The sequence below is a fragment of the Streptomyces sp. NPDC039462 genome (genome assembly GCF_055639375.1).
In genome coordinates this window covers 895214-1005787 of sequence record NZ_JBVKAO010000003.1, presented here as the reverse complement: position 1 = coordinate 1005787, position 110574 = coordinate 895214, and the positions used below count along the sequence as shown (strand labels likewise).

General features: G+C 69.0%; 109 protein-coding genes and 5 pseudogenes (1 of these 114 running past the window's edge). 62 read left to right on the top strand and 52 right to left on the bottom strand.

The window, feature by feature from the left end:
* The first annotated feature begins 232 nt into the window (after positions 1–232).
* The 4 genes and pseudogenes from ACZ7LU_RS21825 (at position 233) to ACZ7LU_RS21810 (ending at position 4018) form a co-directional block, all read left to right on the top strand.
* Entirely contained in the window at positions 233–1678 is a 1446-nt protein-coding gene (locus ACZ7LU_RS21825) for a glycosyltransferase family 39 protein (protein ID WP_471917789.1), read from the top strand.
* A gap of 324 nt (positions 1679–2002) precedes the next feature.
* The gene (locus ACZ7LU_RS21820; protein ID WP_468308812.1) at positions 2003–2257 is read left to right on the top strand and encodes a DUF7660 family protein; all 255 of its coding nucleotides are present in this window, start codon (positions 2003–2005) and stop codon (positions 2255–2257) included.
* A 253-nt stretch (positions 2258–2510) separates the two neighbouring features.
* Positions 2511–3050: a transposase gene (locus ACZ7LU_RS21815; RefSeq protein ID WP_471917678.1), complete on the top strand. Its 540-nt coding sequence runs from the start codon at positions 2511–2513 to the stop codon at positions 3048–3050.
* Positions 3051–3106: 56 nt separating this feature from the next.
* A pseudogene (locus ACZ7LU_RS21810) lies at positions 3107–4018 on the top strand (MerR family transcriptional regulator).
* Positions 4019–4160: 142 nt separating this feature from the next.
* Here the strand turns inward: ACZ7LU_RS21810 and ACZ7LU_RS21805 are convergent.
* Positions 4161–4463, bottom strand: coding sequence for a hypothetical protein (locus ACZ7LU_RS21805; RefSeq protein ID WP_471917788.1), 303 nt, complete (start codon positions 4461–4463; stop codon positions 4161–4163).
* Between the two features lie 58 nt (positions 4464–4521).
* On the bottom strand, positions 4522–4857 hold the full coding sequence (locus ACZ7LU_RS21800; protein WP_471917677.1) for a hypothetical protein: 336 nt from the start codon (positions 4855–4857) through the stop codon (positions 4522–4524).
* Between the two features lie 144 nt (positions 4858–5001).
* Between ACZ7LU_RS21800 and ACZ7LU_RS21795 the strand changes: the two genes are divergently transcribed.
* A complete protein-coding gene (locus ACZ7LU_RS21795) occupies positions 5002–5475 on the top strand; it encodes a hypothetical protein (RefSeq protein WP_471917676.1) in 474 nt (157 codons plus the stop codon).
* An 89-nt stretch (positions 5476–5564) separates the two neighbouring features.
* On the opposite strand, the gene ACZ7LU_RS21790 is transcribed toward ACZ7LU_RS21795, so the two are convergent.
* Both ACZ7LU_RS21790 and ACZ7LU_RS21785 read right to left on the bottom strand, forming a co-directional pair.
* Complete coding sequence (locus ACZ7LU_RS21790; RefSeq protein ID WP_471917675.1) at positions 5565–5723, bottom strand: DUF7660 family protein; 159 nt, start codon at positions 5721–5723, stop codon at positions 5565–5567.
* A 149-nt stretch (positions 5724–5872) separates the two neighbouring features.
* Positions 5873–6730 carry a helix-turn-helix transcriptional regulator gene (locus tag ACZ7LU_RS21785; protein ID WP_471917674.1) on the bottom strand — a complete coding sequence of 286 codons (858 nt, stop codon included), beginning with the start codon at positions 6728–6730 and terminating at the stop codon, positions 5873–5875.
* Positions 6731–6869: 139 nt separating this feature from the next.
* Here ACZ7LU_RS21785 and ACZ7LU_RS21780 point away from each other — a divergent pair, with 139 nt between their 5' ends.
* Together ACZ7LU_RS21780 and ACZ7LU_RS21775 are read left to right on the top strand one after the other, a co-directional pair.
* Entirely contained in the window at positions 6870–7136 is a 267-nt protein-coding gene (locus ACZ7LU_RS21780) for an Atu4866 domain-containing protein (protein WP_471917673.1), read from the top strand.
* A gap of 129 nt (positions 7137–7265) precedes the next feature.
* The gene (locus ACZ7LU_RS21775; protein ID WP_471917672.1) at positions 7266–8024 is read left to right on the top strand and encodes an SDR family NAD(P)-dependent oxidoreductase; all 759 of its coding nucleotides are present in this window, start codon (positions 7266–7268) and stop codon (positions 8022–8024) included.
* A 37-nt stretch (positions 8025–8061) separates the two neighbouring features.
* Here ACZ7LU_RS21775 and ACZ7LU_RS21770 read toward each other — a convergent pair whose 3' ends face one another.
* Together ACZ7LU_RS21770 and ACZ7LU_RS21765 are read right to left on the bottom strand one after the other, a co-directional pair.
* A complete protein-coding gene (locus ACZ7LU_RS21770) occupies positions 8062–8883 on the bottom strand; it encodes a DUF1963 domain-containing protein (protein ID WP_471917671.1) in 822 nt (273 codons plus the stop codon).
* 297 nt (positions 8884–9180) lie between these two features.
* Positions 9181–9672 (bottom strand): hypothetical protein, encoded by a 492-nt coding sequence (locus ACZ7LU_RS21765; protein WP_471917670.1) that lies wholly within the window; start codon positions 9670–9672, stop codon positions 9181–9183.
* A 175-nt stretch (positions 9673–9847) separates the two neighbouring features.
* Here ACZ7LU_RS21765 and ACZ7LU_RS21760 point away from each other — a divergent pair, with 175 nt between their 5' ends.
* On the top strand, positions 9848–10708 hold the full coding sequence (locus ACZ7LU_RS21760) for a phosphotransferase (protein ID WP_471917787.1): 861 nt from the start codon (positions 9848–9850) through the stop codon (positions 10706–10708).
* Positions 10709–10907: 199 nt separating this feature from the next.
* Here the strand turns inward: ACZ7LU_RS21760 and ACZ7LU_RS21755 are convergent, their stop codons facing one another.
* Together ACZ7LU_RS21755 and ACZ7LU_RS21750 are read right to left on the bottom strand one after the other, a co-directional pair.
* Positions 10908–14096 (bottom strand): NACHT domain-containing protein, encoded by a 3189-nt coding sequence (locus tag ACZ7LU_RS21755; RefSeq protein ID WP_471917669.1) that lies wholly within the window; start codon positions 14094–14096, stop codon positions 10908–10910.
* Positions 14097–14317: 221 nt separating this feature from the next.
* Positions 14318–14947, bottom strand: a complete 630-nt coding sequence (locus ACZ7LU_RS21750) for a TetR/AcrR family transcriptional regulator C-terminal domain-containing protein (protein WP_471917668.1) — start codon at positions 14945–14947, stop codon at positions 14318–14320.
* Between the two features lie 112 nt (positions 14948–15059).
* Between ACZ7LU_RS21750 and ACZ7LU_RS21745 the strand changes: the two genes are divergently transcribed.
* On the top strand, positions 15060–16544 hold the full coding sequence (locus ACZ7LU_RS21745) for an FAD-dependent monooxygenase (RefSeq protein ID WP_471917667.1): 1485 nt from the start codon (positions 15060–15062) through the stop codon (positions 16542–16544).
* Positions 16545–16894: 350 nt separating this feature from the next.
* The gene (locus ACZ7LU_RS21740; protein WP_471917666.1) at positions 16895–17173 is read left to right on the top strand and encodes a hypothetical protein; all 279 of its coding nucleotides are present in this window, start codon (positions 16895–16897) and stop codon (positions 17171–17173) included.
* A gap of 397 nt (positions 17174–17570) precedes the next feature.
* Here ACZ7LU_RS21740 and ACZ7LU_RS21735 read toward each other — a convergent pair whose 3' ends face one another.
* Together ACZ7LU_RS21735 and ACZ7LU_RS21730 are read right to left on the bottom strand one after the other, a co-directional pair.
* Complete coding sequence (locus ACZ7LU_RS21735) at positions 17571–18227, bottom strand: response regulator (protein WP_471917665.1); 657 nt, start codon at positions 18225–18227, stop codon at positions 17571–17573.
* Positions 18224–19363 (bottom strand): sensor histidine kinase, encoded by a 1140-nt coding sequence (locus ACZ7LU_RS21730; protein WP_471917664.1) that lies wholly within the window; start codon positions 19361–19363, stop codon positions 18224–18226. Before ACZ7LU_RS21730 ends, ACZ7LU_RS21735 begins: the two co-directional genes overlap by 4 nt.
* A 162-nt stretch (positions 19364–19525) precedes the next feature.
* On the opposite strand from ACZ7LU_RS21730, the gene ACZ7LU_RS21725 reads away from it, so the two are divergent.
* The gene (locus ACZ7LU_RS21725; RefSeq protein ID WP_471917663.1) at positions 19526–20017 is read left to right on the top strand and encodes a DUF6326 family protein; all 492 of its coding nucleotides are present in this window, start codon (positions 19526–19528) and stop codon (positions 20015–20017) included.
* Positions 20018–20227: 210 nt separating this feature from the next.
* On the opposite strand, the gene ACZ7LU_RS21720 is transcribed toward ACZ7LU_RS21725, so the two are convergent.
* Entirely contained in the window at positions 20228–21607 is a 1380-nt protein-coding gene (locus ACZ7LU_RS21720; RefSeq protein WP_471917662.1) for an erythromycin esterase family protein, read from the bottom strand.
* Positions 21608–23450: 1843 nt separating this feature from the next.
* Here ACZ7LU_RS21720 and ACZ7LU_RS21715 point away from each other — a divergent pair.
* The gene (locus ACZ7LU_RS21715) at positions 23451–23939 is read left to right on the top strand and encodes a DUF4265 domain-containing protein (RefSeq protein ID WP_471917661.1); all 489 of its coding nucleotides are present in this window, start codon (positions 23451–23453) and stop codon (positions 23937–23939) included.
* Between the two features lie 101 nt (positions 23940–24040).
* Here the strand turns inward: ACZ7LU_RS21715 and ACZ7LU_RS21710 are convergent, their stop codons facing one another.
* From ACZ7LU_RS21710 to ACZ7LU_RS21700, 3 genes are all read right to left on the bottom strand, one after another.
* The gene (locus tag ACZ7LU_RS21710; RefSeq protein WP_471917786.1) at positions 24041–24463 is read right to left on the bottom strand and encodes a DUF6420 family protein; all 423 of its coding nucleotides are present in this window, start codon (positions 24461–24463) and stop codon (positions 24041–24043) included.
* Between the two features lie 33 nt (positions 24464–24496).
* On the bottom strand, positions 24497–24613 hold the full coding sequence (locus tag ACZ7LU_RS21705) for a hypothetical protein (protein ID WP_471917785.1): 117 nt from the start codon (positions 24611–24613) through the stop codon (positions 24497–24499).
* Between the two features lie 228 nt (positions 24614–24841).
* Entirely contained in the window at positions 24842–25474 is a 633-nt protein-coding gene (locus ACZ7LU_RS21700) for a TetR/AcrR family transcriptional regulator (protein ID WP_471917660.1), read from the bottom strand.
* A 148-nt stretch (positions 25475–25622) separates the two neighbouring features.
* On the opposite strand from ACZ7LU_RS21700, the gene ACZ7LU_RS21695 reads away from it, so the two are divergent.
* Entirely contained in the window at positions 25623–26357 is a 735-nt protein-coding gene (locus tag ACZ7LU_RS21695) for an SDR family NAD(P)-dependent oxidoreductase (RefSeq protein ID WP_471917659.1), read from the top strand.
* Positions 26358–26670: 313 nt separating this feature from the next.
* Here the strand turns inward: ACZ7LU_RS21695 and ACZ7LU_RS21690 are convergent, their stop codons facing one another.
* The 5 genes and pseudogenes from ACZ7LU_RS21690 to ACZ7LU_RS21670 all read right to left on the bottom strand — a co-directional run bounded on the left by ACZ7LU_RS21690 (position 26671) and on the right by ACZ7LU_RS21670 (position 30140).
* Positions 26671–27354 (bottom strand): NUDIX hydrolase, encoded by a 684-nt coding sequence (locus tag ACZ7LU_RS21690; protein ID WP_471917658.1) that lies wholly within the window; start codon positions 27352–27354, stop codon positions 26671–26673.
* The gene (locus ACZ7LU_RS21685) at positions 27305–27706 is read right to left on the bottom strand and encodes a peptidoglycan-binding domain-containing protein (protein ID WP_471917657.1); all 402 of its coding nucleotides are present in this window, start codon (positions 27704–27706) and stop codon (positions 27305–27307) included. Before ACZ7LU_RS21685 ends, ACZ7LU_RS21690 begins: the two co-directional genes overlap by 50 nt.
* A 419-nt stretch (positions 27707–28125) precedes the next feature.
* Complete coding sequence (locus ACZ7LU_RS21680; protein WP_471917656.1) at positions 28126–28455, bottom strand: hypothetical protein; 330 nt, start codon at positions 28453–28455, stop codon at positions 28126–28128.
* Positions 28456–28774: 319 nt separating this feature from the next.
* Entirely contained in the window at positions 28775–28945 is a 171-nt protein-coding gene (locus ACZ7LU_RS21675; protein WP_471917655.1) for a hypothetical protein, read from the bottom strand.
* Positions 28946–29373: 428 nt separating this feature from the next.
* Positions 29374–30140 (bottom strand): annotated as a pseudogene (locus ACZ7LU_RS21670) (transposase).
* Positions 30141–30783: 643 nt separating this feature from the next.
* Here ACZ7LU_RS21670 and ACZ7LU_RS21665 point away from each other — a divergent pair.
* A pseudogene (locus ACZ7LU_RS21665) lies at positions 30784–31365 on the top strand (transposase); the annotation flags it as partial.
* Between the two features lie 2024 nt (positions 31366–33389).
* Here ACZ7LU_RS21665 and ACZ7LU_RS21660 read toward each other — a convergent pair.
* Entirely contained in the window at positions 33390–33626 is a 237-nt protein-coding gene (locus ACZ7LU_RS21660) for a hypothetical protein (protein WP_468558109.1), read from the bottom strand.
* 281 nt (positions 33627–33907) lie between these two features.
* Between ACZ7LU_RS21660 and ACZ7LU_RS21655 the strand changes: the two genes are divergently transcribed.
* Positions 33908–34312: a cold-shock protein gene (locus ACZ7LU_RS21655; protein WP_471917654.1), complete on the top strand. Its 405-nt coding sequence runs from the start codon at positions 33908–33910 to the stop codon at positions 34310–34312.
* A gap of 391 nt (positions 34313–34703) precedes the next feature.
* Here ACZ7LU_RS21655 and ACZ7LU_RS21650 read toward each other — a convergent pair whose 3' ends face one another.
* The 4 genes from ACZ7LU_RS21650 to ACZ7LU_RS21635 form a co-directional block, all read right to left on the bottom strand.
* Positions 34704–35702 (bottom strand): PDR/VanB family oxidoreductase, encoded by a 999-nt coding sequence (locus ACZ7LU_RS21650; protein WP_471917653.1) that lies wholly within the window; start codon positions 35700–35702, stop codon positions 34704–34706.
* 344 nt (positions 35703–36046) lie between these two features.
* Positions 36047–37111 (bottom strand): Rieske 2Fe-2S domain-containing protein, encoded by a 1065-nt coding sequence (locus ACZ7LU_RS21645; protein ID WP_471917652.1) that lies wholly within the window; start codon positions 37109–37111, stop codon positions 36047–36049.
* A 25-nt stretch (positions 37112–37136) separates the two neighbouring features.
* Complete coding sequence (locus ACZ7LU_RS21640) at positions 37137–38492, bottom strand: MFS transporter (RefSeq protein ID WP_471917651.1); 1356 nt, start codon at positions 38490–38492, stop codon at positions 37137–37139.
* A gap of 306 nt (positions 38493–38798) precedes the next feature.
* Positions 38799–39572, bottom strand: coding sequence for an IclR family transcriptional regulator (locus ACZ7LU_RS21635; RefSeq protein WP_471917650.1), 774 nt, complete (start codon positions 39570–39572; stop codon positions 38799–38801).
* A 227-nt stretch (positions 39573–39799) separates the two neighbouring features.
* Here ACZ7LU_RS21635 and ACZ7LU_RS21630 point away from each other — a divergent pair, with 227 nt between their 5' ends.
* The 7 genes from ACZ7LU_RS21630 to ACZ7LU_RS21600 all read left to right on the top strand — a co-directional run bounded on the left by ACZ7LU_RS21630 (position 39800) and on the right by ACZ7LU_RS21600 (position 45583).
* Complete coding sequence (locus ACZ7LU_RS21630) at positions 39800–40612, top strand: SDR family NAD(P)-dependent oxidoreductase (RefSeq protein ID WP_471917649.1); 813 nt, start codon at positions 39800–39802, stop codon at positions 40610–40612.
* Positions 40606–41490 (top strand): 3-hydroxyacyl-CoA dehydrogenase family protein, encoded by an 885-nt coding sequence (locus ACZ7LU_RS21625; RefSeq protein WP_471917648.1) that lies wholly within the window; start codon positions 40606–40608, stop codon positions 41488–41490. Before ACZ7LU_RS21630 ends, ACZ7LU_RS21625 begins: the two co-directional genes overlap by 7 nt.
* Positions 41491–41512: 22 nt before the next feature.
* Positions 41513–42349 (top strand): cyclase family protein, encoded by an 837-nt coding sequence (locus ACZ7LU_RS21620; protein WP_471917647.1) that lies wholly within the window; start codon positions 41513–41515, stop codon positions 42347–42349.
* Entirely contained in the window at positions 42346–42702 is a 357-nt protein-coding gene (locus ACZ7LU_RS21615) for a beta-D-galactosidase (RefSeq protein ID WP_468088526.1), read from the top strand. The genes ACZ7LU_RS21620 and ACZ7LU_RS21615 overlap by 4 nt, the downstream gene beginning before the upstream one ends.
* A 1-nt stretch (position 42703) precedes the next feature.
* Positions 42704–43522 carry a beta-keto acid cleavage family enzyme gene (locus ACZ7LU_RS21610; RefSeq protein WP_471917646.1) on the top strand — a complete coding sequence of 273 codons (819 nt, stop codon included), beginning with the start codon at positions 42704–42706 and terminating at the stop codon, positions 43520–43522.
* Positions 43523–43735: 213 nt separating this feature from the next.
* Complete coding sequence (locus tag ACZ7LU_RS21605) at positions 43736–44527, top strand: IclR family transcriptional regulator (RefSeq protein WP_471917645.1); 792 nt, start codon at positions 43736–43738, stop codon at positions 44525–44527.
* Between the two features lie 96 nt (positions 44528–44623).
* Complete coding sequence (locus ACZ7LU_RS21600) at positions 44624–45583, top strand: amidohydrolase family protein (RefSeq protein WP_471917644.1); 960 nt, start codon at positions 44624–44626, stop codon at positions 45581–45583.
* Between the two features lie 157 nt (positions 45584–45740).
* Here the strand turns inward: ACZ7LU_RS21600 and ACZ7LU_RS21595 are convergent, their stop codons facing one another.
* Together ACZ7LU_RS21595 and ACZ7LU_RS21590 are read right to left on the bottom strand one after the other, a co-directional pair.
* On the bottom strand, positions 45741–47063 hold the full coding sequence (locus ACZ7LU_RS21595; RefSeq protein ID WP_471917643.1) for a cytochrome P450: 1323 nt from the start codon (positions 47061–47063) through the stop codon (positions 45741–45743).
* A 280-nt stretch (positions 47064–47343) separates the two neighbouring features.
* On the bottom strand, positions 47344–48063 hold the full coding sequence (locus tag ACZ7LU_RS21590) for a TetR/AcrR family transcriptional regulator (protein ID WP_471917642.1): 720 nt from the start codon (positions 48061–48063) through the stop codon (positions 47344–47346).
* 168 nt (positions 48064–48231) lie between these two features.
* On the opposite strand from ACZ7LU_RS21590, the gene ACZ7LU_RS21585 reads away from it, so the two are divergent.
* From ACZ7LU_RS21585 to ACZ7LU_RS21575, 3 genes are all read left to right on the top strand, one after another.
* Complete coding sequence (locus ACZ7LU_RS21585) at positions 48232–49692, top strand: aldehyde dehydrogenase (RefSeq protein WP_471917641.1); 1461 nt, start codon at positions 48232–48234, stop codon at positions 49690–49692.
* Between the two features lie 208 nt (positions 49693–49900).
* The gene (locus tag ACZ7LU_RS21580) at positions 49901–50440 is read left to right on the top strand and encodes an ArsR/SmtB family transcription factor (protein ID WP_471917640.1); all 540 of its coding nucleotides are present in this window, start codon (positions 49901–49903) and stop codon (positions 50438–50440) included.
* A complete protein-coding gene (locus ACZ7LU_RS21575) occupies positions 50437–51732 on the top strand; it encodes an MFS transporter (protein WP_471917639.1) in 1296 nt (431 codons plus the stop codon). The genes ACZ7LU_RS21580 and ACZ7LU_RS21575 overlap by 4 nt, the downstream gene beginning before the upstream one ends.
* 283 nt (positions 51733–52015) lie before the next feature.
* Here ACZ7LU_RS21575 and ACZ7LU_RS21570 read toward each other — a convergent pair whose 3' ends face one another.
* Together ACZ7LU_RS21570 and ACZ7LU_RS21565 are read right to left on the bottom strand one after the other, a co-directional pair.
* Entirely contained in the window at positions 52016–52366 is a 351-nt protein-coding gene (locus ACZ7LU_RS21570) for a hypothetical protein (RefSeq protein WP_471917784.1), read from the bottom strand.
* Between the two features lie 102 nt (positions 52367–52468).
* Positions 52469–52789, bottom strand: coding sequence for a gamma-glutamylcyclotransferase family protein (locus ACZ7LU_RS21565; RefSeq protein ID WP_471917638.1), 321 nt, complete (start codon positions 52787–52789; stop codon positions 52469–52471).
* Between the two features lie 94 nt (positions 52790–52883).
* On the opposite strand from ACZ7LU_RS21565, the gene ACZ7LU_RS21560 reads away from it, so the two are divergent.
* Positions 52884–53267 carry a nuclear transport factor 2 family protein gene (locus ACZ7LU_RS21560; RefSeq protein ID WP_471917637.1) on the top strand — a complete coding sequence of 128 codons (384 nt, stop codon included), beginning with the start codon at positions 52884–52886 and terminating at the stop codon, positions 53265–53267.
* Between the two features lie 64 nt (positions 53268–53331).
* Here the strand turns inward: ACZ7LU_RS21560 and ACZ7LU_RS21555 are convergent, their stop codons facing one another.
* Positions 53332–55272 (bottom strand): Ig-like domain repeat protein, encoded by a 1941-nt coding sequence (locus tag ACZ7LU_RS21555; protein ID WP_471917636.1) that lies wholly within the window; start codon positions 55270–55272, stop codon positions 53332–53334.
* Between the two features lie 617 nt (positions 55273–55889).
* Here ACZ7LU_RS21555 and ACZ7LU_RS21550 point away from each other — a divergent pair.
* The 4 genes from ACZ7LU_RS21550 to ACZ7LU_RS21535 all read left to right on the top strand — a co-directional run bounded on the left by ACZ7LU_RS21550 (position 55890) and on the right by ACZ7LU_RS21535 (position 57386).
* The gene (locus ACZ7LU_RS21550; RefSeq protein WP_471917635.1) at positions 55890–56288 is read left to right on the top strand and encodes a hypothetical protein; all 399 of its coding nucleotides are present in this window, start codon (positions 55890–55892) and stop codon (positions 56286–56288) included.
* Positions 56289–56299: 11 nt separating this feature from the next.
* Positions 56300–56503, top strand: coding sequence for a hypothetical protein (locus tag ACZ7LU_RS21545; RefSeq protein ID WP_398306363.1), 204 nt, complete (start codon positions 56300–56302; stop codon positions 56501–56503).
* Positions 56500–56712, top strand: coding sequence for a hypothetical protein (locus ACZ7LU_RS21540; protein ID WP_471917634.1), 213 nt, complete (start codon positions 56500–56502; stop codon positions 56710–56712). The genes ACZ7LU_RS21545 and ACZ7LU_RS21540 overlap by 4 nt, the downstream gene beginning before the upstream one ends.
* 125 nt (positions 56713–56837) lie before the next feature.
* Positions 56838–57386 carry a hypothetical protein gene (locus tag ACZ7LU_RS21535; protein ID WP_468558149.1) on the top strand — a complete coding sequence of 183 codons (549 nt, stop codon included), beginning with the start codon at positions 56838–56840 and terminating at the stop codon, positions 57384–57386.
* Positions 57387–57723: 337 nt separating this feature from the next.
* Here the strand turns inward: ACZ7LU_RS21535 and ACZ7LU_RS21530 are convergent, their stop codons facing one another.
* Complete coding sequence (locus ACZ7LU_RS21530) at positions 57724–58152, bottom strand: MarR family winged helix-turn-helix transcriptional regulator (RefSeq protein WP_398307064.1); 429 nt, start codon at positions 58150–58152, stop codon at positions 57724–57726.
* A gap of 448 nt (positions 58153–58600) precedes the next feature.
* Between ACZ7LU_RS21530 and ACZ7LU_RS21525 the strand changes: the two genes are divergently transcribed.
* Genes ACZ7LU_RS21525 through ACZ7LU_RS21500 form a run of 6 tightly spaced genes read left to right on the top strand, consistent with a single transcriptional unit; the run spans position 58601 to position 65208 of the window.
* Positions 58601–59524: an SDR family NAD(P)-dependent oxidoreductase gene (locus ACZ7LU_RS21525; RefSeq protein ID WP_471917783.1), complete on the top strand. Its 924-nt coding sequence runs from the start codon at positions 58601–58603 to the stop codon at positions 59522–59524.
* Between the two features lie 5 nt (positions 59525–59529).
* A complete protein-coding gene (locus ACZ7LU_RS21520) occupies positions 59530–60402 on the top strand; it encodes an amidohydrolase family protein (RefSeq protein ID WP_468088554.1) in 873 nt (290 codons plus the stop codon).
* A 10-nt stretch (positions 60403–60412) separates the two neighbouring features.
* Positions 60413–61957, top strand: a complete 1545-nt coding sequence (locus ACZ7LU_RS21515; protein ID WP_471917633.1) for an acyl-CoA synthetase — start codon at positions 60413–60415, stop codon at positions 61955–61957.
* Positions 61954–62409, top strand: coding sequence for a MaoC family dehydratase (locus ACZ7LU_RS21510; RefSeq protein ID WP_471917632.1), 456 nt, complete (start codon positions 61954–61956; stop codon positions 62407–62409). The genes ACZ7LU_RS21515 and ACZ7LU_RS21510 overlap by 4 nt, the downstream gene beginning before the upstream one ends.
* 13 nt (positions 62410–62422) lie before the next feature.
* Positions 62423–63820, top strand: coding sequence for an MFS transporter (locus ACZ7LU_RS21505; protein ID WP_468716319.1), 1398 nt, complete (start codon positions 62423–62425; stop codon positions 63818–63820).
* The gene (locus ACZ7LU_RS21500) at positions 63817–65208 is read left to right on the top strand and encodes an alpha/beta hydrolase family protein (RefSeq protein WP_471917631.1); all 1392 of its coding nucleotides are present in this window, start codon (positions 63817–63819) and stop codon (positions 65206–65208) included. Before ACZ7LU_RS21505 ends, ACZ7LU_RS21500 begins: the two co-directional genes overlap by 4 nt.
* A 126-nt stretch (positions 65209–65334) precedes the next feature.
* Here ACZ7LU_RS21500 and ACZ7LU_RS21495 read toward each other — a convergent pair whose 3' ends face one another.
* Complete coding sequence (locus ACZ7LU_RS21495) at positions 65335–65772, bottom strand: glutaredoxin domain-containing protein (protein ID WP_471917630.1); 438 nt, start codon at positions 65770–65772, stop codon at positions 65335–65337.
* A 64-nt stretch (positions 65773–65836) separates the two neighbouring features.
* Complete coding sequence (locus tag ACZ7LU_RS21490) at positions 65837–66235, bottom strand: winged helix-turn-helix transcriptional regulator (protein WP_471917629.1); 399 nt, start codon at positions 66233–66235, stop codon at positions 65837–65839.
* 134 nt (positions 66236–66369) lie between these two features.
* On the opposite strand from ACZ7LU_RS21490, the gene ACZ7LU_RS21485 reads away from it, so the two are divergent.
* On the top strand, positions 66370–67221 hold the full coding sequence (locus tag ACZ7LU_RS21485) for an alpha/beta hydrolase (RefSeq protein WP_471917628.1): 852 nt from the start codon (positions 66370–66372) through the stop codon (positions 67219–67221).
* A gap of 90 nt (positions 67222–67311) precedes the next feature.
* On the opposite strand, the gene ACZ7LU_RS21480 is transcribed toward ACZ7LU_RS21485, so the two are convergent.
* A complete protein-coding gene (locus tag ACZ7LU_RS21480) occupies positions 67312–67944 on the bottom strand; it encodes a S1 family peptidase (RefSeq protein ID WP_471917627.1) in 633 nt (210 codons plus the stop codon).
* 388 nt (positions 67945–68332) lie between these two features.
* Here ACZ7LU_RS21480 and ACZ7LU_RS21475 point away from each other — a divergent pair, with 388 nt between their 5' ends.
* Positions 68333–69346, top strand: a complete 1014-nt coding sequence (locus ACZ7LU_RS21475; protein ID WP_471917626.1) for a LysR family transcriptional regulator — start codon at positions 68333–68335, stop codon at positions 69344–69346.
* A gap of 115 nt (positions 69347–69461) precedes the next feature.
* Entirely contained in the window at positions 69462–70190 is a 729-nt protein-coding gene (locus ACZ7LU_RS21470) for an SDR family oxidoreductase (RefSeq protein ID WP_471917625.1), read from the top strand.
* 58 nt (positions 70191–70248) lie between these two features.
* On the opposite strand, the gene ACZ7LU_RS21465 is transcribed toward ACZ7LU_RS21470, so the two are convergent.
* On the bottom strand, positions 70249–70806 hold the full coding sequence (locus tag ACZ7LU_RS21465; protein ID WP_471917624.1) for a TetR/AcrR family transcriptional regulator: 558 nt from the start codon (positions 70804–70806) through the stop codon (positions 70249–70251).
* A 73-nt stretch (positions 70807–70879) separates the two neighbouring features.
* Here ACZ7LU_RS21465 and ACZ7LU_RS21460 point away from each other — a divergent pair, with 73 nt between their 5' ends.
* Complete coding sequence (locus ACZ7LU_RS21460) at positions 70880–72037, top strand: FAD-dependent monooxygenase (RefSeq protein ID WP_471917623.1); 1158 nt, start codon at positions 70880–70882, stop codon at positions 72035–72037.
* 99 nt (positions 72038–72136) lie between these two features.
* Positions 72137–72907, top strand: coding sequence for an MBL fold metallo-hydrolase (locus tag ACZ7LU_RS21455; protein ID WP_471917622.1), 771 nt, complete (start codon positions 72137–72139; stop codon positions 72905–72907).
* A gap of 170 nt (positions 72908–73077) precedes the next feature.
* Here ACZ7LU_RS21455 and ACZ7LU_RS21450 read toward each other — a convergent pair whose 3' ends face one another.
* From ACZ7LU_RS21450 to ACZ7LU_RS21440, 3 genes are read right to left on the bottom strand one after another with little or no spacing between them, the layout of a single operon-like run.
* On the bottom strand, positions 73078–73491 hold the full coding sequence (locus ACZ7LU_RS21450; RefSeq protein WP_471917621.1) for a VOC family protein: 414 nt from the start codon (positions 73489–73491) through the stop codon (positions 73078–73080).
* Positions 73479–74021 carry a hypothetical protein gene (locus ACZ7LU_RS21445; RefSeq protein WP_471917620.1) on the bottom strand — a complete coding sequence of 181 codons (543 nt, stop codon included), beginning with the start codon at positions 74019–74021 and terminating at the stop codon, positions 73479–73481. Before ACZ7LU_RS21445 ends, ACZ7LU_RS21450 begins: the two co-directional genes overlap by 13 nt.
* Positions 74021–74485, bottom strand: coding sequence for a DUF2199 domain-containing protein (locus tag ACZ7LU_RS21440; RefSeq protein WP_471917619.1), 465 nt, complete (start codon positions 74483–74485; stop codon positions 74021–74023). The genes ACZ7LU_RS21445 and ACZ7LU_RS21440 overlap by 1 nt, the downstream gene beginning before the upstream one ends.
* A 990-nt stretch (positions 74486–75475) precedes the next feature.
* Here ACZ7LU_RS21440 and ACZ7LU_RS21435 point away from each other — a divergent pair.
* Positions 75476–76030, top strand: a complete 555-nt coding sequence (locus ACZ7LU_RS21435; protein WP_471917618.1) for a MarR family winged helix-turn-helix transcriptional regulator — start codon at positions 75476–75478, stop codon at positions 76028–76030.
* Positions 76023–76871: an EamA family transporter gene (locus ACZ7LU_RS21430; RefSeq protein ID WP_468716336.1), complete on the top strand. Its 849-nt coding sequence runs from the start codon at positions 76023–76025 to the stop codon at positions 76869–76871. The genes ACZ7LU_RS21435 and ACZ7LU_RS21430 overlap by 8 nt, the downstream gene beginning before the upstream one ends.
* 1179 nt (positions 76872–78050) lie before the next feature.
* Here ACZ7LU_RS21430 and ACZ7LU_RS21425 read toward each other — a convergent pair.
* The gene (locus ACZ7LU_RS21425) at positions 78051–78947 is read right to left on the bottom strand and encodes an NmrA family NAD(P)-binding protein (RefSeq protein WP_471917617.1); all 897 of its coding nucleotides are present in this window, start codon (positions 78945–78947) and stop codon (positions 78051–78053) included.
* 384 nt (positions 78948–79331) lie between these two features.
* Entirely contained in the window at positions 79332–80177 is an 846-nt protein-coding gene (locus ACZ7LU_RS21420; RefSeq protein ID WP_471917616.1) for a helix-turn-helix transcriptional regulator, read from the bottom strand.
* Positions 80178–80307: 130 nt separating this feature from the next.
* Between ACZ7LU_RS21420 and ACZ7LU_RS21415 the strand changes: the two genes are divergently transcribed.
* Both ACZ7LU_RS21415 and ACZ7LU_RS21410 read left to right on the top strand, forming a co-directional pair.
* On the top strand, positions 80308–81045 hold the full coding sequence (locus ACZ7LU_RS21415) for an SDR family oxidoreductase (protein WP_471917615.1): 738 nt from the start codon (positions 80308–80310) through the stop codon (positions 81043–81045).
* Between the two features lie 181 nt (positions 81046–81226).
* Positions 81227–82231 (top strand): ArsR/SmtB family transcription factor, encoded by a 1005-nt coding sequence (locus ACZ7LU_RS21410; protein ID WP_471917614.1) that lies wholly within the window; start codon positions 81227–81229, stop codon positions 82229–82231.
* A gap of 120 nt (positions 82232–82351) precedes the next feature.
* Here ACZ7LU_RS21410 and ACZ7LU_RS21405 read toward each other — a convergent pair whose 3' ends face one another.
* Positions 82352–82750: a peptidase inhibitor family I36 protein gene (locus tag ACZ7LU_RS21405; protein WP_471917613.1), complete on the bottom strand. Its 399-nt coding sequence runs from the start codon at positions 82748–82750 to the stop codon at positions 82352–82354.
* Positions 82751–83035: 285 nt separating this feature from the next.
* On the opposite strand from ACZ7LU_RS21405, the gene ACZ7LU_RS21400 reads away from it, so the two are divergent.
* Genes ACZ7LU_RS21400 through ACZ7LU_RS21390 form a run of 3 tightly spaced genes read left to right on the top strand, consistent with a single transcriptional unit; the run spans position 83036 to position 84043 of the window.
* Positions 83036–83362 carry a PadR family transcriptional regulator gene (locus tag ACZ7LU_RS21400; RefSeq protein ID WP_398306420.1) on the top strand — a complete coding sequence of 109 codons (327 nt, stop codon included), beginning with the start codon at positions 83036–83038 and terminating at the stop codon, positions 83360–83362.
* Positions 83359–83715 (top strand): DUF1048 domain-containing protein, encoded by a 357-nt coding sequence (locus ACZ7LU_RS21395; protein ID WP_471917612.1) that lies wholly within the window; start codon positions 83359–83361, stop codon positions 83713–83715. The genes ACZ7LU_RS21400 and ACZ7LU_RS21395 overlap by 4 nt, the downstream gene beginning before the upstream one ends.
* A gap of 1 nt (position 83716) precedes the next feature.
* Positions 83717–84043, top strand: coding sequence for a DUF1048 domain-containing protein (locus ACZ7LU_RS21390; RefSeq protein ID WP_468308546.1), 327 nt, complete (start codon positions 83717–83719; stop codon positions 84041–84043).
* Between the two features lie 53 nt (positions 84044–84096).
* Here ACZ7LU_RS21390 and ACZ7LU_RS21385 read toward each other — a convergent pair.
* Positions 84097–84204 (bottom strand): annotated as a pseudogene (locus ACZ7LU_RS21385) (VOC family protein); the annotation flags it as partial.
* Positions 84205–84255: 51 nt separating this feature from the next.
* Positions 84256–86304 carry an AfsR/SARP family transcriptional regulator gene (locus ACZ7LU_RS21380; protein ID WP_471917611.1) on the bottom strand — a complete coding sequence of 683 codons (2049 nt, stop codon included), beginning with the start codon at positions 86302–86304 and terminating at the stop codon, positions 84256–84258.
* 192 nt (positions 86305–86496) lie between these two features.
* Here ACZ7LU_RS21380 and ACZ7LU_RS21375 point away from each other — a divergent pair, with 192 nt between their 5' ends.
* From ACZ7LU_RS21375 to ACZ7LU_RS21360, 4 genes are all read left to right on the top strand, one after another.
* A complete protein-coding gene (locus ACZ7LU_RS21375) occupies positions 86497–87375 on the top strand; it encodes an alpha/beta fold hydrolase (protein WP_471917610.1) in 879 nt (292 codons plus the stop codon).
* 293 nt (positions 87376–87668) lie between these two features.
* Entirely contained in the window at positions 87669–87794 is a 126-nt protein-coding gene (locus ACZ7LU_RS21370) for a hypothetical protein (RefSeq protein WP_470980560.1), read from the top strand.
* A gap of 73 nt (positions 87795–87867) precedes the next feature.
* Entirely contained in the window at positions 87868–88629 is a 762-nt protein-coding gene (locus ACZ7LU_RS21365; protein WP_471917782.1) for a metallophosphoesterase family protein, read from the top strand.
* 256 nt (positions 88630–88885) lie between these two features.
* Positions 88886–90007, top strand: a complete 1122-nt coding sequence (locus tag ACZ7LU_RS21360) for an FAD-dependent oxidoreductase (protein WP_471917609.1) — start codon at positions 88886–88888, stop codon at positions 90005–90007.
* 136 nt (positions 90008–90143) lie between these two features.
* Here the strand turns inward: ACZ7LU_RS21360 and ACZ7LU_RS21355 are convergent, their stop codons facing one another.
* The 3 genes from ACZ7LU_RS21355 to ACZ7LU_RS21345 all read right to left on the bottom strand — a co-directional run bounded on the left by ACZ7LU_RS21355 (position 90144) and on the right by ACZ7LU_RS21345 (position 92229).
* Positions 90144–90446 (bottom strand): hypothetical protein, encoded by a 303-nt coding sequence (locus tag ACZ7LU_RS21355; protein ID WP_471917608.1) that lies wholly within the window; start codon positions 90444–90446, stop codon positions 90144–90146.
* Between the two features lie 596 nt (positions 90447–91042).
* Positions 91043–91909, bottom strand: coding sequence for a GNAT family N-acetyltransferase (locus ACZ7LU_RS21350; RefSeq protein WP_471917607.1), 867 nt, complete (start codon positions 91907–91909; stop codon positions 91043–91045).
* Positions 91910–91998: 89 nt separating this feature from the next.
* Positions 91999–92229, bottom strand: coding sequence for a hypothetical protein (locus ACZ7LU_RS21345; protein WP_471917796.1), 231 nt, complete (start codon positions 92227–92229; stop codon positions 91999–92001).
* Positions 92230–92312: 83 nt separating this feature from the next.
* On the opposite strand from ACZ7LU_RS21345, the gene ACZ7LU_RS21340 reads away from it, so the two are divergent.
* The 3 genes and pseudogenes from ACZ7LU_RS21340 (at position 92313) to ACZ7LU_RS21330 (ending at position 93979) form a co-directional block, all read left to right on the top strand.
* On the top strand, positions 92313–92645 hold the full coding sequence (locus ACZ7LU_RS21340) for an ArsR/SmtB family transcription factor (protein ID WP_471114985.1): 333 nt from the start codon (positions 92313–92315) through the stop codon (positions 92643–92645).
* Between the two features lie 59 nt (positions 92646–92704).
* The gene (locus tag ACZ7LU_RS21335) at positions 92705–93385 is read left to right on the top strand and encodes an NAD(P)H-dependent oxidoreductase (protein WP_471917606.1); all 681 of its coding nucleotides are present in this window, start codon (positions 92705–92707) and stop codon (positions 93383–93385) included.
* A gap of 120 nt (positions 93386–93505) precedes the next feature.
* A pseudogene (locus ACZ7LU_RS21330) lies at positions 93506–93979 on the top strand (NUDIX hydrolase).
* Positions 93980–94145: 166 nt separating this feature from the next.
* Here the strand turns inward: ACZ7LU_RS21330 and ACZ7LU_RS21325 are convergent.
* The gene (locus tag ACZ7LU_RS21325; RefSeq protein ID WP_471917605.1) at positions 94146–94739 is read right to left on the bottom strand and encodes a S1 RNA-binding domain-containing protein; all 594 of its coding nucleotides are present in this window, start codon (positions 94737–94739) and stop codon (positions 94146–94148) included.
* Positions 94740–94838: 99 nt separating this feature from the next.
* Positions 94839–96182, bottom strand: a complete 1344-nt coding sequence (locus tag ACZ7LU_RS21320; RefSeq protein ID WP_471917604.1) for a hypothetical protein — start codon at positions 96180–96182, stop codon at positions 94839–94841.
* Positions 96183–96650: 468 nt separating this feature from the next.
* On the opposite strand from ACZ7LU_RS21320, the gene bdeA reads away from it, so the two are divergent.
* Both bdeA and ACZ7LU_RS21310 read left to right on the top strand, forming a co-directional pair.
* Positions 96651–97547, top strand: coding sequence for a bis(hydroxyethyl) terephthalate hydrolase (gene bdeA, locus ACZ7LU_RS21315; RefSeq protein WP_471917603.1), 897 nt, complete (start codon positions 96651–96653; stop codon positions 97545–97547).
* Positions 97548–97797: 250 nt separating this feature from the next.
* Positions 97798–100476 (top strand): helix-turn-helix transcriptional regulator, encoded by a 2679-nt coding sequence (locus ACZ7LU_RS21310; RefSeq protein WP_471917781.1) that lies wholly within the window; start codon positions 97798–97800, stop codon positions 100474–100476.
* Here the strand turns inward: ACZ7LU_RS21310 and ACZ7LU_RS21305 are convergent.
* Positions 100452–101363: a cytochrome c oxidase assembly protein gene (locus ACZ7LU_RS21305; protein WP_471917602.1), complete on the bottom strand. Its 912-nt coding sequence runs from the start codon at positions 101361–101363 to the stop codon at positions 100452–100454. The genes ACZ7LU_RS21310 and ACZ7LU_RS21305 overlap by 25 nt on opposite strands.
* Positions 101360–101902 carry a DUF2243 domain-containing protein gene (locus tag ACZ7LU_RS21300; RefSeq protein WP_471917601.1) on the bottom strand — a complete coding sequence of 181 codons (543 nt, stop codon included), beginning with the start codon at positions 101900–101902 and terminating at the stop codon, positions 101360–101362. Before ACZ7LU_RS21300 ends, ACZ7LU_RS21305 begins: the two co-directional genes overlap by 4 nt.
* 224 nt (positions 101903–102126) lie before the next feature.
* On the opposite strand from ACZ7LU_RS21300, the gene ACZ7LU_RS21295 reads away from it, so the two are divergent.
* On the top strand, positions 102127–102651 hold the full coding sequence (locus ACZ7LU_RS21295; RefSeq protein WP_471917600.1) for a hypothetical protein: 525 nt from the start codon (positions 102127–102129) through the stop codon (positions 102649–102651).
* Positions 102652–103082: 431 nt separating this feature from the next.
* Positions 103083–104543, top strand: a complete 1461-nt coding sequence (locus tag ACZ7LU_RS21290; protein WP_471917599.1) for a hypothetical protein — start codon at positions 103083–103085, stop codon at positions 104541–104543.
* A gap of 22 nt (positions 104544–104565) precedes the next feature.
* On the opposite strand, the gene ACZ7LU_RS21285 is transcribed toward ACZ7LU_RS21290, so the two are convergent.
* On the bottom strand, positions 104566–105156 hold the full coding sequence (locus ACZ7LU_RS21285) for a TetR/AcrR family transcriptional regulator (protein ID WP_471114962.1): 591 nt from the start codon (positions 105154–105156) through the stop codon (positions 104566–104568).
* 89 nt (positions 105157–105245) lie between these two features.
* Between ACZ7LU_RS21285 and ACZ7LU_RS21280 the strand changes: the two genes are divergently transcribed.
* Complete coding sequence (locus ACZ7LU_RS21280; RefSeq protein WP_471917598.1) at positions 105246–106190, top strand: alpha/beta fold hydrolase; 945 nt, start codon at positions 105246–105248, stop codon at positions 106188–106190.
* A gap of 125 nt (positions 106191–106315) precedes the next feature.
* A complete protein-coding gene (locus tag ACZ7LU_RS21275; RefSeq protein ID WP_471917780.1) occupies positions 106316–107191 on the top strand; it encodes an alpha/beta fold hydrolase in 876 nt (291 codons plus the stop codon).
* Between the two features lie 88 nt (positions 107192–107279).
* Here ACZ7LU_RS21275 and ACZ7LU_RS21270 read toward each other — a convergent pair whose 3' ends face one another.
* Positions 107280–109178 (bottom strand): ATP-binding cassette domain-containing protein, encoded by a 1899-nt coding sequence (locus tag ACZ7LU_RS21270; RefSeq protein WP_471917597.1) that lies wholly within the window; start codon positions 109176–109178, stop codon positions 107280–107282.
* Positions 109179–109734: 556 nt separating this feature from the next.
* On the opposite strand from ACZ7LU_RS21270, the gene ACZ7LU_RS21265 reads away from it, so the two are divergent.
* Positions 109735–110535: a VOC family protein gene (locus ACZ7LU_RS21265; protein ID WP_398306464.1), complete on the top strand. Its 801-nt coding sequence runs from the start codon at positions 109735–109737 to the stop codon at positions 110533–110535.
* A 35-nt stretch (positions 110536–110570) separates the two neighbouring features.
* Here the strand turns inward: ACZ7LU_RS21265 and ACZ7LU_RS21260 are convergent, their stop codons facing one another.
* Positions 110571–110574 carry the final stretch of an MFS transporter gene (locus tag ACZ7LU_RS21260; protein WP_471917596.1) on the bottom strand. 1214 nt of this gene lie beyond the right edge of the window, so the window shows 4 of its 1218 coding nt (coding positions 1215–1218); its start codon lies off the right edge, out of view; the stop codon is at positions 110571–110573.

Here is a 110574-nt window from a genome sequence, read left to right as displayed (position 1 = left end):
TTCCCGGGCCCTTCCGGTTCTGTCCCTCGCACGCCCACAGGAGTACGTCATCGTCACCACCTCCCGGCCCTCCCGTCCGTTACCCGCCCTGCGAGCGCCGCGAGGCGGCACGGACTTCCGCCCACCGAAGGTCCGCGGGAGAGCGGTGTCCGCCGCTCTCCCGGGGCTCGTCCTGACGCTCGGTCTCGGCCTGTGGGGGATCCGGCGGGACGGCACCCTGTGGCTGGACGAGATGGCGACCTACGAGGCCTCGCGGCGCGGCATCGGGGACCTGTGGCTCACACTGGGCAACGTCGACGCCGTGCACGGGCTCTACTACCTGCTGATGCACGTACTGTTCGCGCTCACCGGCGACGCCGATCCGCTGCTGGTCCTGCGTATTCCGTCGGTCCTGGCCATGGGGGCCGCCGCCGCAGGGGTGGCGCTGCTGGGCAGGAGGCTCGCGGGAGCGCGGGCGGGAGCACTCGCCGGTGTCGTGTTCGCGCTGATCCCGCCGGTCCAGCGTTTCGCCCAAGAGGGCCGCTCGTACGCTGTTGTCTGCGCTCTCGTCGTCTGGGCGACCTGCGCGCTGGTCGATGCCGTGGCCGCGCCGGGACGTCGGGCGGCCCAGGTGGATGGCGTGACCGCGCCCGGGAGCCGGGCGTCACACGTGGACACCGTGACTACGCCCAGGGGCCGGGCGTCACAGGTGGATGCCCTGTCTGCGCCCGGAGGCCGGGCGCTGCGCGCGTGGTTCCTGTACGGGGCGTTGATGTTGGCGGCATGTCTGATGCACGAGTTCGCCGTGTTCGCGCTGGCCGGGCACGCTCTGATGGTGCCGCGTGCCGCACGGCGGCGATGGATCGTCGCCGCGGTGGCCGTGTGCACGGCACTCACTCCGCTCGCGGTGGTGAGCCGGAGGCAGCAGGCACAGGTGGCCTGGCTCCGATTCGATTCCGGCATGTACGCGCAGACTCTCGTCGTCTGCCTGCTGGGAGCGGTTTGTGCCGTGCTCCTCGGCAGGCGTGCCCACGGGTGGGCGGAGCCTCCCACCGGGCTCGTCCGCGCGGCGTTGCCGCTGCTGGTCGCGCCCATCGCGCTGCTGATGCTCCTCACTCCGCTCAAACCGCTCTTCGTGGACCGCTACGTCCTGTACTGCTGGTGCGGGCTCGCCCTGCTCGTCGGAGGCCTCATCGACCGGTTGCTGCGGGGCCGCCCATGGCACGGCGCCGTCGCCTTGGTGGCCGCCGCGGCCGCTGTCGCCGCGCTGCTCCCCCAGGCGCAGCATCTGCGGGAACCCGCGCACCGCAGCGGCAACGCCGACGCCACCGCCACGGCACGAGCCGTCCGGGAGGCAGGTCGGCCCGGGGACGCGGTGGTGTACCTGCCGAGGCATCACCGCGGGTGGGTACTGCCGACTCCGGGCACCGTGGCGGGGTTGCGTGACATCGCCCTGGGCAGCGGCCCGGACGCCTCCCACACCTTGTACGGCGTCGAGGCGTCCGCCCGTGTCATCCGCGACCGCATGGCCGCGGAGCCACGCATCGTCTTCGTCACCGACCCGTCCGGTGGGACCGCCGGGGCGAACGACCGGGAGGCCGTGAAACTCAGCGTCATCCAGAGCCGGTTCGAGAAGTGCCGGACGGTGCCGAACCGCGGACCGCGTGTCACCTTGTACGCACGCCCCGGCCGATGCTGACGCTCAACTCTGCGCTGTGCGGCTCCTGATGCGGTGCGGGCCGGCACGCCCACCGGACCCTGTGGAAAGTGCGGTACACGGGTACCCGGTTCACACCGGACCATCAGTTTCCCGCCTCCCACGCGCCGACACCGCCACCCGTGGGCTGATCGAAAACGGATTGCGCATAGGGGCTGCGGGTGGATAGACGTGGCCCCCAGGCCACTGCCATGAGGGTGGGGGCACGACGGCAAGGGAAAAGGCGAGCCGGTGCTTCCAAAGGGCAATGCGCTTGAGTCCTCTCATGGCGCAGATCGCGTGTCTCTCCCGGTCAGGGGAAGGTAGTTGAACCTCTTCGAGATGGCGCAGGATGTGGACAGTCGAGAGGCCCTGGCCAGGTTTCTCCAGGAAGCTGTTGCAGACCTTTCTGATAATGAGTCGGCCTGGGAGAACGTGACACTGGCAGACTTCCTGGAGGCCTGGGGCGCCTGGCTGCAAGCCATGCCTCAGGGGTGCGCCAACCGGGGCGAGCCCGTACCGGACAGCCCAAGCTGGAACTTGGTGGCCCAGATGGTCATGGCGGGCCGCATCTACGAGTGACATGGCCTCGCCGGCGGAGCAGTGACGCAAGTAAGGGGAGGCAGCAGCGTGGCGTTGGTCCATCGCGAGCGGCTCGCGGTCCTGGTTTAGCGGTACTTGCTCTGAATGCAGGATGCCGACGAGGACGTCAACGAGGACTGGCCTGAGGTTGAGCGAGGGTTGGTTGCGGGAGAGCTCACGTAGTGGGGCAGGGAAAAGTCACTTACTTCGGCCACCAGGGCGTACCCAGGCCGTGTTTTAGGTTCTGATTCCTGTGCGTGCCCTGCACGGTGGCGATCAAGATGTGGGGCGAGGGGATCTTTCTGATGAGCAGTGGCCGGTGCTGGAGTCGTTGCTGCCTGCGGTGGGCATAAGTCGCAGGTTGCCTGGCTGTCGGCGGCTGGTAAACGGTGTGCGGTGGCGGGTTCGAACCGGAGTTCCATGGCGGGACCTGCCGTCCGAGTACGGACCGTGGCAGACGGCGTATGGACTCTTCCGGCGATGGCAGCGTCGGGGTGTGCGGGCCCGGCTGTTGACGTTGTTGCAGGCGAGGGCTGATATGGCCAGGCTGATCTTCTGGGAGGTCAACGTCGACTCCACCATCTGCCGGGCACACCAGCATGCTGCGGGTGCCCGGGTGCGAGGCGATAAGGCGTACTCTCCACGCGCGCATCGCGCCTACCTGCGCAGACGTGGCATCAGGTGCACGATTCCTGAGCCGGTCGGTCAGGTCCGCAACCGCGGGCGCCGCGGGGAGGGCGGTGGCCGTCCGCCCGTCCTGGACCGCGAGGACTACGGGTTGCACCTTCCGTAGCGGCATGTGGTCCAGTGGACTCACGTCCCGGTCCCTTGAGGAAAGGTCCTTTGCTCATGCATTCGCCGTTCGTGCCACCTCGCCAGGTCAAGATCGGTGACGCGGCGGCCTTCGCCGGCACCACGCCGCGGGCGATTCGCCATTACCACGAGATCGGCCTGCTCCCCGAGCCCGAGCGGGGCGGCGACGACCGCCGCCGCTACGGGTACCAGGACATGATCCGCCTGCTGTGGATTCGCAAGATGGCCGACGCCGGGATCGCCCTGGACGACATCCGTGACGCCTTCACCACCGGAACGGCCTCCGCCGGTGCGGACAGCGCAGACGGTATCGCGGACATCCTGGAGCGGCTGGAGGAAACCCTCGCCGAGCAGGAGGCGGAATTGCGGCGGCAGCGGACCGCCGTGCAACGGATGCGCACCGAAGGCAGCCGGACGGGCCTGCTCTCCGACTTCGTCACCGAACGCCTCAAGAGCCTGCCTGACGACTCCCTGCGTCAGGCGGACCTGGACAGTCTGCTGGTCACCGAGCGGATCTTCGGCCCACTCGGCGCGGCCATCCAGGCCACCCGCTTCGTCGTCCTGGCCACGCATCCCACTCTGCGGGAGGAATCCGACCGCATCGACGACGCCGAGGAGGCACTCGATGACAGCGTCGCCGTCGATGATCCACGGGTGGCTCAAGTGGCCGTCGAGCGGCACGCCTTCGAAAGCGCCCTGTAGGCCGTCATCGAGGAGTCCGGCCTGGGGAAAGACGACGATGCCCTCTTCGACACCTGGGACACTTTGCACCCTGCTGCCGCCGATGACGGCAAGCGCGAGGCCGGCCTCAGCTCCGGCAGGCGGGAGGCCGACTCCATGAGCGTGCTCGAAGCCACCGGCAAGATGCCCTACGACTTCTCCCCAGCCCGCCTGCGCTGTATGGAACTGGCCGAAGAACTATCCGCCCAAGAGCCACCCGCTACCTAAAACACGGCCTAACCGGGGCGTCACGAAGCGGCCTCTTGGGCCAGGCCCAGGAGTTGAGCGGTGTCCAGGGCCCGGACAGTACGGGGGAAGGACTCGGCGTCATGCCGCGATGACGCCAAGAAGCCTCTGCGGCGGCGAGAAGTCAGCTGGGCTGAGATGCGATCTGCCGGCGGGCACGGCCCCAGACTTCCTCGAACTCCTCGGAGGTGAGTTGTTCGGGGTCGTGGCCTTCCCAATCCGAGACTGGCAGCTCGGCTGTGATTCCGAACCTGCTGTCGTACTCACCGAGGCGGCCTGCGTCGCGGGCCTGCTGCCACTCGGCGAGGCAGGCAGCTGCGATCGGGATCAGTTCAGGCCCTGCGAGTTCGACTTGGCGGGTCACCCAGCCTCCGGCGTCGACCTCGAAGTAGAACCAGGTGTCTTCCTCGTCCCAGTAGCAGCGCATCCATGTGGTCACCAGGCCATGATGCCGGGCCAGATGCGCCACGCTACTCGACCTCGTCTCACGGTTGAGCAGTGAATCCTGCGGATCGGTCGAGCTGGAAAGGAGAACCGAACCGGGTTGGATGCCAGCCTTGCCGCCGTGCCTCGCGAATGCTCTCAGCAACGTGAGCGGGACGAATCGGCTCCGTCTCGACGCTCACCCAGTTGCTGGGGTGGGCCTGGCCGCTCGTGACGATCAAGGTCGTGCCTGCCTGGCTGTCGCTGGCCGCTTCGACTGCGTAGGTCATGGGTGTCCAGCAGAGTCCCTGCATGTAGGAGGGCTTCCTGCGGATCCGCCAGCGGTACTCGATCCCGTCGACTGTTATACACCGGGAACCCTTCTTGTTCAGCGCCATCTTCACCTCCTCCGCTGTTGGACTCTAACGCCGTGCAACAGGTCCGTCTCGGCCGGAATCCTTCGGGCTGCCGGGCAGCACGCCGAAATCGGGGTGCTGTTCGGGCTGTGGTCGCCGTAGTGTCCCGGGCGAGAGGCGGTTGCAGTGGAGATCACGGTGCAGTGGATCAGGACGTCCTGGACGAAGCACTCCAGGGGCGGTGAGGCTGCTGCCCGCAGGAACGCGGCGCCAACGGGGTTCCTGGTGTCACCGGTGCCACCTGCCTTCGCCCAGGTCATCCGGATGTCCGAGCACGACGGTTTCGAACCTCGCGAGAGCGAGAGGGACTTGCGCCGGGTCGGACTCAGTTTGCGAGACGAAGGCGGTCGGCTGCGGGTGCTGGCGCGTGTGGAGCCGTTGTTCGGATTGCCGCCGCGCCCGCGGCGGCCGCCGGCGGTGCGCTTGGTCCCGGGGCAGTGGGTTCGATGGCAGTTGAACTACCGGTTCAGCAGCGCCGCCGGAATACGGGACTGGTCGTACTGGCTCGACACGTTCAACGTTGCCTTTGGGCCCGTCGACCCGAACGTGTTCCTGTCGGAACCGACCGTTCTGGTCGACGAGTGCGGTTCTGTTCGATAGCCCCCCGTCGGTGGTCTGTTGGTCAAGCGTCAAGGGCGGGCGGCGACGAGACGATACGAATGCCGGTCTCAATGGCGTTGCTGCCAGACTCAGTACGCGTCTTGGCACCCTCGAAGTAGGTTCCAAGACGCGTTCTCACTCATAGACGGTGGCGGCCTGAAGCACCAGGCAGGCGAGTCGTGCATCCATGCCGCCAGAGCCTCAAGGAAGCGGTCGAGGATCTGGTTCTCCCATTCTGGTTCTCCCATTCGTGTCCTCTGCGCAGGTAGTCCTCATGCAGGCCTTGGACACAGGAGACCGGGATGGGACGGTTTCGGTGCACCGGTCGGTGGTCGTTGGTCGGTGGTCGGTGGTCGGCCCGTGCGTACAGGATCCTGCGAAATTCACGTTCTTGGGCTTAGAGGGAGTCGTGGACGCTGTCGAGGTCGGGGCGGCGCCGGGTCGCGTGGATGGAACCGAGCAGATTGAGGGACTGGGCACTGGGACTGCCTGGTTCGGCGTGGTAGATGACGAGCTGCTGGCCGGGGGCGTCGCGTACGTCGAAGGCCTGGTAGGTGAGGGTGAGGGGGCCGACGTCCGGGTGGAGGAATTGTTTGGCGTCCTGGGTCTTGCCGCGCACGGCGTGGGCGTTCCAGAGGCGGGTGAAGTCCGCGCTGTGCTCAGTGAGGGTGCGGACGAGTTCGCGTAGCCGTGGGTTGTCCGGGTCGAATCCGGTTGCCTCGCGAAGGTTGGCGACGGTGGCCTGTGCCGCCCGGTCCCAGTCCGTGTAGAAGTTTCGGCCCGCCGGGTCGAGGAAGGTCATGCGGGCCAAGTTGTCCGCCGGCTCGAACGGGGCGTAGAGGGCATCGGCCAGGGCGTTGACGGCTAGGAAGTCCAGGGTCCGGCTCATGACGAACGCCGGAGTGTTCGGGTAGCCGTCCATGAGCTGCCGCAGCGAAGGGCTGACCCGCTCGGCGGCGTGGGCGGAGGGTCGGTCGTTCGGCGTGGCCCCGGCCAGCCGGTACAAGTGCGCGCGTGCGTCCGCGTCGAGGCGCAGCGCGCGGCTGAGCGCGTCGACCACCTGGGGTGAGGGGTTGCGCTCTCGTCCTTGTTCCAGGCGGGTGTAGTAGTCGGCGTTCACTCCGGCCAGGACGGCGACCTCCTCGCGGCGCAGTCCGGCGACTCTGCGGGTTCCATGGCTCGCCATGCCGACGTCCTCCGGCCGCAGGCCGTCGCGGCGTGTGCGCAGGAAGTCTCCCAGGTGGTTGTCGTCCATGTGTTCAGGCTAGGCGGCGGCCCGGTGAGCTGCCTGGGTGTGCCACACCCAGGCAGTACGCGTCCTGGTTGATGGCCGCTGACCTGCCCAGACTCGGTGGAGCAGGAAGGACCACACCATTCGAGGAGAGGGGTCCGTCATGACCGGGGCCGTTGAGGGCGACCACGTCGACGTGGTCGGGATGTGGGTGACCGCGGATGGTCACATCCGTCAGGAGTTGCTGCCGGACGGCCGCTACGACGAAGCCCGCGGCGAGCGGCGCAGCGCGTACACCGGCCGGTACACGGTGACCGGCAGCCACCTGGACTACGTCGACGACACCGGGTTCACCGCCACGGGCGACATTCGGGGCGGGGTGCTCTATCACGAGCACCTCGTGCTCTACCGGGAGCGGGAGTCGTCGTAAAGGAGGCCGGGCCACGGGCGCCCAAGGGTGCCGGGGGCGCCGGGTGCGAATCCGCCGCCGCCGGACCAAGAAGTCCGACACGGCAGTCAGCCGGTCAGTCAGCAGCAACGAGAATCAAGGACCATATCCATGACAGGACAACGACTTGACGGCAAGATCGCGCTGATCACGGGCGCGACCGGCGGCCTCGGCACAGCGACCGCCGAACTCTTCGCCCGCGAAGGCGCCAGGCTAGTGATCACCGATATCACCGAAGGCCCCCTGCGGGACCTGGCCCACCGGATCGGGGCACGCGGTGCGGAGGTCGTCGCTGCTCGCCTCGATGTCTCCTCCGCGCGCGAGTGGGACGAAGTGATCACCGTCGTACGTGACCGGTTCGGAACGCTGGACGTGCTCGTGAACCTCGCCGGCATCCTGGACTGGCCAGGTATCGAGGACACGCGGGAAGAGGCTTGGGACCGCGTCATCGACGTGAACCAGAAAGGCACGTGGCTCGGCATGAAGGCGGCGATGCCGCTCCTGCGTGCGAGCGGCAACGCGTCGGTGATCAATACGTCGTCGGTTCTCGGCTTGGTAGGAAGCGGTGCGGCTGCGGCCTACCAGGCGTCCAAGGGAGCGGTGCGCTTGTTGAGCAAGACCGCCGCGGTCGAGTACGCGCGGCAGGGAGTGCGGATCAACTCGGTGCATCCCGGGGTGATCGCCACGCCAATGATCCAGGACCTCCTGGACGACCAGGGCGACCAGCAGCGGGACATCCGACGCACCCCCATGCGCCGAGCCGGCCGCGCCGACGAGATCGCACCCGCGATCCTCTTCCTGGCGTGCGACGACTCCTCGTTCGTCACCGGCGCGGAGCTGGTGGTCGACGGCGGGCTCACCGCGCACTGAACGATCCAGCCGTACGACGTCCACGTGCCCCGCGGGGTCAGGCCATTTCGACGTAGCGGTGGACCCGGTCGAAGCGCCGGGCCGTCAGGTCCCGGTGGCGGATCACCCAGTGGGCCACGCCGGAGTCCAGTTCCGTGACGTCGTCACCGCACCTCCAGGTGGCCAGGAGGGCCCAGTCGCCGGCGGCCTCTTCGTGGGCGGCACCGCCTTGCTCGCAGTGGTCGGCCTCCTCGGGCGTACGAGCGTAGTGGACGGGGTCGTTCTGGGGTGAGACCGGATGGCCGCCGATCTGCAAGACCCAGGGAGGGCGGTAGCCGCCCACGTGTGCCCAGGCGTCACTGAGTTCGTCGGCGAGTTCGAACTGCTCCTCCTCAGGGAAGGCGCCCCATCTGTCGAGGGCGAAGCTCTCCGGCATCTGCGCGCTCGGCTGGTGCCAGACCGTGCGGAGTTCACGCGGCCGGTACGGCTCGCGCCAGCTGTGTTCGAGGAAGGTCGGGGTTGTAGGGGTCCCGGCGGGGACGTACAGCACCGCATCAGGTACCTGTCCCTCGCTGCCTTGCACATCGGTGCCGGAGAAGAAGAGCAGGTGGCCATCGGCGGGCAGTGGAAGGTTGGTCGCCCCCGGTGGGAGAGCCGCGAGGTCGACGGAGGCCACGAAGGGGTCGGAGGGCTTCGGCACGTCGTGCGGCAGCAGGGGGTTGCCACCGACGCGCGCCACGAGGGGGCCGTCACCGCCCTCGGCCAGGTACACCGCCGGCAGGGCGCCACGTATCCATTCGTCCACCTCCTCCGACGCCAGGCCTCGCGATATCGCCTCGGCTCGGAAGTGGTTCAGTCCATCCACGCTCTCGTCGGTCACCGGGCTACCCTAACGGGCCCACGGGCGGGCAGCGCCAGGGCCCAACACCTGGCGCAGGTAGGGGTTTTGCGCTCGCGGCCCGGCCCGTGATCGTCTGTCAGTACCGGCGCGTCACCGGCGCGTGCACAACAGCCTGCCGGCTCTCGTCATGGTCGGCTCGGCCTCCACGGCCACGAACGCGGCACTCGACACGGGCAAGGAGCTGACCTGGCAGAGCATGTCCCTGACCGCAATCAGCTTCACCATCACGGTGGCCACAGTTCGCGTCGTAGAGCTGAGCTCGCCGATTGCCCCCTGTCAAAGTTCGGTCGTCCCGGGAGGGTCAAAGCTCACCCCGTTCTCGTCGAGTGCGTTGAAGACGGTCACGCGACCCGTCTCGAAGGCGAAGCTGACGTCGACGTTTCCCTGAGCGACGTCCCCGCCCACCCATTCGAGCAGTTCGGCCCCCTTGACTGGCAGCCCCTGCAGAGCGTGCAGCTCGGGAAGAGGTTCGGGTCGCCATTGCAGGTCGAAGCCGGGCCATCGGACTGGGTGGGTAGGGTCGATCATGTTCCACGTCAGGGAAAGATCGCCCAGCTTTTGATGGTTGATCTCGACCTGCTGGCCATCGAAGTCGAACAGCACCGGGCAGTCGCAGAACCACTCGTCGTCCCTGAGGTCCCAGACCATCCAGACCCTCGTGAGCGTCCGGCCGGCAAGACCCCGCAGACGATGTCCATGTTCCCGCACGACGTCACCACAGCCGTCCAACCATTCTGGCTGGTAACCCGCGATGCCGAAATCGAACATGCCGTCATCCTGCCAGAGTCGCCCTCGCTGGTATCCCCTGTCCCTGAACCTAGACCGCTTGCCACTGAAGTCGGACTAGTAGCGCCCCTCTACTGTGCCAAGCAAGGGCAGTTGACCCCTAGCCACCCAAGTTGGCACCGCCCTCCCTCATCCATGCCAAGATTCAAGGGTGGAGATGACCGACGTCACGCGTGCGATCACTGCTGCGACTTCGGTCGCCGCATCGCTCGACCTGCCGACCGACGGCGCTATCGTTCTGCACAACTCGAACAAGCTGGCCCTGCGGCTGACGCCATGTGACGTCTTTGCCCGGGTCGCCCCTGTGGGACAAGAGGTTGCAGAGTTCGAAGTCGACCTCGCTCAGCGGCTCACCGGGGCCGGGAGCCCGGTGTGTCCGTTGGAGCCTCGGGTTGACCCGCGTGTGTACACGCGCGGTGGCTTCGCAGTGACGCTGTGGACCTACTACGAGCCCGTGACACCTCACACCTCCCCAGCCGGCTATGCCAAGGCGCTGGAGCAGCTGCACGCCGGCATGCGCGAGGTCGATGTGCCCAGCCCGAGGTTCACGGACCGGATCATCGAGGCGGAAGAAGTTGTCGCCGATCCGGCTCGCTCGCCGGAGCTCGCCGAAGCGGACCGAGCTTTTCTCAGCGGCCGGCTGGCCAGCGTGCGACGAGCGATCGACGACCGCGGCGCCGTGGAGCAGCTGCTCCACGGCGAGCCACACCCAGGAAATGTGCTCAGCACGGCGGACGGCCCGTTGTTCATCGACCTTGAGACGTGCTGCCGCGGACCCGTCGAGTTCGACCTGGCCCATGTCCCCGAGGCGGTCTGCGAGCACTACCCGAACATCGACCAAGGGCTGCTGGACGAGTGCCGACAGCTCGTCCTTGGGATGGTCGCCGCGTGGCGTTGGGAGCTTGGCGACCAGTTTCCGAACGGGAGGCGATTCGGAGAAGAACTGTTGCGCGTACTGCACGACGGTCCTCCTTGGCCGACACTCGACACGATCAACAAGCGACTGGGCGGGCTGTAGCAATTACCCCGTGCTGCTGCCTCCGGGCGCGATGAGGTGTGTGTCCTCTGACCCTGTGCGATGTCGCCATCCGTTGTGCGACGGTGCTGGTGTTCCCGCCGGTGCCCCGCCCGGACGAGCTGGCGTCGCGAGGGCACATGCCCACCGGTCGATGGTGTGCGCCGACCGGCACAAGACCTCCTGGGCCCAGTCGAGTGGATCAGGCGCCTGTGTGGTCGGCGCACCCTCGACCGTGTCCGTCGTCCGTCCAGTGTGCCGCCTGCAGCGCGTCGGGAAGCACGTCCCGCGCGAGTTCGTAGAACAGTGCGCCGCCGTCGACCGTCGCGTCCTTGCCACCATCATGAATGCTCCTCATCGCACGCTCCACCCACTCCGGTTCCACGCGTCGCCAGTCCGCCGCAAGGCGGCGCAGGAACATCAGGCGGAAGCGTTGTCTGGTCTCGTCGTCGGTGGGCGCGAAGCTGTTGAGGGCTGTCTGCAGACAGACGTCGAAGGCCGCGGTCAGCTCTCGTGCGGTGCAGTCCTCGTCGATGCGCAGCCAGAGGGTGATCATCGCGTGGGCCGCCGAGACGGGCGGGTCGTCTCCGCCGTCGAAGAAGGTGGTGACCGCCGTGTCCCACGGGCCCGCCAGGGGTTCGAGGCCGTGGGCGAGGACGTCGTCGAGAACGTCGCAGAGGAAGTGGGACTGGGCTCGCAGTCTCGTGTTCTGATGCGTGATCCAGGAGAACCAGCCGCCGTCTCTCCGTGCGGCCTGCCGGTAGTGGTCGTTCCGGTCACGGTCGTACGTCCAGTGCGCGTCCAGTGGCACGGGATCAGGCTCCGAGTCCGGCCGCAGTGACAGTTTGATATCCCGTCGGCGACCGTCCCAGACGCGTTCGAGCGCCAGTGTGGCGACCAGTCCGTGCCACGCCTCCGTGGGGCACTGTGACCGCCACAGGAGTGCGGCGGCCCGCCATGCCGATACGACGTCGTGCTCCAGCGGGAACAGCTCGCTGCCGGTGAGTTCCCCTGCCGTCGCGACGGCGAGCACCAGCAGGTTCACCGAGTACCGGGCGGGCCCGGCGGTCACCGGCAGCGGGTTGGGCACGTAGTCGCTGTACCGGGTGTCGTGTCGTATCTCCCCGGTGTGCCGGAACAGGTCGAGCAGTACGTCGCGCACGCCGTGGCGGCGCGGCTCCGGCAGAGCGCGCAGCCGTTCGCAGGCGAAGGAGAGGGTGGTCCCGCGCATGGTCAGTGGCATGTGGGAGAGCAGGGCGTGCAGGAATGCGTCGTCGATCACCGCGGGTCGGCTGCGGCGCACCGAAGAGCTCAACTCGGCGTCCAGGTCGTCCAGTTCCTGGGTAACGAGCCGCGCGATCAGGTACTCCCCGAAGGTGGCGTGCAGGAATTCGTAGGTGCGCAGGCGCAGACCGTCACGGTTCGCCCGCGACTCGTGGACGAAGTAGAACCGGCCGAGCACGATGTCCGCCGTACTGAGAGTGGCCCTCAGGCCGCCGAGGCCGGCGCCTGCCGGGCCGATGTCAGGGGCGAGTACGGACAGGTCCCTGTCGAGTTCGGCCACGCCGATCCACTGCCGTCCGCGGTTGAACATGGCGAACGAGACCAGGGACAGCTGGGTCAGCTGGCGTTCCACCGCCGCGTCGAACTCTTCGTCGTCCAGGCCCGCGGCGGCCTTACGGACCTCCCTGGCGGCGAAGCTGGTGAGCAGCCGTTCGTAGAGCTCCCCCTCCCCCAGCGCCTCGTCGCGGCGTTGCAACGCGTTCTCGTCGGCGTCGTAGAGCGCAAGGAGTAACAGCAGCAGCGGCTGAGACGCCAACTCCCGGTACCGCAATGCGACATCGGGCTCCAGGGGGTGGAGACCGCGAGCGGTGAAGCCGGTGGCGTTGGTGCGGTTCCACATCCGCAGCCACCATGTGACCTGGGCGTCGCTGAACGGTTCCAGGCACAGGGCGAGCATGCCCTCCGCAGGCCGCGCCCGGTCGGCGACCGCGGTGCGGCTGGTGACGACGACCACGACGGGGCGCCCCTGGGCCATTTCGCGCCGCTGGAAGTCACCGGCCTTCTGCAGGTAGTCGCTCTGGCTGGCGCCCGTCGCCTGGAGCAACTCGTCGAAGCCGTCGAGGAGAACGACGGGCAGCGTCCCCGCCCCGCGCCGCACCAGCTCGGGCCAGGTCACCGCCTCACCCGTGGCCGACCGCACCGCCTGCTCGATCTGTGTCTGCAGATCCGCCTCGGCGGTCGCGTCGCGCAGTTCCACGCGTACGACGAGGAAGTCCGCGGGCGGCAGGCGTGCTGCGAGGACGTGGGTGAAGACAGACTTGCCCGACCCCGGCTGGCCGAGGACGACCAGCGGGGCGCGGACAGCCCGCGGTGAGGTGAGGTGGCCGAGCAGGAAGTGGTCGAGGTCTTCGCGAACCTGCTGTTCGGCCCACCATCCCTCCTCGGCGAAGCGATCGGTGGGTCCCACTTCGGCCACCCGGAAGTCCGGACTCACATACGCGGCGCCGAGCGGCGGAAGGCTCAGTCCGTCCAGGACGTCCCGCGAGGTGAGGATCGGCCGGTCGAGGACTGCGTGGTGCGCGCGGGCCAGCCCGGTCAGCCAGGGGTCGGGGGTCCGGCATGACGCCAACTCCCACAGCGCCCGACCCAGCTCGTCGAGGCCGGCCCGCAAGGAGCGGAGCTGCGACCGCGTGGCCTGGTGATCGACCAGGTTCGCCCAGAAGGCGACCTCCGGGAAATCGAGGGCGAGCTGCCGGAACAGTTCCTCGTACCGTGTGCCGGCCCGGTCCGGCAGGCCGTCGGACACCGTCTGCCGGAAGCGGTTGCGCTGGGTGTCGTCGAGCCGGTCCCAGACCGCGAGTCCGGACACGAAGCGGATGACTTCCCCCGACAGACGCCGGTAGAACCCGCTGAGCGTCGCGAGGGTCTCCTCGTACGGCCGGTGGGGTGAGGGGATCGGCACGTCCGAACGGAGCAGGGTGTCAGCCAGGGCGTGGAGCCGGTGGGAGTGGGACTGCTCCCCCGCTGCTAGCCCTACCTGCTCGGCCCTGGTCATCTCCAAGTCTTCTGCACCGCACGGAAGTTCGGTCTCGGCCAGCACCTCGAAGTACGCCGAGAGCACCACCACGGCGTGGGCCGCTGCCATCCGTTCGCCGCGCTCGAAGCGGGTGAGGCCGCGCGCCCGTTCGCTGAGACCGTGTACGAGACCGGCGCCCAGCCTGGACAGTTCGCCTCTGACGTCGAACAGGCTCGCGGCGAAACCCGCCCCCGTGGCCGACGACGCGAGCAGCAGCCCGCCGGTCAGCCGATCCAGTGCCGCCACCATGGCGTCCTCCCGGCCCCCGAGCAGCCGGACGGCGTCCTGATAGCTCAGCCCCACGTGCCCCATGTGCCTCCCCCTCTGGCGCCCGCTGCCCACCTCACCGGCCAGTCTCCTGGAACGGCCACTGGGTCCCCACCCCTCGCGCGTCAACTACGCACGCGCGAGAGCCAGGTGCCGCCGCGATGAGCTCTGTTTCTGAGGCCGCCCGCTCGTGTGCGGCTACGCCTTCCAGGAGGTCGGTGAAGGCCTGCGGCCCGTACCGCGCTCGCGTCGTCGATGTCGCGCTGTCACGCGGGGATGCGGGAGAGGATCGCCTCAAGACCGAAGGTGAAGCGCTCCTCGAAGTTGTGCCGGAGGTGCGGCAGGACCTGTTGCAGTGCAGGGTGCGCAGCGGGATCGACGGCCTGTGCCAGTCTCTTGTCGCCTTCCTCCGCCTCGGGGGCTGCCTGCTCCTCCTGGGTCAGGCCGAGGACGAAGTAGTTCACCGTCCAGGCCGTCCATGCCGCCCGCTGTTCGTCCGCACCGGCTTCCAGGAGCGCGCCGATGAGGCGGTCGGCGAAGCGCAGCGTGTTCGGTTCGGCCGGGTAGGTACCGGTGACCAGGGCGGAGCCGTCGCGGTGGGCGAGCAGCGTGTGCCGGTAGCGGCCGGCGAGTTCGCGGGCGCGTTGCAGGGGGGCGTCGGGCAGGTCGTCGTAGTGGATGCCGGCGAGGACGGCGTCGGCCATCAGTTCCAGCATTCGAGCCTTGGTCTTCACGTGCCACAACACGGTGTTCATGCGTACGCCGAGGCGATCGGCGACCGCCCGGGTCGAGAGCCCGTCCAGTCCCCGCTCGCCCAATACGCCGAGGGCGGCATCGATCACGGCGGCGCGAGTGAGCTGCCCCGTGGCGTCTTTCCCGGTTTGCCTCTTGGTCACCGACCTAGTTTACTGCACGGCAAGCATTGGTCACCGACCAAGAGCGTGCGTGTCGAGTACAAGAGCGCGCGTCTCGAGTACAAGAGCGCACGTGTCGAGAAAGGGAAAGATCATGAAATACCAGGTCGTCGTCGCCGGTGCCGGACCCGTGGGCCTGTGGCTCGCCGGCGAACTGCGCCGTGCCGGCGTGGCCGTCGCCGTGATCGAGCCCCGCACCGAACGCGATACCCGCTCCCGCGCCCTGACCGTGCATCCCCGCACCATCGAGACCTTCGCCTCCCGCGGCGTGCACGAGCCCTTCGTGAAGGAGGGCATACCGCTGCCCGGCGGCCACTTCGGCACTCTCGACTCACGCCTGGACTTCCGCCGTCTGCCCAGCCCCTTCCCCTACACCCTCGCGCTGCCTCAAGAGCGCACCGAGGCACTGCTGGAAGGCCAGGCCCTCGGCCTGGGCGCGGACATCCTGCGCGGCCATGAGGTGACCGGCTTCACCGAACACCCTGACCACGTCGCCGTGCACACCACCGGACCGCACGGCCCCACAACCCTCCGGGCGGCCTACCTGGTCGGCTGCGACGGCGCCCGCAGCACCGTGCGCACCACGGCCGGCATCGGCTACCCCGGCACCCCCTCCACTGTTCTCGGCTGGCTCGGCGACGTGGTCCTCGACGACCCGCCCGCCCCCGGCTACAGCCGCTTCGGCCCCACCGGCTCCCTCATGGTCGTCCCCATGCCCGGCGGCATCCACCGCCTGGTCGGCATCACCCCTCGCGACCTGACCACCACCTGGCCCGGCGACCTCACCCTGGAGGAACTGCGCGAGAACGTCATCTCCGTGGCCGGCACCGACTTCGGCATGCGCGATCCGGTCTGGCTCTCCCGTTACGGCAACGCCACCCGCCTGGCCGACCAGTACCGCAAGGGCCGCGTCTTCCTCGCCGGTGACGCCGCCCACCAGCACTTCCCCGCCGGAGGTGTCGGCATGAACGTCGGCATCCAGGACGCCGCCAACCTCGCCTGGAAGCTCGCCGCCACGCTCAACGGCTGGGCGCCGGATGGACTGTTGGACACCTACCACTCCGAACGGCACCCGGTCGGCGCCGACCTCACCGAGACCAGCCGGGCCCAGGTCGCCCTGATGACCGCCTTCACCCCCGAGGGACGCGACCTGCGCGGCCTGCTCGCCCGGCTGATCACCACCCTGCCCGACCTCAACGACCGCCTGGCCGCCCAGGTCAGCTCCCTCGCCGTCACCTACGCGCCCACCTCCCCCGACGCCCACCCGCTGACCGGCACCCGCGCCCCCGACCTCCCCCTCGGCGACACCACCCTGTTCGCCCTGCTGCGCGCCGACAGCCACCTCCTGCTGGACCTCACCGGCAGCGGCGGCCTCGCCGGGTTCGCCCGCGCCGGGCTGCGCGTCCACGCCGCCACCCCGTTCCAGCTCCCTGCCGGCTTCACCGGTGTCCGCGCCGCCCTCGTCCGCCCCGACGGCCACATCGCCTGGGCGGGTACGACACCGGACGAGATCGCCCTCGCCGAGGACCTGAGCGCGACTCTCGCCACCACCCATGGGAGGACGACGGCACGCAACTGATCAGCGCGGGTCGCCACAACAGCCGACGAGCCGGCCGCGAAGCGAAGCCCCCTAAGGGGGTGGCGCCGCGCATAGGACAACATGCAGCCGGCGATACGTACGGGGCAGCCGGCGGCCTGCAGCCTGCGGTATGTACGCGGCACCAGGCATACCGCCTCAGATCCGGGGCACCAGCACATCAGACAGCTCGGCTCCCCCCTTCCGAGCACGACGGCCCCGCCACCATCCCCCCGGTGGTGGGGCCGTCCGTCCTTCGCACCTCGGCCAAGAAGCACAGGCGGCGCCGTGTTCTGCCTCACAGGCGGGGACCGCGGTGTGACGAGAGGCAGCCGGGCACCGTCTGGGAGGACATGAACGACATGACCGATGAAGACATCGTCCGTGCGGTGCGCGGCATCGCCGCCATGGAGTCTTCCCGCGAAGCGCTGGCCGACCGCGTCACAACGCTACGCACCGCCACGACCGCCGAAGACCTGGCCGAACGCGACCGCTGCGGCAATGCCATGGCCGATGCCGACGCTCGGATCCTGCTGGAGTCCATCGAAGTACTCGACCAACTCGGGATGACGGCAGCGGCCATGGCCTGCACCCACGTGGCCCAGGAGGAAGGCATCCTGCCACCCCACTGAGCGGTGTGCATCGTGAATCGGCTGTGCCTGCCGTGGGGGCCCGCCTACGAGCCGTCGCCGTACGGATGCACCGCCGGATCGCGGGAGGAGCGGGGAGGTCCGAGCTGGAGCGGATCGCGGCACGCCGGAGCGAGCTGGACGCGCTCGCCGAGGAACTACCCAAGCGGCTTGCTGGGTGTCTTGGATGAGTTCAGCGCCACAAGGTCGTACAGGCATGCCGCGCAGCCGGCGCACGATTCTCGCTCGCCGTCGCGGTCAGGGCTGGATCTCCGATGCCGAGATCGCCGAAGTCCCCTTCTTCACGGCCTTGGCGTAGGAGCTCCCATCACTCCAGGTCAGCAGGCACCTCTTCACGCTTCGTCGTCCACGGACCAACTACAGCGCGGTGGATGCAGGTTCAGGCCCCCACCCGGCCGGTGTCGTACGCCCACATCGCGATCTCGACCCTGTTTCGGGCGCCGATTTTGGTCAGCAGGCTGGCGACGTGGGTCTTGGCGGTCGTCAAGCCGATGAACAGCTCGGCGGCGATCTCGGCGTTCGTGCGGCCACGGGCGACCAGCGTCAGCACCTCCTCCTCGCGTTCGGTGAGCGGCTCGATCGGTTGGGTCCGTCGGCTCGACGGTTCCTTGGCGGCGAGGGTGGCCAGCAGCCGCCGGGTGATGTTCGGCGCGATCAGGGCGTCGCCGACGGCGGCGGCATGGACGGCCTGGACGAGCAGCGCCGGTCCGGCGTCCTTGAGCAGAAAGCCTCGGGCGCCGGCCCGGAGCGCGCCCTGGACGTACTCGTCGAGGTCGAATGTCGTAATCACCACTACCGCGATCGGGTCCGGGACGCCCCGCCCTGCGAGGAGCTTGGTCACCTCGATGCCGTCGAGCCCGGGCATCTGGATGTCGACCAGGCACACGTCGGGGCGGAGCCGATGCGCCAGCTCGACGGCGGCGTGGCCGTCGGCGGCCAGGCCGACGACCTCGATGTCGGGCTGCGCGTCAAGGATCATCGACAGGCCGGTGCGCACCAGATCCTGGTCGTCGGCAACCAGCACGCGTACCGTCATCGGCGTACCTTCGTCGGCATTTCGGCGTCGACCGTCCACCCGCCCTCGGGCGCCGGCCCGGCACGCAGCGTGCCGCCGAGCAGCTGCACGCGCTCGGTCATCCCCAGCAGCCCGAAGCCGTGGTTCGCCGACCGTGCCGGATCGATCTGTCCGTCGTCGGTCACGCGTAGTCGCAGCCTTCCCGCGTCCTCTACGACCCGGATCTCCACACGCGAGGCGTTGCGGGCGTGCCGCAGGGCGTTGGTCAGCGCCTCTTGCGCCAGCCGGTAGACCGCCGCGTCGACCTGGGGCGGAAGTTCGTCCCTGTCATCCGGCAACTCCACGTCGACGACCGGGACCGGGGCGCGTCGGGCGAGGGACACCAGGTCGGCAACGCCGGGCTGGGGGGCACACTCCGCCGGCGCTCCGTCGCGCAGCACCCGGACCATCGCCCGCATCTCCGCGAGCGTCCGCGACGCTTCCCTTTCGACGACCACCAGCGCCTCGAGCGCCGCTTCAGGTCGCTGCCCGGCCATCGCCCGGCCCGCCTGCGCCTGCACAGCGATCGCCGAGACGTGGTGGGCGACGATGTCGTGCAGCTCGCGCGCGAGGCCGACCCGCTCCTGGCTGCGGCTCTGGTCCAACGCCCGGCGCCAGCTCTCGGCGCGGTAGCGGAACGCCGCTCCGTCCGCCGCCGCCGTCAGAACGGCGAGTCCGCCGATGACGTCGGCCGGCCCGGTGTAGTCGGCGACCGTACCGATTCCCGCAGCAACCGCCACCACCGCCAGCCCGATCACGATCTCGCGCCCCGAGCCCCAGCGGACCAACGCGTAGACGAACACCAGGATGTAGACCATCGTGTCGAGGCCCACGCTCGGGGCTCCGCCCAGCAGGCTCGCCAGTCCCAACGCCATCGCGGTGCCGAAGGCCACGACGACACACGCCAACGGATGGGTACGCCGCCACAGCAGCACCGGCGCAAGTCCGACCGCCACGATCGTCGCAAATGGCCGCCAGGCGACGTCGTCCCGGAGAGCTCCTTCGAGCAGCGCCGTCACCATCAACACCCCGACCAGCACCCAGTCGCGCGGCACCCGTTCGGGAGCGTCCGTCGCGCGGGGCTCGGCCCACAGCGAGCTCAGGGCGTTGGTGGTCACACTCCCAGCTTAGGGACCGCCGAGGCGTCGGGGACCGGCCAAAAGAACGAGACGCCGCTTCTCCCAACGGCCGAGGCGGGTCCGGCCTCGACGCCGATGTGTCCGCCGCCGGGCTCGGCAATCGTGGGCCTACCAGTCCTCACCACAACGACGGAGCCTACGATGAAAACACGTCAACCCACCACGACCGCACTGGAAAACCAGCGGGCCCCGGTGAGAGCCAAGCTCGCCGCAGCGTGGACAAGTCTCATGTTCCTGTTCGTCTACGTGGACATTCTCGCCTTCTTCAAGCCCGGCGTCATCGATGACATCGAGGCCGGCGTCGTCTGGGAGTTCAACATCAGCCAGACGTTGTTGACCGCCTTCCTCGTGCTCATGGCGATCCCAATCCTCATGGTCGTGCTGTCGATGACGCTGCCCGCCCGGGCGAACCGCATCACGAACCTCATCGTGGCCTCGGTACAGATCCCCTTCACGGCATTCAACGCGGTGGGCGAGTCCTGGACGTACTTCTACGGCCTTGGCGTCGCACTGGAAGTGATCGTTCTCGCCCTCATCCTGCGCTACGCCTGGACCTGGCCCCGCACCACACCGTCGGCGACCACGGCGACCGGCCCGGACCGTGAAACCGTTCACGCCCAGCAGCAAGCGTGAACCCAAGCGGTAGGAGCGCGCGCAGGGCGGCCGCCCGCCCCGACGTGGTTTCCCACTGCTCCGGCCGACCGTGTCCCGCGGAGTGCCCGGCCCGGTTGTGGTCCGCATCCGCCATACCCCTGTCCGCGATACGGGGCGTCAGCTCTCCCCCGCCGGTGACAAGCGCTTCCGGGACGGACGGGGGCAGGGGGCCAGCGGGACGACGGATCCTCAGAGAGGGACGGCCTCGTGGACCCGGTGGAGGTGGATGAGGACGTCGTAGGCCTTCTGGACGGCGAGGGTGGGGAGCGGGTCGTTCTTGAAGGACGAGCCGGCGTCGTACACGGGCCGCGGGGTGTCGAGCCAACTGCGGGCCGCGGCCGGGAGTGTGCGCAGGTCGACGTAGTAGTCGCGGTGGTGGACCCGGTCGAGGGTGTACTCCTGCATGTCGGGGGTGGCGGGTGGGACAGTGACCTTGTTCCAGGGGCTGCCGAGGGTGGTGGCGGTGAGGAAGGAGCCTCGGTTGAAGGTGAAGCCGATGGCGACGTAGCGGCTGCCCAGGGCGTTGCGCAGGTAGACGCCCTGTGTGGTGGGGTACATCACCGGGTCGGTGGACAGGTAGCCCACGTGCCCGTTGTGCGCCGACAGCAGCATCTTGTCGCCGGTACGTCGCTGCCACCAGACGGTGTTGGCGGCCATGGCCTGGTCTCGGAGGTGCTCCGCCGCAGAGACGGACTCCGGGTCGGAGAGGTCGAGCGAGGCGAACGCGAAGGTCTGGTGGATGTTACGGGCGTGCTGTTCCGCCCAAGCATGGGCCTCTCCACCTGTCTCCTCACCCGTGGCGATGAGGTCGAAGGCCTGCTGGGCGGTGGCGGCGTTGCGCCGTCGTTCGTCCAAGGGCCGGCCAAGGTAGGTGAAGGTGTCGTCGAGCGGGGGCAGTTGGGCGTACAGCGCTTCGAGGTGGGCGAGGTCCTGGGGGCGGTTCACACGGACGTACGAAAGGACCCGCTCGAAGATCGCGCTGCCGAGCTTGGGTGCCCCGACGTCGTTGCCCATGAAGCGGACACGGCGGCTGGGGTGGCGGTCGTTGTGCCCGCGCATCCAGGTGAGGAGGCTGACGAACTCCTCGCGCTCCCAAGGGGACCCGGCCAGCGCCTCCTTGGCGACCTGCCGGGCGGTTCCGGGGCCGCCCTGCAGGTATTCGTCGATGCGCAGGCCGGCCGTCCAGCTCATCTCCAGGGCGAAGGTGGCAAAGCGCTTCTCCTCGACGAGGTAACGGAAGACGCGTTCCTTCATGGCGAAGAACTCGTGTGAACCGTGGGTGGCTTCTCCCAGACCGACGACCTCCGCGTCGCCGATCATCGCGCCCAGTGCGCGCAGGTCATGGGTGCGCCCGCCTGGTTCCGTCGACCTGAGACGATGCGCGGCGCGCTCCATCCCGCGAACCGCAGCGGCCTGGTCGTTCTTCGCCGCCCGGCCCGCTTGTGCACGACCTTCCGGTCTGGTGGCAGGGGCTGCGTAGGCTGCCGGGGCCAGGAGGGCGGCAGCGACGAGCCCGGTCGTCGCGGCCAGCAACTTCCGTCGGTCTATCGCCTGCCGGTGCACGGTCATCCTGATCTCTCCTCGCTTCGGTGATCCGTCGGGGGTGCGGTGAAACGATCATGGCTCGGGCGGTCTGCGGAGCGCGCTGGTGCTGTCCGCCAACTTGCCAGGGGGAAAACCCCCGGTACGCCCGGGACCACCCGGCCACGTCTCCGTGCGCGCGACGACCTGGGGGGGCATAGGTACGTGCCGGTGCTCGTGGCCGATGCCGGCTGTGGTCGCGGTGCCGGCCAGCCGTACGGCCCGGGAACAAGTCGGCGGAGGCGGTCGGTGGGACGGCGTTCCGCTGCTGGAGACGCTGCCGCCGGTCGAACAGCCCGAATTCGAAGAAGCTGTGGAGCCGACCGGATACTTGATGGGCAATCTGCCCGCCACCACTCCAACCGACGGACGCGGACCGGCTGGTCGCGCTGGGCTCCACGGTCCAGCGCCTGGAGGTGGGTCATCGGCTGCCGGCCGTACGGAGCGTGCTGAACCACCGCACCACCTCTGCTGTTGCCCGCCCGTTCGAGCCGAGGTGCCGTGGCCTCTGGTGGCCGACGGCGCAGAGGTTGACGACCGGCACCTGCGAACGCCACTTCTAGAAGTCCGCGGCGCAGTTGGCCGTGTTCCGGACGGTCGCCTGCTCATCACCCTGCGCCACGTAGAGCCGGATCGGCGCTTCGGGCTTCCGGTCCTTCCACACGCTGTCGGCCTCCTGTAGTCCGGCCGCGAGACCTCCCTTCGGCGGGCCAGCAGCTCGCGTCCATTCCGCGTCAGCAGTTCGTCCAGCGCGCGGGGCTGCGCACTGATCATCTGCGGGCCGGTGTGCATCCCGTCGAACAGATCCTCCACGGCGGAATCGCGGAACACCTCGCCGGGGTTGTCGTACACGTCGTGGACGCCGTCGAAGGCGACCAAGGTGTAAGCGGCGTACACCAGGCTTGACGTCGGCTCCAGTTCGCCGTCGCCCGCGAGCAGCGCCGGGATCTCCGCGCCTGCGAAGTCGTATGGCCCGCTTACAGGGGCGAGGACGCCGAGCCAAAAGTGCCGGTCCCCGCCCGCCTGGAGGGCTCTGCCGAGCCCTAGAACACCCGACGCACCCTGCGAGAACCCGGTGACCAGGACATCGCGGTCCAGGGTGTGTCCGGTGCTCGGTGTGAACTGGCGGGCGGAACGGAGCAGGTCCAGAGAGGCCGAGGTCTCGGACAGCACGTCCATCCAGGGGTGCTTGCCGGGGCCTGCTCCCATACCGAGGTAGTCGGGTATGGCGGTGGCGAAGCCCGCGGATGCTTACGCGATGGAGGAACCGGACAGGAACGCCTTCCGCTGCATGGAGGGCGCGTCGATACGGTGGACGCCGGTGCCAACCCACTGGCTGTGGCGGGCCGACCTTCGCGTCGATGGTGCGGTAGACGAGGCGGTACGCGTCCACGCCGTGGCGGACGGCGCCGGGATCGTACCCGGAGGAAGTGAGTTCGGCGGCGGAGTACGCGGGCGACGTGAGGGTGTAAAGCAACTCGGCGGAGAGCAGGGTGCCGCGCTGGGGGACGGTGTTGGATGAGGGCGCGGTGGACGTCCGTGTTCCGATGTCCGCGTCAGCGCCGTCGACGCCTGCCCCGTCAAGGGTCGTGGCGGCGACGGCCGCGGCGGCGGTTGCGGTGACTCGATGGTGGCGGCGCGAAGTTCGGGCGACAGGCCTGGTGGGTTCTCCTTCATCGGGTCCCGGCGATCCGAAGCGAGTTCAGCCTCCGTCGAGAGGGGCACCGGGGGCCACTGGGGGCCACCCCCGGGCGTGGGGAGGGCCAAGCCCCCACGCGGCTGCTCCCACGATGCCTCAGACCCGGTGCGGGGCGCCTGTGCCGATCGGCGCATGATGACCGTCATGGAGAACGCGGTCGAGAAGATCAAGGTCTGGTTCCGGTTCGTTCCCCGCGAGGGGTGGTTCCCGCAGGACACCGAGGGCCTGTGGGCGACCAAACTCGCTGATGACACGGCCTGTGTGCAGAACGCCCCGTTCCTTCAGGACGGAGTGGCAGAGGGCGACGTAGTGCGGTATCAGACCGACTTCGAGGGGCTCCATTGGGCTGTCGGGCGGGTCAGTTCCTCCGGCAACTGCACGATCCGTGTTGTGCCCGTGCCCACCGGTCCCCTGGGACGCGGTCCTCAGGCGGTGCACCAGCGTCTTTCGATGTTCGGGCTCGGAGGCGAGGTCTTCAGTGAGGACTTCCCGATGGTCACCTTCACCGCACCAGCAGGTGCGGACTTCGCCGGGATCAAAGCCCTCCTGAACCGAGGGCAAGAGGAAGGATGGTGGCACTACGAGGTCGGCTGCGGCACCGACGCATGGTGGAACGCCTGACCTCTGTTGAACTTCTCGCGACTGGCGTGGCACGTGCGGGCTCGAACGCTGCCCGATCACCGGTCGACGTCAACACCCACCCACCACCCAGCTCCGGGAGGTTACGCAACGGCGCATCGCCGCAGGCCAGCGACAGACAGGCGAACCGGACATTGACGTCGTGTCGGACCCCCGGCTAGGCCGTCACCCGCTCGGCCTGGGTCCTGTGGCATCTCCCTGTTGAGCTGGTGGGCTGGGTCCGGGACGACCGCATGTGGAAGGCGTTCCATTGACGCTTCGACCTGGAATCCCCCTTCTCCCTTCCCCCTGGCCAAGCAGACCTTCAGCTGGACCCGGCACAAACTGCGGAAACCGGAAGCGGCGGACCGCTGGACCTGGCTCAGCATCGCCGCCCGTACCTCTCCCCCGTCTTCCCCGCTGAGCTCCTCTGCCTGGCGGTTCGGCCCGAACTGTGCTTCGGTCTCCTGCAGGAGCCGGTCAGCGAGGGTGAAGTCGCCCAGTTCGACCGCGACGGCGGCACGCACGAACGTGGCGAGCGGGATGCTGCCGGTGCGCACCTAGAACGACCTGAGCACCCAGCTTGCGTACCCGGCGTGAAGGCGGTCGGCGTTCTTTGCAGGCTTGGAGATGGTCAGCCGTCCGCCGCCGAGCGTGACGTAGCACCCGGTGGTCACCGGGGCGTATGGGTGGATCAACGGCAGCTTCACCTCCGTCGCAAGGTGCCCTCTGCTGCGGACACGTGCGGCACGTTTCGTCAGACCTTTAAGTACCTCAGGTAGTTATGCGAACGGCGCATCGCAACAGGGGTGTGCCGTTTCTCAGCGGCGGGGCGGTGGACGGCCCGGTAGAAGCAGCTGGCCCCGGGGAGACGTCCTCCCGCCCCATAGGGCGGTCCCCACCTGCTACGGCGCGCCGGCGAGTCTGCCCATCACTTCGTACACCTGCTGCGGGGTCAGCGGGGCGACGGAAAGCGGTTCTTGCGCTGTTCCCGTGCCCAGCCCTTGGAGCAAGAAGGCAACCTGGCGGCGCCAGGCGTCGGGGGCGGCGTCGGCGCCTGCGCGAGCGAGCGAAGCGTTGGTGCCGAAGAAGAGCAGGAGGTCCTCGCCGGTGAAGTCCGGGCGGATAGCGCCGGCCAGCTGAGCTCGCTCGATGATCCGTGTCGCGGCTTCCTGCGCCTGGCCGCAAATGGCCATCAGGCACTCGGCAGCCGGAAAACGTCCGCTGACGACATCGGCGACCGCGGGATCGGTGGCCTGCAGTTCGCAGATCCTCTCGATGTAGTACGCGAACCCCTCCCCGGCCTCCTCGAAGGACAGGGCCTGCTCGGCGGCTTCGGCGAGACGGTCCGCGGCCAGGCCGGCCACCACTTCGTCGATAAGCGCCTCGCGGGTGCCAAAGAGGTTGTAGAGAGTGCCGTGACTGACACCGGCCCTGCGGGCAATTTCTTTCAGGGGCACCTTGAGGCCGCGCTCCTGAAAGAGCTCGGCGGCGGCTGCCCGCAGTTTCTCCGCGTTCCGTTGCGCGTCGGCCCGCATCCGGTCGTTCCTCCTGGCTCTGGCATTGCGGCCCCCGTGGGCCCATTGCCCACCAGATTAACTTGACTCTCGGGTTAAGTTGCGTGCTACCGTCGCCGCGTAAGTTGACCCCTGGGTCAAGAAAGCTTTCGCAACAGGGAGTACCGCTATGTCCAAAGTGATCGCCGTTCTCGGTGCCGGTAGCGGTCTGGGTGTGTCCGTGGCCCGCCGCTTCGGGCGCGAAGGTTTCCGGGTCGCCCTGGTTGCCCGCCGCAAGGACCGGCTGGACGCCCTCGTCGAGGTGCTCGCCGGCGAAGGCATCGAGGCGGTCGCGTTCCCCGCCGATCTGTCCAGGCCCGCTGGGGTGCCTGCCCTCGTCGAGGCGATCCGTGACCGCTTCGGCCGGATCGACGTGGTCGCGTACGGGCCGATCAGCGGCGACCAGGGCTTCACACCGGCCGCTGAGCTGGACGCGGCCACCCTGGAGGGCTTGACCCCGCTGCTGCTGTTCACCCCGGTCGAGGTCGTCCGGGCCGTGCTGCCCGAGTGGACCGAGCGCGGCGAGGGTGCCTTCCTCCTGGCTCAGGGCTACTCAGCGGCGCAGCCGATGCCCCAACTCAGCGGCCTGGGCCCGGTGATGTCCGCCACCCGTAACTACCTGTACTCCCTCAACGCCGAGCTGGCCGATACGGGTATCTACGTCGGCGCCCTGACCATCGCGTCGCTGATCGCCCGCAGTGAGGTGTCCGCCGCGGCCCAGGCCGCCTTCGAGTCGGCCGACGGTCCGCGATTCCCGGTCGCCGACCCCGACGACCTCGCAGAGCACTACTGGAACATGTACACCAAGCGCGACCGCGTCGAGCAGTTCCACCCTGAGTCACTGACTCCGCAGGCCACGGCGTAGCGCCTGCGACGCTGATCTCGTGCGGGCGTGGCCGCAGCGCTCGGAGCGCCAGGCCAACAGCACGGGTTCGATCAACTCCCGGCAGGCGTCGGGCAGGTCACTCGGATACGTGCACCCGCTCTGGCGGAAGCGCGACCCAGACCGGGACGTCTTGGAATGGGACAGGCCCAAGACGTCGCCTGCCTCGGATGCCGCACCGTCTGGCCCGCCATACACCGCCACACCGCCAGTCTCACCAACACCAAGCTCTCGCCCTGCGCAAATGAGGCGTCATCACTGCACCGTAGAGGAAAACGACCTCTAGGCGGTCACCTCATGTGGAGGGGCAGCCGACAGGGCAGCGGCCGAGATGGCCTCCACACCGCAGGTCCTGCCATCGCCCCGCTCCCTTCGGGCGCCGGTGCGATATCAGAGACAGTCGGTCGCCAACCGCCCATAATCCACAGGCCGTAACGCGCCCATTGCGCAACTTCTGATAGCTGGGACTACCAGCAGTCTCGATGGGCGCGATGCCTCCTGGGTGGGCGAAGGCGCGCGGCGCTATCAGTTCTTGCCAGGTCGCGAAGTCGTAAACGGCCCATATGCCGTGTTCAGCGGGATCGAGATGGGTCCGGCTCAGCTGGTCGGCGGTCAGTCGGCCTCGGTCGAAGATGAATCCCACCTTGTTCAGCGGCAGGCGCGGCCCGGCGTGCAGAAAGTGCGTCAGGATCAGCCTCGGTGATCGCAGACCGAGTTGGAGGCCCGTCTCCTCGACCGTCTCTCGCATTGCGGTCTGTAGGGGATCCTCGTTGGGGACGTCCAGGTTGCCGCCCGGGAACTGCCAAAGTCGTGAGCCGCAGACCGAGCGGAGCTGGATCAGCCGGTCGCATTCGTCGCGGATGTACAGGCAGCCGTACACCCCGGCGGCACCGGAACGGTTCGCTGTTCCGGTGCCGCGTTCTGAGACCTCAGCCGCGCAGACGCGTCCAGGTCTTGGGGCCGACGATGCCGTCGTCATCGAGTCCCCAGGTGCGCTGGAACTTCTTCACTGCCTTGAGGGTGTCGCCGCCGAAGGTGCCGTCGACTCCGTAGCGGCCGATGTTGTACCCCCGGTACTGGAGAATCGCCTGGATCTCCCTGACCTTGTTGCCGCGGTCGCCGTAGTCGGCGTACGTGTTGTTGACGTCGTAACCGCAGTAGTAGCCGAAGTTCGAGTAGTAGGCGCAGGCGGCCAGGGCTGCGGACGGTGCGGTCGACGGGGCGGCTTCCGATGGGGTCGCGGCCGACGCGGTGGTGGCGACTCCGGTGACCACCGTTCCGGCGAGGAGGCCCGCGACCAGCAAGGTCGCGGCAGTGCGGTGGATGGGCATGTGTGCTCCCTGGTGAAAGGGCGGCGTCGGGGCCGCCTCGGATGGGAATGCCCGGGCACTGTCCACGCTAGGAAGACGGCCACCGCGATACATCAACCGACGGTGTGATTCCTGCCTACCCCCACGGTTTGCGGGCCTGCCCTCACGGTTTGCGGCGTGGTCAACCCTCGTCGTAGAGCGAGGTGGCTTCCTCAAACATGCGCGGTACGCGGCAATGTCTGACCGGGTGCGGTGCTAGTACCACTAGAGGCTCGTCGCCTCGATCACCCGCATGAGGCCGCTCGTCTGCACGACACGGTCAACGCGGCACCCGGCGCCTGACGGCCAGTCACTTCCTGGCCGAGCGGCTGCGTACGCGGCCGTTCAGTATGCCCATCATCGTGAAGTCGCCCAGAGGTCGTGCAGTGTCGGGTGGTGTTCTAGAAGTCGATACCCCGTCTGGCTTGCTGACCTGGAGCGTTACGTGCAGCCAACCAGACGATGAGGTCAAGTGCGATGCGGCTGATGTCAGTTTCCGTGTGAACCTTGTGTTCGTGATGAGCGGAGTCCCTCCGGACGATTTCGTACCCGCCCTCTTCCAGAACGGCCACAGATGCGAACCAGGCGGAATCGTCCGTGTCGGGTTCGATGACGATGAATGTGTTGTCCGTGTCCTCGAGTGCACTGATCATTTCGAACAAGGCGTCCTCGGAGGCACCCTCAATGTGGTCACCGTTCTCGCTGACCACGCCGTAGCCTCTGGCCCCCATCGGACGGTCCTCTCCCCAGGTGGGCAACCGATCAGGTCAGCATCGTATGGGGTCGAGTGCAGCCACGCGTTGATCGCTCCCACCTGGACAACCGCCGGGTATCGCACTGCCAGCTTGTCGAACCGCATGGCCAGGGCCCAGTTGCGCTTCATTCGGTTGATGCCGAAGTCGACAGCAGGACGGGCTTTGCAGTCCTCGCAGTCGGAGGATAAAGGCGCCCCGCGCCGGGCTGCCGGACGCGGAGGCGCTGCTCGACGATCCGGCGAGGGTGGCGTGGCGGGCGGACGGGCGCACCACTATGAGGCTGCGTGATGCAACGCTAGGCGACGATCGCGACGAGGAGCAGGAGTACGAACAGTAGGGCGGCCAAGACCGTCAATCCGGCGAGCCCGGTGACCGCGCCTACGGCCCTCCAGGCGAATCTCGTCACGCGGCTCGCGCGCTCGACGGCGTCCTCGTATTCGCTGTCATCGTCCCAGTCGCGGTTCATCAGCCCCCCTGCCAAGAACTTATAGGCGATAGTCGTCCCACAGACACACCTTCCATCGCGCAGAACAGCAGCTCATCCAGCTGCGTTCGTATTCGTTCACGGCGACGCGCTGTCGACCGCGTAGCGTTCAGACCGGGCGCTCCGGGCGCTCCTGGGCTACCTCAACCGTTACCGAGGATGGTTGGTTCCTTGGTGGTGAGGAGTTTCGGCCTTGGGTTGCCCTGGATCTGGTAGCGGGATATCGCTCCTCCACGGCGGTGCCCCGTTCAGAATCGCCGCAGCCGCGGCGCGAGTGTACGAGAGGAAGTTGACCATGTCGACAGCCACCCGGGATGAGAATCGCGCTCGTCATCCACCACATGCGCAGCGGGCTAAGCGTTGTCCCGTAAATGATCTATTGCGTGCCGGTTGACCAGTGCTGTTGCCTCTCAGTCGACCAATGTGAGGTTGTGCAGGCGGGCGATTCCGAGCATGGCGTGGTGGACGCCGTCGCCTTTCAGACGGCAGTCGCGGAGGATCTTCCAGGTCTTCATGTGGGCGAAGGCATGCTCGACGCGGGCGCGGACCTTACGGTGCGAGCGGTTGTGTTCTTCTTTCCAGTCCGGGAGTTCGCTCTGGCCGCGTTCGCGACGGTGCGGGATGACCAGACCGGTGCCGCGGTAGCCTCCGTCCGCGATCACCGTGGTGTGGCCTACGGCGTCTTTCGCGCCGGACAGCTCCCATGCCTTGCAGTCGTTGCGGTTTCCGGTGACCGGCCGGCCGACGGCGACGACGAGCCGGGTGTCGGCGTCGATGACGACCTGGTGACTGGTGGAGTATCGGTAGTTCTTCGACTGCTCGGCCACGGTGTGGTCGCGGGTGGGAGGGTGCCGTCCACGATCAGCACGGTGTCCTTTCGGAATCGTCTGCGGGGTTGGAGCGAGAACGCCGGGCCGAGGTGGTCGATGATCCGGTCGGCTGCGGACTTCGACACCCCGAACAGCGGCGCCAGTTGGCGAAGGGTGAGGTTCGTGCGCCAGTACGCGGCAACCAGCAGCACCCGGTCCTCCAGAGGCAGACTCCACGGTCTGCCCTTGCGTACCGGGTCCGCACCCTCACGCCGCAGCACGGTGACCAGCTTGGCGAACTGCCGCGGGCTCAGCCCGGTGAACGGGGTTATCCAGGAAGGCTCCGACGCCGTTATCACACCAGTCACATCAAGATCATGTCATCGGCGGATTCCTGCGCCCGTCGGCAGACTGCCTTCCGATACGAACCGGACGTTACAGGGAGGGAGGGGGGTGGGGTTACGGCAAGATACCTCCAGTCCCGAGCTGGATGCCGGGGCCTGTGCGACCCACCCCCCATGGCCGCGAGTCCCTCACGATCTCCGTCCGGCCCATTGAGGCAGTGATGGTATCTCGAGCCGCTGACAACGCAGCCAGACCAAGAGGCACCCGATCAGTAGTTGCGAGACAACCCTTAGTGCCGCGTTCCGGCTAAGGGCTGGCCCGCAAACTGGAAGGGTTGCACCCAGGTAAGACCCGGATACCCGCGAGCCTCCGGCAGGACATCTGTGGCAGCCTGCCGGCATGCCATGGGAACTCAAGGAACACGCAGGTCGCCACTACGCCGTCCTGTTCCACTACGCCTTGCCTGACGACGCCTGGTCCGTGGAACTGAGCGAAGCTGAGCCGGCGTCGGACGAGGGACCGAAAACCCCGACACCGCGGTAACCCACTTGCCCGGTGCTGCCTTCTTGGTGACACATGTCCCGGACGAGGATCCGAATCTGCAACCGACCGTCCGCGTCTGGAGCCCGACCGAGCGCGTCGTCCCCTACGAGGTCATGCGCTGTTCTGACGACGCGGCAGCTCGCGCCGCTGTTCGGGGTCTCCAAATCTGCAGCGGCCGGATCATCGACCACCTCGGACCGAGAATCGCTCTCCAGCTCCGCAAAAGGTTCACCAAGGACACCGTCCTCATCGTGGACGGCACCCTGGTCCCCACCCGCGACCACACCATCGCCGAGCGGTCGAAGAACTACCGGTACTCCACCAATCACCAGGTCGTCATCGACGCCGACGCCCGCCTGGTCGTCGTGGTCGGCCGGCCGCTCGCCGGGAACCGCAACGACTGCAAGGCGTGGGAGAAATCCGGTGCCAAGGCCGCCGTCGGCAGCACCCTCGTAAGCGCCGACGGCGGCTACCCGGGCACCGGACTCGTTCATCCCGCACCGCCGCGAGCGCGGACAGATAAAGCTCCCGGACTGGAAAGAGGAGCACAACAAGTCCCACAAGCAGGTCCGCGCCCGGGTCGAGCACGTCGTCGCGCAGATGAAGACGTGGAAGATCCTCCGTGACTGCCGCCTCAAAGGCGACGGCGTCCACCACGCCATGCTCGGCATCGCCCGCCTGCACAACCTCGCCCTCGCCGGATAGGTCAGTAAGCCATACGGCGGCCATGCGTACCTGACGCGACTCAGGGATCATTTACGGGACAGCCGTTAGGCAGAGGAAGGCGTCGCGCCGCAGGCCCCCGCCCTGCAAGGAATCCCCCCGGGATGCTGCTGACCCTTGGGGTTTACCAGGAGGCCGGGGTGAGGCGCGGGCTTCGGTGCCGCATTCGTCGACCGTCACGTCCTCCGTCGAAACATGGCCCGCCCCCTGACCAAGCGACCGCCCTGCGTTCTTGGGCCTTGTCCTGGTCGAGCGACCTCATGGACCGACTCCATACCGAGGAAGGCGTGAGCGCCCACTGAGGATCCGAGCTTGCATCCGCTCCAGCTCGGAATCTGCGAGCGACACCACATCCCTCGTTCACTTCCTACGATGACGCATCAATGCTGCCGCCATGGCGACTCCGCGGCGGCATGGAGCAGGAACAGATCCGCCCTTCATCCACGGCTCTTGAAGTAGTACAGACAAATGACAGCGAGACCAATGACAAAGGCTCCTAATACGAGGCTTACTGGCGCGTTGAGGGAAGGGCTAATAATGCCCGCTGTAAGCAACTCATCACCTCCCCACCCGGCGCTTGTGAACCCACAGAAGGCTCTCACCGCCACACTGCGGCCATGGCCCATGTCGGCCCGTTCAAATTCAGCACCTCGAAACATCTCGGCTTCTTCGCTCGAGCCGAGGGACCGCGCACCGGAAAATCCTGCCTCCTACTCCCCCACCCTTTCACTTACTACTTCTCCCCCGTCGAGAAGCCCGGAATCGCTGCATCCTTAAAGCCAGAAGGGCCACCAAGCTGACAGTGAAGACGAGCAGAACGACAGTCCGAAGCGTGAACCAGATCGGACCGTCAAGATCACCGTTCATAGCGACCAGATTTAGGAGAGTTGCGATACCGAAACTACCCCGTGCCCAGTTCCTGGCCCTCTCCTCCTTCATGGACGGTAGAGACTGAACACTCATGACGCCTTCCTGATCTTTGCTGCCGACAAGAGGTCAGGTTGTAATACTTATTCACATTATTTGGTTCATCTTTCAGCGAATTGCCTGTGTCGCTCAAAGAGGCATCGAACAACACCTGCGGCATGGCGGGCAGGGCGGGCTCGCCAGGCCAATAGTATTGAAGTTTCCAGTTGCTCCGCACCCACTTCAGTTGATCGCGAGTAGTTCAGCCATCACGACCTGGGCCGTCGCCTGCATCACCCTACTGGGCTCGTAATGGACCTGACCTAACCGAACCCGATCTTCAGGAATGACTCCGGCGCTGCGCAATATAGGTGAAAGTCACTAGAACCGCCCCCGCTTACTGTGGCCACAGCTCCGAGCACGATCGGCACCGCATTCTCCGTGATTGCTCCTGCGGTGCACACAGTGATACCGACCACGAGCACGGTGAAGGAAAAGCTCCGCGTACTTCTTATTGCATCGCCCGTGGATTCACGTTTTCGCCGCATAGCGCCCCTCCACTCCTTTCCCTTGCTTTGACCCCTGGTAACCGGGCCGGGATGTGGGTCCCCGGCCCGGCATCACCGGACTGCCACTGGGCCCTCCGCTGGGGCGCGTTGTCGGTGACGATCTCCACTCCGTAGTAGCGGGCCACGAAGTGGTAGAGACCGGTCTGGTCCTGGTAGCCGCCGGTGAACCTGTAGGGCTGGGGGGCTTCTCGGTGCTCGTGGAGCGGGCGAAGCCGCGGGGCTGTAGGAGTACGTGTTTGCTTTCTCGCCGGCCCCGTCGGTGACTGCGACGACGTCGCCGAGCGCGTCGGTGAGGTGACAGTACGTCTTCCCGCCCCGGGTCATGGAGTTGCGAGTGCCCCCGGGCTCGCGGTTAAAGCCCGTGTCCACACCGGTAGTTGAGGTCGCCGACAAGCCCAGCGGGCCGCTGTGGAAGTAGGTGTCGCCGAGCTGGGTGTGCCCACTCTGGTCCGTGGAACCGTAACGGCCGTCATATGTCGTGCCCTCCAGCGTGGACGTGCCAGCCGTCTCGTTGCCTTCCGTGTCATACGACTAGTTCGTGGAGGAGTCGTTCTTCGCGATGATCTGCCGGGCGTCGTTGATGATGGAGGTGGTGCCGGGCGGGCAGCCTTCGGCGGTGCCCTGGCTGGTGAGGTTCCCAGCAAGGTCGTAGCAGTACTGCCAGGAGGAGTTGAAGGTCGAGCCCTTCTTCTCCTCGGCGTAGGAGAAGCGTCCTGCGCCGTCGTAGGTGTAGTTGGTCTTCATGCCGGTCACGGCATCGAGGCTCATGCGGGATGCGGCCACCGTGCACCTGTTCCTCAGCGCGAGTTGTGCGTCGGCCACGCGTTCCTGAAGGGGGAGCCGATCCGACGGGTATCGTCGAGACGATGGCTCGGCCGGGCGTTAAGCGGCAAGTTCCGTTCCTGGACCTCGGCGGTCTTTGGAGCAGGGCCGTGAATGCTCTCCGCAGGGTGCAGAGCGAGTGCCTGCTGCGTTCCCCACCCCGCGCTGTCTCGGTAGTAACGGGGTAAGTGGAAGGGGCGCGAGGTACGACCGTAGGGGGAGGCGTGATGGCCGAAGGCACGGTCCGGTGGTTCGATGACGTTCGGGGCTATGGCTTCATCGTCCCCGACCGTGGAAGTCGCTGGGTTTACAGCGATCGGGGCTTTGACGTCCCTGTTCCCGACGACTGGGAAGTGCGTGTCGAGCGCATCGATATTCAGTACAACGGGTGGGCGACCCTGGAACCCGGCGAGCGTGTGTCATTCGACTTCCAGCTCGACAAGGGAGGCGAGCTGCGGGCCGTCAAGGTCACTCAGTTGGGAGTAGACGCTCCAGTGCGTGAGGTTTCCCCCCGGGCTGTAGCCGACATGCCTGTGTGGCTGGGCTGCTGTATTGGCCTTCTCGCAGCGGCTTGTCTTGTGGCGTACGGCGTGTGGTTGGTGCGGGCGTTGTGGTCGGACCTGAACCTGTAGCGCACGGCAGCAGGATCGTCAGATCCCACCTGGCCCTCACCAGCCGAAGCTCCTGCGCCCAGCCAGGTTCTCGTACGGCGCAGTCAGCATGAGGGCCAGTACGAAGGGGGCAACAGTCAGTCGCGATATCAGCCGGATCCACGAGCGTGTAGTTGTCGTCGAGGGCTTGCCATTGGTGCAATGCGCAGCTATGCGGCCTAGCCGAGGCCGCCCCGGTCCGATGGCTGGACCTGCAACCGACCACGCGGCTAACAGCGCCGCAGCGACGAGAGAACGCCGTACTGCGCTCACACCTGGACAGCCTGATGAGCAGGATCGCCGCCGATGGCAAGGGGCTGTAACGCCCGGAAAAAAATGCCGGTCACAGGCGCAACGTGAAGGCGCCGGCGGGTCACAGGTCCAGGACGAGGCGCGGGCAGGCGGCGCGCGAGACGCAGATGAACATCGTGTCGTTGCGGGCCTGTTCGGCGGGGGTGAGCAGGGAGTCCCGGTGGTCCACCATCCCGTCGAGGACCGTGGTCTCGCAGGTGCCGCAGGTGCCCTCCCGGCACGAGGACAGGATCTGCACGCCGGCCTCCTCGACCGTCTGGAGGACGGTCTTGTCCGGCGGGACGGTCACCGTGATGCCGCTCCGGGAGAGTTCCACGTCGAAGGAGGCCGAAGCGGCGTCGTCCTCCCCCGTCTCCCTTGTCTTCGGCGTCTCCCGCGTCTTCGGCGTGAACCGCTCGGTGCGGAGCGTGCCTTCCGGCCAGGAGGCACACCGCTGTTCCACCGCGTTGAGCAGGGGTTCGGGACCGCAGCAGTAGACCAGGGTGCCGGGCGCGGGGCTGCCGAGCAGCCTGTCCAGGTCGAGGAAGCCGGTCTCGTCCTGGGGGCACAGTGCCACCCGGCGGGGGTGGTCCTTGGTGAGCTGCCCGGCGAAGGCCATGGTGGCGCGGCTGCGTCCGCCGTACACCAGCCGCCAGTCGGCGCCCTGCTGTTCGGCGGCGGCGATCATCGGCAGGACGGGTGTGATGCCGATGCCGCCGGCGATGAACAAGTAGCGGGGCGAGTCGACCAGTGGGAAGTGGTTGCGGGGGACGCTCGCCCGTAGCGTGTCGCCCTCGGTCAGGGTGTCGTGCACGTAGTGGGAGCCGCCCCGGCTCTCCGGCTCGCGCAGGACGGCCACTTGGAGGAGGGAGGAGTCCCCAGGGTCTGAGCACAGCGAGTACTGCCGTACCAGGTCGGGGCGCAGCACCAGGTCGATGTGGGCGCCCGGGGTCCACGCGGGCAGCCGTTCGCCTCGAGAGTGGGTCAGGCTAAGCCGGACGACGCCCTCGGTGAGGGGCTCCTTGCGCACCAGGGTCAGGTCGAGTTCGACCCCGGCGCGTGGTGGGATGGTGATGGTCATGGTGGTTCTCTTTCAGGACCGGGACCGGGACCGGGACCGGGGTCGGGGGTGGGGTCAAGACCGGGACCGGGGTCGAGACTGTGGACGAGGTCGGGACCGGGGTCGGAGGCGGCTTCAGGCGGAGGTCGCGTGCCGACGCTGAGGGCTGGATGCGGGAGTGCCCTGTGGAACAGGGCCAGGTCGGTGGTCCTCGGGATGGCGGAGCAGCCAGTCCCACGACTCGACCGGATCCTCGAACTCCCGCTGTGCTCCGCAGTGGCACACGGCAAGCAGCCGGTCGGTACCCAGCACCCAGTGGATGCGGTGGACGTTCTCGCCGCAGAGGACAGGCGGGTGTAGCGGGGTCACCGGACCGCCGCCCGGACCTGCGTCGCGGCCTCTTCCTCGGCCATACGGGCAAGGATGCGGCGGGCGGCGAGGCCGCCGGTGTCGATGTTGATGCTCAGCTCCTGGTAGCCGGCCGGTTCGGTGTCCAGGGACTTCTGCAGCACGTTGAGGGCCACGACGTCCTGCATGACCACCGTGTGGTTGTTGCCGTGCAGGAAGTCGGTGACCTCCTGGTCGTCGAGGGCGAAGTCGCGGGCCACGGCCCAGAAGTCGTACACCGTCTTCTCCGTCGAAGGGGTGATGCCGTAGACGACCTCCACGTGGAAGGCGTGCGGGTCGCTGCCGTCCGGATCCGGGCCGGGAGCGCCGACGGGGGCGATGCGCGAGTGGAGCAGGTAGAGACCGGGTGCGTGGTACTCGATGTCCTGCCAGCGGGTGATCCGGCCCTCGATGCCCGTGGACTTGGCGTAGAAGGGAGGGCACTCCGCGTCGTCCATGTGGCGGCTGACGTGGACGACGCCTGCGGTGTCGTCGACCTGGGTGGTGATGGGCGTCTCGGCCACCTCGGGGGTGCCGATGTAACCGCCGTGCAGGTACGTCTCGTGGGACAGGTCCATGAGGTTGTCGACGAGCAGACCGTAGTCGCCGTCGATCGGCTCCATGCCCGACACCACCGTGTAGTCGGGCGAGTCCATCCATGGAGCGCGGGGCGGCAGGGCGTCCCCGGGCTCGTGGTCGCCGATCCACACCCACACGAAGGAGTCCTGCTCGACGACCGGGTACGTCTTCAGGCGCGCCGTGCGCGGAATGCGCTGCTGGCCGGGCACGAAGACGCAGCCGCCGTCGGGCCCGTAGGTGAAACCGTGGTAGCCACACACCACCCGGTCGCCTTCCAGCCGGCTCGGCGCCTGCGAGAGGGGGAAGCGCCGGTGCACACAGCGCTCCGACATCGCCACCGCCTGACCGCCCTCCGTGCGGTACAGCAGGATCGGCTCGCCCAGTACGGTGCGCCCGAGCAGCTCGCGCCCGACCTCGCGGCCATAAGCGGCGACGTACCACTGATCACGTATGAATGCGGTCATGCTCGTCTCCTTCGGAGTGGGACGTTCAGTGCGAGGTGCCGGCGGCCGGGGTCACCGCGGCGGGCCCCGTGTCCCCTGCCGGGCCAGGGCGCAGCAGCAGCACGAGGGCCGCGGCGGCGAGGAAGATCAGGCCGACGGCCAGGTAGAGGTTCTGCGGGGTCCAGCCGGCGTCGAGCATGCTGCCGGCGATGGTCGGGGCGAGGATCGCGCCGATACGGCCGACCGCGAGGGCGCTGCCGAGACCGGTGGCCCGGATGCCTGTGCCGTACGTGGCCGGGGTGAGCGCGTACAGACCGGCCACACAACCATTGGCGAACAGGCCGATCAGCGCGCCGAGGGTGAAGGCGACGCCGAGGGACGAGGTGGAGGCGATGAAGGCGGACAGCAGCACGGCGGTGGCGATCAGGTAGGCCGTGAGGATGGAGCGGAGCGCCAAGCGGGCGGCCAGCGCCCCGAGGACTGCCGAGCCGAAGATGCCGCCGACGTTGAGCAGCGTCCCGCCGGTCAGTCCTTGGCTGCCGGACAGCCCGGCCTCGACCAGCAGCGTCGGCGTCCAGCTGGTCACGAAGTAGAAGCCGGCCATGACGAGGAAGAACGCGGACCACAGCAGCAGCGTCGAGCGGCGCAGCGCGGGCGCGAGCAACTCGCGGAAACCGGCCGCGATTCCACTCGGTACGGCGGTGAGCGCGGGCAGGCTCTCCAGCGGCGGCTGCCCCATGCGCCGGGCCAGGACGTTGATCCTCTCCAGGGCGCGCTTGGGCCTGCGGACAGCCAGGAAGTCCATGGACTCGGGCAGACAGAAGAAGGCCAGCGGGACGGCGCCGACGGTGGCCAGTCCACCGGTCAGGAAGACCGAACGCCAGCCGAACTGGCCGGTCATGGAGACGGCGAGCAACCCACCGACCGTGGCGCCGACCGCGTAGCCGGCGGAGTTGAGGCTGACGGCGAGGCCGCGCCAGCGGTGGGAGGCGTACTCGCCGGAGAGGACGTTGCTACAGGCAAGGACGCCGCCGATGCCCGCTCCGGTGAGTACGCGCAGCGCTCCGAGCTGGGCGGGCGACTGGCTGACCGAGGAGAGCAGCATCCCGGTGGCGGCCACCGACAGGCAGCCGAGGATGACCGGGCGGCGGCCGATCCGGACCGCCCAGGGGGCGACGAACATCGCGCCCAGAGCCATGCCGACGAGGCCGGCGCTCAGCAGCAGACCCAGCTCGGAGGAGCTGAGCTCCCAGTCCGCCGACACGGCTTTGCCGGTGAAGGCCATGACGAGTACATCGAAGCCGTCGAGCATGTTGAGCAGGACGCACACCGCGATCGCGCCCCACTGGAAGCGGCTCATCGGCCCCTCGTCGAGGGCGGCTCGCAGGGAAGGGCCGGTCACCGGGGAAATCCGGGAAGGGGGCAGGCGGGTGGCAGAACCATGGCAGCACTCCGTTGTCGACTGCGTGGTCGGTGGGCGGCGACACCCGGTCCGTCAGGCGGGTGCGGCCCCGGCGGACCGGTGCGCGGGTGTCGACCGGTGCGGACCATCGTGGGGTCGCCGCCCCCAAGTGACCAGGAGTCTTTCCGGATGCCGGGAAACATCTGCCCGGATGCCGGGAATCAGCTGCGCCGATGCCGGCAATCAGCTGCGCGAGACCGGCGGCCATAGGCCCGGTGCCGATGATCAGGCGCGGGGCGGCGCGGCTCAGACCTGCGGCGTGGCCATGGCGCGGGAGATCGCCCGGGCGCTCGTGGAGACGAGCCGGGCCAGAGCGTGCGCGGAGGTGCTGCCATGGCGTACCACCAGCGAGACCGCTGCGATCACCGCGCCGTCGCCGCCGCGCACCGGTGCGGCGACCGACAGGGCGTCCATCGTGACCTGGCGGTCGCTGACCGCGTGGCCGTTGGTCCGCGTCTCGGCCAGCATGCGCCGCAACACACGCGGATCGGTGACCGTGCTCGGCGTGAAGCGTTTGAGGGGGCCGGCGAGCGCCTGCTCCTGCACCTCCGCGGGGGCGTGCGCGAGCAGCACCAGACCGACGCCGGTGGCCGTGAGGGCGAACCGCCCGCCCACGCGCGTCAGTACGGGTACCGCGCCGGAGCCGGCGATGCGCTCGACGAAGACGACCTCCGTACCCTCGCGCACCGCGAGCTGAACGTTCTCGCGGGTGATCTGGGAAAGGTCCTCCAGGAACGGCAGGGCCCGCTCACGCAGGCCCTGTCCGCGCGGCGCGAGGGAGGCGACTTCCCACAACCGCAGGCCGATGCGGTAACGCCCATTGTCCGCGCGTTCCAGTGCTCCCCAGGCGATGAGCTCGCCGAGCATCCTGTGCACGGTCGACACCGGAAGCCCTGACCGCCGGGACAGCTCGCTCAACGTCATCTCCGGGCAGTTCGCGCTGAACGCACCGAGGATCTGCAGCGCGCGGCCGAGCACGGGCCCCGGACGCTGCGGACCACGTACGAGCGAGTCCTTCAAGGCGCCCTCACCGATTCCCGACTGTGCGACTCGTCCAAGCCGTAGCGGTCAGTGTGCAAGAAGGTCGCGGCCACGTCGAGAGGTCGGAACGGCCGTACCAGGGCCAGGAGTCGGGGTTCGCGGTAACTACGTATTGCTCACCGCCCATTGACCATGAGCCGCGTCAGCCCTACGTTGAACCGCATTCCGGCACGATTGATTCGCATCACGGAACCTAGGGGGTTCTCGTGGCACTCACTTCTGCTGTCGCTCCTGATGTCTCTCCTCTCTCCCGCTTCACGGTCGACGGACGTTCCATCGTCATCACCGGTGCCACCGGCGCCCTCGGCAGCGCGGCGGCGCGTGCCCTGAACGCTCTGGGCGCTCGTCTCACTCTCGCCGGTGGCAACGCCGGCAAGCTCGACGCGCTGGCCGCGGACCTTGACGGGCCGGGTCCCGTCGAGACCGTCCGGCGCAGGCCGGACACCCCGGACGATGCCGAGGCGATCCTGTCGGCGGCGGTGCGCGCGCACGGTGGCGTGCACGGTCTGCTCGTCGCCTCCGGCATGAACCACGTCGCGCCGATCACCGAGATGAAGGTCGAGGACTTCGACGCGGTCCAGTCGGCGAACGTCCGCGGCTCGTGGCTGATGTGCCGGGCGGCGGGGCGGCACATGCTCGATCAGGGCGGTGGCGGCAGCGTGGTGCTCGTTTCCTCCACCCGTGGGCGGCTGGGGCACCCCGCCGGGTACTCCGCGTACTGTCCGTCCAAGGCCGCGGTCGACCTGCTCGGCCGCAGTCTCTCCGCGGAGTGGGGTGGCGCCGGGATCCGGGTGAACGTGCTCGCTCCCACGGTGTTCCGCTCGGAACTGACCGCCTGGATGTACGAGGACGACGAGAAGGCCACCGCGACCCGCGACGCCATGCTCGCCCGCATCCCGCTCGGCCGACTCGCCGAACCGGAGGACTTCGCCGGGGCGTTGATCTACCTGCTCAGCGACGCCTCCTCCTTCGTCACCGGACAAGTGCTGTACCTCGACGGCGGGTACACCGCATGCTGACCGTCGCCGTCGTCGGCGCGGGGCTGATGGGCCGGGGCATAGCCGAGGTGTTCGCGGGCGCGGGCCATCCCGTACGTCTGCACGATGTCGACGCCGACGCCCTGCGCGGCACAGTGGACGGCCTGCGCGGCAGGGTGGACGGCCTTCGGGGACTCGACGGGGCCGTCGACGGCAGCACCGACCTGGCCGAAGCCGTCACGGGAGCCGGTCTCGTCGTCGAGGCCGTCGCCGAGAACCTGGACGCCAAGCGGGAGCTGTTCGCCCGCCTGGACCGCCTGTTGCCCGACGCGTTGCTGGCCAGCAACACCTCCGTACTGCCGGTGAGCAGCATCGCCGAACGCACCGCCCGCCCGGAGCGGGTGGTCGGAACCCACTGGTGGAACCCGCCCGGCCTGATCCCCGTGGTCGAGGTCGTCCGCGGCAAGCACACCAGCGAGGAGACGATGGAGCGCACCACCGCTCTGCTGGCTTCCCTCGGCAAACTGCCCGTGCGCGTGGAGCGCGACGTGCCCGGGTTCGTCGGCAACCGTCTCCAGCACGCCCTGTGGCGCGAGGCGATCGGGCTCGTCGCGGACGGAGTGTGCACCGCGGAGACGGTCGAGACGGTGGTACGCAACACCATCGGCCTGCGTCTGGCCGCGATGGGTCCGTTGGAGAACGCCGACTACGTCGGGCTCGACCTCACCCTGGCCATCCACGAGGCCGTACTGCCCGACCTGAACCGCTCCCCGAGTCCTTCCCCACTGCTGAGCGACCTGGTGGCGGCGGGCGACCTGGGCGCCAAGAGCGGCCGCGGCTTCCTCAGCTGGCCCGAGGGCAGCCGCGAACGGGCAGGCGCACGCCTGGCCAGGCACATCGCCCGACTGACCAAACCGTAGTCCCGAGAAAGGTGAACTTCCCATGACCGAGACCTCTTTCACCTGGCCGCTCGGCCCCGACGAGCAGGGTCTGGAGTTCTATGACCTCTCCCACCCGTGGGGCCACGGAACGCCGTGCTGGCCGTACTTCGAGGACGTGAAGGTCGAGCGCCTGCACAGCATGTCCAAGTCCCGCGTGCTGACCCAGAAGGTCACCACAGTGATGCACTCGGGCACCCACATCGACGCTCCCGGCCACGTCGTGGAGAACACTCCGCTCCTCGACGAGATACCGCTCAGCTCCTTCTTCGGCACCGGCGTGGTCGTGTCGATCCCCAAGAAGAAGTGGGAGGTCGTCACCGCCGCCGACCTGGAGGCTGCCACCCCAGAGATCCGCCCCGGCGACATCGTCATCGTCAACACCGGCTGGCATCACACGTACGGCGACAACAGCGACTACTACGCCTACTCACCCGGCTTCTACAAGGAGGCCGGCGAATGGTTCGCCGCCAAGGGCGTCAAGGCCGTCGGCACCGACACCCAGGCCCTCGACCACCCCCTGGCCACCGCCATCGGCCCGCACGGTCCCGGCTCCCCGAACGGTCTGCTGCCGTGGGCCTGCGAGGAGTACGAGGCCGAGACCGGCCGCCAGGTCCTCGACGACTTCCCCGAGTGGGAGCCGTGCCACCGCGCCATCCTGTCCAAGGGCATCATCGGATTCGAGAACGTCGGCGGGGACCTGGACAAGGTCACCGGCAAGCGGGTCACCTTCGCCGCGTTCCCCTGGCGCTGGACCGGCGGTGACGGCTGCATCGTCCGCCTGGTCGCCATCGTCGACCCGACCGGTGAGTACCGGATCGAGACGGGGCAGCGCGGATGAGTCCCATGCGGGTCACCCGGCTCGACCAGGCGCCGCCGTACCGGCCGCCGTTGCACCACGGCGTCGGCGGTCTGCGGCTCCAGGGCCACGAGGCCGGGCCGACCGCCCGATTCTGGTCCGGACTGTCGTACTACCTGCCCGGCGGAGCGGCGGACGCGGCGCCCACCGTGGAGGAGACCGTGTACGTCGTCCTCGACGGCGAGGTCGTGGTCACCGCCGACGGCCGGGAGGAGACGCTGCGGCGGTACGACTCCGTACACCTGCCCAAGGGCGAGACCCGTTCGGTGGAGAACCGCTCCAAGCGCCCTGTCACCCTGCTCGTCATCATCGCGCTGCCGCCCGGGGAGGACTGACATGGGCGTCGTCATCACCGTCGCGCCCACCGGGCCGATCGCCACCAAGGCCGACAACCCCGGCCTGCCGACCTCACCGGAGGAGATCGCGGAGGCCGTCGCCGACGCCTATCGGACCGGCGCGTCGGTCGCCCACATCCACCTGCGCGACGAGCACCAACGGCCGACCGCCGACCTGGACATCGCACGCAGAACCATGGACTTGATCGGCGAGCGCTGCCCGATCCTGATCCAGCTCTCCACGGGAGTGGGGCTGAGCGTGCCGTTCGAGGAGCGTGAGCGGCTGGTGGAGCTGCGGCCCCGCATGGCCACCCTCAACCCCTGTTCGATGAGCTTCGGTGACGGCGAGTTCCGCAATCCGCCCGACGGCGTTCGCCGGCTGGCGGCCCGCATGCGGGAACTGGAGATCAAGCCCGAACTGGAGATCTACGACACGGGGCATCTGGAGGCGTGCCTGCGGCTGTGGAAGGAGGGCCTGCTCGCCGAACCGCTGCAGTTCTCTCTGGTTCTCGGCGTACGCGGGGGCATGTCGGCCACGGCGGACAACCTCCTCACCATGGTCCGCCGACTGCCGCCGGGCGCGATCTGGCAGGTCATCGCGATCGGACGGCACAACCTGCCGCTCACTGCGATGGGTCTGGCACTCGGCGGCAACGCCCGCGCCGGTCTTGAAGACACCCTGCACCTGCGCAAGGACGAACTCGCCCCCGGCAACCGGCCCCTCGTCGACCGGGCGGTCACCCTCGTCCACGACCTGGACCTGACTGTCGCCGACGTCGAGGAGACGAAACGGCTCCTCGGCCTGTCGGCCCATGCCTGAACGTCGGCGGCCGAGGCGCCACGTTGCCGGGACGCCCGCCCGGCGGACCGTGCCCCCGTCGCGCCGCACTCGACTCCTTCCGAATGGCGTCCCGTGGGCTTGCTCCATGTGGTCGCTGAAGCCCGGCCAGGCACCGACCTGCGGCCCGCGCTCACCGCCCCCGAAGCGATACGGCAGGCTGGCCCCGGAGAACGACGGGAGAGGGGAGCAGTCATGCCGGTGACCGAAGAGTCGGTGGGGCAGGAAACCAAACGGGAGGCCACCTCGGGGGGCATCCAGGTCATCGCACGGGCCGCGGAGGTGCTGCGCCTGCTCCAGGCAGCGCCGTCCGGCCTGACTCAGGCCGAGGTGGTCGAGCGGATCGGCCTCGCCAAGTCCACGGTCCACCGCATCCTCGGTGCACTGGAGGCGGAAGGACTGGTGACCGTGGCCGGCACCCGCGGGCGGTATCGGCTGGGGCCGGAGATCCCTCGCATGGCCGCTTCCGTGCGCTCGGCCATGATCGTCGACCTGCGTCCCTATCTGGAGGATCTCTCCCGCCAACTCGACGAAACCGTCGACCTGTCGGTCCTTGAGGACCACCAGGTGGTCTTCGTCGACCAGGTCATCGCCGACCGTCGGCTGCGTGCGGTCAGCGCCGTCGGCGCAGGCTTCCCCCTGCACTGCTGCGCACCTGGCAAGGCGCTGCTCGCCGCCCTCTCGACGACCGAGCTCGATGACGCCGTACCGAACCGGCTCACCGCCGAAACGCCGCACACCCTCACCACACGCCTCGCCCTGCACCGCGAACTCGACGCCATTCGCCGCACCGGTGTGGCCTTCGACCGCGAAGAGCACACCGTCGGCATCTCGGCGGCCGGCGTCGCCATCCGCACCGCGGCCTGGGGCACCGCCGCCATCAGCGTGCCCACCCCGACGCAACGCTTCACCGGATGTGAGCAGGCGATCGCCGATGCCCTGCTGCAGGCCAAGGACCGTATCGAAACGGACTTCGGACCCGTGTAGTCCGCATCGTGGGGCCCGCACCGTGTGGTCCTCATCACCGTGGCGGGTTCCGGTGCCGACACCCTAGGGGCACGTTGCTAAAGGAGGAACACCACCATGCGGAAAATCGCGATCGAAGAACACTTCACCACATCCGCCCTGGCCCACTACAGCCTGCCCGCCGCCACCTTGTTCGACCCACCCCAATGGGACTCGGCCATGCGGCACTTGCTGGACTTCACCGACGTACGCCTGCCTCAAATGGACGAGTTCGGCATAGACATGGAGGTGCTGTCCCTGACCGCACCGGGCATCCAGGCCGAGGCCGACACCGCTCTCGCCGCCAAACGCGCGGCACAGGCCAACGACTTCCTCGCCGAGATCATCCGCAAGCACCCCACCCGCTTCTCCGGCTTCGCGTCACTCGCCCTTCAAGACCCGGACGGCGCCGCGGCCGAGCTGGAACGCGCAGTCTCTCAACTCGGCTTGCGCGGCGCCCTGATCAACGGCCACACGCACGGCGAGTACCTGGACTCTCCGAAAACCTGGCCGGTGTGGGAACGCGCCGAAGCCCTCGGTGTGCCGATCTACCTGCACCCCGCGAATTCCTATGATGTGTGGCACAACCTGCGCGGCCACGAGGAACTGATCGGGCCGATGTGGAGCTGGGGCGTGGAGACCGCCACCCACGCCCTGCGCATACTCTTCGGCGGTGTCTTCGACCGCTTCCCCGGCGCCACCCTCGTCCTCGGTCACATGGGGGAAGGTCTCCCCGGCATTCTCTGGCGCCTGGACAGCCGCTGGAACTTTCTCGACCAACGCGGCATCCGCCTGGCCAAGCCGCGCCCCTCCGACTACATCCGGGACAACATCATGATTACCACCAGCGGAGTGTGCGCCCACGCGCCTCTGCTGGGCAGCCTGCTGGCGCTTGGCGCCGACCGCATCATGTTCGCCACCGACTACCCCCTGGAAAGCAACCACGACGCCGTCCGCTTCATCGAGACCGCACCGATCAGCGAGACCGACCGCGCAAAGATCTGCCACCTCAACGCCGAGCGCCTGCTCCACCTCTGACATGGCTCACCTCAGGGGCGCAAGGCGGGCATGGACGCCACGCCGGCGACCCGACGACCTTTCCGGCGCGACGGGCAGTCCGCCCCGTTGTCGTAGGAGAGCTGCACAGTCTCGGTCGTGATCGAAGTTCTCTGCAGAGTGAAAGGCAGGACGGTCTTCATCGGCGTGGGGTGAGGGTGAGGCCGACGCGGCCGCGCGGCGGCAGGGCCACGGCCAGCCGCGGGCGCGGATCGCCGGAGATGTGTACGTCGTAGCGGCTCAGCACGGTGGCCAGGATCAGCACGGACTCCATGGCGAAGAATGCCTGGCCCACGCACTGGTGGGCACCGTCCCCGAAGGGCAGGTAGGCCATCGAGTGCCGCGCGCGCACGGCCGGCCTGTCGAAGCGGTGGGGATCAAAGCGCAACGGGTCGGGCCAGAACTCCTCGAGCCGGTGGGTGAGATAAGGGGAGATGACCAGCGTGGTCCCGGCCGGCACCGCCACCTCCCCGACGTGATCGTCCTTCCTCGCGACCCGGGGAACGGCCCAGGCCATCGAGTACAGCCGCATCACCTCGGCCATCACCTGCTGGGTGAAGGCCAGTTTGCGTGCGTGCTCCGGCCGCGGCGGTCCGTCCGCCAGCACCTGGTCGGCCTCCTCACGAATCGCGGCCACCACAGCCGGATGCCGAGCCAGGACTGCCCAGGCCCAGGTGAGCGTCAAGGCGCTGGACTCCGACCCGGCCACGAACAAAGCCACGATGTCCTGACTCACATGGTCATCACTCAACGGCCGGCCATCGACTCCGCTGCCCCGCAGCAGACCGCTCATCAAGTCCGTGCTGCCGGCGTCGCCCTCGCGGCGGGCCGCCTCGATGACCGGCAGCAGCGTGGCATTGATACTGCGAGTCGCCCGCAGAAAACCACGGTCCCCGGGCATCGGCACCCGGTGTGGGACGAAAGGCATCGCCATACGCCACAGCAGCGCACCCAGCGCTGTGGCCACATCCTTGCCCAGCCGGTCGCACTGCTCCGCGCCGATCCGGGAGCCGAAGAAGACCGGGTTGATGACCCGGTGCACCAGCCGGGTCATCTGCGCCACCGCGTCCACCGGCTGCCACCGCGCCAGACCCGCCAACTCCTCCACGCCCTGCTCGACGGAGGCGGCGATGCCCGCCCCCGACTGCTGCAGGTACCCGCCCGACATTCCCTTGCGCAGGATGTCCCGGCTGGCCAGCCACCCCGCCCCCTCCCCCGCGATGCCGCTGCCCGTCAGCCGCCCCAGCGCGTCCCACATCGCCGCCCCGCGCACGTAGTTCTCCGCGCCGTCGCGCAACACGTACTGCAGGTGATCAGGGTGCGTGACCAGCAACGGCCGAAACGGCCCGAGCTCCAGCCGCGCCACCGCCCCCTGCGCCCGCCGCCCGACGTCCTCCACCAGCCCAAGGGGTCCCCCGCGCGCCAACTGGCCCACGATGCGGTGCAAAGGCACGGCCTCCACACGATTGACAGTAGGTGCAGGCACCGCGGCCGCCTTCCGGCATACGGATCGAGTGCTGGACCGGCCCCGTCGAGTGCAGCGCCCGCTACGGACCAGCCAGACACACCGTCATCTTCCGAGGCATACCGGAGGGAGCCTAGAAGTACGGCCGCCTCGCGCTCAACGCACACACGCCCTGTCGGGGCTTGGAGAGCGCTCCTCATCCAGTCCTATATGCACGGCGCGCCCGCACTGCCCTGCCCGCGAACGACAGTCACCCCCGTGAACAGAGCGCCCAAGTTCACTCCCTGTGTTCTCGATCAGGGAATTCCTGTACGGGACCGGTTCCCAGCGGCACGTTCTCCGCACGGGCCAGCAGTCCAGAGATGGTCACCTCAACCGACTGTCGCACGAGATCGGTGAAGTCCGCCTGCAGCGGCGCGAGCGCCGGACTGGAGGCGTACGCAGCGAGCAGCGCGTCGGGAGGGCTGCTGTAGGGCCAGGATGCGCTGATCGCCAGAATGCTCAGCCCCACGAGCCGGAACACGTCCTGGCCGCCGAGCTCCGGCAGGTACCGCAGAAACAGCTGGGCAAGGGCCTGGAAGGTGCGCAGGCTGGCCTTCTTGTGCTCGATGGCCACCTGGACGGAGACGTTGTGCTCCAGTACGGCTGCCTGGGCACTGATCAAATCGCACAGTACCGGCCGCTCGGCCAGGGACTCGGCCAGCACCCTGGCCAGCCGGTCGCCACGCTCGCGCGGCGTTCCCTCGACGGGCGTGAGCGCGTCCTCCAGCTCGGCGAGCCAGTCCTGCAGCTCGGCGTCCAGCAGCTGCAGCAGGATCGCCTCTCGCGATTCGAAGTACCGCAGCACGTTCGCCTTCGCCAGGCCCACGCGCCGGCTCAGTTCGTTCAGGCTCAGCTGCGCGACCGGCATCTCCGTCAGCATCCCTGCCGTGATCTCAAGGATGTGGTGCCGCCTCTGCTCGCGCTGTTCGTCGTTGCGAGCACGTTGAAAGTCCACCTGAGCATCGTACATACCACCGGTCCGTTGCTAAGTGACCAGTGGTCCGTTACGGTGGAAACAGGGCAAGATACCGGCAGTACTTAAAAAGGGTGGAGACACCAGCCGGTGACGTGACCTCTCCTGCGCCCTCCTGATTTCCCCCAGGCCCCCGACGAAAGAGCCGACATGTACGAGTACGAATACGAGCACTTCTTCATCGACGGCCAGTGGCAGAAGCCGGTCGGCGAATCGATGACGGACGTGGTTTCTCCCTCCACCCAGGAGGTGGTCGGCCGAGCGCCGTTGGGCGACGCCGAGGACATCGACCTGGCCGTCGACGCCGCGCGCCGCGCGTTCGACGAGGGCCCGTGGCCGCTGATGTCGCCGAGCGAGCGCGGGGTGATCCTGCGCAGGCTGGCGGAGAACCTGACGGCGGCCGGGGAGAAGATCGCCGACGTGATGACCGACGAGGTCGGCACCACGCGCGCCAACAACCTATGGATCGGCCAAGCTGGCGCGGGCCTGCTCCACTACTACGCCGACATGGCCGGGACCGACGGCGTGGAGGAGGTGCGGACCGGCCTGAGCGGCACCGCGTTCACCGTGCGCCACGAGCCGGTCGGAGTCGTCGCCGCGATCGTGCCGTGGAACAGCCCGCTTTTCCTGCTCATGGCCAAGGTCGCACCCGCGCTGGCCGCCGGCTGCACGGTCGTCGCCAAGGCACCTGAGGAGACCCCGCTGGAGTTCTACTTCCTGGCCGAAGCGGCGCAGGCGGCCGGCCTTCCGGCCGGTGTGCTGAACATCGTCGCCGCGGACCGCAAGGTCAGCGAGTACCTGGTGCGCCACTCCGGCATCGACAAGGTGTCCTTCACCGGCAGTACCGCCGCCGGTCGTACGATCGGCTCGATCACCGGCAACGACCTCAAGCGAGTGAGCCTGGAGCTGGGCGGAAAATCCGCGGCCGTCGTCCTGGACGACGCCGACCTGGACACGGTGGTCCAGTACGCCCTGGCCGGCGGCATCGTGCCCAACAACGGCCAGGCGTGCATGGCGCTCACCCGCATCCTGCTGCCGCGCGCCCGCCACGACGAGTTCGCTGAGGCCATCACCGCCGCCGTCAAGGCGCTGAAGGTCGGCGACCCGTGGGATGAGGACACCCAGATCGGTCCGCTGATCTCCGAGCGGCAGCGGGACCGTGTCGAGGCCTACATCGCGTCCGGACTGGCCGAGGGCGCGCGCATCACCACCGGCGGCGGTCGGCCCGAGGGCCTGGAGCGCGGCTGGTACGTGGAGCCAACCGTCTTCACCGGCGTCGACAACAGCATGAAGATCGCGCAGGAAGAGATTTTCGGCCCGGTCCTGGTCCTGATCCCGCACGATGGCGACGACGACGCCGTCCGCCTCGCCAATGACTCGGCCTACGGCCTGGGCGGAGCGGTCTTCAGCGCAGACGCGAAACGCGCCTTCAAGGTCGCCAGGGCAGTGCGCACCGGCACGATGGGCGTCAACGGCTACATGCCGGACTTCGGTGCACCGGGCGGCGGCTTCAAGGCGTCGGGCATCGGCCGGGAGATGGGGGCGGAAGGCTTCGGGGCCTACCGCGAGACCAAGACCGTCCTCGGCGTCGCCCCGCAGAACCCGTCTTGAACCGTTCGGCAGCCCGGACGTCTCATTGCCGGGTGAGGGCGGTGAGGCGGGGCCTCGGCGGTGGGGTGGGCAATCGGGGAGGACCCCCGTGGCAAAAGGAGCGTCGTGCTGTGCGTGCTATCGGCGTGCCGGGCCGGGCTCCGGCAGATTCTGGAAGTCCTCGTAAAACCCCTTGCTCAATGGTCAAGAACTGTTGACCATTGCTCGCATGCCTACCGATGATCTCCCTGAGACCTTTCACGTCACCACCGACGAGCAGCTGCGCGCCGTCTCCAATCTCACGCGCCACCGGATCATGGCCGTGCTCCGCTTCGAGCCGGCGACGATCACGCAGATCGCCGAGCGGGTGGGCCTTGCGAAGGGCAGTTCCAGCTATCACGTGCGGCTGCTGGAACGGGCCGGCCTGGTGAAGGTGGTACGGACGCGGAAGGTACGAGGGGTCACCGAGCGGTACTACGCGATGGCCGCGCGGGCGATCGCACTGCCGGATCCGGGCGAGGGAGGTCCGGACGTGCTCATGCGCCATGCGGTGGCGGACCTGGAAGCGGCGCCGCTGGACGCCGAGCGGCACGTACGGATGGCGCATCTGCGGCTCACCGACGAGCAGTTCGCGCAGCTGGGGGCGCGCCTGCAGGCACTGGCGGACGAGTACCAGAAGCTGTCCGATCCGTCGCTGCCGGACGCGTCACTCGTCTTCGCACTGTTCCACCCGGCACCGCGTGAGCAGGCCGAAGGAGACGCCAAGTGACCTCAGATGTCCGGAAGTTGCCGACCGGGTTCGGACGGCTGTGGACCGCGCAGACGGTGTCCTCGCTCGGTGACGGTGTGTCGCACGCCGCGCTGCCACTGCTCGCGTTGACGTTGACGCGGGATCCGATGGCGCTCGCCGTCGTCACGGCCGCCGGGACTCTGCCGTGGTTGCTCTTCGGCGTGCTCGGCGGTGCCCTGGTGGACCGTTGGGACCGCCGACGCACGATGTGGATCACGGACGCGGCACGTGCGGTGCTGCTCGCGATACCGGCGGCAGCGGCCGCGCTCGACGTACTGAGCATTCCGCTGCTCGCGGCCACCGCCTTCCTGCTCGGCCTCGGCGGACTCTTCTTCGACACGGCCGCCACTGCCTATCTGCCGGATCTGCTCGGCCGCGATCCCGCACTCCTGGAGCGCGCCAACTCCCGCTTGCGCGGCGCCCAGACCGCCATGTCCGGCTTCGCGGGGCCCCCTGCGGGCAGTGCGCTGCTCGCGCTCGGGCGGGCGGTTCCGCTGCTCGCCGACGCGGTGTCGTTCATGCTCTCCGCACTGTTCGTACGTACGCTGCCCGCCGTGCCCCGGCCCGTGCCGCAGGCGCGCGAGTCGCTGCTCCGGCAGGCGCGGGCCGGGGCCTCGTACGTCTTCAGGGACCGGTTGCTGCTCGGGCTCGCACTCCGCCCGGCGGTCGGGAACGTCGCCTTCCTCGCCGTGGAGACCGTCCTGGCCCTCTTCGCGCACGAGCGCCTCGGCATCGACACCTACGGCTTCGGCCTGCTCCTCACGGCAGAGGCCACCGGCGGCCTGCTCGGCGCGGGCATCGCCTCCTCCCTCGGCCGACGGCTCGGCACCGGCACCGCGCTGACCTGCACGGCCGCCGTCGAAGGGCTTGCCATCCTGGGCCTGGCCGCTGCCCCGAACCCGTACGTGGCCGGGTTGGCGCTCGCCGTCTGCGGGGCCGGCATGGGTGCCACGATGGTGCTCGGACCCTCCCTCCGGCAGGCGATCGTCCCGGCCCACCTCATGGGCCGGGTCGCCTCCACCTCCCGCATGCTGGCCATGTGCGCCGCTCCCCTCGGGGCCTTCCTCGGCGGCTGGCTGGCCACCACCCACGACATCCGCACCCCGCTCTACGCCGCCGGAGGCCTCCTCCTGGCGATGACGGCCGTCACGGCATCCATGACCAGCAACCGCCGAGTCGAAGCGGCGCTGCGGGCCGCCGCCCCGGTCGGCGGTCCAGATCACCCGGCGCTCAAGGATCCCGCTGGGGAGAGCGCACCCAACCTGTTGTGACGCCTGCCGCGAAGACGTCACACGATGGCACTTGGCTCAGGCAGTTCGAGTCCGGGTCTCGCCCGAGCGCCTCCCGAAGTGACGCACATCTGATGTCGGTTCTGGGGCTCTGGCACAGCTTCCGTGGAGACAACCCGGCCGGGAGCGTGCCTGCTTCAGCCCAACGGGCGGCCCAATACGCTGACCTGCCGGTTCCCCGCGCTCAGCAGGCCGTCATGAACCCGTGCAGCCGCTCCGCGTCACACCCCGACTTCCCCCCCGTCGGTCTTTGCCGGGCCAGGTCTCATAGCCACCGCATGGCTGCCTCGACGCTGTCGTCGATGCCGGCGTTGAACGCGATGGCGGCTCCCGGTGCATGCTGCCGGACAAGGTTCACGACCTGCTCGAAGAACGTCAGCAGAGGTTCGGGCTTGCGTATCCCCCCGCCGATGACGACGACGTCCCAGTCTCGTTCGGACAGCGCCGCGACCACCGTGGACTCGGCTGATTCGTCCGGCGCAATCAGCGTCATGGAAGCATCGACGCCATGTTCGCCGAAACGGGCCAGCTCCTTGTCCAGGACCGCACGCACGGCGTCCCCGTCCATACCAGGCACTGCGTGCGGGTCGAAACCAAGAATGAGAGCACAAGGCATGCCTTGCATGACGATCAGTTGCCCGCGCCGGTTCCTGTGGCCTGAAGCTGCCCTCGGGGGACATGGGACACCACCCGAGACTCCGACCACGCGAACGGCTGCTCAAACGGCATTTCGGGCGGATTCAAGGTACGCCCACGCCTTCGTGCCCGACACGAGAGTTACCTCGACGCGCGCGTAGTCGTCGACCTCGTAGTCGTCTGCTGCGGCCAGTTCCTCGCTGCTCAGCTCCAGCACCGCGCCCTCGACCGAGTCGGCGGGGTCGTCCGACGGTATGACCAGCAAGTGCCGGTCGGTTCCGCTGACCGCGATGACGTCGGGGTCCGTGATCCGGAGCTCCGTCGTGCGGTATCCGGGCAGCGCGTCGCGGCGCCCTTCCAGGATCCGACCGAAGCGTGAGAGCTGCACTTGCCAGTCCCGCATTACCCCGGACGTAATCGACCACCGTGCGGACCACCGGCAGTCTTGAGTCATCGCCCCGCAAGACGAGAACCACCTCACAGGAGGCTGACCCGCCATGACTACACACAACACCGTCGCGTACGAGACCGCCGTCGCCCGCTACTTCGAAGCCTGGAACGCGGAGGGCGCCGAGAACATCAACAAGGCCGTGGCCGCTGCCTGGACCGAGGACGGCAGCTATACGGACCCGCTGGCCGACGTCTCCGGGTACGAGGGCCTCGCCGCCGTGATCAACGGGGCCCAACAGCAGTTCCCCGGCTTCGAGTTCCGCCAGACCGGCACGGTCGACGGGCACCACGACATCGCGCGCTTCAGCTGGGAGCTCGTGTCGCTCGCGGACGGGTCCGCGCCCGTCGCCGGGTTCGACGTCATCACACTCGCCGACGACGGACGAATCCGTACCGTTCACGGTTTCCTGGACCGCGTGCCTACAGCCTGAACGAACAAAGTTCGCCCTACGGACCATGTCGGCCCGTAGGGCGAACTCGCGTCGGCGCTGCTGGCTAGTCGGACCAGTACAGGTACTTCCAGGCGCCGTGGGTAGTCGAATTCACGTTGTCGCCGGACGAGCCGTTGACGTACGTGGAGCGCATCCGAGCCTTGATGCCTGACTGCCCCGGCCCCTCCAGGGTGATGGCCGACTTGCCGTTCGTGCCGATCGGGAAGTATTGCGAGTCGGCGGAGTGCCACCTGCCGCCCGAGCGGATCTGCAGGTCGAAGCGCTGTTTGCGGTCCTTGTAGTAGCTCATGGTCGTGGTGAGGAGCGGGTCTGTCCTCTTGTGGAACCAGTAGTAGGGCGTCGAGCCGATCTTCGCCTTCTTGTAATGCTTGGAGACGGAGGTGGAGATGTTGACCTTGGCGTACGCCGTCGACCTCGCCGTCTTGGGTGCGGTGCGGGCGTCGCCCTCGTAGACGGCGGTCACGACGGTGTCCCGCTTCATGTCGACCGTGGCGGAGATGTTGCCGCTGGAGTTCACCTTTCCGGTCTTCACAAGCTTGTTGGGCTTGTCGCCGCCGTAGGGGTTCGCCCAGATCTCGACCGTGCGGTTCTTGTACGTCGGGCCGAGGTGAGCGGTGAAGGAGACATCGGCGCCGTAACCGTAGACCTTGCCGTTCTTGTTCACCGTCAGTGTCGCCTTGGTACGGGAGACGTCGACCTTGTCCGATGCGGTGGCTGTCGTGTGCGTGGCGTCGCCCGCGTACGCGACCTGGTACGTCACCTTGCCGCCGGCCGGCGGGGTGTCGGTGAAGCTGTAGGAGCCGTCCGCCTTGGCCGTGACGGCGGTCAGGGCCTTGCCGCCGGGGCTCTCCAGGTCGGTGCGGGTGGCCTGGAGCTTGGTGCCGCTCGGCAGGGGCACGGTCGCCGTGATCTTCCCCTTCACGGTGAGTTCCTTGCCGCGGGTGGCGGTCGAGGGGGCGTTGACCGTGAGGGTCGGGGCGTTCAGGGTCGGGTCGGTGAGCGTCTTGAGGGTGTAGCCGCCGCCCGCCTCGACGAGCGCGAAGATGCGCGAGGAGTCCGGGGCCCACCGCAAAGCCGCCGTGCCGGACGTGCCCGAAGTGCCGTTGGCGTACGTACGGACCGGCTGGGCGGCATTGGGGCGGTAGACCGACACCTTGGCGCCGTCGACCTGGGCGACGAGCCCGTTCGGGGCGATGTCGGCGCGCTGTCCGGCGGGGTAGGCACCTGCGGCCTTGAACTTCCCGTCGGCGTAGGAGTCGCGCTGGGCGCCGTTGACCAGGACCTGGGGCGCGCCGGGCACGAGGTCGATGTCACTGATGCCGCCGTTGAGCGTGTAGTCGCCGTTGTGCCAGGCCGTCAGCTGCGGTGTGCTGCCGGTGACGTCGACGACGGCCATCGAGTCCGTGGACAGGCCGGTCTGGCCGACGGCGAGCAGGCCGGGAGCTGACGGGTCGGTGTCGAGGAGGGCCGGACCCCAGAGTCCGCCCTGCGGGCCCGCCGGGAACTGCCCGAGAGCCACCGTCTCGTCCTTGGGGTCGAGCGAGCCCAGGTTGCCGTCCCACTGGTCGCCGTAGGTGAACCAGACCTTGCCGCCGGCGAAGGCGATGTGGCGCGGGCCCTTGTCGGTGGTGACGGCGTAGCGGGCCTTGACGCCGAGGGTGGCCGCGTCGATGGCCACGATCTCGTTGCTGCCTTCGGCGGCGGCGTACAGGGTGGCGCCGTCGTCGGACAGCGCGAGGCCGGAGACTCCTCTGATGCCGCTCACCGAGCCGGTGAGCGCGCCGGAGTAATCGGCGGCCAGCACCTTCCCGGCTGTGCGGTCCCCGACGAAGACCCGCTTGAGGCCGCCGTCCACGACGATGCCGCCGGGCGATGCGACGACGGCGGTGGCGGCCGCCGCGTGCCCGGCGGTGACGACGCTCAGGGCCGCCGAACTGAAAAGAACCGCGAGAACAGTCGCGGTCGAAAGGGTGCGCGTACGCACAGTGTTGTACCCCCACAGAGAATCCCGGTGGATGACCGGGAGATGAGAGCGCCGCGCTGCACCTGGACGTGACCGCTGAAGCGTGGTGACGTGCGGGGCGGGTGCGGCTGCTGGGGCGCAGCGTATGGCATGGCGGAGACAAGGGGGCCAGGGGGGACCCGCAGGGTGACACTGGAGGGAGCCCACGGGGTGACAGACTTTCGGCTCCTGCTGTCGCCGCGGTCGCGCTGGACGGTGACGGCCTGCCCATCAGTTGTTGGCGATTTCGGTCAGGTGCTCGGTGTCGCCGATGAGTCGAGGCCGCCCCGGCCTCGACCTGCTCGGTCAGGCCCCTCCCCCGCCGGAGGACCCGCGCCGCGCACGCTGGAACGGGGAGAGCGGCGGTCTGCCGGCTGACGGAACGGTCGGCGCTCAGCTCAATTCCTGAGCAGTCCTGCCGTCCGAGGGAAGTCGCTCGAACGGCCTGCGGCGCTTGGACCACCAGGGCTTTCGCCGCCTTGTGGGGTCTGGGTGCAGCTGGTGATCTTCTATCTGCAGTCCGGCGTCAGCAGGGTCGGCGTCCCGGACTGGCTGAAAGGTCCGGCCGAGTACTTGGTGTTGCGCCCGAGTACTTGGTGTTGCGCGCCCCGCTCTTCGGGGTTGCCGAGCCCTTCGCGGCACCCCTGCTAAAAATGTCCGGAAACGGACTGCTGGTCAAGGCGATGGCCTGGGATGCGATCATCATTGAGCTGATGATCACCTCATTGCTGGTTGGCACGGAGCGCCGACGGAAGCTGGCCTTCCGGCTGGACGTGCTGCTGCGCGGTGCCATCGTCGCGACCATCGGCCTGTGGAGCTTCTCCCTGATCATGATCAGTCCCGCACGGTTGCCGCGACGCCGGACCCGTGTGGAGCTCATGAACCCCTTGGAGCACAGGGGTTGCGTACCGCGTAAAGCCGGGGACGCCGACGAAGCCGAGAGCCGGCAGAGAACCGACACGGAACAGATCCCCACCCCTCACCCCCACCTCGGCTGAAGGAGAGACACATGACCGCGGACAGCATCATCGCGTGCGGCAAGGGCCACGTCTTCCGGGGGACGTGGGTGCCCGGTGCCTCGGTGACCACCATCCGGCTCGGTCCACGCCGCCTGGGCATGTGCAAGGCGGTCCGGCATCTGTCGCTGCTGCGGCGCGTCCACGAGAGCGAGCTGACGCCCGAGCAGCGCGCCGCCCTCTTCGATGCGCCGTGACGGGAGTGCGCCTGGACGGGGTCGTCGCCGGGTACCGCAAACACCCCTCGCCCGGCCACATCGACACGGACCTCTTCCTTGGCTGCATGTCCTGCTCGCTGCTCGGCCGCGCGGCGCAGCTGTGCCTTGTGCGCGCGCTCGCGTACTGCGTACTCGGCCTGCCGGCAGGCGTCGTGGGCTTCAAAGTGTGGGTTGCCGATCGCTCCTAGAAGGGGCTCCATTTCCCGACCGTAGTGACCGGAGCCTCCCGTCATAGCACTGATGGCTGCCCTTCTCCGCTCGCTTTCCCACAGGTACCCCCCCATGGAGGCCGTCACCGCGCCATACTCGCCCCGTGGACGCGGGCTTAGCAGCAGTACTCGGGGCGCTGGCAGGCGGCATCGGTACCACCCTGGCAGGCATGGCCGCCGGCTGGGCCTCGCGCGAGCAAGCCAGGATCGCAGCGAGAGCGGAGCACCGGCGCGTCAGGCAGGGCCCCAGAGAGAACGCCTACACAGCGTTCATCGGCGCAGGCAGTGCCTTGCGTGATCACGCGATTCCTATGTTCTTCGGCTACGAGGAGATCCTCGACAGGCCCCCCGTCACCGAGGAGTTCCTTCGCGAAGCCCAGCTTCGCCTGCAAGCCGTCGTGACTGCCTGGCTGACCGTAACTCTCGCCGGGCCGCGAAGCGTGCAGAGGGCCGCGACCGATATTTACGACTGTTCAAAGGAGCTCGCAGCCTACGGTCCCGCGATCTACGCCATGTCACAGAGCGGCGACCTCTTGGAAAGCGTCGACAGGCTCCAGCTCGAAGCGCACCAACTGATCGTCAAGCTGAACGATCTCCTGGGTGTGTTTACCGAACTCGCTCAGCAAGTACTCGATGACGACGGCACCATCTGATCCGCCCCAGGACCGATTGCCCAGCAACACCACGCACGCGCGCCATTGTGGGCTGCGGCTGCTACTCGACGACCGAAGGAGCGCAGGCCTGCACGGGGTGAACGAGCGAAGCGGTCCTACGAGGCTGCCGGAGCGCCGAGGTGCGTGCCGCAACAGCAATCGTCGCGGTGCGGGTGCCCTGACCAAGGCTCGGGCAAATACACCGCCTCCAGCAGAACCAGCGGTTCCACGAAGCCAATCACCCTTCCTCTCCCTGCCGGACGAGACACGCACGGCGGAGGCACAAGCGGGCGCCTCTGCTGTAGAGGTGGCGGCCACTCCCCCGCTCCCGGGCTCCTCACCCCCCGCCCGCCGTACGCGCCATCCGGGCCAGCAGTGCGTGCAGCGTGTCCTGTTCGTTCGGGGTGAGGGGGGCGAGGAGTTCGTCGGTGACTCCGCGGGCCACCTCGTCGGAGTCGCGCAGGAAGTCGCTGCCCGCCGGGGCCAGGGCGACGATGCGGCGGCGGCGGTCGTCGGGGGCGGGGCGGCGCTCGACGAAGCCGAGGCGTTCCAGGTCGTCGACCAGGCCGACGATCGCGCTCGGGTCGTAGCCGAGCTGTCGGCTCAACTCGCGCTGTGCGGCGCCCTCCACGGTGGCCAAGTAGCGGAGCAGTGCGTAGTGGCGCAGCCTCAGGCCCGATCTTTCGAGTGCCGCGTTGAAGAGTTGGCCCGAGCGCAGGCCGAGCCGGTACAGCAGGTAGCCCGCGTCCGCGTGCAGGCCGCGCATCCAGGGCGCTCCCTCGTCCACGGACCCTTCCTCCACTGGCGCTGACCTCTCTTTCGTAGACACAAACCCCTCCTGCAGCCCAGGTACGGACCCCTCCTGCACAGGCACAGACCTCTCCCCCACGGGCTCGGCGGTCGTCTTCCGGGTGGTCATGAAGGGCGCTCTCCCTGCTCGGTGCTCCATGCGTACGTGCGGCGATGGTGGCCCGCCCACTCAGCATGCCGTACCACCGGTGTCGACAACAACCATTGACGTCGACAACGGTTTGTCTTAGCTTCCTTTCCGCGGGCCGACGCCGCCCGCACCGATCGGGCCCGCCGACACTCCCGGCGCTCGTACGCCCCACAACTTCCCTGCTTCCCCTGCCTGTTGACGGCTTTCGACGCCTGTCGGCGCCCGTTGATGCCCCTTGACGCTTGTTGACGCCTATTGAAGGGATCAGTCCGTGCTGGACACCAACACCGTGGACCTGAGCGGCAAAGTCGCCGTCGTCACCGGTTCGGGGCGTGGCCTCGGCCTCGCCTATGCCTCTGCCCTCGCCCGCGCCGGGGCCGCCGTGGTCGTCAACGATGTCGACGCGGCGGCCGCCGACAGCGCCGTCAAAAGCATCGTGGCGGCCGGCCACCGGGCGGTCGCCGAGTGCGTCGCGGTCGGCACGAGCGAGGCCGCCGACCGGCTCGTCGCCCGCGCCGTCGAGGAGTTCGGCCGCCTGGACGTGATGGTGACCAACGCCGGGATCCTGCGCGACCGGGTGCTGTGGAAGATGTCCGACGACGACTTCGACGCGGTCGTCACGACGCACCTGCGGGGCACGTTCACCTGTGCGCGCGCCGCGGCGGTGCGGATGCGGGAACAGGGCGAGGGCGGCCGCCTCATCCTCGTCGGCTCGCCCGCCGGGCAGCGCGGCAACTTCGGCCAGACCAACTACGCCGCCGCCAAGGCCGGTATCGCCGCCATGGCCCGCACCTGGTCGATGGAGCTGGCCAGGGCGGACATCACCGTCAACGCGATCGTGCCGGTCGCCGCTACCGCGATGACCGAGACCATCCCCGCCTTCGCCCCGCATGTGGAGGCGATGCGGGAGGGGCAGCCGCTGCCGGACTTCCTCCGCAAGGGTGAGGGGTTCGGGACGGTGGAGGACTGCGCGGCGCTCCTCCCCTTCCTCGCCTCCGACGCCGCCGGGGACGTGACCGGACAGTGCGTCGGCATCGGTGGCGACCGGCTCACCCTGTGGTCGCATCCCCGCGAGACCTCCGTCGCGTACGCCGACGGGGGCTGGACCCCGCAGGCCATCGCCGCCGCCTGGCACACCTCGGTGGGCAGCACGCCGGAGACGGTCGGCATCCCCGCGCCCAAGACGCCGGGGAAGTGAGGACGTTGAATCTCCGCGAGCTGACCGCGATCGACGTCCACACGCACGCGGAGGTCTCCTCGCGCGGGCACGCCTCGCTCGACGAGGAGCTGGACGCCGCCTCCAGCGCGTACTTCAAGGTCGAGGGCCGCAAGCGCAAGCCCACCTTGGAGGAGATGGCCTCCTACTACCGCGAGCGCGCGATGGCAGCGGTCGTCTTCACGGTGGACGCCGAATCCGCCACCGGCACCCCGCCCGTCCCCAACGAGGAGGTCGCCGAGGCCGCGGCCGCCCACCCGGACGTGCTGATCCCGTTCGCCTCCATCGACCCGTTCCGCGGGAAGGCGGGCGTGCGGCAGGCCCGCAGACTGGTGACGGAGTACGGGGTCAAGGGCTTCAAGTTCCACCCGAGCATCCAGGGCTTCTTCCCCAACGACCGCTCCCTCGCCTACGCGCTGTACGAGGTGATCGAGGAGAGCGGCGCCATCGCCCTCTTCCACACCGGGCAGACCGGCATCGGCGCGGGCGTCCCGGGCGGCGGCGGGATCCGTCTGAAGTACTCGAATCCGATGTACGTCGACGACGTCGCCGCCGACTTCCCGCAGTTGAAGATCATCCTGGCGCATCCGTCCTTCCCCTGGCAGGACGAGGCGCTGGCCGTCGCCACCCACAAACCGGGCGTACACATCGACCTCTCCGGCTGGTCGCCTAAGTACTTTCCGCCCCAACTCGTCCACTACGCCAACACGTTGCTGCAGGACAAAGTCCTCTTCGGCTCCGACTTCCCCGTCCTCACACCGGACCGCTGGCTCGCCGACTTCGAGCAGCTCGCGATCAAGGACGAGGTCCGCCCCAAGATCCTCAAGGAGAACGCCGCCCGCCTGCTCGGGCTCAAGTAGAGGGGGCACCATGCGCAACGAAGGACTCGGCTCCTGGCCCGCCCGCCGGGCCCGCAAGACCCCGCACCGCACCGCCCTGGTCCACGAAGGCCGCACCATCAGCTACGCGGCCCTGCACTCCCGCGTCCTGCGGCTCGCCCACGCCCTGCGCGCCCGCGGCGTCCGGCGCGGCGACCGGGTCGCCTTCCTCGGCCCCAACCACCCCGCCTTCCTGGAGACCCTCTTCGCGACAGGCGCGCTCGGCGCGGTCTTCGTGCCGCTCAACGCCCGCCTGAGTGCGCCCGAGATCGCCTACCAGCTCACCGACGCCGGCGCCCGCACGCTGATCCACTCCCCCACGCACACCCCCGTCGTGGCGGAGCTGCGGTCGGCAGGGCAGTTGGACGTCGTCGTTGACGTGGGGCCCGCGTACGAGGAGTTGGTCGAGGGGGCGGTGGAGGAGCCTTTGGACGAGGCCGTCGGGATGGACGACGTCTGTCTCCTGATGTACACCTCCGGCACCACCGGCCGCCCCAAGGGCGCCATGCTCACCCACGCCAACCTCACCTGGAACGCCGTCAACGTCCTGGTCGACACCGATCTCGTCACCGACACCGTCGCGCTGGTCTGCGCGCCGCTCTTCCACGCGGCCGCGCTCGGCATGCTCACCCTGCCCGTCCTGCTCAAGGGCGGCACCTGCGTGCTCGCCGCGTCCTTCGACCCGGCCGAGACCCTCGACACCGTCGAACGCGACGCGGTGACCGCGATGTTCGGGGTGCCCACGATGTACGAGCGCCTCACCCGCGAGCCGCGCTGGCCGACGGCCGACCTGTCCTCGCTGCGGATCCTGATGTGCGGCGGGGCGCCCGTGCCCGTCCCGCTGATCGAGACGTATGCCCGGCGCGGGCTCGCCTTCCAGCAGGGGTACGGGATGACGGAGGCCGCGCCCGGCGCGCTCTACCTGGACGCCGAGCACGCGGTGTCCAAGGCGGGTTCGGCGGGGGTGCCGCACTTCTTCACCGACGTACGTGTCGTACGTCCCGACCGCACCGCGGCCGCACCCGGCGAGACCGGTGAGGTGCTGGTGCGGGGCCCCCATGTGATGGCCGGTTACTGGCAGTTGCCCGAGGAGACGGCCGCCGCGTTCGCCGACGGCTGGTTCTGCACCGGCGACGCCGCACGGGTGGACGCCGATGGCTTCGTCACCATCGCGGACCGCCTCAAGGACATGATCATCTCCGGCGGTGAGAACGTCTATCCCGCCGAGGTCGAGAGCGCCGTCCTCGCCCACCCGGACGTGATGGAGTGCGCCGTCATCGGCGTACCGGACCCGCGGTGGGGCGAAGTGCCGCGCGCCGTCGCCGTGCCACGCGAGGGCAGCGACCCGGACCCGGACGAGGTACTGGGCTTCCTGGCCGGCCGGCTCGCCAAGTACAAGATCCCCGCCTCCCTGGTGTTCGTGCCCGAACTGCCGCGCACCGCCTCCGGAAAGCTCCACAAACCCAGCCTGCGCCGCGAGCACGGCGGCCCGCACCCGACCCCGTACACCCAAACCGAAGAAGGAGAAGCGCGATGACCCGCACGGTCCAAGGACTCGACGAACTGGCCGCCCTCGCCGGAAGCGAACTCGGTCTCACCGACTGGCTCGACGTCGGCCAGGAACGCATCGACACCTTCGCCGACGCGACCGGCGACCACCAGTGGATCCACACGGACCCCGAGAAGGCCACGCAGGGGCCGTTCGGAGCACCGATCGCCCACGGCTACCTCACCCTCTCCCTGTTCATCCCGCTCTTCACCGACCTCCTCGACGTCCAGGGCGTCACCACGAAGGTCAACTACGGCCTGGACAAGGTGCGCTTCCCCTCGCCCGTGAAGGCCGGCTCCCGGATACGTCTGCGCGCCACGCTCGCCTCCGTCGACGAGGTCGCGGGCGGAGTGCAGATCGCGGTCGACGGCACGATCGAGATCGAGGGCGGCGACAAGCCCGCGTGCGTCCTGCGGAGCCTGTCCCGCTTCTACGCCTGAGGAGCCCGCCACCATGACACACCCGCCCACCGGAAAGCCGGGCTCCCCGCCCGGACCCCAGGACGGCCCCCGGGCGAGACGCGAGGCCGGGTCCGGGCAGCCGCGCCGCGCCGCGCTGTCCGAACAGGCCGGGTCCGGGCAGCTGCGCCGCGTCGCACTGTCCGGACTGCTCGGCACCGCGGTCGAGTTCTACGACTTCCTCGTCTACGGAACCGTCGCCGCACTCGTCTTCGGTGACCTCTTCTTCCCCGAGGCCGACCCGGCGGTGGGCACGGTGGCCGCTTTCGGCACGTTCGCCGCGGGCTATGTCGCCCGGCCCATCGGCGGCATCGTCTTCGGGCACTTCGGCGACCGGCTCGGCCGCAAGTCGATGATGCTCCTGACCATGCTCCTGATGGGCGCAGGCAGCTTCCTGATCGGGCTGCTGCCCACCTACGACACGATCGGCGTCTGGGCACCCGTGCTGCTCGTCCTGCTCCGCGTCGTACAGGGCCTCGCGATCGGCGGCGAGTGGGGCGGCGCGACGCTCATGGTCGCCGAGCACGCGGGCGACCGGCCGCGCGGCCTGTGGACCAGTTTCACCCAACTCGGCGCCCCGCTGGGCACGGTCCTGTCCACCGGGGTCGTCGCCCTGGTGAGCATGCTGCCGGACGACGACTTCCGCTCCTGGGGCTGGCGGGTGCCGTTCCTGCTCTCCCTGCTGCTGCTCGGCGCCGGCCTGTACGTACGCCTGAAGGTCGCCGAGAGCCCGCTCTTCACCTCGCTGACGCAGAGCCGGGAGCGGGCACGGATGCCGCTGCTCGACGTCCTGCGCGCGCCCCGCCCCGTCCTGCTCGCCTCGGCGGTCGGCATCGGGCCCTTCACCGCGCAGGCCCTGATGACCAGCTTCCTGATCTCCTACGCCGTCGACGAGGGCTACAGCCGCCCCCAGGTACTCACCGGAGTCACTGTCGCCTCCGCCGTCGCACTGATCGTCCTGCCCTGCGCGAACCACCTCTCCGACCGCTTCGGACGCCGGCCCGTGGTACTGGCCGGCGCCCTGCTCTCGGCCGCGACCGCCTTCCCGGTCTTCGCGCTCGTGGACAGCCACCGGCCTGGACTGCTCATACTGGCCTGTGTGATCGGGCACGGGATCGCCCAGTCCGTGATGTACGGGCCGCTGGGCGCGCTGTTCAGCGAGATGTTCTCGACCCGGGTGCGGTACACCGGCGCCTCGCTCGGCTATCAGACCGCGACGCTGCTCGGCGCCGGATTCTCCCCGCTGATCGCCAGCAGTCTGCTGACCGCCCACCACTCCAGCGACGCCGTCGCCCTGCTGCTCACCGCCGGAAGCGCGATCACCGCGCTCGCCGTGTGGCGGGTCAGGGAGACGAACACGCGCAACCTCGCCGCACCAGGAGAAACGGTATGAAACGCGCCAACACCCTGCCGAGCGCCGCCCGGCGGCCCGCCGTCGGCCTCGCCGCCCTGCTGCTCCTCGCGGCGACATCGGCCCCCGCCGGCGCCGCGGCCTCGTCCCCTGGCAGCCCCGGCCGCCACCTGGAAGGCACCCTGCCCTCCGGCGCCGCCTACATGATCGACACTCCGGCCGACTGGAACGGCACCGTGCTGCTCTTCAGCCACGGCTACCGCCCGCAGAGCTCCCCCAACCCGGCCGTCGACGCTCCCGACGAGGCCACGAAGAAGCTGCTCCTGGAGAAGGGGTACGCGCTCGTCGGTTCCTCGTACGCGACGACCGGCTGGTCCGTGCAACAGGCGGTGCCCGATCAGCTGGCCGCGCTCGACACCTTCACCCAGCGGGTCGGCGAGGCCGAACGCACGCTCGCGTGGGGCCAGTCGCTCGGCGGGCTCATCACCACGACGATCGCCGAGCGCCACCCGGAGCGTATCGACGGTTCCCTCGCCATGTGCGGTCTCGTGCACGGCGGCGTGGCCAACTGGAACTCCACGCTGGACGCCACCTTCGCCCTGCGCACGCTCCTCGCCCCGCACTCCGGCATCCGCCTCACCGGATTCGAGGACGCCTCGGACGCCGCCGCCTCCGCGCAACGGCTCGGCGAGAGCCTCGGCGCGGCCCAGCAGACCGCGCGCGGCCGGGCCCGCATCGCGCTGGCCGCCGCGCTGCACAACATCCCGGGCTGGAACGACCCGGCCACACCCCGGCCCGCCCCGGACGACCACGCCGCCCGGCAGGCGAACCAGTACACGGCGGTACGTGGCCTGGTCGCCCAGCCCGGCTTCCTGTGGCGGGCAGAGGCCGAGCGCCGCGCGGGCGGCAACATGTCCTGGAACACGGGCGTCGACTACTCGGCGATGCTCGCACGCTCCGCCCACTACAAGCAGGTCAAGGCCCTCTACAAGTCGGCGGGCCTGTCGCTCGGCGGTGACCTCGGCACGCTCGCCCGGGCACCCCGCATCGGCGCGGAGCCCAACGCGGTCCGCTACATGGCCGAGCACGCCGCGCCCTCGGGCCGCCTGCGCAAGCCCCAACTCGACATCCACACCACCGGCGACGCGCTCGTCCCGGTGCAGGTGGAGAGCGCCTACCGCCACGCGGTGGCCCGCGCGGGCCGCACTCCCCTGCTGCGTCAGGCGTACACGGACAACGCCGGGCACTGCACGTTCAGTCCCGCGGAACAGCTCGGTGCCCTGCACACGGTCGAGCGGCGTCTCACGACGGGGCACTGGGGCAGCACGTCCCCCGCTGCCCTCAACTCCCGCGCACGACAGGCTGATCCGTCCACTCCGGCGCGGTACACCGCCTACCGGCCCGGGCCCTTCAGCCGCCAGGGAGGGTGAGCGTCCCGGGTGGCTGACCGCGGCCGGGGACGCGGAGGGCCGCGCACGCCTTCCAGACAGTCGGCAGCCGAGGAGATGACCGCCCAGGCCTGTGGGCGGTCATCTCCGGCAAGGCGTGGCTTTCGATCACATGCCAGGGGGAAGCTGTCCGCGCACCCATGAGGCATGAGGGCTGGTGTGGGGTCGGCCCGCCACGACGACGGTCGGCACGGTCTCACTACCGCCGTTGGCCGCCCTGACGGCTGCGGCTGCCGCCGGGTCTCGCCAGATGTCGACCCAGTGCAACCGGCGGGCGTCGCGGCCCAGCCGGATGCGCAGCCGTATGCAGTACTTGCAGCCCGGCCGCCAGAAGACGACCGGCCGCCCGTCGACCGCACTGCGGCGTTGCGCCTCCCGCGCACCGATCGGCCTCGGGAAGACCAGGGGCGAGTTGACGCCCGCGAGCAGCAGGAACGCCGACAGGGTTGCTGCGGCTATGCCGGAGCTCCCCGCGAGGATCAGCCCGGTCGCGGCGGCGGCGCCGCAGAGCACAAACAGCGTCGGCAAGATCCAAGCGCGCATCATGGTGACGCAGGCTATCGACAGGCCGACATGGCGTTCTCACCGGTGGACTCTCATGTCAGGTCTGTCATGTCTGTCGGGCCTCGGCGAGCCGGTTGCTGCGGTCGATCTCCGGCATGTGTGTCTCGGCCCAGACCCGCAGGGCTGAGAGCGGCCCTTCGAGGGACAGACCGAGCTCGGTGAGTCGATAGTGCACGGCGGGTGGAACCGTGGGTTCCACCCGGCGCGTGACCAGGCCGTCACGGACCAGACTCTGCAGCGTCACAGACAGCATCTTCTGCGAGATGCCCGGAATGCGACGTCGAAGTTCCGCGAACCGGAGCTCGTCGGGGTCTGCCTCGGCCAACACCTTGACCACCATTGACGTCCACTTGGTGCCGATGCGGTCGAGCAACTGGCGGGTCGGGCAGAGCGGGTCCAGCAGATCACCGCGCTTGCCCGACCTGCGACCGGGTTCGGCGGGCATGGACGTGGTCACCCGGGGCTCACCACCTGAGGGGAAAGTGCCGTCTTGGAAGGGCCAGGCTAGTTCCCTAGCGTGACCCTGTCACCATTCCTCACCACCCCCTTCCTCCTCTCCCCTGCCCCTGGAGCCCCTCCATGCCCGAACTGCGGCGCGTCCCTGTCAACGGTGTCGAACTCAACGTCGCCCTCGCCGGATCCGGCCCGGCCGTCCTGCTACTGCACGGCTTTCCGCACACCTGGGAGCTATGGACGGACGTCATGGCCGGCCTGGCCGACCGCTACCGCGTCATCGCGCCGGACCTGCGTGGATTCGGCGCGAGCAGCCCGGCCGACTCCGGGTACGACGCCGGCACCCTGGCCGAGGACGCCGCAGCGCTTCTCACCGAGCTCGGCGTGTCTTCGGCCGCGGTAGTGGGCATCGACGCGGGTACCCCGCCGGCCTTCCTCCTCGCCCTGGGCCACCCCGGTCTGGTCCGACGCCTGGTCGTCATGGAGTCCGTGCTGGGCGGCCTCCCCGGCGCCGAGGACTTCCTTGCCGACGGACCGCCGTGGTGGTTCGGCTTCCACACCGCCGCGCCCGGCCTCGCCGAGACCGTACTGGAAGGCCACGAGGCCGCCTACGTCGACTGGTTCCTGCACACCGGCACGCTCGGCGACGGAGTGGCCCCGACTATCCGGGACGCCTTCGTCCACGCATACACGGGCAGACAGGCATTGAGCCGCGCGTTCTCGTACTACCGGGCCCTGCCCGAAAGCGCACTGCAGATCTCACAGGCCGTCACCACCGCCCGTCTGACGGTGCCGACGATGGCGCTGGGCGCCCAACCTGTCGGCACCGCACTGGAACGCCAACTCCGCCCCGTCACCGACGACCTCACCGGCCACGTCATCGAAGACTGCGGCCACATCATCCCCCTGCACCGACCGAACTCCCTTCTCATGCTGCTGAACCCGTTCCTGGCGGGTGACGGTGCGATTGCGGCATGACGGGGGACGACTGTGTCCACCCAAGCAGCGCGCTGGTACGGCCGCCCGCACCGGAGGGCGCGGGCGGCCGTACCAACCATGGGGGAAGGGTCAGCCGTTGGCCGCCTGGGCCCTGATCCAGTCGGCATATGTGGCAGTGGCCGTGTACGAGCTGACGGTCTGTCGGTTGCTGGTGGAGGCCACCCCGACCACGGAACCGGCCACCATGGCGGCACCGCCGGAGTCTCCGCCGGCCGCGACGCCGTTGAGGTGCTGGAGCTGCAAGGCGGTGCCGCCGAAGTGGTCCTGGCCGAAGCCCGTCATGCGCATCGTCGCGGTCTTGAGGACGGGCGACTGGCAAGCACCTTCGTTGCCCCGGCAGGTGGCGCCCCAGCCGTAGATGGACACGTTCGAACCGACCTGCGGCGAACCGGCGGCGAGACGGGCGGGGGCGTTGCCGACCTGCTGGTCGAGCCGGACCATCGCCAGGTCAGCCGACGGGTGGAGGGTGATCCGGGCGGCGGCGGCCACGGTTCCGCCGCTTTCCGCGTAGGTGCTGCCGATCCGGAAGGTGTACTTACCGGGTGTGTCGACGCAGTGCTTGGCGGTCAGGATGTAGCGGGAGGCCACCAGGGTGGACGTGCACATCCCCTTGTCGTTCAGGAGTACGCGGGCGTGGTAGGGCTGCGCCTGGGTCTCACTGCCACCGATGATCGGCCTCGCCTTGCCCGACGACGGTGCCACGGAAGATGCACCGCCGGGAGCTCCGGTCGTGGCCGCGGAGGCCGTGAGATTGATGGTGCTCGGCCGGGAATCGACGGGCGCTGGTGCAGCCGTCGCGGGGCCCGCGGCGACCAGGACAGCGGCGGAAGCCAGGCCGAGGACGCCGACGGTTATGCGCGAGGATGGCACAGGAAGCTTCATGGGGGGAGGTTCCTCACTCTGGTCGAGGGTGTGAAGTGGTGCGCGACGAGTGTGTGTCGACGTGACGCAGGCCGGGAGAATGCGATCAACGGATAGCCCACGGCTATCGACTGACCTGGCGGCCCAAGTGCCCCTGGTGCGCAGCGAGTCCGATCCGTGGTGGTCAAAGACTGGCCCTGAGGTGGTGGCACCCATACGATCACCCCCCATGGAACTGGAGATGCGGCATCTGCAGGTGGTGTGCGCGGTCGCTGACCACGGCAGCCTGCACAAGGCCGCCCGCGCGCTCGGGGTGGCGCAGCCAACCCTGACCGCACAGCTGCGCCGTATCGAACGAGCTCTGGGTGCGCAGTTGTTCACCCGCCACCAGGAGGGCAGCCGCCCCACCGAGCTCGGGCAGCAGCTGCTGGCCCGGGCCCGTCCCCTGGTGAGCGAAATGACGGCGCTGACCGCCGAAATGCGGTCCGCGGCCGCCCGCGTCGCTCAAGCGCCACGCATCGGCTCCATCATCAGTGGCGCCTTGTCCGGCTGGATAAGCCGACTGCATCGCCGCTACCCCAGCGCGAGACCCTCCGTCCAGACCGAGGTATCTCCCAATGTCCTGCTCCGGATGCTGGCTACCGGACAGCTCGACATCGCATTCGTCTACGAGGCGGAGGGCGCCCCCCTGCGCTTCCCGCCCGGAGTGCGCCAACGTGTCCTCGTCGAACGCGAGCCCTTGTGCCTGACCCTTCCCGAACACCACCCGCTGGCAAGCCGTACCACTGTCCGGCTGGAGGACCTGGGGGACGAGCAGTGGGTGCTGAATTCGGCGGCGGACGAGGAATGGGAGAGTGTCTGCCGGGCCCTGCACGCGGTCGGACTGTCCCCTCGCCTGTCGCACGGGGACTACCTCACCTCAAACCTCCTGGTCTCAGCCGGCCACGCGGTCACAGTTGCGCAGGCCACCGCGTCGGGCGGCGACGGCAGGGTGGTCCGCCAGGTAGAGGGCGAACCACTGGCGCAACGATGGCTGCTGGTGGCACGCGGCGCAGCCGACCTTGACGCCGTCTACGAGGATCTGGTGGCGGCCTACCGCGAAACGGCCGAGAAGGCACCGGCCTACCCGGCGGCCACGCTTCTCACCATCGGCCTGACGCCGCCGGTATCCTCCACCGCTCCGGCTGCCTCCCTCAGCGGCAGTCCCCCATCTTCGCGTTCTGCCGAGTCACTGACTCGCTGAACTGCCCGCGCCCAGCACGCGAGCCGATTCGCCCAACATCCGTCGGTGGCCGACCTGTTGGCGATCGGGGAGGACGAGGGCCGCCGGCCCAGATCCACGAACAAGGAGCACAGTCATGAGGTTCGACAACCACCGCGTCGTCATCACCGCCGCCGGCCGCGACTTCGGGCGCACTCTGGCGATCCGGTTCGCCGACCTCGGTGCCGAGGTCTTCCTGTCCGCACGCAACCTCGCTGCCGCTGAGCGTGTCCGTGACGAGATCCGAGACAGAGGCCATCGGCGAGTCCACGCGTACGCCTGCGACTTGACGGATCCCGCCTCGATCCGCGACTTCGCGTCCAACGTCACCCGGCACACCGACCACGTCGACATCCTGATCAACAACGGCTCTCGCTACCTCGAAGGGCCGGATCTCCAGTCGGTCTCCGACGCCGATGTCGTCGACACCATCGCATCCGGCGCGACGGGCACGGTCCTGACCGTGAAGAACTTCCTCCCTCTCCTGCTCAACTCGGACAAGCCGGATGTGGTGACGATGGTCTCCGCCTGCGGAACGGCTGGGCATCACCGCTCGGACGCACACGACGCCTTCTATGCGGCCAAGAGCGCACAGGCCGGGTTCACCGAGATCCTCTCCAAGCGCCTACGCCCCAAGGGTGTCCGCGTGATATCGCTCTACCCGCCCGACTTCGACAACGCCGACCCGCTCACCGAGGAGTGGGAGTCCACGCCACGGGAGGCCAAGGATGACCTCACCGCGCAGTCGCTCGTGGAGTGCATCTTCTTTGCGGTCACCCAGCCTCGTGACTGCTTCATCAAGGCATTCCACTTCGAACAGGTCTGAATGGGCCTGAATAGGAGCGAATAGGACCGAAGAGGTCAGGTCTGAACAGGCCTGAGCGCTAACGCATGGCAGCGGACACGAGGCCCTCGAGAGCCTCGCGCGGCACTTCCCCTCCACATACGAGCCGGTCGAAGACCAGGCCGTCGACGCAGGTCAGCAGCGCCTGGGCGCGGTTCGCCACGTCCGTCACGCCGTGCCCTGCGAGGAACGAGCGCACGGCCTCACGGCCGGCGTTCTCGCGGGGTACGAGGATCTCCCGTAGCTCTTGGTCGCGCACGCTCTCCAGGGTGCAGGCATAGCGGGCCAGTGAGCGTCGACGACCCTCGCCGGTGAGCCGCTGCCGGGCGAGCAGAGCCAGGCCGTTCACCAGTTCCTCAGCCGTGCGCAGGGGCAGGAGCTGCTCAGCCGTCGTGTGCAGTTCCGCCTGGTCGAGTTCGACGAGGCGTGTGACGAGGCCGGTGAGCAGTGCGGCGCGGGTGCGGAAGTACGCCGATGTGGTGCCGGGCGGCATGTCCGCCCGGCGGTCCACCGCACGGTGGGTCAGACCGCGCATCCCTTCGTCGGCGAGTACGTCGAGAGCCGCGTCTGCGAGGAGGGTGCGCCGGTCCGTAGCCATGTTCCCTTTCTACACCTGTAGAGCTTCAGTTAAGATCATTCTTCTACAGGTGTAGAAGAAGTGGGGGCTTGTTATGGGCAAGACGGCTGTGATCGTCGGAGGGGGCATCGGCGGGCTGGCCGCCGCGATCGGACTGCGCCGCATCGGCTGGGAAGTGACGGTCGTCGAGCGCGCACCCGTGCTCGACGACGTGGGGGCGGGCATCTCACTGGCCGCCAACGGCCTCCGGGCGCTGGACGAACTCGGCGTGGGCAAGGCGGTGCGAGAAGCCTCGCGAGGCCAGTACAGCGGCGGCACTCGCACGCCGGAGGGCGGCTGGCTGGCCCGGATGGACGGCGCAGCCCTGGAAAGGGCGGTCGGCACACCCATCATGGGTATCCCTCGCGCCACCTTGCACCGGCTGCTCCGCGAGGCTCTGCCCGCCGAGACGCTGCTGATCGGATCAGAGGCCGGGCCGGTTCGGCAGATCCAACCCGGGACGGTTCGTGTCGACTGCGGCGGCAGGGCCCTCGACGCCGACTTGCTGGTGGCGGCCGACGGCGTGAACAGCAAGGTCCGCCACCATCTCTTCCCGTCCCACCCCGGTCCGGTCTACAGCGGCTCGACAGTGCTGCGTGCCATCACCGAGCACGCCATCGAACTGGACACCGACTTCGAGCTGACCTGGGGGCACGGCGCCGAGTTCGGGCACATCGCCTTCCCCGACGGCCGCGCCGAGTGGCACGCGGTCCTCACCCTCTCGGCAGGGACACGGTTCGCCGACCCCCTGGGCGAACTGCGCCGCCGCTTCCGCGAATGGCACGACCCGATCCCCGCCCTGCTCGACGCGACCCACACCGGCGCCGTGCTGCACCACGACGTCAACGAGCTGCGTACCCCACTCCCCACGTACACGGTCGGCCGGATCGCGCTGCTCGGCGACGCGGCCCACGCGATGACTCCCAACCTGGGCCAGGGCGCCTGCCAGGCGCTGGAGGACGCGGTCACCCTGGCCGCCGCGCTCGCCGCGGAGCCCACCACAGAAGCCGGGCTCGCCAGGTACGACGCCGAGCGTCGACCACGCAGCCAAGCCGTCGCACACGCCGCCCGGCAGGCCGGACGGATGGGCCATCAGCTTTCCCACCCACTGCCCGTCGCCCTGCGCAACACGGCGATGCGGCTGACCCCCTCACGCGCCGCCCTGCGCATGATCCTCAGGCACCACAACTGGGCCCCGCCCCAACTGAATTGACGTCCCCGTCGAGAACCTGACCGCGCTGCGCTTGCCGCCGAGCACTACCAAGTCACTCCCGAGCACCAGGATATGGATCTCGTGTTCTACGCTCTCGTGATGAGCGACGAGCTTCTTCATCTCACGGTCCTGGGCAGCGCTACGCCCTACCCGACCGTGGACAATCCGTGCTCCGGCTACCTGGTGTCGAGCGGGGACACCCGTATCTGGATGGACGCGGGCAGTGGGACGCTCGGCCCGCTCCAGCGTCACGTGCGGCTGGACGAACTCGACGCGATCTGGATCTCTCATCTGCACGCCGACCACAGCGCGGACCTGCTCACCGCGTACTACGGCGCCCTGTACGCGGACATCAACCTCGCGGCTCCGATCCCTCTCTTCGGCCCGCCGGGAATCGCCGACCGGCTGGCCGACTTCCTCACCAACGCTTCGACTCGCAGCCCGGTCGAATCCGCCTTCGCGGTAAACGAGTTGCTCGATGGGCATCAAGCGGTCGTCGGCTCGCTCCGACTGACCAGCCGGGCGGTGTCGCACGGCATCCAGGCCTTCGCCGTACGCATCGAGGCGGCGGGCAAGTCGCTGGTGTACTCCGGGGACACGGCACCGTGCCCAAGCCTCACGGAGCTGGCCGAGGGATGCGACGTGCTGTTGTGCGAAGCCGATTACGCACAGGAACCAGTCGAGGGCGAAAAGGTGCACCACACGCCCGAGGACGCCGGCGCCACAGCCGGCGCGGCCGGAGCGGGCCGACTGATCGTCACGCACGTCGGCCGCTCCCTCACACCGCAGCAAGCGGTGGCACGCGCCTCGACACGGTTCGCCGGCCCGGTCGACTACGCCGCCCCCGATGCCACCTTCTCGATCGGCTAGGCCGTGTTGCGAAGTGAGCCGAGCGGCGGCGTACCCTGATCGGCGTCCAATACCTCCGGCAAGAGTTCTGACTGGAGTTGCCGCTCCGTCGACTTCGAGGGCCGACCCGGCCGCCCGGAACGTCCACATCACCGCCATCGACGAATGGCTTCACCTACGTCGAAAGCGCCCTACTGGTCACGCTTGGGCCAGATGAGGCCGTGGTCGGTCCAGATGACGCCCTTGTTGCGGCAGAGGCAGAACGGGTGGCCGATGGGGTCGGCGTAGACGCGGAAGCCGTAGCCGTCGGGGCCGGTGCAGTCCCGATGCAAGCTCGCACCGAGGGCCAGGACGCGGCGCTGTTCGGCCTCGATGTCGTCGACTTCGAAGTCGAGGTGGAACTGCTTGGGGTGCTCGCTGTCCGGCCATTGCGGGGCGCGGTAGTCCTCCACCTGCATGAAGGCCAGTTCGATCTCGCCGAACTGGATACCGGCCCAGTTCTCGTTGCTGTCCTCCTTGACCGGGAGCCCCAGCACCTCGGAGTAGAAGGCTGCCAGCTCCATCGTGTCCGGGCAGTCGATGATGAAGTCGGTTAGTCGTAGCATCCCGCGATCTTGCCACAAGACCGAATGAGCCGAACTGTCAGACAGGCCCTCGTTGTCAGAGGCCGTTCGCCAGAACCTTGGCGAGCGCAGCACTCGGGGCGCCCGACGTCGATGACCTGCGCGGCCGGCTCGCTCTCACGCGTACCCGCGCTGCGGCCAGGTGTGCAGCCACGGCGCTGCCCGCAGCCGACGAGGCCGATCACGAAGCTGCAGGCCATGGACACCCGACCTTCTCCTGCCGAGAAGGACCAGCCTTCTGCGGGCATCTCCTCGGGGCAGTCGGTTTCCAGGATGCGCGGACCGCCCTCGTAGAACGGGGCCGGCGGGAGGGCGAGGCCGCCCCAGCGGTCATGGAAGGCAGTGGCCCGTTCGATCTCCTCAGCGGGGATCCCGTCCTCGATCCACGCGTCGCGGTGTCGCCGGATGTCCTGCCGACGAACGCGGATGCCCTCCGTCTCGATGAACCGCTGGGCCCTGCGGCTCAGATCGGCAGACGCGACCGGGACAGGCGATACGGGCTGGTCAGCCATTACCGCTGCTCACCGTCTCCGGCATGGAGCACGGCCGACGCAATTTCTCGCACGCGCTCAAGGCTGATTCCTGTGTGCTGCTCGACGGCAAGGGGATGGTCGGTGGGCTCCAGCTCGATGAAAGGGTGCTCGCCGACCGGGCGAGTATGGACGTGTGTCTTGAGGTTGAGTGTCGTCGTCGGGTACACGGGAAGATCGGTGGTGAGCCAGCCGAAGTACGGCTTCTCTGCCTCACGTCCGGGCCTGTCCCACAGATCTGAGGCCCGGGAAAAGCTCTCTCGGCTGAGGGAGACCCAGACGCCCCAGGAAAACACCTCGTCACTGTCGATGACCGGTATCTCGATCAGGCCCTTGACGAAGTGGTGCTGACCACGGATTACGCAATGGTCCGCGGAGAGCAAGCAGTCGTCGGCTTCGGCGAAGGTCGGATCCCAAACGGCGGGGGCCTCGGCCGTGTAGTTCATCGGGAGCTCAGGGTGCTGGACCCCGCAGCACGAGCAGGTGAACCCAAGATCACTGGTCATGGTGCCGAAGCCTAGCGACGGGCTCCGGTAGTACCTCGGTCGGGCACCCGGCTTGCCTGAGGTGACCTGAGGTGCGGGCCCAGCTGGCGTGTTCAACATCCACCTATCGCGTTTCAGGCACTGCATGCGGCCAACGGCCGGCCACGTAAGTGTCAACGAGCCTGCCTATGCGACAACTACCCTGCTTCGGCTCAACGGATGTGCCGAAGCACCATGGCTGTCACCGAAGCGCCAAGTGGGCTGGCGAAGTGGAGCTGTCAAAGCAGTCTGGTTGTCACCGACGATGCATGCGGCGCTCGTCACATGCGCTCATTCGGCACTCCTTCTGTCGCCAGAAGCGACTATCAGCTGGCGGGTGCTCACGGGTGCCACGATGCGGCGCTTCACCTGGCGTCTGGGACCAGCGGCATCGTCCTGACCCAAGGCTCCTGAGCCAGCCCCGACCGTCATCACCCGGCGAGAACGTGGAGGAGGGCCGGGTGCTCCTGGCCATGGTCTTGCAGGCCAGGCCAACTGCAAGCTCACTGCTCGAATCAGGGAGAGCCGAGAAGTCTCAGCCAAGTGAGCTCGCAGTGTCTGGTTCCGGGCCGGAGCGGAGTGAGTAACAGCCGCGACGACCTGTGGAGCGGTGCTGAGACTCGGCAGGAGAAGCTCGTCGAGGCGGCGGCCGACGGTGTGTTGGACCACAGCGAGATCGTTCAGATAGCCGAAACACGCAGGTTGTCACCAGTGGGGGTGGGCGAGCTGGCAAAAGTGATCGGTCGAAGCAGCGGGGTTGTCACAGACGAGGCATCCGACTTGTCCCACACGCTCATTCAGCGGGTCTTCTGTCACCAGAAGCGCCGATCGAAAGCTTGGCAGCTGTTCCGAGTGAGATGGTTCAGCCGCGACAGGACGGTTTACGCACTTCACTAGGGGTATGTATGACTCATGCATGAAGCTCATGAAGCATCCCGTACGGCGAATCTTTTGGGAGCCGCCGCGCTTGCCCTCAGCGACGTGGTGGTCGCCGAGGCGACGCGGGCGGCCGGCACGAGTTCGAGCGGAGCTGCCGCGCTGGTGGTGTTGTCCACAGACCCTGGCTTGAGTGTCACCGAGCTGGGTCGGCGGGTAGGACTGAGCCAGTCCGCGGCGGCCCGCATGGTTGACGGCCTGGCAAAACAGGGGCTGGTACGGAAAGAAGCCAGCTGGGGAGCGTGGGTCCGCCTTCAGCTCAGCGATCTGGGCGTACAGGCAGCACACACTCTCCTGGCCTGCCGCAGCGATGTACTGCGACAGGCGCTGAACCGCCTCGACGACAGCGAGAGGGAGCAGCTCGGCGAGCTGCTGGGCAAGGTATTGACGGGTTTGTACCAGCAGCTCGGTGACGCCGAACGCATCTGCCGGCTGTGCGACCGGTGTGTCTGTGTCCGGGACGGTGCGACCTGCCCGGTGGGCCAGGCGGACCGGGACCACCGGGCGAGCTACGAGCGCGACCATGGGTGAGCTGCTCGCTCTGCTGTCCGCTTTATGTTTCGGTATCACGCACTTCGTCAACGGCCTGGTCTCGCGCAGACACGACGGGCTGACCGTCGCGCTTCACGCCCAACTGGGCGGCACCGTGCTCGGGCTGCTCCTGGCACTGTTTCCGGCCGGTGGAGCCGCCTCGCTCGCCGACTACGGCTGGGGTGGGCTGTCGGGGGCGGGCACAGGACTGGGGGTCGCCTTCCTGTACCGGGCGATGTCACAGGGGGCGATGAGCGTGGTCGTCCCGGTCAGCGATGTCGGAGCTGTGGCCCTTCCGGTCCTGGTCGGGGTGTGTTTGCTCGGGGAACGCCCAGCCGTGCCTGCGTGGGTGGGGATCACCGCCGTCTTGCCGGCGCTGTGGCTGGTCTCGCAGAACTCGCCGGGTCTCGGCGACAAACAGCGCGGGGCGGTATCCCCAGGGGTTCCCAGTGCCGCGATCGCCAGTTTGGGCTTCGGCGCGCAGTTCCTCGCCATGGCGCAGGTGGGTACGGACAGCGGCTTGTGGCCGGTAGTGCTGAGTCGCATGGTTTCCGTCGTGGTCATCGCCGCGGTCCTGGGCGCCTACGGCGCCCCGTGGGGTCTGACGGGAAGGCCATGGGGGGCAACGGTGGCGGCCGGTGCCCTGGGCACACTTGCGATCGTGCTGTATCTGGAGGCCACCAGACAACAGCTCATGGCCATCGCCACCGTGCTCTCCGCTCTCTACCCCGCCATCCCGGTCATCCTCGCCCTCGTACTGCTGAAGGAACGCCTGAACCGCCGACAGGCCGCTGGTCTCGTCTGCGCGACACTCGCGATTGGGCTCATCGCACTGCGCTGACCCACTGCCGCCAGCAGGTACGTTCACAATCCCAGGGAGGACACGACGTGCCTGATGCGGGTGTAATCCTCCAGGCTGTAGGGCGTGAAGTCATGGGCGCTGGTGCCAACAAGCCTGTAGCGCGCTGCCTGGTCCGTGCCCTGACCTGCGGTTGCCACTCCAACTCGGTTGCCTGCACCAGCGCCTCCTGAACGCGCTCCTTCGGCTTGGTGGAGGCGCCTGATCGCATGACCTTGCGACTGTTCTCTGTGGATGCCACTTGACCGGACGGATGACACCGGTGCGCAGCCGCGCCAGGTGTGACGAGTGGAGCGATGAGCGCGACAGCCAGTCGTGGGTGCGCTGTGGGTGTCCCTGAATCCTGTCGTGCTGACGGCGCCGGCTGCGAGAAGATCCCGATGGCAGGACGGAACGTCAGGGAGCTTTCGGGTGACTGGTCAGACAGTGAGGATCACATCGCGCTGCGAGTGCGGCAGCACGGCTGTGAGGCAGGTGAACCAATTCGTCCTTGACGGCGAACTGTGGTGGGACTCCATGTTCTCTTGCGAGACCTGTGGCACTTCTCTGTGTGAGCACGCCGGTCCGGAGGCAGCGCCTGACCATGTCCGGCAAGCGCTGGTCGCGGCGCATGGATCCGTCAGGCTGCGACTGGCTGGTCCGGTGCCCAGCCTTGTCCCAGTCCTGAAGGTCTTTCGGGAAGTATCAGCGGCATCGTTGCCGCAGGCCCGTGAGCTGGCCGGGGAGCTGAGGCGCGATGGCCTGGTGGGAACGCTGTCGGAGATGGAGCTTCTGAAGGACAAGCTGCACGCCGCTGGGGTTCAGGCCGACCTCGATCGGTAGCCGGCCCGCTCCTCTGGTGTCACCCGTCTGATATCCGGTGAAGTCGCAGACCTGCGGCTTTGCCATCGGAGCTGTACGTTCCAGGGCGGCCTCAACTCGCCGACTATGCGTCAAAGTCCTGACTCTGCTTCGTCGTTGGCCAAAGGCCGGTGAACTACACAGCTCACGTGATGGTGTTGCTTCGTTGTTGGCCATTTCGTGGACGGGTAGTTGGCCAGCGCGTAAACGGTCTAGGGCTTTGCCTGAGCGGGGGCCTGAAGTGGGCGTCGAGCGCGTGGGGCGCCGGAGCCGAGATCCGGGGCTTCGGGCGCCCTGTGTCCACGCGTACGGACGTCCCTCTCAGCGGAAGTCCGCCGCGTAGTCCGCCACCCACTCTCGGAAGGATCGGGCCGGGGTGCCCGTGATGCGCTCCACCTCATCGTTGACCGGCTCCGGATTGTCGAGCATCTGCGCCTGGGCCGGCACCACGGCCTCCACCAGCTCTGCCGGGTAGCCGGCGGCCTTCATCTGCTCGATGGCCTCGTCCAGTGAGACTTCTTCGAACCGTACCGGCCGCCCGATCACCTCACTGATCACAGCCACCTGCCGTTCCTGGGTGAGCAGTTCGAGGCCGGTGATCAGGGGGCGGGCGCCGAGCAGGGCATTGGTCGTCAGAGCCTGAACGGCGACCGCAGCAATGTCCGCCTCGTGGATCAGCGGGCGGGCCAGCCTTGCCAGTGGCGCCCGGACCGCACCGGTAGTGCGGACCTCCTCCGCCCAGCCCAGCGTGTTGCTCGCGAACCCGGTGGGCCGCAGCGCCGTCCACTCCAGGCCCGATGCCTCGATCAGCCGCTCGAGCTCCGTATGGAACATGGTGATCGCCTCGCCCGGCTTCTCCTGCTCGCTCCCGACCCCGGCGGATGACAGGTACACCACCCGTCGAGCGCGCTTCCCGATCATCTTGATCACGTCCGACGCACCCGCAGCGCTCATGAACGGCCATACCAGGAAGACCGAATCGACGCCCTCCAAAGCCGTCTCCAGCGACGCGGGATCACCGAGATCGCCGCGTACCACCTCCACACCCTCCGGGAAATCTGCCCCCCTCCTCACCAGCGCCCGCGCGGGCACGCCTCTCGCGTGCAGTTGAGTCACCACCGAGCCGCCGACCTTTCCAGTGGCGCCAGTCACCAGGATCCTGGTTTGTGTCATCGGAATCTCCTCGTCTCGCCGTTCGATGACACGACTCTCGTACATCAACCAAGGTTCAGGTCAAGCACCGGCCGACCGGATAGGCCGCCTGCTGCCGTGCCAACTCCTGCAGCCACATCGGTCACCGGCTTGCACTGAGCAGCTGACAGTCGAAGAGACCAACTACGAGCATCCCGATGACGTTCTGCCCTGCACCTCCGCAGTGCGCGCCCCTGTGGCGAACGGGCGTGTAGGTGCCATGGCACAGGCTCAAGAATCAGGCTGGGGTGGGGTGGGCCACTGCTAGACCGAAGTCGGGCGCTGGCGGTGTACCCGTCGGTGACGTGAATCGTTCCGGATGTGGTGCTGTTGCCGTAGGCCATGCCGAAAGCCATCACCAAAGCAGCACCTCACCGTAAGAGAGTCGTGTGCTGGGAACCGCCCGCGGGCTCAGACACCGTCGGCCGTGCCCCGCACTCCTCCCCCGGCCCGGTCGGCTCCGCCCTCCGACTCCGCGTAGATCACCAGTGTCTGCTCCGGCTGACCGGCCACGTGGAACGCGGTGTAGGCGTATGTGATCACGCCGCGGCCCGGCGGTCGTAGCCGCTTGTGGCCGCCCCTGCGCTGTTCGACGTCGAATCGTGGCCACCATGCCCGCACTTCGGGGCTGCCGAGGTGGAGTTCCTCGACCAGCCGCGCGTACCGGGAGTCGCCCGGATGGGCGCCGGCGAGTGTGCGGATGCGGGCGAGCAGGCCCTGTGCCTCGGGTTCCCAGTCGACCAGGATCTCCCGGGCCACGGGTTCGAGGAAGACCCAGCGCGCGAAGTTGGGCGGGCGGTCCGCGCCGGTACTCAGGCGCGGGAACACCTCTTCGACGGCGTGGTTGTGACTGAGTACGTCGTAGGTGCCATCGATGACGTACGCGGGGTGCGGCTGGAGCAGCAGCGGAACGGCCGCGACCTCGGCGGCGAGCGATTCCGGCCCCCGCTCCGGCGCCCCGGCCGCAGGGGCGCGTCCGGCGAGCCGCAGCAGGTGGTCGTGTTCGTGCGGGGCAAGGCGCAGAGCGGCGGCGATCGCGTCGAGGACCTGGTCCGAAACACGGATGTCCCGGCCCTGTTCGAGATACGTGTACCAAGTCGCGCTCATCCCGGCGAGCAGCGCCAGCTCCTCCCGCCGCAGCCCGGGCGTCCGGCGCCGCCGCGTCGACGGCAGGCCCACCTCGCGGGGCGTGATCCGCTCCCTGCGGCTGCGCAGGAACGCGCCCAGCTCCGTGCGCCTGTCCTGCGCCCCTGCCATGAGTACCACCTTTGATTCCAGAATAAGTCGGCTCTGGATACCAGAGTAAGTGCGCCACAGACTGGCGGTGAAGCAGGACGAATAGCAGCACCCCCAGCATCACCACCAGCACCACTGAGGAGCGCATCGCATGACAGGCATCACGGGCAAAGTCGTGGCCATCACGGGGGCCAGCAGCGGCATCGGGGAGGCGACCGCACTGCTCCTGGCGGAACGGGGCGCGCGGCTCGTCCTCGGCGCCCGCCGCACCGAACGCCTCGAAGAACTGGCCGGGCGGATCGTGGACGCGGGCGGCGAAGCCGTCCACCTGCGTACGGACGTGACCCGCGGCGACGACCTGCATGCTCTGGTCGCGCTCGCCGGGGAACGATTTGGCCGCCTCGACGTACTGGTGAGCAATGCGGGAGTGGGCACCATCTCGCCCCTCGACGACCTGCGGACCGACGAGTGGGACCACATGGTCGACGTCAACATCAAGGGCCTGCTGCACGGCATCGGCGCGGCGCTGCCGGTCTTCCGCGCCCAGGGCAGCGGCCAGTTCGTCGTGACCGCGTCCACCGCGGCGTACCGCATCGTACCGACGATGGCCGTGTACGCGGGGACGAAGGTCGCGGTCCGGGCCATCTGCGAGGGGCTGCGCCAGGAAGCCGGACCCGCGCTGCGGGTGACCACCGTCTCGCCCGGGGTGACGGACACCGGCTTCGCCGACGCGTCGAGCAACGAAAGGGTCCGCGCGGACGTCGCGCGGATGCGCGACGAGCTCGCCATCCCGCCGGCTTCGATCGCGCGGGCCATCGCCTTCGCTGTCGAGCAGCCCGCTGACGTCGACGTCAACGAGATCGTCGTACGACCGACCGCGCAGAGCTGACCGGATCAGGGCAGGAAGGGGGCGAGTTCGGTGTGACCAGTCCGCTCTGGTCAGCAACTGCCCCATACCTTCACCGCGTTGGCCATCAGCATCATCGCCGCGGACCATGTGGCCCGGGCTCCCGATTGGGCATGCTGAGGGTGCGCTTACGCTCTGTACGTCGATGGCAGGGGGCCGGTCGGTGTTACGCATCCACTTCACGGCGGAGGACCTCGCCCGGACACGGGTGGCCGCGACGATCGGTGTCGCAGCGGAGGTCTATTACAGCCTGGAGTTGCTGAGGGAGAAACGTCAGCTTCCCCACTTCCGTTCGTGGCGGTCGGCGGTCGCCGGTCGGATGGGAGCGGAGACCCGCCCCCTGACGTCCCTGGTTCCCGTGCGTGGCCCCGGACTTGATCTGCTGGCCCTGATGGGCGATGTGCCCTCCCTGGACCATGCCGTGGACAACCTGCTGCACGTTCCGACGTCCCGGCTGCGACGCGAGTTCGAGGCTCTCGACTTCCACCCCGGACACCTGTCGTGGGCGAGGCAGGTGTCCGAGGGCGACCGCGACGCGCTGCGGGAACTCGCCGAGGCGGTGCGTGCCTGCCACCGGCTGACCGTGGAGCCCTACTGGCATCGCGGCCGCTCCGAACTGGTCGCCCTGTCCACCCGGTGCGCGAACCTGATGCTGGAGGGAGGCATCGACCTGCTGCTGCGTTCCATCTGCGCACCGTTGGTGCGGTGGCGTCCGCCGGTGCTCGAAGCTCCCTACCCGCGCCAAGTCGAGGTCCGTCTCCAAGGAAGGGGGTTGATCATCACTCCCACGGTCTTCGCGAAGCACCCGGTGAGCTTTCTGTGGGACCCGCTCGATACCGCGCAACCGCCCCGGCTGACCGTGCCCGCTCTCCGCCGGCCGCTGACCGGCGCCGCCGGACCGGCAGAAGCGAACGGCTCCGCCGCGCGGAATCTGGAGGCGCTGCTCGGCCGCACGCGGGCTGCCGCCCTCCTCGTGACAGCGGAAGGCTGCACGACGAGCGAACTGGCCCGCCGCCTCAACGTCACGGCCGCCGCGGCCAGTCAGCACGCGACCGTGCTGCGCAACACGGACCTCATCACCACGAGCCGCCGAGGCGGTTCCGTGCTGCACCTCATCACTCCCCTCGGGCTGGCCCTGCTTCGGACCGGCACCCTGACGGAACCGTGAGGCCCAGCACGGTGCCGGTGACGCTGCGCCAGCAGCCGGTGCAGGCCGTCCGCGCGGGTTGAACTGGTGCAGTGCCTCAGCTCCCGTAAGGGCGCTGAGGCAGGCACCAGGAGGTGACGATCAGGTCGGGCACGAGCCGGGCCGCACGGAGCTGATCTGGTCATTCATGCTGTATTGGGTGACGTTTCCCGCGTAGGTGGCCGAGACGGGCAGGCATCGCCCCGTGAAGTTGATCCCCGTATAGACGGACCAGATCCGACCGGTGCGATTTCGGAGGGACGACGTGATGTTGTCGAAGTCGTAGGGGAGAGTTCTGCGTTCCCCCTGCAGGCCTATGACGCGCCCCTCTCCGTTGATGTGCTCGAACAGGCAGAAGTTGGGGCTGGCGCACCGGTCGTAACCGCTGGCGTCAGCCCTGGCCGGTGCTGCCGTTGCCGCGGGCGCGGTCAGGGCCGCGAGAATGAGCCCCGCTGCCATGGCCATGGTGGTGGTCGTTGTCCGCAACTTCGATCCGGGCATGGTCGATCCCTCTCCTTCAGTCGGTGTGTTTACGGTGGCGGTGGGCGCCGCAGGGCCAAGTGGTCGCGGTGCCCCCTCGCAGGCCACGGAGTGAGTGGCGTATGGCTTCGCATCCTGGGCGAGCCGGCCACCCACGGTCCAGCTCTTAAGCCACGGCTTAAAGGGCGACAGCTCACGTGCGGCCGAGCAGAGACTTCCGAGACTACTCAGTGATACTGTGTAGCGGTACTCGGTAGTACGCAGTACCGGGACGGGCAGTACCTAGGAGGCCGAGGAGGACCTGCTTTGGACGACCTGACGGAGATGCTGAAGGGCACCCTCGAAGGATGCGTGCTCGAAATCATCGGTAGTGAGGAGACCTACGGGTACGCCATCACCCGCCGCCTGAACGAGCTCGGCTTCGCCGATGTCGTCGAGGGGACGGTGTACACCATCCTGCTGCGGCTGGAGAGGAACAAACTCGTCCAGGTGACCAAACGACCCTCTGGGGTCGGTCCGCCGCGCAAGTTCTACGCACTCAATGACGCAGGCCGCGAGGAGCTCGCGAAGTTCTGGACGAAGTGGCAGTACGTGTCATCGCGTATCAACAAGCTCAGGGAGGGCGGGAGATGAACTTCTGGGAGACCGTCACAGGCAGCGATCTCACCAGGGACTGGAAGGCGTTCGAGGTCCGGGCCGCGGCCCTGCCGGACGACCACCGGGCCGCGTGGGAACAGATCAAGGCCCACCTCTTTCCGCACGGGGACTTCACCGGCCGCAACCTGATGCCGATCCTCGACGCCGCCCTCGGGCTGCTCGAAGAGACCGCGGCGGACGGACAGAGCGTTCACGACGTGCTCGGCGACGACATCCGGGGCTTCTCCGCGGCTCTGGCCGGTGGAGAAGGAGCCCGGACCCATCGCGACCGGTGGCGCGAACAGTTGAACAGGAACGTCGCGAGGAAACTGAAGCGGCTGGGAGGCTGACGTGGGCATCCAGGACATCATCGAGGGCAAGAAGCAGTGGCGGGCACACATGGCCCGGGTCAAGGCGCTGCCGCCGGACTACCGGATCGTCTACAAAGAGATGCAGAGGTACCTCTTCAAGGTCGGACCGGTCGACCTTCACGACGGTCCCCTGCTCCCCGGTATCGTCGACTTCTTCGAGGAGGGCGCCGCCTCGGGCAAGGGGGTGCTGCAACTCATCGGCACCGACGTCGCCGCGTTCTGCGACGATCTGATCAAGGATTCACGTACGTACGCGGACGTCTACCAGGAATCCATCGCGCGGGACCCTGGCACGGCCGACAAGTAGGCTCGCAGCCCGCACGCATGGTCCGTTGCCCCGCTTTGGGCGGCCGGCAGGCCCTAGTCCTGCGGCGCCAAGGTGCGGAGGACGTCGAACTCGTTGCCCTCGGGGTCGGCCATGACCACCCAGTTCCTGTCCGGGCCTTGGCCCACGTCCGTCGACGCAGCCGGGACGGACCTCGGCCCAGTGCGTACTGCCTAAGCCCGGTGCGTACAGCCTCAATCCAGTGCGTCCAGTGCCTCCGCGATGCGGGTGAGCCAGCGGTCGACGGGGCCCGTGGTGAGAACTCCGCTGCCCGCACCGGCCAGTTGACCGGCGGCGGGCAGCAGGCGTGACCGGACCCTCAGGAGCGCGGCCCGGTCGCCCGAGCGCAGGGCCGCCTCTGCCTCCACGCAGCACAACGCCTCGTACAGCAGGTCCGGTGGCGGTTCGGGGAGGGCGCGCAGTGCCGCGCGGGCCTGGGCGTGGTGGCCGGTCTCCGCAAGGGCGAGCGCCTCGGCCCAGGGACGGTGAGGGCCCCAGTCCGCCGTCAGGTCGACGTGGGGCGGCAGTCGGTGTGCCAGGCGCAGCGATACGAGGGCCAGCGGCAAAAGCCCGGTGCTCATTCCCGGCATGCCCGCGCTGTCCAGGCTCGCGGCTGCGGTGCGGAAGGCGGAATCGGCTCCGGGCACTTCGCCTGAGGCGGCCAGGCGCAGGGCTTCGTACCACTGGGTGAAAATGCCCACCAGCGGCAGTTCGTGCCGTTGTGAGAGCCGGGTCGCGGCAGCGGCGTGCGCGTCGGCGGCCGGGAAGTCGCCGAGTGCGGCGCGTGCCTGCATGCGGATGAGGTGACCGAGCACTTCGAAGGTGAACAGGCCGTGCCGGGCGGACAGTTCGACGAGTTCGGCGCCGGTCGCGTCGCGCCGCGGGGCGAGGCCGGCGCGGGTGAAGGACTGCATGAACGTGCCGTTCAGCGCGAAGGCGAGGAGCGCCGGGTCGTCGAGGCGGCGTGCGAGCCGCTCCGCCTCGCGCGCGGCGTCGGGTCCGCGCGGTGTCCTGGCGCCGCGCGTCTCCACCGCGACGGTGGCGAGCAGGCGGCACCGCGTCGCCTCCGAGGCGTCCTCGGGCAGCCGGGCCAGGGTCCGTTCGGCGGCCTCGACGATGTGCCGGGCGAGCTCCGGGTCGTCGCCGCGCGTCCAGACCGCGGGGACGTCGAAGGCGCCGATCACACGGGCCGTCAGTTCCGGATCGCCGTACTCCTCGGCCGCTTCGATCGCCGCCATACGGTGCTTCCGGGCGGCTTCCAGGCCCCCAGCACCGGTCACGGCGAGGCTGCGGATGAGGCCGACCGTCGACTCCAGGCGGGCGCGGGCTCCGGCTTCGACGGTGCGGTCGTACGATGCGGCCGCCTCGCTCCAGAGCCGGGATGCCGTCGCCGACGGGCCGGAGGGACCGGACAGACCGGGCTGCCCGGGTCGACTGGGGAGGTCCAGGTCCAGGCTCGTGTCCTGCGCGAGAATGTCCGCCTCCAAGCGGCGCAGGCCCGGGCCTGGATCGAGGCCCAGCTCCTCCGCCAGCGTGGCGCGCGCCCTCCGCAGTGTCGCGAGGGCGTCGCCCTGGCGGCCCGTGCGGTACAGCGCGAGGATCAGCAGCTGCCAGGCGTCCTCGCGCCACGGGTGGCGGGCCACGTGCGCGTCGAGGTCGGGTACGGCCTCGGCGGCCCGGCCGAGGCCGAGCGCCGCCTCGGCGCGCCGCTCGACGGCCAGTGCGCGCAGCTCGGCGAGGCGCGAGCGTTCCGTGCGCGCCCACTCCTCTTCGGCGAACTCGGCGTAGGCCGGGCCCCGCCACAGCGCCAGTGCCTCGTCGAGGCGGTGCAGCGCGTCTCCCGGCGGCAGCTGTCGGGCCTCGGCCACGGCCGTCTCGAAGCACCAGGCGTCCACGGCGTCCGGCTCGGCCCGCAACGCGTAGCCGGGGCCCTCGGTCACGAGCAGCCGGGCGGGGGCCCTGCGCGGGCGGTCGGGTTCCAGGGCCTTGCGGAGGGCGCCGACGAAGGTCCGTACCGTTCCCAGAGCGCGTTCCGGCGGGTCTTCCCACAGGTCGTCGATGAGACGTGTGACGGGCACGACATGGCGGCGGGCGACGATCAGGCGGGCCAGGACGGCTCGCTGGCGCGGCCCCCGCAGGGCGAGCGGCCCGTCCGCGTCCCAGGCGCCCACGGGGCCGAGCACCCCGAACACGACCTGCGCCGACCCCGGCCCGCTCCCGGCCCCCGTCTCCGTCCCCGTCATGCCCGACACGTGCGGACCACCGCGCTCTCTCCGTACAGATCTCTTGCTGATGACTACTGATGGCTGCCGATCACTGCTGATCACTTGCTGATTCAGCGGCGGCAAGCTGAAGGCGTCCGCCGCCCGGCGGGCCCGACCCATCCTCACGGCGGCACACCGCCCGCCCCATCTTCCCCTCCCGGAGAGCACACCATGACACCGACCGTCCCCGGCTTCGATCATCACCACGTCACCGTCGCGGACGGCGTACGCCTCCACGTCGCCGTCGGCGGCTCCGGCAGCCCCGTCGTGCTGCTGCACGGCTTCCCGCAGACGCACCTCATGTGGCGGCACGTCGCGGCCGACCTCGCGGAACGGCACACCGTGATCTGCCCGGACCTGCGGGGGTACGGTGCCAGCGACAAGCCGGCCGACGTCGACGGATCGACGTACGCCAAGCGCACGATGGCGGCCGACGTCGTCGCGCTCGCCCGTGCCCTCGGCCACGACCGGTTCGCCCTGGCCGGGCACGACCGCGGTGCCCTGGTCGCCGTGCGCACCGCGCTCGACCACCCGGAAGCGGTCACGCACCTCATGTCCCTCGACGTGCTGCCGACCCTCGACATGTGGGACGTCATGCACGGTACGACCGCCGCCGTGGGCTTCCACCTGTACCTGATGGCGCAGCCGCCCGGTCTGCCCGAGCAGCTGATCGGGGCCGCCCCTGACGCGTTCTTCGGCCACTTCCTCGACCTCTGGACGCGCGACGCCGCGGCGATCCCCGCCGACGTACGGGCCGCCTACCTCAAGGCGTCCCGCGAAGCCGTGCCATCCATCGTCGCGGACTACCGTGCCTCGGCCCACATCGACGTCGAGCACGACCGGGCGGACCGGGACGCGGGCAACCGTCTCACCATGCCGGTGACCGTGCTCCAGCAGGACTGGGGGTCGGCTCTCGGCTTCGACGCAGCCGCCCTGTGGCGCGCCTGGGCGCCGGACCTCGACCACCGGACGGTCTCCTGCGGCCACTTCATGGCGGAGGAGGATCCGGCGACGGTCAGCGGTGCCCTGCGTGATCTGCTCACCCAGTGAGCGAGACCCCGCGTCCGTAGGTGTCAGACCGGGCCGGGACAACCGCTGCACACCCGCCGGAACAGTCCGCCGCGCGGCTCCACGCCGACCCTGCGCGGCACGTCACCGGGCGTACAGGACGACAGCCTGGGCGGCGCGTTCGCTGATCCTGCAGCATGTATCTCTTGCTCACATTCCGACTGCGCGGGACGGTGGGATCGCAGAATCGGTGGCTCGGGGTAGCAGGAAGAGGACCTACTCGTACCTCACCGATGCGCTCGGCTGCGTCGTCGCCGTGCCGCCTGGAGGAAGCAATGCTCGAAACCATGGCTGCGGGCCGCTGGTATCCCGACGGGGCAGGAGGTCTTGTCATCTTCCTCATCGCCGTGACGGTACTTATTGCCATGGTGTTCTACGGTCGCTCGAAGAAGGGACGTTGAGGGAGACAACTCGGGCTTCGCGGGTAGCAGAACAATCCCCCACCCAGCGGAACGTCACTGCACAGTGGTGACCATGCTTGAGCGAGTAGCCGTCCTGTCCGACATTCACGGAGTCCTGCCCGCCCTGGAGGCAGTGCTCGCCGAACCAGAGGTACGTTCCGCGGACCGCGTCGTGCTCACCGGTGACATTGCCGCTGGCCCACAACCAGCCCAGGTTCTGGACCTGTTGACCTCCCTTGGAGACCGTGTCGCCTGGGTCAGTGGGAACGCTGATCGTGAGCTCCTCGAATACCGCCGCGGCCAGCGCGACACCATCCCCGACCCGATCGCTCCCTGGGCTGCCGAACAACTGCGCACGGATCATCTCGAACTCCTCGCGCGCTTGCCGCAATCGCTCTCCCTGTCCTTGCAAGGCATGGGGCGAGTCATGTTCTGCCACGCCACGCCTCGGGACGACGAGGAAGTCGTGCTGGTCGACTCCCGTCTCGACCGCTGGCAAGAAGTCTTCGGCGAGCTCGATACAGACGTCCGAACGGTGGTCCTCGGGCACACCCACATGCCGTTCGTCCGCCTCGCCCACGGCCGACTCGTCGTCAACGCCGGCAGCGTCGGCATGCCCTACGGTCGCCCCGGCGCCCACTGGGCGCTCCTGGGTCCCGGCGTCGAACTGCGGACCACGAACTTCGATGTCGAAGCCGCGATCACCCAGGTGACCCAGGGCTCCTCCTACCCCGAAATCACCTCGTGGGCCGACTACTTCCTTCGAGCGCAGGCAACCGACGCCGACGCTCTCGCAGCCTTCGGCCCACGGGACGGGCGTAGTGACACCACGTGAGACACGTCCACACGGTCGATGGCCGGCAGCCTCCTCCCAGTCTTCCAGTACACAGGGCCCCGGCTGCTGCGAAGCAGACCCCGGGATATAGTCACAGCGTCGCGAAAAGCGAAGTTCTGGGGGTTCGCCGCCGGACATCGCCCGTACATCGATCCAGATGGTTCTGATCGTTGAGCGTCTCCTGGCCGGAGCCGGACATCTCGTCCGCCGGCAAAGACCGTCGTCGGCCGGTGCCGGCGCAACCGAGGAGCGCCACATGCAGAAGACCATCGCCATTGTCGGAGCGGGGCTGGGCGGGCTGACGCTCGCCCGGGTGCTGCAAGTCCACGGCGTCTCCGCGACGATCTACGAGGCCGAGGCGTCGGCGACGACCCGTACGCAGGGCGGCCTGCTCGACATCCACGTAGAGACCGGACAGATCGCGGTTCGCGCAGCCGGTCTCCACGACGAGTTCCTCACCCTGGTCCGCCCCGGTGAGGACGCCAAGCGCGTGGTCGACCGCCACGGCACGATCCTGTCGGACAAGCCCGCGGACCCCGATTCGGCCCGTCCAGAGGTGGACCGAGGCGAACTGCGGCGCCTGCTCATCGGCTCGCTGGCACCCGGCACGATCAGGTGGGGGCACAAGCTCACTGCGATCCGGCACCGTCCGCAAGGCGGTCAGGACCTCACCTTCGCAGATGGTTCCACCACGCGTGCCGACATCACCGTCGGCGCGGACGGCGCCTGGTCGAAGGTGCGGCCACTGCTCACGCCCGCCAAGCCGCTCTACAGCGGCACCTGCTTCATCGAGATCGCTCTCAGCGCGGATGACCATGACTGTCAGGCGAGCGTGGCCGCGATCGGCGGCGGCACGCTGATGGCGGTCGCGCCGGGCAAAGGCATCATCGCCCACCGCTACGCCGACGGGCATGTGCGCGGGTACGTGGCGCTGAACAAGCCTGAGGAGTGGATGAGGTCGATCGACTTCGGCGACCCGGCTGCGGGCCTCCGCCGGCTCGCCGACGAATTTGACGGCTGGTCGCCCTTGCTCACCGCCTTTGTGACGGAGAGCGACGCAGAACCGTGGCTCCGGCCCATCTACGCGCTTCCTGTCGGACTCACATGGGACAGGTCACCCGGCGTGACGCTCGTCGGCGATGCCGCGCATCTGATGTCCCCATTCGCCGGCGAGGGCGCGAACCTCGCCATGTTCGACGGTGCGGACCTGGCACACAAGTTGGTGGAGCAATCCGACACCGAGGCCGCGCTCGCTGCCTACGAGGAGCGGCTGTTCCCGCGCAGCAGCGACTCCGCCGGACGCTCGGCACAGAACCTGAAGGTGTTCTTCGGCCAGGAAGCGCCACAGAGCGTGGTCAGTCTGTTCGATCGCTTCTGATACCTCAGTCTGGGATCTTGCTGGGGCCCGGAGGGCCCCAGCTACGGTTGCCGCGTGATCTTTGGGCGTTCCGGCTACGTCCTGGTCGTCTCCTGCTCGACGCGGGTGCGGATCAACTCAGGCCGCACCGAGGGGCTCAGGGCCGGGCTCGGGCCCGGCACTCCTTCTCGTAGCAGACCCACAGTTCGAATTGGGTGACACCGCCCACGTCCACCGGTCGGCACTGGTAGGCCGTCCATTCATTGGGCACACCCTCGGCTCCTCGGAGGCCGCAATAGCGGTAGCGGATGAAGGTGCTTTTGTAATGCCATTCCGACCGGAGGTCCGGGATCTCGGCGGCCTGCGTGGTCTCGGCCGGCGCGGCGGCCTGCGTAGTGGTCCCCGCCGCGATGACGAGGGAGAGGGAAAGGAGGGCCACTGCGAGCGTGCGACGGAGCATCGAGACCTCGAAACCTCTGGGTTGATACGACACCGACAGGAGCGAATACGTAGCGTAGTTGTCGGTGTGGCGGCACGGGTGCCGGTGGGTGTGCCCGTGAGGTGTACATCGGAGGCATCGGGTTGACGCGCGGACACTTCCACCGGCCCGCTCGCTGGTGCGGCCTCGGCCCGACGGCAACCCATGGCCCCCTGGGAGACACGCGTGTAGGTACGCGCCCTTTCCTCACGTGCGGTGGCGCCTGCTCTCGACTCCGCTGGTGCTCGACTGCCTCTACGTACGTGGGTCGGTCGAGGACCGTGCGGGCCTCGGCGCGCACCTGATCGCTGCGGCGCACCAGCAACCGCCATGGCGCTTGCGTGGCGTGTCGACGCCGCGCACGGGCCAGCCTCACCGACGCCCTACGCAGACTTCGCTACGAATGGATGCCGAACGTGGGACTGCCCGCCCGGCACGACGCGGACGCGGCATCGCTCAGGTTCCCTTGGGTGGTTTGAATACCAGGCTGGGTCGGCCAAAGGAGCTTCCTGTCGGCCAAGTTGGGCCGCTCTCAGGGAGAGTTACGCGGCTTGTCCGATACCGTCGCCTGATCGTTTTCAGGCGGCTCGGCTGACGTCCAGCCGTTCGGACGACGGCTCGTATCCGGCTGCTCTGTAAGTGGCGACGGCGGCAGCGTTCGAGCTCGGGGTGCTGACGAGTGCGCTGGATGCGCCCAGTTCACGCAGCGTCGCCGCCGCGGCGACGCTGATCGCCGTCCCATAGCCGTGGCCGCGATGGTCGGCGTGTACACCCAACGGCTCCAAGAGGCCGGGCTTGCCGGGCCCGGCGGACCAGACCGTCACCGCGGCCACCGCGTTGTCCTGGTCGTCGTAGCCGATCAGGCAGCGGGCATCGGCGTAGAACGGCCCGGCCGCGAGGACGTGCCAGATCTCCTCGGTGAACCACGGGCTGCCGAACGCCGAGCGGTGCACCGCGGTCCGTACCCCCGCCGTCTCCGGACCGGCTACCTCGATCCGCAGGCCGGAGTCCTTCACCGGCTCGGTGAGGTCGCGGCGCAGCGGGGTCCACGGCTCGTCCAGATTCCAGCCTGCCTCCAAGAGGACCTCGCGGAGCAGGGCGCCGTTGGGGATTTCGAGGCTGACCTTCCCGGGCGGCAGGACCCCGCGCTCCGGATCGTTGAGGTCCGCCAGCAGCTGACGCGCCAGAGCCTCGTCCTGCCGCAGGTCCGGCGCGGTTGTCAGGCGCAGCACATCAGGGGCGTCCAGGTATCCGACGGCGATGATCCGTCCGTCCACGCTCCAGGTGCGGACGGCCGCGGCCAGCCTTTCCGCGCCCAGCGCCCAGGCCCAGCCGAGGTCTCCCGGGTGCAGTTGCAGCGGCGTGCGGTCGTCCTGCCATACGCGGAGGGCATCCACGGCCCCGGTCAACCCGTCAACACCGGGCTCGTTCAGAACGATGGTCATGTCCCGTATCTCACACCATGCGGGCGACCGGCCACACCTGGTTTTCCTCAGCCGGTCAGATCGACAGGGGATGCCCTAGGTGTGCCGTCTCACGGCATCGGTTCCTGGCTGTCAGGCTTGGCGGGCAGAGGATGGCACGAGGGGCGCCGGCGTGGAGGTGCGCGCGGATCCAACACGCGCTGTGCCGTACCAGGCCCCTCGGGCGCTTCGATGCGCCGTCCGTCGCGGTCGGTGTAGCGGATCGAGACCGGTCGGCGGTGGCGCACCGCATCGGCGCGGGTGAGCAGGCCCGCCGCCTGATTTGCCGTGCGCTCCGTCATCGTCAGCTCTGTGGCCTGGCTCTCTCCGGATTAGATATCGAGATATCGTGGTGTGTCGGATTGTTTGGCGGGAGAGGTGACGCATGGCCGCGACGGCGGGGTTGGGTTCGGGGGATCTGGTCGAGGTGTTCAAGGCCCTTGGCAACCCTGCCCGTTTGCAGATCATGGAGTGGCTGAAAGATCCCGAGGCGCACTTCGCCGAGTACGAGCCGATCGCGGATCGCCAGGCGGTCGGCGTGTGCGTCACACACATCCAGGCGAAGTCGGGCCTCGCCCAGTCGACCGTCTCCAGCTACATGAGCACGCTCGAGCGGGCCGGGCTCGTACGTCCGACGCGGGTGGGCAAGTGGACGCACTACCGGCGCGATGAAGGGCGGTTGGAGCAGCTGGCGCGGACGATCGGCGCCACGCTCTGATCGCGCGACCGACCCTTCAAACACATTGACGCATCGCGATACGTCGATATGATCTCCTCATGTCGACCTTCGTTGCTGCACCCACCGCCCTGATCGTTCACGCTCACCCCGAGCCTCTCTCGTTCAGCACCGCCCAGATGACCACCGCGGCTCAGGCCCTGCGCGACGCCGGGTACCGGGTGGACGTCCTCGACCTCTACTCCGACGCATGGGCCCCTGTCCTCGCCCGCGAGGAATTCGCGCCGGTGGAAGGCCACTTCAAGCCGCAGGCCGAGCAGCGGCGTGCGGTCAAGGACGGGACTCTCGACGCGACCGTCAAGGCCCATCTCGATCGGCTGCTCGCCGCTGATCTGCTCGTGCTGTCGTTCCCGCTGTGGTGGTTCTCGCTCCCCGCGATCCTCAAGGGCTGGGTGGACCGGGTCTTCGTGATGGGCGGGGTCTTCGGCGGGGACTACGGACTCTTCGACGATGCGGCGCTCGCCGGGAAGCGGGCCATGCTGCTGTTCACGACCGGCGGGTCGAGCGATTCGTTCCGGTCCGGTGGAGCCTTCGGGTCGATGGACGACTTCTTGTTCCACATCCACCGCGGAATGCTGGAGTTCGTCGGTTACCGGACCCTCGCCCCTGTCGTCACCCACGGACCGGCACGCATGACCGGCGAGGAGCGCATCGCTGCGCTGGACACGGTCAGGGAGCAGGTCGCTCGCATCGCGGCTGATGTGCAGACCACCGTGGGGTGAGTGGGTGTTTGAGATCCCGCCGGGATGGTCGGTGCCGTGATGGCGTGGTCGGTCACGCTTGGTGCAACGGGGGGTCAACTTGGTGCTGCGTCCAGCCGATTGCAGAGATAGCCTCCCAGGGTGGATTTGCGACTGGCGGCGTACGCCGTTTGCATCGAGGACGGGCGGGTGCTGCTCGCTCATGCCGTGAAGCCGGACGGCGACAAGATCTGGACTCTGCCAGGTGGCAGGGTTGAGCACGCGGAAGATCCGTTCGATGCGGTGATCCGCGAAGTCGCCTAGGAGACCGGCTTGGACGCCGTGGTCGAACGCCTACTGGGTGTGGACTCACGGGTGATCCCTGCGGCAGAGCGCCGTTCGCCTGGCCGGCCCGAGCTCCAGAATGTCGGCATCTTCTACCGGGTCCGCATCACTGGCGGCCGACTTCGTCCCGAGCCGAACGGCGAAACCGCCGAGTCGGTCTGGACTCCGATCAACGACGTTGCTCGCCTCGAACGTTCTTCGCTGCTCGATGTCGGCCTCGCCTTGGCGCAGGCCGTTCCGGCGACCGGCCACGTGGCCCCTGTCCCGATCGGCGGCCTGATCCGGCACTGAGTCGGTGGGTCATGAGGGTGATGAGGGTGATGAGCGCTCAGGGCAGGTGGGCTGTGGCGGCCACGTCCGCTTCGCCGGCGGCGCCCAGCCGCATCCGGCGGCGTCCAGCCGCATCCGGTGGCGCTGAAGGTCGACCTCGGCGACCTTCACCGTGATCGGCTCGCCTTCATCGACAAGCTGCTCCGGGGTCTCGACCGTCCTCCTGCAGAGCCTTCAACGAGAGCGTGGCCTGCCCGGAGCGCGTCTCTGCGATGACCACCTCGGCGGTGATCCGCTGGCCGGCTTCGACTGTCTCGGAGGGATGGCTCGTCCAGCCCCACTTCAGGTCCGGCACCCGGATGAAGCCGGTGCAGAGTCCGTTCGGTTCGCCGTCGATGTGAACGAAGACGCCGAAGTCGTGAACCGCGGCGACCGTCCCCGTCACGACCTGCCCTGGTTCGAGCGAGAGGAGAAAGGAGCGCAGGGCCGGGATCTCGCACGCCTTGGCGGAGAGATGGAGCTCACCCTCGCGCCGACAGCCGATCTCTTCGGCGTTGATCTCCTGGCCGACCTCGAACAGCTCGGATGCGTGCCCCACCCGACGCATCGACACCTCGTGCCCGGATATCCGGCCGATCTCGGCTTCCTCGCCTCCGGCATCCACGAGTTGCACCAGGACGTCCTCCCCGTCGAACCCGGTGACCTTCACCGTTCGCATGACCCCCGGCCGGAGCTGGTTGATCAAGGACTGCAGGCGGGGGTCAGGGGCTGGCTCGGACATGGAGGCGAGCTTACTGGGCCGCCGGTCGGACTGCTTCCAGCTCTCGTGACCAGGTGCGGACCAGCGTGTCATGGCCCATGATGGCCGCCGTCGGCCGTGTCAGCGCGTGTGGCGCAGGAAGACGTCGGCCGTGCCGTTGGTGTCGTCGGGGACGAGGTTGCCGGCCGGGGAGTCGAACACCACCGCGCCGCCGTCGTCGCTGACGCCGGTCCTGCGGCCCGGTGCGGTGTCCTCGGAGACCGGTTCGCTCTCGCCGCTGACGAGGCGCACCTCCCCGGTCACCATGTCCCGCAGGAAGACGTCCGCGCTGCTGTCGCCGTCGTCAGGCGTGAGGTTGGAGGCGGCGGAGGTGAAGGCGGCGTAGCGTCCGTCCCGGCTCAGTGAGACGCCGTCGCTGTCGCCGTTGGCCGGGGTGCCGTCCTGGGCGGCGCTCACCAGTCGCATGCGCTGCGTATCGCGGTCGTAGAGGAACACGTTGTGCGGGCTGGTCGGGGCCGGGCCCTCGGGTCGGAGCACCCTGGAGGCCGACGTGAACGCCACATGGCGGGCGTCGCCGCTCAGGGCGGCGCCCCAGGACGGCGTCTTGCGGTTGTAGGCGTGGGGAACGCTGATGAGTTCCGTCGTGCCCTTCTTCCGGTCGCGCAGGAAGATGTCAGTCGCGGAGGAGTGGTCCTCCACGGCGGCCAGGTTGGACGTGTTGGAGGTGAAAGCGAGGTACCGGCCGCCGGAGTCGCCCGCGAACGCCGGGCCGAACGCGTCGCCCGCGCCGTGCTCGCCCGCGTCGGTGAGCTGAGCCAGCTGCGTGGTCTTCTCTTTGCGGTCGTAGAGGAAGACGTCGTCCCGTTCGTTGGCGTCCCCCGGTACGAGATCCTCGGCGCCCGACGCGTAGGCGATGTAGCGGCCGTCGCCGCTGACCGCTGGGTCGTACGTCAGGTGGGAGCGCAGTCCGTCGTAGGACGCGCCCGTGGGGCTGATCCGTTGGGTCCTGCCGGTGCTCCGGTCGTGCAGGAAGACGTCGTCGAGGTCGTTGGGGTCGCCGCGTACGAGATCGTCGGCCGTGGAGGTGAAGACCACGTACCGACCATCGGGACTGATCGAGACCTCTCGTACGACGCCGTGGCTCGCCTTGCCGTTGCTCTTGACGCTGACGCGCTCCGTCGTACCGGTGCGCAGATCGCGGACGAAGGCGTCGGGGGTGCCGTTGGTGTCGTTCTCGACCAGGTTCCGGGAGGCCGAGACGAACGCGACGTAGCGGCCGTCGGCGCTGACGGCGGGGTTGGTGGAGGCGGCGTTGCCCTGGGCCCCGCCCGGTCCGACACTGATCCGCTCGGTGCGCGGCGCGGAGGTCTGGGCGGCGGACGCGCCCGCGGGTGAGAGCACGGTCACGGCGCAGAGGGCGGCGAGCGCGGCGCCCGCGGCCGTCGCGCGCTGATGAACGGTCATCGGTTCCTCCTGTGTGGAAGGCCGAGCGAACACCGTGCGACTCCGGGGGTCAACGTGCGGCGTGCCCTCCGCGGGTGCGGATGCGTCGGTTGCATCAGTCGAGCAGGGCGTTTCGGCGGACTTTCTGGGCCGTAGTCGCGCGGAATGGGCAACCATTGCTCTTCCTGGGGACCGTCGCATGCCGCATGCCGCCCGTCTCATACCGCGTGGCGCCTGTCGTCTGCCGGGCTGCCGCCCGTCGCCTGGTGCCCGTCGCCTCTCGTCTGCCGCCTGGTGCCCGTCGCCTGCCGCCCGTCGCCTGTCGTGGACCGCTCGCTCCTCACTCCACGACACCGGTGATTTCGCCGATGTCCGTACGCGGTCACCGGCGCCACGGTGAGACCCCCGACGAACACGGCGGCCCCACCGAGAGCCGGGGCGCACCTGCCCCCTCCCCGCTGGCTCCGCCACGAACGAGAGGACCCCTCCGTGCAGCAGCACGTCTTCTCCCGCCCTGTCGTACGCGCCTGTCTGGCCGCCGCGATCGCCACCGCCGGCCTCCTCGGCACCGGCCTCGCGCCCGGCGCCCAGGCCGCCGCGGAGAACCCGTACGAACGCGGGCCCGCACCGACCGTCTCCAGCATCGAGGCCAGCCGCGGCCCCTACGCCGTCTCGCAGACCAACGTCTCCTCGCTCGCGGTCTCCGGCTTCGGCGGCGGCACCGTCTACTACCCGACGTCCACCGCCGACGGCACGTTCGGCGCGGTCGTCATCTCGCCGGGCTTCACCGCCTACCAGTCGAGCATCGCCTGGCTCGGACCGCGGCTCGCCTCACAGGGCTTCGTGGTGTTCACGATCGACACCCTCACCACCGTCGACCAGCCCGACAGCCGGGGGCGGCAACTCCTCGCCGCACTCGACTACCTGACGAAGTCGAGCTCGGTGCGCGGCCGGGTCGACGCCTCCCGCCTCGGCGTGATGGGCCACTCGATGGGCGGCGGCGGAGGTCTGGAGGCGGCCAAGAGCCGTACGTCGCTGAAGGCGGCGATTCCGCTGACCGGCTGGAACGTGGACAAGACCTGGCCCGAGCTGCGGACCCCGACGCTGATCGTCGGTGCGGACGGCGACAGCGTGGCACCGGTCTCCAGCCACTCCGAGCCGTTCTACGAGTCGTTGCCGGGCTCCCTCGACAAGGCGTACCTGGAGCTCAACAACGCCACCCACTTCACGCCGAACTCGTCCAACACGACGATCGCGAAGTACAGCATCTCCTGGCTGAAGCGGTTCATCGACAACGACACCCGCTACGAGCAGTTCCTCTGTCCGCTGCCGAGGCCGAGCCTCACGATCGAAGAGTATCGGGGCAACTGCCCTCATGGCTCATGATGCTGACCTGACGTCAGGTACGGATCGTCGTCCGTCGCCCGGGACCCGGTGCGACGGGCGGCGTGCGCGTCTCCCCCGGCCCCGCGATTGTGCCCGTGCACACCCGGACGCGTGTGTCGCTGGGGGCTCGCCCAGCACGGCGGACGCGGGGCTTCCGGCGAGTATTACGCGGAAGTAACGTGCGGGCGTGACCCTTTCCCCGCCCATACCCGGCCCGCTCGCGCCCGGTCCGCTCGCGCCCGCCCCACTCATGCCCGGCCCGCTCGCGGTCCCCGAGCTCCACGGCCGCGGCGCGGCGATCGCCGCTGTGAAGTCCCTGGTGGAAGGCGTACGGGCCGGCCGAGGCGGCGTGCTCGTCCTGACCGCGCCACCCGGTCTCGGCCGGACGGCACTGGTGGAGTACGCACGGGCGATCTGCGGCTCGATGCCGTCGGTACAGCCGACCGCAGCGTCGTCGGCTGTCCTGCCACCGGGTGTGCGGGCTGAGCGAGTGCCGTTGGCATGGGTGTCCGCAGCACCCGAGCCGGAGAGCCCGCAGCTGGTCTGCGTCGATGACGCGCACACGTGGGATCCCGCGTCCCGGGCAGCCCTCTCCACAGAGCTGCGTCGCCTGACCACCACCGCGGCACCCGTGGCCGTACTGATCACTCTCGCTGAACACGCCGTCACGGCGGCCGAGTTCGCGGGGCTGCCGACCCTGCGCCTGGGACCGCTCGACCACAGCGCCGCCGCCGCTCTGCTCGACCGGCTCACCGAGGGCTCCGCCGACCCTGTCGTCGGCGCGTGGCTGATCCGCGAGGCCGTGGGGAACCCCCGCCTGCTCACCGCGCTCGTCGCGGCCCTCACCCCCGACCAACTGGCCGGGCGCACCCCACTGCCCGACCAACTGCCCGGCGGGGAGGACCTCCTCGCCGACTACGCCACCGCGGTCCGCGTCGACGAGCTGTCCGGCAGCGCCCGTGCCCTGCTGCTGCTCGCCGCGGCGGCCGGTGAGCACGAGCCCGACGGGGCGGGCGCGGACCTCTCCCTGGTGCTGCGGGCCGGCGGTACCGCCGCCGGGCTCGCGTCCGCGGAAGCCGCCGGAGCCGTCGTCGGAACGGGCGGCCGGATCCACTTCACCCACCCGCTGCTCCGCCGGTCCGTCCTGCGCCGAGCCCCCCTCGCGCACCGAAGAGCCGCCCATGTCCGCCTCGCCGAATTCTGCCGCGACCGCCTCTCCCACCTGGTCCAACTCTCCTGCGCGGCCGAGGGCCACGACGCGCGGCTCGCCGGATCCCTCGCCGCGGAGGCGACCGCGAAGACCACCGCGGACCTGTCGCACGCCCAGCGGTCCGCCGCCCTGGCCCGCGCCGCGGCGCTCACCGCCGACGCGGAGTCCCGCACCGACCGGCTCGCCGAGGCCGCCGAAGCGGCCCGGCTCGCGGGAGATCCCGTACGGGCCCGTACCCTGCTGGCCCGCGCCGGCGCCGTCCCCGCCCACGGTGGCGTCCACCGGGTGCACGGACTGCTCGCCCTCGCCGACGGACCCGCCGACGACGCCAGGGAGTCCCTGCTCACCGCCGCCGTGCTGCTCCCGCCCGAACAGGCCCGGCACGCGCTGCTCGGCGCGGCGGAGGCGGCCTGGGCGATGGGCGATGCCGCCGCCTACCTGGAGGCCATGACGCGATTACCGGTCTGCGCCGACGACCCGGCCCTGGAGGCGTACCGCGTCGGGATGTGCGCGGTCCTCTCGGGCCGCACCGCAGAGGGTCACGCCGTGCTGCGCCGCTGCCTTGACGAGCTGCCCGGCCCGGACGAACCCGCCGGACTGCTGCGCGCCGCTGTCGCCGCCCTGGTGGTCGGCGAGGTCGAGACCGCCTGTGAGGCCGGGACCAGAGCCCTCGCGGCCGTACGCGCCTACGGCCCCGACGTCCTCCTGCCACGTGCCCTGGAGCGTCTGGCCCACGGAGAACTGCGCGCGGGCCGCCACACCCGCGCCCGGGCACACGCCCTCGAAGGCCTCAGGGCAGCGCAACGCCTCGCGCAGTCCAATGTCGCGGTCTCGCTGCACGCCGTTCTCGCCCTGGCCGCGTCCGTGGAGGGCGACGCCGAAGCCTGCGCCGAGCACGCGGCCGCCGCGGCGGCCGGCGCGGGACCGCACGGGCTCGCCCAGGCCGCCACCCTCTCCGTCTGGGCCGTCGCCCGCTCGGATCTCGCCGCGGGGCGCCCGGCCGACGCGGCGGCACGGCTCGCACCGCTGGTCGGCCCCGGGCCACGACGCGGCCACTTCGCCATCAGGATGCTCGCTGTCCCCTGCTTCGTGGAAGCGGCCGTCCAGGCCGGCCGGACGGCGGAGGCCCGGCAGGCCACGGAAGAGTTCACCCGCTGGGCCGAGGCCACGGCAGACCCCCTCGCCCCCGCCCAACTGGCACGCTGCCAGGCCCTCTTGGCACCACCTCACCAAGCGGCCACGGCTTACGAGCGCGCGCTCGCGCTCCACGACCGCATGCCGGGCGAGTTCGAACGCGGCCTTACGCAACTCCTGTACGGCCAGTGGCTGCGCCGCAGGCGCCGTACCCGCGAGGCGCGCGGTCCGCTCCGTGACGCGCTGGTCGCCTTCGAGCGGTGCGGGGCACGGGCCTGGGCGGACCGCAGCCGCGGCGAACTGCGCGCCGCGGGCGAGGCGGTGACAGTGGCGGCGGCAGCCCCGGTGACGGGCGAGACCGGGCCACCGGGGCCGTTGGCCGCGCTGACTCCCCAGCAGCAGCGCATCGCGCGACATGTGGCGGAAGGCGCCACCAACCGGGAAGTCGCGGTACGCCTGTCGGTGAGTCACCGCACGGTCGACCACCACTTGCGCAATGTGTTCGCCGCGCTGGGTGTACGTTCCCGTGTCGAGCTGTCGCGGTTGCTCGCCGGGAGCGGTTACGCGCCGCTGTGCGAGCGCTGAGGAGCCTGGATCTGGCTGCGACTACGGCTACGGCTACGGCTACGGCTACGGCTACGGCGCGGAGCATGGGGATGCTCGTGGAGGCGGGGCCGGCGCAGCTGCGCACGGCCGGTTGCCCGGTACCAGGAGGCGGCCACGACGACGGCGAGCGCCGCTTCCGCCAAGTCACCGCCGTAGTACATGACTTGCGCTCCAGTCTGGAGATCGGCTGAGGCGAATGAGGTGCCTGGCGGAGCCGCCGCGTACAGGGTCTTGGCCAGTACGGCATGTGCGGCACCGGCGGCCAGCAGGGTCGCCCCTCGCACGGTAAGGCTCCAACGGTGGCGGACAGGGTCGAGTTGGCAGACGGCGAAGGCGAACAGCAGACCGGCCGCGAGGACATGCGCGTGCACGACGGCGTGCAGCCAAGGCTCGTGCCGCATGGCCGCGAACAACCCTGTTCGGTACAGCAGCCACAGCCCTCCGATGTCGAACAGGGCCGCCAGCGGCGGGAAGAGCAGCCACGCGACGGGACGGGAGCGGGCCAGGGTCAGCAGTCCCCTGCGCGCCGTGCCGGGTGCCAGCGTGCGCAGGGTGAGGGTGAGGGGGCGAGCCAGGACGAGCAGTACAGGGGCCGCCATGCCGACGATCAGGTGCTGGACCATGTGGGCGGTGAACGGCCCGCCCGGCAGGGGGCCCACCGCCGCCCAGACCACACCGCACCCGCCGACGGAGAAAGAGACGTCCCGCCACCAGGGCCAGCCGTCTCCGCGCCGTCGCAGCCGGCCCGCGGCCAGCAGGTACGCGGCGGCCACCAGCAGCGCGGCCACCACTGTCACCAGCTCGGCGGGTCCCGGGCCCGGGTGCGGCCCCATGGCCGGGCCCGGGTGGGCATGCGCGAGGCTCACGACGCCGAGCCCGCCCTGCCACTGCCGCTGCCCCTGTCCCTGCCGCCACTGCGGTTGGGGGTGCGGTTGCTGCGGGGCGCGCGGACCGCCAGCACCACACCGGTCAGCAGCAGCGCCAGGCCCGCCAGGTTCCACGCCCAGTCGTACGGGGTGACGTCCACGCCGTAGCGGACCTGGTGCAGGCGCAGCAGCTTGTGGTCCACGATCCCGTCGTACAGCTGGAAGATCCCGAGCCCGAGGAAGAACCCGGCCCAGGCGTGCGACGGGGCCAGGGCGCCGCGGCGGCGCAGATCGGCGTACAGGAAGAAGCCCGCGACGAGCCCCAGCAGCTCACCGGTGTGCAGCAGCCCGTCCGACATCAGGCCCATGCCGGGAGTGGAGCGGTCGTAGAAGTGGTGCCAGTGCAGGATCTGGTGGAAGACGATCTCGTCAAGCGCGGCCATCGCCGCCACCCCGAGCACTCCGCACACCACCATCGACCTGCGCGGCTCGGGCCTCGCCCCGGGGGCGGCCGGGTGCGGATGGGCCGATGCGTTCATGGATCTGCCTTTCTGCGTTGCCGGGGTCGTCTCTCTGCTCTGCTGTGAGATCGGTCGGTCTCGCTGCTCCGCTCTGTCCTGTTCCTGCTGCTGACCGGTACGCCTACCCCCGACTCATCGCCCCCGCCCGTGAGCACCGGCATCCGGGTGAGGCGACCAGCGACCGGGTGGAGCCCGCCTCGATCCGGTGGGTCGGGGCGTCGACATCGGGTACCCGGAACGGCATGATCAAGCGTGCGGTGTGGCAAGGACTGGTCGCAGGAACGGCCGGGGGTGTCGTGATGACGCTCGGCGAGAAGATCGAGCAGGCCATCACGGGACGGCCTGACTCGCACGTGCCCGCGCGGACCCTCCAACGTCTGACCGGCATGCCGGAACGCCCCGGCCAACAGCCTCTCCGGGTGAACTGGGCCATGCACTTCGGCCAGGCCGCCCTCCTCGGTGTGCTGCGGTCGGTCATGGCCCAGTCCGGGCTGCGCGGGCCGACGGCTTCGGCGCAGTTCACCGTCGTACGTCTCACGAACGACCAGATCCTCGAGAACGCCACCGGCGTCGGCGCCCCGCCAACGACCTGGCCCCGCAAGGAACTTGTCGTCGACGTGCTGCACAAGGCCGTCTACGCCTTCGCCACCGGTGCCGTCGCCGACGCCCTGGCCGCACGAGGAGGCCCCGGCCCCGGCCAGCGGCACGCCTCCCTCCGCCCGGGCCGCCGCGCCGACGTGGGCCCCCTCCCCCGGCGCACCCTTTAGGGCACACATCCCTGGCGCTTGCGTGCATTACGCCGACGGCCCTCTCGACGAAGCGGGGTGGGGCTGGGTCTCCGGTGCAGGCACAGCCGTCTGGACGCGCATCAGCGCAGGGAACCCGCTCCAGGCCACGGCAGGCAACACTTCACGTCGGGCGATGACGCGGTGTATTCACTGCGCGGAGTTCCTCGGCACCCTCTGACGCTTCAGTCCGGGTCAGTCGCCCGACTCAAACGACCCAGGCAGTCGACCAAGGCAGTCGACCACGACGAAGGGAACGGCGGCCGACACCGATCCGTGCCGTGGTGTTCACCGTTCCGTCGCGCGACGGGCGGTGACGAGCCATGTCCGTGCCAGGACCATCGGGCGTGATCGAGAGCCCCGTTCCGCAGCCGCAACCGCAGCCGCAGGAACCAATGCCGCAAGGCGTCGCCATGTGGACTTCGACAGCCGCCGGCCAGTGGCTGAAAGCCCGGCCTGCCGCGTGGTCCCACCCCCTGCCCGCCGCCCTGGCCCTGGTCTGCGCGCTCGTTCCGGCGACGGATTTCCCGCGAATGGACGCCCACCTCTGCGGCCGAGTCGAGCCATGTGAACCCCGATGGTGGGTCACCGCACACCTCGCTTTCGTGGGTGTGGTCGTCTTCCGTTGGATTTGGCGCCTGCCGCACCTGGCAGCGTCCGTTCTGCCGCTGATCGCCCTCGGTGTCGCGCTGCAGCCACAGACACCGGCGGGGGCCCGAACCGCCGTCGTCCTGGCGGCCGGATACGCGTTCGTGGCCTGCCTGCACCGCTGTTGGGTCGCCCGTAAGCAGCGGACGCTTGCTCTCGACGCGGCCGGCCCCGTGCGGCTGCCGTTGCCGAAGGACGTCGATACCACCGGTCGCGGCGGATCGGACCTCGGCTGCGGCGTCCCGGTCCTCGGATTCGCCCTGCTCGCTCTCGCGCTGTCGGCCGCGGGCAGCGGCTGGCTGCTGAGCACGGAGAACTGGCGGTTCGCCGCGGTCCTCACCCTCGTGGTGGGGCTGCACTGGGGCGGATCGGGCCTGGTGGGATGGCGCGGGATCGCAGCCCTGCGCAGGTCACCGGTGCCCGTACTGCGGGTCCTCCTGCGGGCCGGCGGCGGTTCGGACGACCGGCGTACGGACGTCTTCGCGGCGGACGACACCACGGGCGCATCGCCCGTCTTCTCCTGCCGTACCAGCCTCCCCAAGGACGGCACGTTGCACGAGGCGGTGCTGTACGGAGCTCCGTATGCCGGTGGCGAGCTGGTTCTCCTCACGGGCAGGGGATCCGGGCACACCACGAAACCGGTACGGCCCCAGTACCGTGCCGATCCGCCGGCCGAAACCTGGCAGACCGGTGCGGCACCGGTACGATGGAGGGCGGAGCCCGGGGCGCGTGCGATCGTGCTGGGGTACCTGGCGGTACTGACGCTCGTAGCCGTAGGCCTCCCATTCCACGAAGCCGAACCCCGGCACGCCCGCGCCCTCGCCTTTCTCGTGGCGGCATCGGCGCTGCCCATTGTCACTCTGCTGAACTGGCAGGTCGTGGCCGACTGTGACGGTCTCCGGGTCACTGGCACGTTCACGGTCCATCACGTGCCGTGGAACAAGTTCCGCGGCATCAGCGCGGAAGACCGTGGATTCCGTATCCGTTACGCCATCGACCGTGACGTCGACGTCTACGGCGTCCTGCCCCCGCGTTGGCTCGCGGAGTTGCTGCCCCGTCGGCCGCGGGCCCGGGCCGCAGTGGACGGGATCCGCGCGCTGGCGGCCGACCCCGCACTCCGCCCGACCGAGGCCGCCCCGGCGCCCGGACCGTACGCGCGAGCGACCGGACCGGCGAGCGCCGCCTACTGCTTGGCGCTGGTTCTCGCCCTGCTGCTCTCCCCCTGACTCGGCGACCAACTCCTCGGGGCTAGCTCCGGGCATGCAAGGCATGCGAGAGCGCGCTCATGCTGACGTCGATGACCGTGCGGAGCTGCTTCTGGCTCACCTTGATCCTGCTCAGCACGGCCAGCGACTGGTTGACCGCCGCCAGGTGAACCGCGAAGTCGTCGGCATCGCCTTCGGACAACTGCGCGGCGGTCAAGGCGGTCCGCAGCCGCGCCTGCTGAAGGCTCAGGGCCTCGCTCGCGCGTGCGGCGATGACGGGGCTGAGCGCCGGTGCCGCCATCGCGGTCTGGGCGACCAGGCATCCATCAGGTACGTCAGGGTCGGCGATGCGCTGCAGGGTGACCTCGAAGAATGCCCGTACCGCCTGGAGGGGTTCCTCGGACGCCCGTGAAAGCGCCTGGTCGTACCTGCTTCCGTACCGCGCGGCGTAGCGGTCCAGGCAGCGCAGGTAGAGCGCGTCCTTGTCGCCGAACGAGGAGTAGATGGAACTGCGGTTCAGTCCCGTCGCCCTGGAGAGGTCGTCGAGAGACGTGTCGGCGTATCCGTCCCGCCAGAACTGGACCATCGCCGCATCGAGCGCGACGCCCACGTCGAACTGCTTCTTCCCGGCCATCACGCACGCACCTCGTTCTCGGACCAGCCGTTCCGGCCCTGCCCATCCTATCTTGAACTAACCAGTTCAAGATGCAGTAGGCTCAAGCCATGACCGACGACGCCATAGGCCCGAACCGCTCCTGCGACCAGAACCCGGTCCCCGGGCTGCCGCTGTACGACCTCGCGGGTTTCACTCACCGCTGGGTCGACGCGGCAGGAATCCGACTTCACGCCGTGGAAGGCGGGCGGCCGGACGGTCCAACCGTCGTCCTGCTCGCCGGATTTCCGCAAACCTGGTGGGCTTGGCGAAAGGTGATGCCAGGCCTCACCGAGCGATTCCGTGTCATCGCGATCGACCTGCCGGGACAAGGTCACTCCGACCGCCCTCAAGGGGGCTACGACACGCACACCGTCGCTTCGCGTGTCCAGGCCGCGCTGACCGCGCTCGACGTGCCGAAGTACTGGCTCGTCGCGCACGACATCGGAGCGTGGGTCGCCTTCTCGCTGGCCCTGAAGTACGAAGAGCGCCTGCATGGTGTCGCTCTGCTTGACGCCGGCATTCCCGGAGTCACCCTCCCGGACTCCATCCCAACAGACCCCGAACGGGCCTGGAAGACCTGGCACTTCGCCTTCCACCAGGTGCCCGAACTGCCCGAGACCCTGCTCACCGGCCGCGAGCGTGACTACGTCAGCTGGTTCTTGAAGGTCAAAGCCCTGTCCCCGAACACCTTCGACGACGCCGAGATCGACCATTACGCCGCTGCCATCGCGGCCGAGGGAGGCCTTTCGGCGTCTCTCGCCTACTACCGCGAGGCCGCGGAATCAGCGCGCAAGAACCATGACGCTCTCGAACGAGGGCACTTGACCGTCCCGGTCCTGGGAATCTCCAGCTCCCACGGGTCGATCCCCGACATGGCCGCCTCCATCCGCCCGTGGGCAGAGAACACGACCGGCGTCTTCATCCCACAGGCCGGACACTTCATTCCCGACGAGCAGCCCGACGCGACTGTGGAGGCGCTGACCGAGTTCATCGATCACGAGCGTGTCGAGTAGCGCGCTATGCGCCGGCCGGTCCGGCGACCGGCGCCAGAAGAATGAGCGCCGATGGCCGGGGCAAGGGAGGCAAGAGCATCGCGCACGCGACGGGCGGGGTGCTCCAGCCGTTCCAGGGAGGCCGGATGTTCGAAGGGTTCGAGACCGGGCAGTTCGACGTCGGTGATGCTTCCGTCTTCGTCCGCTTCGGCGGGCAGGGCCCAGCCGTGGTGCTGCTGCACGGGCATCCCCGCACGTCCGCTACGTGGCATCGGGTCGCTCCGCTGCTCGTGCAAGCCGGGTACACGGTGGTCTGCCCGGACCTGCGGGGATACGGACGTTCCAGAGGGCCACGCTTCACGGCGGATCACGTCGGCTATGCCAAGCGGGCGGTCGCCGATGACGTGGTGGCCGTGATGCGCCGTCTCGGGCATCGTCGGTTCTCACTCGTCGGTCATGATCGTGGAGGCAGCGTCGCTCTGCGTCTCGTGCTGGACCACCCCGAAGTTGTCTCCCGGGTGGTGTTCGCGGATTGCCTGCCGCTGACGGAACATCTGTCGCGTATCACCACCGAGTTCGCCACCCAGTGGTGGCACTGGTTCTTCTTCGCGCAACCGGACATCCCCGAGCGGGTCATCACCGCCGATCCCGACAGCTGGTACCGCGGTGATCCCAAGGCCATGGGAGAGGAGAATTACGCCGAGTGGCGGCAGGCCACACGCAATCCTGACGTGGTACGAGCCATGCTCGAGGACTACCGCGCAGGCCTCACGATCGACCGGCAGCACGAGGAAGCCGATCGTGCCGCCGGTGCGCGCATCACCTGTCCCGCGCTGGTCCTCTGGTCGCTTCAGGACGACATGGAGGATCTGTACGGGGATCCCCGTGCGATCTGGAGCCGGTGGGCCGATGACGTGCGCGGGCACGGCATCGACTCCGGGCACCACGTCGCCGAAGAGGCCCCCATGTCATTGGCCGCCGCGCTGACCGACTTCCTCGCAGCGGGCCCAGATCCTGAGTAACCGCGGCTGGGGTTGGGGTGTGTTGGGGGTTGGGGTGTGTTGGGGGTTGGTGTGTGTTGGGGGTTGGTGTGTGTTGAGGGTCGGGGGTTCAGCGGTCCTGGGCGAGCGCGTACAGCTCGCCCAGCAAGCTTCCCTTCGTCGCGACGAGTTCGTCGAACGTGCCTTGTTCGCGGATGGCGCCCCGGTCGAGGACGATCACGCGGTCGGCCATCCGTACGTTGTCCAGTCGGTGCGTGACCACCACGGTGATCCGGCCCGGGGCCGTGGCCCGCAGTTCCTGGAAGATCGTGTGTTCGCCGCGGGCGTCCATCTCGCTGGTCGGCTCGTCGAGGACGAGCACGGCGGGTTCGCGGTACATCGCCCTCGCGCACGCGAGCCGTTGCCACTGCCCGCCGGACAGTTCGTGGCCGCCCCACACCGAGCGGGCGAGGAGTGTGTCGAGTTGGTCGGGCAGTTCGCGGAGGACCTGGGTCATGCCGACCCGTTCCGCCACGTCCCAGATCCGGTCGTCGCCGTGCTCGCGGGGCTGGCCCAGAGTGATGTTCTCCCGGGCGGCGAGCGGCCAGTGCCCGTTCTTCTGCGGGACCAGGCCCACGTGCCGCCAGACCGAGTCGGCGTCGGCGGTGGCCAGATCGGTGTCGTCCCACAGCACCTTGCCGTCGGTGGGAACGGTCAGCCCGGTGAGCATACGGATCAGCGTCGACTTGCCCGCGCCGTTCTCCCCGACCAGTGCGACGACCTCGCCACGCCGCAAGGTGAGAGTGATCGGGCGTACGGCCGCGGTGTCCTTGCTCGGGTAGCGGTACGAGGCGCCTTCCAGGCGGATCCGCTCCGGAGGCCCGGCCTGCGCGGTGCCGCGGGCCGTGGTCATGGCGCGGACCTCGTCGATGAACTCGTAGTAGTCGGAGAGGTAGAGGCCGTGGTGGAACATCACCGTGCTGTATCTGATGATCGAGTTCAGGGCGCGCCCGGCGGTCTGGGAGGCGACGACGGCGGTTCCGGCGATCGCCGTCGACATGGTGCCGGCGAGCACGAGCGCGGCCAGGGACGCCCACATGCCGAGGGTGAACAGGCCGCCGAGTGACGCGGCCAGCAAGGTGATCAGCAGGTAGGGGCGGGCGCCCGCGAGCTCGCGGCCTTCCACGCGGTCGCACATGGACCGGTACCAGAAGTGCAGATAGCCGCGCATGGTGTTGGCCCGCAACTCGTCGGCGAGCTCGGCCGTGGTGAGCCACCAGCGCATCATCCCGCGCACGTTGCGGGCGGAGACCGTCCGGTCGTGGACCCGGTAGTCGACCCGTGCGGCGATCACTCCGCCCAGCCCCCGGGGGACGACGGACAGCAGCAGTACTCCGAGCAGCAGCGGATGCAGGGAGGTGAGCACCGTCGCCGCGGACACCAGTTGGACGAGTCCGTTGGTGAGGGTCTTGGCGTCGTCGGCGAGGTCGACGGCGCGCATGGCGCCGATCTCCGCCGCCTTGCTCCGGTCGCCGAAGCCCTCCGCGTCGTACGCGGCGAGTTCGGCGCGCATGTACAGGTCGACCAGGGTGAGGTCCGCGGCCGAGGCGATCTTCGGGTTCAGGCGCCGGGTCGCCCAGTCGGCGAGGATCCACATCGCCGCGCCGGTGGCCATCGCCACGACGGCGACGGCGAGAGCGGGCCACGCGCGCGTGAGCCCCTCGCGGGGGTCGGAGACCATCAGCTGCGGCAGGGCCCTGGCCACGGCGCCGAGCATCACCCCCGTGCCGATCCCGGACAGCAGCTGGCACCCGACGACGGTCGCCGTCATGCGGCGGTCGACCGTCCAGGCGAGCCGGGCCGTCTGCATCAGTGCCGCGGGGATCCGGCGGGCCATGTCCCACAGGGTGGCGTCGTCCATCGCGCCCCGGTGCTTGCGTCCGTTGTAGTCGAGCTCCGGCGGCGCGGACGGTCGCGGACCTCCGCTCCGGGCCGCGGGGACGGTCACGGACTCGTGGGGTGTCGTCATGCGGACACCTCCGCCGACAGCCGGTCGCACCGCTGCTGTGGGGTGAGGTCCCGGTCGTAGCCCTGGAGGCACGCGCGGGGGACGAGCGTGGTGATCGCGTACGTCATGCTCCCCACCCCGATGACGGTCGTGATGCCGAAGCGAACAGGGCGCGACGCACGTCGACCGGTCGCCGGAAGGCGGTGGCCTCGACGGCCTGGGCGGGAGGATTTTCGAACACGGGGCGCAGGGCGGTCAGCATGCGGACGGGATTCACGGAATCTCCTCGGTGGTGGGAAACGGACCGAACACCGATACAACGCCGCTGATCACAGGGCCGACACGGGCAGCCTCGGGCGACTGGTCGAGCGGGAGTTCGAAGCCGGGCGGGTGGAGCGAGTGCTGGAGGGCCGCCCCTACGCCACCTGTCCGTTCGATTCACTCTTCCGAGTACGGCGGCGTGGTCACGGCCCCTGCGGCAGGGGCAGCGTTAAGTCACACCAGTGCCATAGCGCGACGCGGGGCCCGGCGGTGGGGATGATGGAGGCCCGTCCATCGACCTCGGAACGGTACAGAGATGAACAGCTCCAAGACGCCCACGACCGAGCACGTGGCCAGCAGCTCGGTGTTCGGCGCGCCCTGCTGGGTCAACCTGACCACGCGCGACCTGCGGTCCGCGGAGCGGTTCTACCACGCCGTGCTGGGCTGGGACTGGCGCACCGGCAAGCTGGGCGACGAGTACCGGTTCGCCCATGTGGGCGACCTGCCGGTGGCCGGCGTGTCCGTCGTGGAAGCCATGGGGCAGACGGCTGTCGCATGGACCCCCTTCTTCGCCGCGTCCAACGCGAACGAGACCGTGGCCCGCAGCCAGGAGCGCGGCGGGACGACCGCCGTGGGGCCCATCTCGTTCCCTCCGGGGCGGGCGGCACTGCTGGCCGACCGCGACGGGGCGGTCTTCGGCATCTGGGAGGGCGAGCTGGTCGCCAACTGGGAGGAATGGCGCCGTGCGGCTCCGGTCTTCGTGGAGCTCCACACCCGGAACGCCTTCGACGCGGCCATCTTCTACGCGGAGGTCCTCGGCTGGGCGTCCACGGTCGCGGGCTGCTGCGAAGTGGACTACGAGGACGAGAAGGTCGTGCTGCGCAGCCAGGGCGACGTCGTGGCCCGCATCCATTCGGGCGCGGTGGAGTCCGCGCCCGATCCCTCGATCCGGCCGCGCTGGCAGATCCACTTCACGGTCGCCGACGTGGCGGCGTGTGCCCGGGCCGCGCTGGCCAACGGCGGCAGTGTCGTTCAGGGGGAAGAGGGCGCGACGGAGGCCATCCTGTGCGACCCCGACGGTGCACGCTTCGTGGTGCGCTCGAACCAGTCACAGTGACTCGAGAACAGTCGGAGTGAGACGACCGCAAACAGTCAC

Coding starts and splice junctions, on each gene's coding strand:
- ACZ7LU_RS21825 (WP_471917789.1), top strand. CDS start 233: ATGGCGACCTACGAGGCCTCGCGGCGCGGCATCGGGGACCTGTGGCTC.
- ACZ7LU_RS21805 (WP_471917788.1), bottom strand. CDS start 4,463: ATGCGCTGCTACTGGGACGAGGAAGACACCTGGTTCTACTTCGAGGTC.
- ACZ7LU_RS21800 (WP_471917677.1), bottom strand. CDS start 4,857: ATGGCGCTGAACAAGAAGGGTTCCCGGTGTATAACAGTCGACGGGATC.
- ACZ7LU_RS21790 (WP_471917675.1), bottom strand. CDS start 5,723: ATGGGAGAACCAGAATGGGAGAACCAGATCCTCGACCGCTTCCTTGAG.
- ACZ7LU_RS21785 (WP_471917674.1), bottom strand. CDS start 6,730: ATGGACGACAACCACCTGGGAGACTTCCTGCGCACACGCCGCGACGGC.
- ACZ7LU_RS21780 (WP_471917673.1), top strand. CDS start 6,870: ATGACCGGGGCCGTTGAGGGCGACCACGTCGACGTGGTCGGGATGTGG.
- ACZ7LU_RS21775 (WP_471917672.1), top strand. CDS start 7,266: ATGACAGGACAACGACTTGACGGCAAGATCGCGCTGATCACGGGCGCG.
- ACZ7LU_RS21765 (WP_471917670.1), bottom strand. CDS start 9,672: ATGTTCGATTTCGGCATCGCGGGTTACCAGCCAGAATGGTTGGACGGC.
- ACZ7LU_RS21760 (WP_471917787.1), top strand. CDS start 9,848: ATGACCGACGTCACGCGTGCGATCACTGCTGCGACTTCGGTCGCCGCA.
- ACZ7LU_RS21755 (WP_471917669.1), bottom strand. CDS start 14,096: ATGGGGCACGTGGGGCTGAGCTATCAGGACGCCGTCCGGCTGCTCGGG.
- ACZ7LU_RS21745 (WP_471917667.1), top strand. CDS start 15,060: ATGAAATACCAGGTCGTCGTCGCCGGTGCCGGACCCGTGGGCCTGTGG.
- ACZ7LU_RS21740 (WP_471917666.1), top strand. CDS start 16,895: ATGAACGACATGACCGATGAAGACATCGTCCGTGCGGTGCGCGGCATC.
- ACZ7LU_RS21735 (WP_471917665.1), bottom strand. CDS start 18,227: ATGACGGTACGCGTGCTGGTTGCCGACGACCAGGATCTGGTGCGCACC.
- ACZ7LU_RS21725 (WP_471917663.1), top strand. CDS start 19,526: ATGAAAACACGTCAACCCACCACGACCGCACTGGAAAACCAGCGGGCC.
- ACZ7LU_RS21720 (WP_471917662.1), bottom strand. CDS start 21,607: ATGACCGTGCACCGGCAGGCGATAGACCGACGGAAGTTGCTGGCCGCG.
- ACZ7LU_RS21715 (WP_471917661.1), top strand. CDS start 23,451: ATGATGACCGTCATGGAGAACGCGGTCGAGAAGATCAAGGTCTGGTTC.
- ACZ7LU_RS21700 (WP_471917660.1), bottom strand. CDS start 25,474: ATGCGGGCCGACGCGCAACGGAACGCGGAGAAACTGCGGGCAGCCGCC.
- ACZ7LU_RS21695 (WP_471917659.1), top strand. CDS start 25,623: ATGTCCAAAGTGATCGCCGTTCTCGGTGCCGGTAGCGGTCTGGGTGTG.
- ACZ7LU_RS21690 (WP_471917658.1), bottom strand. CDS start 27,354: ATGACGACGGCATCGTCGGCCCCAAGACCTGGACGCGTCTGCGCGGCT.
- ACZ7LU_RS21685 (WP_471917657.1), bottom strand. CDS start 27,706: ATGCCCATCCACCGCACTGCCGCGACCTTGCTGGTCGCGGGCCTCCTC.
- ACZ7LU_RS21680 (WP_471917656.1), bottom strand. CDS start 28,455: ATGGGGGCCAGAGGCTACGGCGTGGTCAGCGAGAACGGTGACCACATT.
- ACZ7LU_RS21675 (WP_471917655.1), bottom strand. CDS start 28,945: ATGAACCGCGACTGGGACGATGACAGCGAATACGAGGACGCCGTCGAG.
- ACZ7LU_RS21660 (WP_468558109.1), bottom strand. CDS start 33,626: ATGAGCCTCGATGCCGTGACCGGCATGAAGACCAACTACACCTACGAC.
- ACZ7LU_RS21655 (WP_471917654.1), top strand. CDS start 33,908: ATGGCCGAAGGCACGGTCCGGTGGTTCGATGACGTTCGGGGCTATGGC.
- ACZ7LU_RS21650 (WP_471917653.1), bottom strand. CDS start 35,702: ATGACCATCACCATCCCACCACGCGCCGGGGTCGAACTCGACCTGACC.
- ACZ7LU_RS21645 (WP_471917652.1), bottom strand. CDS start 37,111: ATGACCGCATTCATACGTGATCAGTGGTACGTCGCCGCTTATGGCCGC.
- ACZ7LU_RS21625 (WP_471917648.1), top strand. CDS start 40,606: ATGCTGACCGTCGCCGTCGTCGGCGCGGGGCTGATGGGCCGGGGCATA.
- ACZ7LU_RS21620 (WP_471917647.1), top strand. CDS start 41,513: ATGACCGAGACCTCTTTCACCTGGCCGCTCGGCCCCGACGAGCAGGGT.
- ACZ7LU_RS21615 (WP_468088526.1), top strand. CDS start 42,346: ATGAGTCCCATGCGGGTCACCCGGCTCGACCAGGCGCCGCCGTACCGG.
- ACZ7LU_RS21610 (WP_471917646.1), top strand. CDS start 42,704: ATGGGCGTCGTCATCACCGTCGCGCCCACCGGGCCGATCGCCACCAAG.
- ACZ7LU_RS21605 (WP_471917645.1), top strand. CDS start 43,736: ATGCCGGTGACCGAAGAGTCGGTGGGGCAGGAAACCAAACGGGAGGCC.
- ACZ7LU_RS21600 (WP_471917644.1), top strand. CDS start 44,624: ATGCGGAAAATCGCGATCGAAGAACACTTCACCACATCCGCCCTGGCC.
- ACZ7LU_RS21585 (WP_471917641.1), top strand. CDS start 48,232: ATGTACGAGTACGAATACGAGCACTTCTTCATCGACGGCCAGTGGCAG.
- ACZ7LU_RS21580 (WP_471917640.1), top strand. CDS start 49,901: ATGCCTACCGATGATCTCCCTGAGACCTTTCACGTCACCACCGACGAG.
- ACZ7LU_RS21570 (WP_471917784.1), bottom strand. CDS start 52,366: ATGCCTTGTGCTCTCATTCTTGGTTTCGACCCGCACGCAGTGCCTGGT.
- ACZ7LU_RS21565 (WP_471917638.1), bottom strand. CDS start 52,789: ATGCGGGACTGGCAAGTGCAGCTCTCACGCTTCGGTCGGATCCTGGAA.
- ACZ7LU_RS21560 (WP_471917637.1), top strand. CDS start 52,884: ATGACTACACACAACACCGTCGCGTACGAGACCGCCGTCGCCCGCTAC.
- ACZ7LU_RS21545 (WP_398306363.1), top strand. CDS start 56,300: ATGACCGCGGACAGCATCATCGCGTGCGGCAAGGGCCACGTCTTCCGG.
- ACZ7LU_RS21530 (WP_398307064.1), bottom strand. CDS start 58,152: ATGCGCGGCCTGCACGCGGACGCGGGCTACCTGCTGTACCGGCTCGGC.
- ACZ7LU_RS21515 (WP_471917633.1), top strand. CDS start 60,413: ATGCGCAACGAAGGACTCGGCTCCTGGCCCGCCCGCCGGGCCCGCAAG.
- ACZ7LU_RS21510 (WP_471917632.1), top strand. CDS start 61,954: ATGACCCGCACGGTCCAAGGACTCGACGAACTGGCCGCCCTCGCCGGA.
- ACZ7LU_RS21505 (WP_468716319.1), top strand. CDS start 62,423: ATGACACACCCGCCCACCGGAAAGCCGGGCTCCCCGCCCGGACCCCAG.
- ACZ7LU_RS21500 (WP_471917631.1), top strand. CDS start 63,817: ATGAAACGCGCCAACACCCTGCCGAGCGCCGCCCGGCGGCCCGCCGTC.
- ACZ7LU_RS21495 (WP_471917630.1), bottom strand. CDS start 65,772: ATGATGCGCGCTTGGATCTTGCCGACGCTGTTTGTGCTCTGCGGCGCC.
- ACZ7LU_RS21490 (WP_471917629.1), bottom strand. CDS start 66,235: ATGCCCGCCGAACCCGGTCGCAGGTCGGGCAAGCGCGGTGATCTGCTG.
- ACZ7LU_RS21485 (WP_471917628.1), top strand. CDS start 66,370: ATGCCCGAACTGCGGCGCGTCCCTGTCAACGGTGTCGAACTCAACGTC.
- ACZ7LU_RS21475 (WP_471917626.1), top strand. CDS start 68,333: ATGGAACTGGAGATGCGGCATCTGCAGGTGGTGTGCGCGGTCGCTGAC.
- ACZ7LU_RS21470 (WP_471917625.1), top strand. CDS start 69,462: ATGAGGTTCGACAACCACCGCGTCGTCATCACCGCCGCCGGCCGCGAC.
- ACZ7LU_RS21465 (WP_471917624.1), bottom strand. CDS start 70,806: ATGGCTACGGACCGGCGCACCCTCCTCGCAGACGCGGCTCTCGACGTA.
- ACZ7LU_RS21460 (WP_471917623.1), top strand. CDS start 70,880: ATGGGCAAGACGGCTGTGATCGTCGGAGGGGGCATCGGCGGGCTGGCC.
- ACZ7LU_RS21455 (WP_471917622.1), top strand. CDS start 72,137: ATGAGCGACGAGCTTCTTCATCTCACGGTCCTGGGCAGCGCTACGCCC.
- ACZ7LU_RS21450 (WP_471917621.1), bottom strand. CDS start 73,491: ATGCTACGACTAACCGACTTCATCATCGACTGCCCGGACACGATGGAG.
- ACZ7LU_RS21445 (WP_471917620.1), bottom strand. CDS start 74,021: ATGGCTGACCAGCCCGTATCGCCTGTCCCGGTCGCGTCTGCCGATCTG.
- ACZ7LU_RS21440 (WP_471917619.1), bottom strand. CDS start 74,485: ATGAACTACACGGCCGAGGCCCCCGCCGTTTGGGATCCGACCTTCGCC.
- ACZ7LU_RS21435 (WP_471917618.1), top strand. CDS start 75,476: ATGCATGAAGCTCATGAAGCATCCCGTACGGCGAATCTTTTGGGAGCC.
- ACZ7LU_RS21430 (WP_468716336.1), top strand. CDS start 76,023: ATGGGTGAGCTGCTCGCTCTGCTGTCCGCTTTATGTTTCGGTATCACG.
- ACZ7LU_RS21425 (WP_471917617.1), bottom strand. CDS start 78,947: ATGTACGAGAGTCGTGTCATCGAACGGCGAGACGAGGAGATTCCGATG.
- ACZ7LU_RS21420 (WP_471917616.1), bottom strand. CDS start 80,177: ATGGCAGGGGCGCAGGACAGGCGCACGGAGCTGGGCGCGTTCCTGCGC.
- ACZ7LU_RS21415 (WP_471917615.1), top strand. CDS start 80,308: ATGACAGGCATCACGGGCAAAGTCGTGGCCATCACGGGGGCCAGCAGC.
- ACZ7LU_RS21405 (WP_471917613.1), bottom strand. CDS start 82,750: ATGCCCGGATCGAAGTTGCGGACAACGACCACCACCATGGCCATGGCA.
- ACZ7LU_RS21395 (WP_471917612.1), top strand. CDS start 83,359: ATGAACTTCTGGGAGACCGTCACAGGCAGCGATCTCACCAGGGACTGG.
- ACZ7LU_RS21380 (WP_471917611.1), bottom strand. CDS start 86,304: ATGACGGGGACGGAGACGGGGGCCGGGAGCGGGCCGGGGTCGGCGCAG.
- ACZ7LU_RS21375 (WP_471917610.1), top strand. CDS start 86,497: ATGACACCGACCGTCCCCGGCTTCGATCATCACCACGTCACCGTCGCG.
- ACZ7LU_RS21370 (WP_470980560.1), top strand. CDS start 87,669: ATGCTCGAAACCATGGCTGCGGGCCGCTGGTATCCCGACGGGGCAGGA.
- ACZ7LU_RS21365 (WP_471917782.1), top strand. CDS start 87,868: ATGCTTGAGCGAGTAGCCGTCCTGTCCGACATTCACGGAGTCCTGCCC.
- ACZ7LU_RS21360 (WP_471917609.1), top strand. CDS start 88,886: ATGCAGAAGACCATCGCCATTGTCGGAGCGGGGCTGGGCGGGCTGACG.
- ACZ7LU_RS21355 (WP_471917608.1), bottom strand. CDS start 90,446: ATGCTCCGTCGCACGCTCGCAGTGGCCCTCCTTTCCCTCTCCCTCGTC.
- ACZ7LU_RS21350 (WP_471917607.1), bottom strand. CDS start 91,909: ATGACCATCGTTCTGAACGAGCCCGGTGTTGACGGGTTGACCGGGGCC.
- ACZ7LU_RS21345 (WP_471917796.1), bottom strand. CDS start 92,229: ATGACGGAGCGCACGGCAAATCAGGCGGCGGGCCTGCTCACCCGCGCC.
- ACZ7LU_RS21340 (WP_471114985.1), top strand. CDS start 92,313: ATGGCCGCGACGGCGGGGTTGGGTTCGGGGGATCTGGTCGAGGTGTTC.
- ACZ7LU_RS21335 (WP_471917606.1), top strand. CDS start 92,705: ATGTCGACCTTCGTTGCTGCACCCACCGCCCTGATCGTTCACGCTCAC.
- ACZ7LU_RS21325 (WP_471917605.1), bottom strand. CDS start 94,739: ATGTCCGAGCCAGCCCCTGACCCCCGCCTGCAGTCCTTGATCAACCAG.
- ACZ7LU_RS21320 (WP_471917604.1), bottom strand. CDS start 96,182: ATGACCGTTCATCAGCGCGCGACGGCCGCGGGCGCCGCGCTCGCCGCC.
- ACZ7LU_RS21310 (WP_471917781.1), top strand. CDS start 97,798: ATGCCCGGCCCGCTCGCGGTCCCCGAGCTCCACGGCCGCGGCGCGGCG.
- ACZ7LU_RS21300 (WP_471917601.1), bottom strand. CDS start 101,902: ATGAACGCATCGGCCCATCCGCACCCGGCCGCCCCCGGGGCGAGGCCC.
- ACZ7LU_RS21295 (WP_471917600.1), top strand. CDS start 102,127: ATGATCAAGCGTGCGGTGTGGCAAGGACTGGTCGCAGGAACGGCCGGG.
- ACZ7LU_RS21290 (WP_471917599.1), top strand. CDS start 103,083: ATGTGGACTTCGACAGCCGCCGGCCAGTGGCTGAAAGCCCGGCCTGCC.
- ACZ7LU_RS21285 (WP_471114962.1), bottom strand. CDS start 105,156: ATGGCCGGGAAGAAGCAGTTCGACGTGGGCGTCGCGCTCGATGCGGCG.
- ACZ7LU_RS21280 (WP_471917598.1), top strand. CDS start 105,246: ATGACCGACGACGCCATAGGCCCGAACCGCTCCTGCGACCAGAACCCG.
- ACZ7LU_RS21275 (WP_471917780.1), top strand. CDS start 106,316: ATGTTCGAAGGGTTCGAGACCGGGCAGTTCGACGTCGGTGATGCTTCC.
- ACZ7LU_RS21270 (WP_471917597.1), bottom strand. CDS start 109,178: ATGACGACACCCCACGAGTCCGTGACCGTCCCCGCGGCCCGGAGCGGA.
- ACZ7LU_RS21265 (WP_398306464.1), top strand. CDS start 109,735: ATGAACAGCTCCAAGACGCCCACGACCGAGCACGTGGCCAGCAGCTCG.